Consider the following 89,152-nt stretch of genomic DNA (forward strand, 5'->3'; position numbering starts at 1 on the left):
GCTCGCGTCATCAGATGCTGGCCTCCAATCCAGCCAGCATCTTGAATCACAAACATCCGGCTTTGGGAATCCTACGATTCTCTCAAAATAGGAATCGCTCTAGATGAGAACAGCTCCGCAATCCGTCAGCCAAGCGTCGCCGCACCATCGCCGATGGGTGCGCCGCGAGACCATCCTGTCGACGCTGGAGCGCCACATCGACACGCGGATCGTGCTGTTCGCCGCGCCCGCAGGCTTCGGCAAATCGACGACAATGGCGCAATGGGCCACGGAGGTCGCGCGCCACGGTCGGCTGACCGCATGGCTATCCTGCGAGGCAACCGACAATGACGAGGGCGCCTTCCTGTCGCATCTGGTGGGCGCGCTCCGCCATCTCGTCCAGAGCCCAGCGGAACTCGACCTTGCCTTCCAGTCCAGCCCGATCCCCCAGCTCGATGTCATGCTCGCGGCACTGGTCACGGGCCTTGCAGCGCGCGAAGCTGACATCACGCTGTTCTTCGACGACTACCACGCTGTCGAGGCGACGGCGGTGAAGCGGTTCATGGAGCGCCTGACCCGGCAGGCGCCGGCAAACGTCGCCTTCGTCATCGGCTCGCGCAGCCTGCCCGATCTGCAACTCGGCAAGCTCAGGGTGCTGGGCGACATCTTCGAAATCGGCCCCGACGATCTGCGTTTCGCCTCGTCCGAGGCCGAGGCTTTCTTCAACGAGAAGCTGGGCCTGAGCGTCAGCAGCGGCACAGTGGAGACCTTGTGCTCGCGTACCGAAGGATGGGCCGCCGGCCTGCAGCTCGCCTCGCTCTCGCTGAGTGCCGCACACGCACCCGAAACCGTCATCGGCAATTTTACCGGCGCCAACCGCAACGTCGCCGACTTCCTGATGGGCGAAGTGTTTCTGGAGCTGCCGCCGGCAATCGCAAAATTCCTGCTCTACAGTTCGATCTTCGAACGCTTCAGCGCCGAAGCCTGCCGGGCGGTGATGCGCGCGGCGGATGCCGAGGCGGCGATTACCGAGATCGAAACGCGCAACCTGTTCCTGGTGCCGCTCGATGAAGAGCGACGCTGGTTCCGCTACCATCATCTGTTCCGCGATTTCCTCAGCCGCGAAATGGAACGGCGCGAACCGGAGATGATCGCGCCGCTGCATCTGGCGGCCGCCGAATGGTTCGGCGAACGCAAGATGCTGACCGAGGCGATCGGGTACGCGCTGGCCGCCGGCGACCAGGCACGCGCGGCGGTATTCGTCGAAAACAACGCGCTCGACCTCATCGCCCAGTGCCAGCTTCTCTACGTGCGCCAGCTGCTCGCGCTGCTGCCTAGGAAACTGATCGACCAGCGCATCCGGCTGCAACTGGTGGTGCTTTGGCTGGCGGTGCACAGCAGCCAACCCGAGATTGCCCAGCAGACGCTGAGCAATGCGCGCAAGCTGGTCGAGACCGGACCGACTGACAGCAATGACCCAGGCACCATGACCGGCACAACGATCGAGGCCGAACTGGTGGTTCTCGCCGCTGCCGTCCACAGCACGCTGGAGCAGTTCGATCAGGCGCGCGACACAGCACTTGCGGCCCTGCGCGTCATCTCACCCGATGCCTGGTTCATGGAAGGCGCGACCGCCAATGTCATCGGCTACAACCTCTATGCGCTGGGTGACCTCGAAGGTGCCCGCGCCGCGATCGATGCGGCGCGACGGGCGCATGAGCGAAGCGGCAGCCTGCTCGGCGTCACCATTGCCAATTGCTACATGGCCGTTGTCGAGCGTTCGGCGGGCCGCTTGCCCGCCGCCGAGCGGCTGCTGCGCAACGCCATCATCGAGGCCAGGGCGCGGATCGGTGCTAATTCCTATGCCGAGGCCTTGGCCGGAACGCTGCTAGCCGAGCTCGCCTACGAGACCAATGCGTCGGGCGAAGCGCTGACCCTGGTCGAGAATCTCGGCCCGCAGATCGAGGGCGCGGCGGTCATCGTCTATCCCCTTGCCAGCGTGCCGACCTATGCCCGTGTGCTGCAGCTGACCGGTCGCACCGAAGCCGCACTGGACATGCTGGAGCGCGTCTATCAACGCGTGCGCGGCACGGTGTATCGCCGCCTGGCATCGATGATCATGCATGACCGCGTACGTGTGCTGCTCGACCAGAACCGCAATGCCGAGGCGCGCGCGCTGCTGGCCGAGCATCGCGGCGAAGAGACCGAGACTTCGACGGTCATCACCACCGCAAACGAGTTCGAGTTCTTTGCCGAGGGCCGTTTGCTGACGGCGGAAAAATCCTATGCCGATGCAGCGGGGGTTTTCGACGCGCTTCTGGAGCGCACGAGAACCAGCGGGCGCATGCGTCGCCATATATTGGCGCTGATCCTGCGAGCCAAAGCGGCCAGCGCTGCCCACGACCAACGCGAGGCAGACCGCAATCTCCTCGATGCGTTGCGTCTCGCCCAACCTTCCGGCTTCATCCGTTCCTTCGTCGACGAGGGAAGGTCTGTCGTCGAAGGGTTGATGCGGCTGCGTGCTGCCCAGGCGAAGACCGACCCCGCGCTGTCAGCCTATGCCACGCGCATCATCGATGCAGCGCAGGCGATGCCCGTGGCGGCGCGCAAGCTGGCCGCACCAGCCGCTGAGAAGGAACAGCTCACCCAGCGCGAGGCCGAACTGCTGCGCTATCTCACTGAGGGCATGTCCAATCGCGATATCGCCTTGGCGCTGTCGGTGAGCGAAACCACGGTGAAATGGCACCTGAAGAACATTTTCGGCAAGCTTGCGGTATCCAACCGGGTGCAGGCGGTGCGCGCCGCGCAAGGGTCAGCAGGCGCCTATACCCCTCCGAAAGGAGGGGCATAGATACAGGCGCAGCCCCTCTTTCGGGTCGGGCCAGATGATCGTTAGCCTGCTAGCGTCACCTGGTTTTTAGAGGACGCTGCGAATGGCGACAGGCTACGTTTTTCACGAACAGCTGATGTGGCATGACACCGGCTCCAGCGCCGACATGATGCCTCCCGGCCGTTTCGTGGAACCCGGCCGCCATCTGGAATCCCCTGGCTCGAAGCGGCGGCTGAACAACCTCATCCAGGTCAGCGGCCTGTCGCGCCATCTCGTCCCGATTATCCCCGAGCCGGTCTCGGTCGAGGACCTGTTGCGCGTCCACACGCAACGTCACGTTGACGACATCAGGATGCTCAGCGAGCGCGGCTCCGGTTTCGCCGGGCCGCAGGCGCCAATCGGCCTCAACAGCTTCGACATCGCGCTGCTGTCTGCCGGCACCACCTATGCCGCGATGCGCGCCGTGCTGACCGGACGCGTCGACAATGCCTATGCGCTGGCGCGGCCGCCGGGGCACCATGCCGAGCCTGATCAGGCGATGGGCAACTGCCTGTTCTCCAACATCGGCGTCGCTGTCCGCCGGCTGCAGCATGAAGGCCTGCTTGGCCGCGCCGCAGTGGTCGACTGGGATGTGCACCACGGCAACGGCACCGAGACGGTGTTCTATTCCGACCCGTCGGTGCTGACCATTTCCTTGCATCAGGACAATCTCTACCCGACCGGGCGCGGTGCGCTGGCCGACAACGGCAAAGATGCCGGCGAAGGCTACAACATAAACATACCGCTGCCGGCGGGCAGCGGCACCGGCGCCTATGAAGCGACTTTCGACCGTGTCGTCGCGCCGGCGCTGCGTGCCTACAGACCGGACCTCGTCATCGTCGCGTCCGGCTTCGATGCGTCCGGCTTTGATCCGCTCGGCCGCATGATGCTCAACAGCGAATGCTTCAGGCGGCTCGCCGCGCGCATGGTGGCGCTGGCCGCCGAAACTTCGCAAGGGCGCCTGATGATGACCCATGAGGGCGGCTACTCCGAGGGCTATGTGCCGTTCTGCGGCCATGCCGTCATCGAGACTCTGGCCAACCATCGCACCGAAGTGGTCGACCCGTTGTCGGAGCATATCGACGAATGGGCGGGGCAGGATCTGCAGTCGCATCAGGCCGCGGCGATCGATGCCGCCGAAGGCCTGCTCGCCGGCCTGCGCCAACGTCTCGCCAGTGCGGCCTGACGCGATGGATTTTCTCATCACCACGCTGCTCAATGCGCTGACGCTGATCAGTATCCTGATGCTGGTCGGGCTCGGGCTGGCGATCAGCTTCGGGCTGATGAACGTGACCAATTTGGCGCATGGCGAGTTCGTCACCGTCGGCGCTTTCGCGGTTTATTTCGTCCAGAGCGTGGGCGGCTCGTTCTGGCTGGGCCTGGCGGCGGCGCCCGTTGCCGGCGCGGTGGTCGGCTGTATCCTCGAATTCGCCATCATCCGCCATCTCTATTCCAGGCCGGTCTCGACCGTGCTTGCCACCTGGGGCGTCAGCCTGATCCTGCAGCAAGGGCTGGAACTGATCTTCGGGCTCGGCGCCAAGCCGGTGACGCCGCCGATCGAGGGCACGCTCGATCTTTTCTTTACCGTCTATCCGGCCTACCGGCTGATCCTGATCGGCATTGCCATGCTGACCTTGCTCGGCGTCATCCTGTTGATCAGCCGGACGCCCTTCGGTCTCGACATCCGCACCGTCATCCAGAACCGCGAAATGGCCGAAGGCGTCGGCATCAATACCCGGCGCACCTACGCCATCGCCTTCACCTTCGGCGCGGCAATCGCCGGCCTTGCCGGCGGACTGGTCGCACCGCTGGCAATCGTGCTGCCGCAGATGGGGGTGAACTATCTCGCCAACGCCTTCTTCGTCGTCATCGTCGGTGGTGTCGGCTCGATCGGCGGCCTTGTCGCCGGCAGCGTCTTCGTCGGCGGACTGACCAGCATCCTCAATTATCAGATTTCGCCGTCGCTGGCGCAGGCGATCGTGCTGCTGGCTGCCATCGTCGCTGTCCGTCTGCGGCCCAACGGCCTGTTCAACGGAGCGTCGCGATGATCGCCCGCGACCGCAACTGGCTGATGATCTTTGCCGTCTGCGTGGCGCTCGCGATCATCTATCCGTTCTTTGCCGGCGGCTATCAGTTGACGGTGATCCGCGACGCGCTGATCTTCGGCCTGTTCGCGGCGAGCCTCGACTTCTTCTGGGGCCGCACCGGAATCCTGTGTTTCGGCCACGCCGCCTTCTTCGGCATCGGCGGCTACATCATGGCGCTGGTTACGCTCAATGATGCCATCCCCTTCGGAAGCCTGCTTGGCATCATCGGTGCGGTGGCGGGTGCGGCCTTCGTCGCCGCCATCATCGGCTACTTCCTGTTCTTCGGCGGCATTCGTGGCAGCTATTTCACCATCGTCACGCTGGCCATGGGCGTCATCTGCCAGCAGGCCGCGGTTTCCTGGAGTTCGGTCACCGGCGGCGACAGCGGCCTGATCGGCATTCCGCCGATCGAGTTCGATCTTGGCGGCCTGCATGTCGATCTGAGCCAGGATCTGCCCTCCTATATCTTCGTCTCGGCTATCGTCGCCGTGACGGTGCTGGCGCTGTGGTCGATCAGCCGCGGCCGCTGGGGCACGGTGCTGACCGCAATCCAGGACAATGAAGTCCGGGCGGCCGCGCTCGGCCACAATGCGCCGTTGCGGCTGCTCGTTACTTTCGTCTTGTCGGCGGCGATCGCCGGACTTGCCGGCGCGCTCTATGTCTGCATGGCAGGACTGGTGGCGCCCGACCTGTCCGGACTGCTCCTGTCGACGGAGGTGATCGTCTGGGTGGCGGTCGGCGGGCGCGGCACGCTGCTTGGGCCAGTACTGGGCGCCATCTTCATTCAGCGCGCGCAGCAGACGATCAGCAGCTTCAACCCGAGCCTGTGGCCCCTTCTGCTCGGCTGTGTCTTCGTCATCATCGTCTTCGTCCTGCCGGATGGGATCCTGTCGATCTACGCGCGGCTGAAAGGCCTGTTCAAGGGCGGGAGGCGCGCGCAATGAGCGACATCCTGCTGCAGGCCGAGAACGTCGGTATCCGCTTTGGCGGGCTGCAGGCGCTGGAGGCTCTGAACCTCACGGTGCGCGACAAGGAACTCTGCTGCATCATCGGGCCGAACGGCGCTGGCAAGAGCACCTTCCTCAACGTGCTGACCGGCACGCTGCGTCCGACCAGCGGCAGCGTGCGCTTCCTCGGCCACGACATAGCCGGCTTGCCGCTGCATCGCATCGCCCGGCTCGGCATTGCCCGCAAGTTCCAGATCCCCTCTGTCTTCCCGAGCCTCTCGGTGGAGGATAATCTCAAGGTCGCGCGCTGGGGCGCCTTCGCCTGCGCGCCCGGTTGGCGAACTCTTGGAGCTGGTCGCACTGACCAATCGCGCCGCCACGTTGGCCGGCGAACTCGCGCATGGCCAGAAGCAATGGCTGGAGATCGGCATGGCGTTGGCGATAGAGCCGCGCCTGCTGTTGCTCGATGAACCCACTGCCGGCATGACGCCGCAGGAGACGCTGGCGACGGCGCAGATGCTGCTGCGACTCAAAGGTGAATTCTCGATCGTTGCCGTCGAGCACGACATCCGCTTCGTGCGGGCGCTGAACTGCGAGACGTTGGTGCTGCATCAGGGACGCCGGCTGCGCAGCGGTCCTTTCCATGACATCGAGACCGACGAGATGGTCCGCGATGTCTATCTGGGGAGGCGCTGATCATGCTGCGAACAATGGCGGTGTCGGCCGGCTACGGTCTGCTCCCCGTGCTGAACGGCATCGACCTCAGCGTCGCGCTGGGCGAAGTCGTGGGCTTGCTCGGCCGTAACGGCGCAGGCAAGACAACGCTGCTGCGCGTCATCTCCGGCGGCTTGCGGGCAAGCGGCGGGGCGGTGGTTCTCGGAGACAAGGATCTCACCAACGCGCCGGCTTTCCGCCGTGCGCGCGCAGGCATTGCGCATGTGCCGCAGGGGCGCGGGATCTTTAACCAGCTGACGGTGCGGCAAAACCTGGAGGTCGGCACCCGCGCTGCCAAGGACCGTGGCGACGGCGGCATTCCGGCCGACATCTTCGGCTATTTTCCAATCCTGCGCGAACGCGAAGCGCAGGTCGCCGGCACGCTTTCGGGCGGCCAGCAGCAAATGCTGGCGATCGGCCGCGCGCTCTGCGGCCTGCCCTCGGTGCTGCTGCTCGACGAGCCCTCGGAAGGCATCCAGCCGAACATCGTGCAGTCGATCGCCGAACTGGTGCCGCGCATCGCCCGCGAGCGCGGCATCGCGATCATTCTTGTCGAGCAGAATCTCGATCTCGTTCTCAAGGCATCGGACCGCTGCCTGGTGATGGAGAAGGGCAGGATCGTCCACGAAGGTGCGCCTGAGACCTTCGCCGACGAGACCCTGCTGAAGGACCTGTTGGCTTTGTAAGGCGTGCATGGGGCGCGCCTGGGACTGGAAGGGAACACAACAATGATAAGCAGAAGAACTGTCTTGAAATCGGGCGGCGCTGCCGCCGCCTTCGCCATAGTCGGCGCGCCGTCGATCCTGCGCGCCGCCGACACCGTCAAGGTCGGCCTGTCGATCCCGATCACCGGACTGCAGGCGATCCTCGGCGAGACGTTGCTCAATTGCTACAAGCTCGCCGCCGCCGAACTCAACGCCGCCAACGGCATTGGCGGGCGCCAGGTCGAACTCATCATCGAGGACAACCAGACCACGACCAAGGGCTCCATCGACAAGGCGCGCAAGCTCATCAACGAAGACAAGGTCGACGTGATCATGGGCACGATCATTTCGCCTGAGCGCAGCGCCACGCTGTCGGTCACCTCGAAGGCCAAGAAGCTGTTCTTCTACCCGACCAATTTCGAAGGCGGCGAATGCAACCGCTACTTCGTCGCCACCGGCCCGATTCCGATGCAGCAGGTCGACCCGATGATGCCATGGGTGGCAGAGAACCTCGGCAAGACGATCTATGTCATGGCTTCGGACTATGCCTGGCCGCAGAAGATGACCGAGGCGATCACGGCGGCCTATGAGAAGGCCGGCGGCAAGATCATCGGCGCCGATTACTATCCGTTCGGGACCACAGATTTCGGCCCGGCCTTCCAGAAGATCAAGTCGCTGAAGCCCGATGTCGTCTGGTCGATGGTGGTCGGCAACGACGCCGTCACCCAGCTCAAGCAGTATCGCAGCTTCGACATCAAGCAGCCGCTGATCGCCCCGCTCGACGAGGTCTTCAACAAGGACGCGCTGCCGCCCGGCGTTGCGGCCGGCACCTATGCGCCGCAGCCCTACTGGATGGCGCTGGACAATCCGGTCAACAAAAAGTTCATCTCCAGCTTCCGTGAGAAATTCGGCCAGGAGAAGATGGTCAACGGCATCGGGGAGGCCGGCTACAACGGCCTGCATCTCTACGCGCTGGCCGCGGAGAAGGCGGGATCGCTGAAGGACGACGATGTATTGGCCGCGCTGCCGTCGATCGAGTTCGACGCACCGCAAGGCAAGATCCGCGTCGACGCCACCAACAACCACACACTCTGCCATTCCTATGTAGGCAAGGCGGCGGCCGACGGCATCGGCTACGAGATCGCTAAGGATTTCGGCACCATCGCGCCGGTAACGCCTTACTGCAAGGTGTAGGGTCTTCCGCCCAAGCAATCCTGACGGCGGCTTTGTCGCTGCCGTCAGGGCGTCTGCGGCGCAGGCAGACGCTCGCGCAATTCGTCGACGAGCACCCTGGTGTTTTCGGAATAGTCGATAGGCACAACGACGAGATGCACGCCGCCGCCGGTGAAGGCCTGTTCCAGCGCCGGCCGCAAGTCGGCGATCTCTGCAACCCTGGTTCCCTTGGCGCCATAAGCCTCGGCATACTTGACGAAATCGGGATTTCCGAAGGTCATGCCGAAATCCGGAAATTCGTCAACCGCCTGCTTCCAGCGGATCATGCCATAGGCATGGTCCTCGAGCAGCAGGACGACGAGGTTGAGCTTGAGCCTGACGGCGGTCTCCAATTCCTGGCTGTTCATCATGAAGCGGCCATCGCCGCAGATGGCCATGACACGGCGCTGCGGATAGAGCAGTGCCGCCATCATCGCCGACGGCAAGCCCGCGCCCATGGTGGCCAGCGCATTGTCGAGCAGGATCGTGTTTGCCATGCGCGTCCGGTAGTTGCGCGCGAACCAGATCTTGTACATGCCGTTGTCGAGGGCGAGGATCCCGTCGGCCGGCATCACGGCGCGCACGTCGTGCACGATGCGCTGCGGCGTGAAGCGATCTTCGGTGGCCCGCGCGGCGATCCGGCTCAGAATGCCTTCCCGCAGCGGCAGCAGGGCCTGCGCGTTGGGGATCTTGCCCTCGATGCGGTCGGCCAGCAGCGCCAGCGAAGGGCCGAGGTCGCCGACGATTTCGGCTTGCGGGAAATAGACCTGCTCGACATCGGCTGATTGGTAGCCGACATGAATGACCTTCGGCCCCTTCGCCCCCATGATGAAGGGCGGCTTCTCCACGGTGTCGTGACCGATGGTGATGATCAGATCGGCCTGCTCGATGGCCTCGTGCACGTAGTCGCGCTCCGAAAGGGCTGCCGTTCCCATATAGAGCTCCGTGCCGCCAGGCACGGTGCCCTTGCCCATCTGCGTGGTGAAATAGGGAATTTGCGTCCGCAGCACGAACTGCGCGACATCGGGGGTCACGCGCGGTCGCGACGCCGCCGCGCCGAACATCAGCAGCGGGCGCCTGGCTTCCAGGATCATACGGGCGGCGCGATCAAGCGCGCCTGGACTGGCCAGCGGCAGTTCGACCGGGTGCGTCGGCACCAGCGCGATCGGTTCGCACTCGGCCGCCGCAATGTCTTCCGGCAGTTCCAGATGCACGGGGCCGGGACGCTCTTCCTGGGCGACACGGAAAGCTTCGCGCACCAGCGAGGGGATCATCTTCGGCGAGACGATCTGGCGCGACAGCTTGGTCAGCGGCTTCATCGCCGCGACGATGTCGACGATCTGGAAGCGCGCCTGCCGGGATGACAGGATGCCCTTCTGGCCGGTGATCATGATCATCGGCATCGCGCCGAGCAGCGCATAGGCCGAACCGGTCGAAAGGTTGAGCGCGCCTGGGCCAAGCGTGGTGATACACACACCCGGCTTGCCGGTAAGCCTGCCATAGGTGGCGGCCATGAAAGCGGCTGCCTGCTCGTGACGGGTCAGGATCAACTGGATCGAGGAGCGGCGGATGGATTCGACGATATCGAGATTTTCTTCGCCCGGAATGCCGAAAATCCGTTCGACCCCTTCGTTCTCAAGGGCCGCGACGAACAGATCCGAACCTTTGGTCATAAACCGTCTCCCGCAACATTCCGTCGGCCACCTTCATATGGCATCGGAACGCGACGCCTCAAAGAGGCATCTTCGGCTGCGGGTCAGAGGCGCGTGTTGCAGCTCGCCGCTTTCGGCGATGCGAACAATTCCTTCGGCGCGGACCATTGGCTGACCGACACGCCGCGCGTGCCGGTGATCAGCGAACGCAGTTCCGACAGATAGGTCTGCACGAAGAACGAGGTCTGGCTTTCCAGCGGCGTATAGGGGCCCGGCCGGTAGGCGCGCGACATGATGCCGTCGGCATTGTCCTCGGTGATCTTCTTGTCCTGCACCGTGGTGACGTCCCACATCCAGCTGATCGCATCGGCGTTGACGTCGCCATCGGCATCCTTGTCGACAAGCCAAGCGGCCCGGCCGCTGGGTGGCGGAGCCGGCATGGCCGGGACCCCGCGTCGGCGAAAAGGTGCTGCACCTTGGCCCGCGTGTGCTGAGCGAAGCCCAGGGGGAAGGTACGATCCTGGAGATTTCATCGCCGCAGACGGCCGGCCTATCTTCCGGCGCCTGGTGCGGTTATGGCGTGATGCCGACTTTGCCGGTCGACCAGCGCACGGAGGAAGGCAATGCCCTGATCTTCGAGACCGCGCCGTTGACCGAAGCGGTCGAGATCCTTGGTTTCCCCGAATTCGAGGTCAAGCTCTCCTCCGATAAGCCGATTGCGCTTCTGTCCGCCACGCTGTCGCAAGTGTTCCCGGAAGGTGCTGCCTCGCGCATCAGCTACGGCATCCTCAACCTGAGCCATCGCAACGATGATCTGGACATCGCACCCATGGTGCCGGGCCAGGCGGAAACGGTGCGCATCAAGCTGCGCTGCTGCGGGCAGCGTTTCGAGGTTGGCGAGCGTATCCGGCTGGCACTGGCGACATCGCATTGGCCCATCGTCTTTCCGACCGCCGAGCAGGCGACGCTGTCGATCCATTGCGGCGACAGCCGGCTGATCCTGCCGGTGCGCCCACCGCAGAAGCTGGACGACACGCTGGGGGCTTTCCTGGCTCCGGAAAGCGCTGTGCCGATGGAGCAGGAGGTTCTGGCCAAGGGCGACGGCTTTCAGCGCTCTGTTTCGACGGACCAGGTCACCGGCGAGACCGTCTATCAGGTCGTCAATGATGGCGGTACGGTGCGGCATCCACATACGCAGATGACCGTTGCGGCGAGGCATGTCGACCGGTTCACCATCCACCCCGACGATCCGAACTCGGCGGTCGGCACCTGCACCTGGGAAAAGTCCTATGGCCGCGGCGACTGGCAGGCGCGCCTTTCGGTGAAGGCGACCGTGCGCGCGCTGCGCGATGTCTGGCGGATCGAGACCCACATCACTGCCCATGACGGAGATGAAGTGGTCGTCGATCGCAGCGAGGTCAAGGAGTATCCGCGCGACCTCAACTGAAAGCGGCTGCGATTGGCAATCAGGCCATCGATCTCGGCAAGGCGGCAGCCAGCGCATCGACGGCCAGCCGCACCTTTAGCGGCAGATGCGGTGTCTGCAGCCAAAGGGCGTAGCAGTCGTAGAGATATCGCGGCTGGTCCGGCAACAGCGCCACCAGCGCACCGGCTTCAATGCGCTCGCGCACCAGCCACCAGGGCAGCCAGGCAAGCCCCATGCTCTCAACAGCCGCATCGGCGATGGCATCGAGATCGTCGAGCCGCAGCCGCCCGGTTGGCGTAATCTCCTGTACGGATTGCCCCTCGCGCGCAAACAGCCACGGCTGAACGACCTGGCCGAGCCGGCGGTAGACAATCGCCTGATGATCAGCGAGATCCTCGATACGCTGCGGCTCGTCATGAATTCTGAGATAGGAGGGTGCGGCGCAGACGACCATGTCCTGGCGCGCGACGCGGCGTGCGATCAACCCCGCCTTGTCGCCCAGAGCACCGGTCCGAATGGCGAGATCGTATCCGTCTTCGGCAAGATCGGCGAAGCGGTCGGTGAGCGACAGGTCGAGCTCCAGCATCGGATATTGCCGCGCCAGCCGCAGCAGCACGGGTGCAACGCAATGGCGGCCGAAATGCGCCGGCATGGTGACCCGCAGTTTTCCACGTGGTTCGGAGAACTGGTCGGCGGCGAGCGCATCGGCGGCTTCGGCCTCGGCCAGCACCACCCGGCAGCGTTCATAGTAGGCGCGCCCGAAGTCGGTCAGGCTCTGCCGCCGCGTGGTCCGGTTGAGCAGCCGCACGCCCAGCCGCTCCTCGAGGAACCGCACATGCTTGCCAACCATTGGTCCGGACAGATCGAGTGCGACTGCGGCGGCTGCGAACGAGCCGAGGTCGACGGCCCTGACGAACACGGACATGCTCTCAAGCCGATCCATATTCAAAACTCCTGGTTTCTACTGTTCTTCCCTTACAGCCATTTATCCCCGGCAAGCCTAGCTGCATAGCTCATGCGGTTCAGATGATTTGGAGTATCCCGAATGACACGCGTAGTTCGCTTTCACCAGCATGGTGGCCCGGAGGTTCTGCGCATCGAGGATGTCGCGCTTTCCCCACCGGGGCCGGGCGAAGTTCAAATCCGGGTCAAGGCACTCGGCCTCAATCGCGCCGAAGCGCTGCTGCGCGCGGGGGCCTATATCGAGACGCCGACGCTCCCCTCGGGGCTTGGTCTTGAAGCGGCGGGTGTCGTCGAGACTATTGGCGACGGCGTGAAGGATTTCGCGCCAGGTGACAGCGTCAGTGTCATCCCGCCGCAATCGATGATCCGCTGGCCGGCCTATGGCGATCTTGCCACCTACCCCGCCCGACTTGTCGTCAAGCATCCGCAGTCGCTTGACTGGCAAACGGCAGCGGCGGTCTGGATGCAATATCTCACCGCTTATGGCGCGCTGATCGACATCGCCGGGCTGCACAGCGGAGACGCCGTCGTCATCACAGCAGCATCGAGCAGTGTCGGGCTTGCGGCGATCCAGATCGCCAACAAGGTCGGCGCGACCGCGATCGCGGTGACGCGGACATCGGCGAAGATGCGGGCGCTGCTCGAGGCCGGCGCGGCCGACGTCGTGGCCTCGACGGAGGAGGATCTGGCGGCGCGATTGAACCAGATCGCCGGGCCGCGAGGCGTGCGCGTCGTGTTTGATGCGGTCGGCGGCCCGATCTTCGAGCCGCTGACGGCGGCCATGTCGCATAGCGGCATCCTCATCGAATATGGCGGACTGAGCCACGCGCCGACGCCATTCCCGCTGCCAGCGGTGCTGAGCAAGACGCTGACACTGCGCGGCTACCTCGTGCATGAGATCACCGGCGACCCGGTGAAGCTGGAGGCCGCCAAGGCGTTCATCGTCGAAGGCCTGCAGAGTGGGGCACTAAGACCGATCATCGACCGGACCTTTGCGTTCGACCAGATCGTCGAAGCGCATCGGTATCTGGAATCAAACGAGCAGTTCGGCAAAATCGTGGTGATGATTTGAGCGGAGTTGACAAACAAATCGTTCCTGGGGGCGATATCGCTCTTGAAGGCGCCGAGTTGCATTCCTAACTGTCTCACGCGGGCCGGGCCCCTCTGACTATCGCTTTTGGCGATCGTGATGTCGGACCGCTTTAACGGGCTCGTTTCCATGTTTTCGGTCAAGCGGGCTCAATCTTTTTCGGTTTGGAGCCCCGTATGACATCTACTTCCCTCCTTGGCATGACTTGCCCCTCCTGCCGCGTCGCGCTCGTGATGAGCGAACGCCAAGGTATCGAAATCGACTACTGTCCGCAGTGCCGCGGCGTCTGGCTTGATCGGGGAGAACTCGACAAGATCATCGAGCGTTCCAGCAGGGAAGCGGCGCCCGCGCCGCAGCCACAGCCGGCAGCATTCTCCCAGCCGCAACACGGCCAGGGCCGCGACGACGATTATTACCGCTCCCACGGCCACCGCTATCCGAAGCGGAAGAAATCATTTTTCGAAGAGTTGTTCGATTGACCGCATGACGCCGGCACCCGGCGGCGGTGAAAACTTCCGAAACCGCAGAGACAAAGGTTCATCTCCGATGACTTCCCGTACAAGCCGATTTGCAGCCCTCTTTGCAGGACTGTTCCTGGCGTTTTCGATGGTTGCGATAGACCATGCCGAGGCGCGCCGCGGCGGCAGTTTCGGCAGTCGTGGCATGCGCACGTTCCAATCGGCACCGCCGACCAGGACCGCACCGGCCCCGACCGCTCCAGTCGAGCGTTCGATGACGCCCAACACCGGTGCGAACAACGCGGCCCGGCAGCCGCAGGCCGGCCCGCAGAGGCCCGGCTTCATGAGCGGTTTCGGTGGAACGATGATGCGCGGCCTGCTGCTCGGCGGCCTGATCGGCCTGCTCGTCGGCCAAGGCTTCGGCGGCCTGGCCGGCATGTTCGGTTTCCTGCTTCAGGCCCTGCTCATCGGTGGCGCGATCATGCTGGCCATCCGCTTCTTCCGCTCGCAATCGGCGCGTGGTCCCGCGCCAGCGCTCGCCGGTGCCGGCAATGCCCAGGCTTCGCAATTTGAGAACCGCGCAACGGCAGGGCAGCAGACTGCAGGCTCCTTCACAATTCCCGGCTTTGGCGGTGGTTCGGGCGGAAGCTCTCCGGCCATCGGTTCCGATGAGATCACGCTGGCTCAGACCGACCTCGACGCATTCCAGCAGCTGTTGACCGATGTCCAGGAAGCATTCGGGCGCGAAGACCATGCCGCTCTGCGCCGGGCTGTTACCCCCGAAATGGTGTCCTATCTGTCGGAAGAACTGGCCGACAACGCCCAGAAAGGTCTCAGGAACGAGGTAACGGACATCACCTTGCTGCAGGCCGACGTCGCTGAAAGCTGGCGTGAGGATGACCACGACTACGCCACGGCCGCATTGCGCTACGAGTCTCGTGACGTGACGCGCGAACGGGCCAGCGGCAAGGTCGTCGCGGGCGACGATGATCATCCGACAGAGACGACCGAGCTGTGGACATTCGTGCGCGAGAATGGCTCGAATTGGAAGCTATCGGCGATACAACAGGCTTGAGCCCAGGGCGATTTTGTCCAAGGCTTCACAGTTGTGGGCGTTCAGCGCACGATCTTGACGCACATCGGCGTGCCGATCTCGATGGCGCGCCTGGTGTCGCTGAGCATGCCGGTCTCGGCGTCGCGCGCGAAGATCGAGATGCGGTCGTCATTCTGGTTGGCGGAAAACAGATGGCCGCCTGACGGCGTCAGCGCGAGGTTGCGTGGCGTCGCACCGCCGCAAGGGACGTAGCCGACGAGGCTCAGCGATCCTGTCTGCTGGTCGACCGCCATGATGACGACGCTGTCGTGGCCACGGTTGGAGCCGTAGACAAAACGGCCATCCGGGGAAATCTGTATGTCGGCGCAGTGGTTGCTGTCGCGTGCCTCGGCCGGCACCGCCGGCTTGGCATCGATGAACGAGAGCTTGCCCGTGGCTTCGTCCAGTACCATCGACACGATGGTCGAATCCAATTCGTTCATGACAAAGACGAAACGTTCGTTCGGATGCAGCGCCAGATGGCGCGGGCCGGCGCCGTGCGGCAAAGCAGATTCGGCTAGCTTGGCCAGATTGCCGTCGCGCTCGATCCGGTAAGACACCAGCCGGTCGATGCCGAGGTCGGCGACGATGACTGTCCCACCTCCGATGGTTTCGGTGACGCTGTGCGCATGCGAGCGTTCCTGCCGCGCCGCATTCGGGCCGCTGCCCTCATGCGAAACGCTGGCGAGCGGCGCTGACAACGCTCCATTCTCCTCGAAGCCATAGACAGCCACCGCGCGATCCGGGCCGCCCTCGCCCATGCCGTAGTTTGCGACCAGCAGTTTTGTCCCGTCGCGGGTGATGGTGTTGTGGGCGGTGATGCTGCCGAGCGACGGCTGCTTGTTCAGATAAATGAGCGTACCAGAAGCTCGATCGAAGCTGTAGGCGGAGACGGTGCCCTCGCGCCAGGTGAAGACTTCCGAATTGGCATAGATGTGCGAGCCGTCCGGTGTCACCGAGAGGAAGGTCGGATTGTCGACATCGTTGGTCTCGGCCAGTTTTCGTGTTTCCAGCGTCGTCTCGTCAAAGCTGTAGACGCCGAGACCGACGCCCCGAGCGCCCTGAAAATACGGCGCCTCGCGGTTCAGGCTGCCGACAAAGACCAGACAATCCTTGCGCATGATTTCCTCCCCTGCCCGCCTGCGCTTCGGCGCGCGGGAGCAACCAAAATTTCGCCTGTTCACGCTTGCAACGCAACCCCATATGTGAAAATACTATTTACAAAAGAAGATTGACGGGAGGAGACGTCTTGCATTTCGACGCCTTGATGCGTTTTCCGGCAGCTGTGACGTGCCCCATACAAGGCTGGCGGTGCCGGCCATGAACGATTTCGCGCCCACCGTCGGCGTCGCCTCGACGCACCCAAAAAATATGCCCGAGGAGCACGCCGCGCTGCCGGTGTGGAACGCCGAAAACTGGTTCTATGAGGATTGGCCGGTCGGGCAGAAGATCCGCTCGTTGCGACGGACCATGGCCGAAGGCGATAGCCATTTGTTCAACACGCTGGTGCTCGACATCCACCCCTATGTGCAGGACCAGATATTTGCCGAGAGCGAAGGCATTTTCGGCAAGCGGCTGATCGCCGGCGCCTTTGTCTTCTCGGCTGGCCTCGGCCTGGTCGCCACCAATTGCGTCAATGCCTTTTCCTATGGCTACGACAAGCTCCGTTTCATAAAGCCTGTCTTCATTGGCGACACGATCTATTCGATCCGCTCCAACCTCGACAAGAAGCCCCGCTACAAGGAGATGGGGCTGATCCGCGCCAGCTATGAGGTTTTCAAGGGCGAAGGCGAGCTCGTTCTCTATTGCGAGCATCTGCAGACGGTGAAGTACCGCAACCCGGCCGACTTCGTCGGCAAGACGGAGAAATAGCATGCCGGCAGCAGCCGAATTGCCGCTCGCCGGTCTCGTCGTCGTCGACATGAGCCAGTTCCTGTCGGGCCCGTACTGCTCACTCAGGCTGCTCGATCTCGGTGCCCGCGTGATCAAGATCGAGCGTCCGGATGGCGGCGACCTGTCGCGCCGGCTCTATCTCAGCGACACCGAGATCGGCGGCGATTCCACCATCTTCCACGCCATCAACCGGGCCAAGGAAAGTCTTGCCATCGACCTCAAGAACGAGGCCGATCTCGAAGCGTTGCGCGGCCTCCTGGCCAGGGCTGACGTGCTGATCCAGAATTTCCGGCCGGGCGTCATCGAACGGCTGGGCCTGGACTACGAGGCCGTTCGCAAGATCAACCCGCGGCTGGTCTATGCTTCGATCAGCGGCTATGGCGAGGATGGGCCATGGGTCAAACGGCCCGGCCAGGATCTCTTGGCGCAGGCGCGTTCCGGCGTGATGTGGCTGAACGGCGACGAGGATCAGGGACCGGTGCCGTTCGGCCTCGCCATCGGCGACATGCTGGCTGGTGCCGCCTGTGCGCAGGGCATTCTGGCCGCACTGGTGCGGCGCGGCATCACCGGTCAGGGCAGCCATATCGAAACCAGCCTGCTGGAAGCGCTGGTCGATTTCCAGTTCGAGGTGCTGACGACGCATCTCAATGACGGCCGCCGGCTGCCCAGGCGCTCCAGCTTCCGCAGCGCGCATGCCTATCTGTCGGCGCCTTACGGTGTCTACCCGGCCAAGGACGGCTACCTCGCCATCGCTATGACGCCGATCCCCAAGCTGGCCGACCTCTTGTCGCTCAGCGAGTTGGCACCCTATCGCGACAAGCCTGCATCGTGGTTCACCGCGCGCGACGACATCAAGGCGATCATCGCGCAGCGGATCGCCACCAAAACCATCGACGAATGGCTTGATATCCTCGAGCCGGCCGACATCTGGTGCGCCAAGGTACTGACCTGGCCCGAGATGCTGGCAAGCGAGGGGTTTCAATCGCTCGATATGCTGCAGACGGTGACGCGCGAGGATGACGTCTCGATCCTCACGACGAGTTCGCCGCTCCGGGTCGATGGCATCAGGGCCAAGGTTGATCGGGCGGCGCCGCGCATCGGCGAGCACAGTGCCGCCATCCGCGCGGAGTTCGGCCTGTGAGCGTGCCCAAGCTCAAGGGCATGACCTGGAGCCATCCGCGTGGCTACGATCCGATGGTCGCCTGCTCGGCGCTGTGGCAGCAGAAGACCGGTATTGCCATCGAATGGGACAAGCGCTCGCTGCAGGATTTCGAATCCTTCCCGGTCGAGGAACTGGCGCGCGCCTATGATCTCATCGTCATCGACCATCCGCATGTCGGCCAGATCACGGCCGAAGGCTGCCTGGAGCCGCTGGATGTCGCCGGACGCGAGGCGGAACGCACGGCCCTTGCCTCGGGCAGCGTCGGCCAGTCCTATCCGAGCTACAACTGGCAAGGACGGCAATGGGCTTTCCCGATCGATGCGGCAACCCAGGTCCAGGCATGGCGGCCGGATGCGATCGAGGCGCCACCGGCGCGCTGGAGCGAGGTGCTCGATCTCGCCCGGCAAGGCCGTGTGCTGCTGCCGCTGCGGCCGCCTCACGTGTTGATGGTGTTTTACACATTCGCAGGCAATCTCGGCCGTCCTTGCACCACCGATCCATCCCACGATCTCATCGATGTTGACGCCGGTAGCGAAGTGTTTGAAGCAATGCGCGAGATTGCAGCGCTCGTTGATCCGGCTTGCTTGGAGATGGATCCGATTGCCGTCTCGGAGCGCATGGCGGAGGCCGGTTCCAGGTTCGTCTGCGCGCCACTGATCTATGGCTATGTTTCCTATGCGACGACTGGCTTTCGGGCGAACCGGCTGGCCTTTGCCGATGTTCCGGTCATCGGTTCCGGCGGCCCGATCGGTTCGGCGCTCGGCGGCACCGGCATAGCCGTATCAGCCTTTTCCAAAGCCAGGGATGCCGCGATCGACTTTGCCTATTGGGTCTCGAGCGGCGATGTCCAGCGCGGCGCCTATGCCGCCGCCGGCGGCCAGCCCGGCCATGCAGCGGCCTGGGAAGATCAGGCCGTCAATGAAGCGACCGGCAATTTCTACCGGGACACGCGCGCGACGCTGGAGGGTGCATGGGTGCGGCCGCGCCATGACGGCTACATGGCGTTCCAGCAGGCCGCATCCGAACGCATCCTTTCCGGCATGACATCCCGGCACAATGCCGCCGAGGTCGTTGCCGATCTTAATCGCCTGTTTCGGGAAAGTTCCCCGGCGCAGGTGTCCGGCGCTGCCGGTGGAGGAGCCTGAACCAAACCGAACGGAGGAGAACAAGATGACAGGAATGATCCGCGGCCTGCTGGCCGCAACGGCGCTTGCCTCGCTTGCAACGGCCGCCTTTGCCCAGGATGTGCAAGGCGTCATCGGCGGGCTGCCGACCGAACTCAAGGCGCAGTATGACGGCGCGCCCCAGAAGGTGCTGCCTTCGGCCTGGGACAATTTCACCGCGCCGCCGAAACCGTGGAAGTGGTGCCACTCGGAATCCTACCAGGGCAATCCGTGGCGGGTCACGGTGACCAAGGAGTTGAAGCGGCTAGTCGACGGGCTGATCGCCGACGGCACCGTCTCCAGCTTCGAGGTGTCGGACTCCAACAACGACGCCAGCCAGCAGATCAATCAGATCCGCGCCTTCATCGACAAGAAATGCTCGATCATCACCTCGATCCCGGGCTCGGCAACGGCGCTCGACGATGCAATCGACGCTGCCGCCAAGTCCGGCATTCCGTTCATCACAGCGGCCGGCTCGGTGACGAGCCCCAACGCGATCAATGTCGATTCCAACTATGCGCGCTGGGGCTATGACATGATGACGGCGATCGCCAAGGCGCAGCCGGACGGCGCCAGCATCCTTCTGGTCGAAGGCATCGCCGGACACCCGATCGTGGTGCAGGAGCGCCAGGGCGCGGACAAGGCGCTGGCCGAAAATCCGAAGCTGAAGATTTCGCGCAACGTCAACGGCAACTGGACAGCCAACGTCACCAAGACCGTGGTGCTGCAGGCGATCGCCACCAACCCGGCGCCGATCGATGCGGTGTGGACGACAGGCAGCGAAAGCCGTGTCGTTGCCGAAGCCTTCGCGGAAGCCGGCCGGCCGGCGCCATTGATCACCGGCTCGATCACCGGGGACGCGCTGGGCTACTGGAAGGCCAACCCCGACAAGTACCGCTTCGAAGGCCATGCGGTGCTGCCGCACTGGACCGCGCAAACACTGTTCCGCGTCGGCGAGCGCATGCTCGACGGACAGAAGCCGAAGCTGAACACGCTGCTGATCCCGATCCCGCCTGTCCACACCGCCGATCTCGGTGCCTGGTACAAGGACTGCATGACGACGGATGCGGTGTCGATCTTCCCGATCCCGCCGAAAGATCCGATGCCGGAGGAATGGCTCGACGCCTATTTCTCGAACCCGGCGCCGACCAAGGGCTGGGATTATTCGAAGGTGCCCGATGCCTGCGCAAAATAACGCTGCGCGAAACTAGCCTCTCAGCAGGCCGGCTCCTTTCGGGAAGCCGGCCTGCCAGCATCGAAACGCGACATGCTTGAAATCAAAACCATATCCAAACGCTATGGCGAGACGATCGCGCTCGCGGACGCATCGATCGCGTTTCGGGCGGGAACCATCCACACCATCCTGGGCGAGAACGGTTCGGGCAAGAGCACGATGGTCAAGCTGCTGTCCGGCATCGTCCAGCCGGACAATGGCGCGATCCTGCTGCAAGGCAAGCCGTTTTCGGGTGCCAAGCCCTCGGCCTTCCAGGCGCAAGGTTTTGCCACGGTGTTCCAGGAGGTGCTGATCGCGCCGGACTGCAGCGTCATCGATAACATCCTGCTCGGCCTCGACGGGCTGGTCCGGCGCGCTGTTCCCCGCAACGAGCGCCGTGACCGGGCGAAAGCCGCGCTGAAGCGCTTCGCGGTTACCGACGTCCCCCTCGACAAGCCAGCCGGCCTGCTGCCGCTTGCCGCGCAGCAATTGGTCGTTCTCGCCCGCGCGATCGTGCGCAACCCAAAGATCCTGATCCTCGACGAGGTCACCGCCGCGCTCGACTTCGCCGATCGCGAATCCGTCTTTTCCCTGATGCGCGCGCTGGCCGGCGAAGGCTGCCTGATCCTGTTCATCACCCACCGCATGGACGAGGTGATGTCGCTGTCGGATCGCATCTCGATCCTGCGCGGCGGCAGCGTCGTGCGCACCGAGGAGCGCGGCGCTTCGACGCCGGCTGAACTTCTCAAGGCGATGGCGCCACGCACGGCGGCGGAGCTGCAGCATGGCTGATCGCGCCGCCCTCGATTTTGGTGGTCTTGCCGTTCGGGACCTTGTCATCGCGCCCGGCGCCAGCCCGATCACGCAGGCAATCGCTCCGGGTGAGATCGTCGGGCTTGCCGGTCTCGATGGTCATGGCCAGGAGCTGTTTCTCAAGATGCTTGCCGGCCTGGAACCGCCCCATGGCGGCTCGATCGAACTCGGTTCATCGGATGCCTCCCGAAAGATTACCGGGTTTCGCAAGGCTGTCGCCAGCGGCATCGCGTATTTGCCGCGCGACCGACGCGCCAACGGCATTTTCCCGACACAGTCGGTGCTCGACAATTTCGCCGTCTCGACCTTGTCGCGCGACACGCGGCTCGGGCTAATCAGCCCGTCGGCACGCAAGGCGCGCTACGACTTCTATCGCGAAAAACTCTCGATAGTGGCGCCCCGGCCCGATGCGCCGATCACCACTCTTTCGGGCGGCAACCAGCAGAAGGTGCTGTTGGCGCGTGCCTTGGCGCTGGAGCCCGCGATCCTGCTCCTCAACGATCCGACGCGTGGCGTCGACGTGGCGACGCGGCATGTGCTCTACGACGTGTTTCGCGGGCTGGCGGCCGGCGGCATGGGGCTCGTCATCCTGTCCAGCGAGATCGAGGAGATTCTTCTCCTGTGCCAGCGCGTGCTGGTGTTCCGTGAGAATGAAGTCGCCGCCGAGATCGCCGGCGATGCGCTCACCACCGACAGCGTGATATTGGCCATGTTCGGACGTCCGGCATGAGCCAGATCTCCCGCCTCCTGTCACTTGGGCGAAGCGTCGGTTTCGCCGTCGTCCTGCTGATCTTGTTGCTTGCGATCAATCTTATTCTCAGCCCCGGACGGTTCCAGCCTGGATCCTGGGGCGCGCTGGTTGGCTTGGCGGCGCCCTTGATCGGTGCGGCCATTGCGTCCACGCCTGTCATCCTCGCCGGGCGTGGCGGCATCGACATCTCGGTCGGGCCATTGATGGGCTTCGTCAACGCTTTGACGATCCAGGTGCTGTTCCTCGGCGCCGGCATCTCATCACCCCTGGTGCTCGTTCCGGCGGCGCTGCTCGTCGGCGCGCTGGTGGGTGCTGCGAACGGCTTTCTGGCGACAATCGTGCGCATCCAGCCGATCGTCGCCACGCTCGGCACCTATTTGATCCTGACCGGCGTGACGCTGACCATCCTGCCGGCGCCAATCGGCCCGGCGCCGGCCTGGCTCAAGGCACTGTCCGGCCCGCTGTCGATGCTGCCGCTGGCACTGATGTTCATTGCCTGGTGGCTGGTGCGGCGTACGCCTTATTACGACCAGCTGATGGCGGTCGGCAGCGACGACCGGGCCGCCTACACCGCCGGCGTCGATGTCACGCGCGTGCGCTTCATCGCCTATGTCATGACCGGCATCTTCAGCGGATGCGCCGGGCTGATGCTGACCGCGCTGATCGGCTCCGCCGACCCCAATATCGGGCCGACCTACACGCTGATCGCCATTGCCGCCGTAGCACTCGGTGGCGTCAGCCTGGCCGGCGGGCGTGGCGGGGTCGCGGGTGCCGCGATCGGCGCCATCGATATCTTCCTGCTGCAAAGCGTGCTGACGACGTTCAACGTCTCGACCTTCGTGCTGCAGATCGCCTATGGCGCCATACTGGTGCTGGCCGTGATGCTGACAGCGCTGCAGGAACGTCTTGCCATGGGGAGACGCTGACATGGTTTTGCGCCAAAACCTCTTCGCGACAACCAACGCCCGCGTCGTCGGGGCCTTCTGTGTCGCCGTCCTTCTGCACCTTGCCGGTACGGTTCTCATTCCTGGCTACTCCTCGCCGTTTGCGGTGCGCGCCATGCTGGTGCTCGCTTCGCTGCTTGCCGTCGCCTCGATCGGCCAGACGCTGGTCGTCATCATGGGCGGCATCGACCTGTCGATCCCCTTCGTCATCGGCTTTGCCAATGTCGTGGCGGCGCAGCTTTATGGCGATGGCTGGAATTTTGTCCTGGTCTGCGGCCTTGTCGGCGTGCTGGCGATCATCATCGGCGGGCTGAACGGGCTGATCTCGCGCAGCCTCGACATCCAGCCGCTCATCGTCACGCTCGGCATCGGCATGGTCGTGCAAGGGCTGGTGCTGTTGTGGACGGCGGGTTTCCCGTCAGGCTCCGCACCGCAAGCGGTATCCAGCTTCGTCTCGATCGGCGGATCGGCCGGACCGCTGCCGGTGCCGTGGCTGGTGCCGAGCCTTGTCGTGCTGGCGGCACTCGTCGTCCTGGTGCTGGAGCGAACGCCCTATGGCCGCCGGCTTTACGCGCTGGGCAGCAATCCGGGCGCGGCGCCGCTGGCGCTGATCGACCCGGTTCGCATGTGGGTCGTCACCTATGCGGCAAGCGCTTTCTTCGCCGCCGTGGCAGGAGTGCTGCTGCTCGGCTTCACCGGTTCGGCCTATGGCGATGTCGGCCAGCCCTATCTGTTCCAGACCATCGCGGCGGTCGTCGTAGGAGGTGCAGCACTTGTCGGCGGCCGGGGAAGCTATCTCGGCACGATCGCCGGCGTGCTGGTGCTGACCGAGATCAACACGCTGCTGATCGGCCTCGGCTTCCAGCCCGCAGCGGTGCAGGCCGCGCTCGGCTTCGTCATCGTGCTGCTGGTTTCGCTCTATGGCCGCGAACGGCACGTCTCGACAACCATCTGAAAGGACCAGTCAGTCGAGCCGCCACAGCTTGCGGGCATTGCCGGACAACAGCCTGTCGCGCTCGGCAATGCTGCAGCCCGAGAGCAATGCATGGGTCGCCGCCACCCAGGTCGACAGGCCGCCGCCTAGCGTGCAGACCGGCCAGTCGCTGCCCCAGACGACGCGGTCCCAGCCGAATGAACTGATAGTGTGCTCGACGTACGGCCGCAGCGTCTCGACCGTCCAGCTGCCGGCATCGGCATAGGCGACGACGCCGGATATCTTGGCCATGACATTCGGGCGCCGCGCGATCTCGCTCATATGCTCGCGCCATGGATGTTCGGCTCCGCCCTTGATGTCGGGTACGCCGCAGTGATCGAGGACGAACGTCACATCGGGCGCCAGGTCGGCCAGCGCAATCGCCTTGGGGATCTGGTGCGGCAGCACGACGAGATCGAAGGTCAGGCCGGTGCCGCCAAGCCGCTTGATGCTGGCGCGAAACACCGCACCTTCCGAGAGCTCGTCGGGCACGACGTGGAGGACGCGGCGAAAGCCTTTTACGAACGGGTTTGCCCGCTGCCGTTCGAGATAGGCCGCGAAGTCCCCTTCCTCAGGACGGCAGGACGCGATCACCCCGGCCAGCATGCTGCCGGACTGCCGTGACAGTCCTTCCACACGAGCGGTCTCGGCTTCGATGTCGGCCGCATCGACATCGACCTCCATATGCAGCACACGCCCTACGCCGACACGCTGCGCCTCCACGGCGTATTCCTCATAGGAGAAATCGCGGTTGAGCGCCGGCACGCCGGCGAGCCAGGGATAGCGCAGGGCCGAGCGATCGATCAGGTGAAGATGGGTATCGATGATCATGGTGAGGCTCCTCCCTCTGGCTTTTCAAATCATCTCACGAGGGAATTCTTCATTCAAATAAGAATTCACACCGATGAGCCGACTGCTGATCCAGCAAGGTGCGACAGCTTTTCACACGTTGCCAGCAACAGTTCGATCGTCCTGGTGATGTCGGGCGCGGAAGGCGCGTTGACCACGGTGATGTAGGGAATCGACAGCGCGGCGATCGCCTTGCCGTCGGAACTGCGCACCGGGGCGGACAGGTTGAAGACGCCGGCTGTCTGCATCGAGGCCATCATCTCGTAGCCACGGTCGCGGATCTGGTCGAGACGGGTGAAGAACTCGGTCGATTGCGCCGTCTTGTCGGTGCTGCGGACGTGTTCGGAAATCATCATCTGGCGCTCTTCCGGTGAGCGGAAAGCGAGCAGCACATGTCCCGAGCCGGTGTCGAACAGACTGATATGGGAGCCGACCCGGATCGATATGCCCCAGTAGTTCGGTGCTTCTTGCTGGCCGATGACGACGGCAGAACCGCGATCAAAAACAACGAGTTGGTTGGCCTGCTGCGATGTCTCGGCAAGCTCACGCATCAGCGGCGTCGCATAGGAGACCAGCCGCCGAACCGGCGCGTGCAACTGTGCCAGACCGAACAGCTTGAGCGTCAGCGAATAGCGGTCGCCGTCGAGCCTGGTGACATAGCCGCGCCGCACCAGCCGGTCGAGCATACGGTAGAATTCGTTGGGGCTGCGGTCGAGTTTCTTGGCGATTTCTGCCTGGGTCAGGCCGCCGTCGACGCCCGCCAGCAGTTCAAGGATATCGAGCCCCTTGTCGAGCGCCGGCGCGCGATAGCGCTCGTCTTCGCTGTCGTCCATGGGCTCATCCTCCAGTGAATTTCACCCTTCATATACGCAGGAACGTGCGCGGCGGAAACAAATTTCGCCTTGACGTGTCTATGAATGTTTTGTTTGTATATGAATGTAGCACTTCTTGTCATCAGACGAGTTGCGGTCGCCGCGGAGGCGGCACCAAGGGAGGATACCGATGAACAGACTGCTGTCCGGCGTGTGCGCCGGTGCATTGTTGCTCGCGTCAGGTGCGGGCGCTGCCCTTGCCGGCGACCTGCCCGGCAAGTTCGAAGGCGTGACCGTCGACGTGAAGCTGATCGGCGGCCAGCAATATGAAAAGCTCTACGAGCGCATTCCCGAATGGGAGAAGGCGACCGGCGCCAAGGTCAACATCCTGACCAAGAAGAACGGCTTCGACATCGACAAGGAGCTCAAGTCCGACATCGCCTCGGGCAGCACCAACTGGTGCGTCGGCTGGAACCATTCGTCCTTTGCGCCGCAATATACGGGCCTTTACACCGACCTCAGCAAATTGCTGCCCAAGGAAGAGATCGACGCTTTCGTGCCGTCGACGATCACGTCCGCAACCATCGACGGCAAGCTGGAGATGCTGCCGCGTGCGCAGTTCGACGTTTCGGCGCTCTACTACCAGAAGAGCCTGTACGAGAACGCCGACAACAAGACCAAGTTCAAGGCGAAGTACGGCTATGATTTGGTGCCGCCGGACACCTGGAAGGAAGTGACCGACCAGGCCCAGTTCTTCGCCAACCCACCCAATTTCTACGGCACGCAGTTCGCCGGCAAGGAAGAGGCGATCAACGGCCGCTTCTACGAGATGGTTGTCGCTGAAGGCGGCGAGTATCTCGACAAGGACGGCAAGCCGGTCTTCAATTCCGAGGCCGGCATCCGGGCGCTCGACTGGTTCGTCAACCTCTACAAGGCCAAGGCCGTACCGGCCGGAACCACCAACTATCTCTGGGACGATCTCGGCCAGGGCTTTGCGTCCGGCACCGTCGCCATCAACCTGGACTGGCCGGGCTGGGCTGGCTTCTTCAACGATCCGAAGTCGTCGAAGGTCGCCGGCAATGTCGGCGTGAAAGTCGCGCCGAAGGGCTCGTCCGGCAAACGCACCGGCTGGTCGGGTTTCCATGGCTTCTCGGTGACCGAGAATTGCCCCAACAAGGAGGCCGCGGCTTCCCTGGTGTGGTGGCTGACCAACGAAGACAGCCAGAAGCTCGAGGCCGCCGCAGGCCCGCTGCCGACCCGCACCGCGGTGTGGGACTGGGATTTGAAGCAGGCCGAAAACGATCCTTACAAGAAGGAGGTTCTTACCGCCTTCCAGGAAGAGGCCAAGCACGCGTTTGCCGTGCCGCAGACGCCTGAATGGATCGAGATCTCGAACGCCGTCTATCCCGAATTGCAGGCGGCGATCCTCGGTGACAAGACCTCCAAGCAGGCACTGGACGATGCGGCCGCCAAGGCGACGCAAATCCTCCAGGACGCCGGCAAGCTCTAGAAACGGGCTCCCAAGGCTGCCTCCCCCATCGGAAATGGGGGAGGCGATCGTGTTTCGCGGCCAGCGATTTACGCTAACCCATCGCCCCCGGCCCACTCACGGCCGTCCAAATGCAAACACCTCAAGGATTCTGATGAAGGGCTTCAAGCCATCCGCGCCATTCCTGCTGCTGCTTCCGGCCATGATCGTGCTGGCGGCGGTTGTCGTTGTGCCGTTGCTGTTGTCCCTTTACTCCAGCTTCACGCCGTTCCGCCTGACGCGGCCCGAAACGTTCTACGTCTTCATCGGCATTCGGAACTATCTTTCGATCCTGTCCAACACTGATTTCTGGTGGGCGTTCGGTCGCACGGTGCTGCTGCTGACCATCGCGCTCAATCTCGAAATGCTGCTTGGCCTTGGGCTTGCCATGCTGGTCGAGAAAGCGACACGCGGCCAGCGCATCCTGCGCACGCTGATGATGTTTCCGATGATGTTTTCGCCGATCCTCGTCGGCTTCCAGTTCAAGTTTATGTTTAACGACAATATCGGCCTGGTGAACAATGCCTTGCAGTCGCTCGGCATCACCAGGGACGCCATACCGTGGCTGATCGAGGGCCATCTCGCCTTCATCGCCATCTCGATCGCCGAGATCTGGTCGTCGACGGCGATCTTCGCCATCCTGATCCTCGCCGGCCTGCTCGCCATGCCCAAGGAGCCGATCGAGGCGGCGCGGGTCGACGGCTGCACGCCGTGGCAGACATTCCGCTATGTGACGTGGCCGTTCGTCATGCCCTTCGCCTACATCGCCATGACCATCCGTTCGCTCGACGTGGCGCGCGCCTATGACATCGTCAAGATCATGACCGATGGCGGACCGGCGGGCCGCACGGAACTGCTTTGGACCCTGGTGGTCCGCACCGCCTACAGCGACGGGCGCATGGGCATGGCCAACGCCATGGCCTATTTCTCGATCCTGCTGTCGATTGCCTTCACCGTCTACTTCTTCAACAAGCTCGCCGCGGCGCGCACGCAGATCGGTGCGGAGTGGTGAAGATGGACGAGAATTCTTCCGCCCGCCTGAAGCGCCGGCTGCTGGGCATCGTCTATCGCATCGGCCTGTTCCTGGCGATGCTGACGATCTGCCTGCCGGGCCTGTGGATCGTCATCTCGTCGCTGCGGCCGGCGGTCGAGATCATGGCCAAGCCACCGGTGTGGATCCCTCAGGAGATCTCGTTCGACGCTTATGTCGCCATGTTCTCAGGCATCGGCAAGGGCGGCATCCCTGTCATCGAATATTTCCGCAACTCGCTGATCATCTCGGTGACCTCGACAGTCATTGCGGTGGCCATCGGCATGGCCGGCGGCTATGCCTTCGCGCGCTACCGCTTCCGCGGCAAATCCAGCGTCTTCCTCAGCCTGATGCTGACGCGCACCGTGCCGGGCATTGCGCTCTCGCTACCGCTGTTCTTCCTCTATGTGCGGCTTGGCATCATCGACACGCATTTCGGGCTGATCCTTGCCTATGTCGCGCTCAACGTGCCGTTCACCATCTGGCTGATCGACGGCTTCTTCCGCCAGGTGCCCAAGGACCTCGCGGAGGCGGCGCAGATCGATGGCTGCACGCGCTGGCAGGCGTTCTGGCAGGTCGAGTTCCCGCTTGCCGGACCGGGCATCGCTTCGGCCGCCATCTTCGCCTTCCTGACCTGCTGGAACGAGTTCGCGCTGGCCTCGCAGCTGACCCGCTCGGTGAGCGCCAAGACGCTGCCGGTCGGCCTGCTCGATTACACGGCCGAGTTCACCATCGATTGGCGTGGCATGTGCGCGCTGGCCGTGGTGATGATCATTCCGGCGCTCACCCTCACCTACGTCGTCCAGAAACACCTTGTCGGCGGCCTGACCTCCGGCGCGGTGAAAGGCTGATACCATGGCAACCGTTACCCTCACCAAGCTGACCAAGCGCTACGGCAACATCGGGATCGTGCACGGCATCGATCTCGACATCGCCGACCGCGAATTCATCGCGCTGGTCGGCCCGTCCGGCTGCGGCAAGTCGACGACGCTGCGCATGATCGCCGGGCTGGAAGAGATCAGTGCCGGCTCGATCGAGATCGGCGGGCGCGTCGTCAACGACCTGCCGCCGCGCTCGCGCAACATCTCGATGGTGTTCCAGTCCTATGCGCTCTATCCGCACATGACGGTGCGCGAAAATCTCGGCTTCTCGCTGAAGATCGCCGGTGCCGCCAAGGAAGACATGGACCGCCGTGTCGCCGAAGCCTCGGCCATCCTCGGCCTCGACACGTTGCTCGATCGCCGCCCCTCACAACTGTCCGGCGGTCAGCGCCAGCGCGTCGCCATGGGCCGCGTCATCGTGCGCGATCCAGACGTCTTCCTGTTCGACGAGCCGCTTTCCAATCTCGACGCCAAATTGCGCACGCAGATGCGCACCGAGATCAAGAAGCTGCATGCCAAGGTGCAGTCGACGGTGATCTACGTCACCCACGACCAGGTCGAAGCGATGACGCTGGCCGATCGCATCGTCATCATGCGCGACGGCCATATCGAACAGGTCGGTACGCCCGACGAGGTTTTCCGGCGGCCGGCAACCCGCTTCGTTGCCGGATTCATCGGCTCACCGCCGATGAACCTGCATGAGGCGACGATCGACGGCGGCCAGATGGTTTTTGCCAGCGGCGAGAAGTTGCCCTTGCCCGGCCAGTTCAAGGCCAATGTCGCGACCGGCGACAAGGTGGTGTTCGGGCTGCGGCCGGACGACATCTATCCGACGGGTCATGGCATCAGCTCCGGTGGCGCGGCAGACGTGCACCAGATCGAACTGCCGATCACGGTGACCGAACCGCTCGGCAACGAGACGCTGGTATTCGTCGAATTCAACGGTACGGACTGGGTGTCGCGCATGCTGAACCCGAGGCCATTGAGGCCGGGCGAGCGGGTCGCCATGAGCCTCGACATGTCGCAGGCGCATCTGTTTGCCACTGAGACCGGAAAGACATTGCGGAGCTGATCGGCATGGCCAAAATTGAGAAAGTCGACCTTCGGATGGTGGACCTTGTGCCCAAGGTCAAGCGCACCGACGCCATCCAGAGCTTCGTCAGCCAGGAAACGCCTATCGTCACCATCACCGATTCCGACGGTGCGGTCGGCACCGGCTACAGCTACACGATCGGCACCGGCGGCTCGTCAGTGATGCGGCTGTTGTCCGACCATCTGGTGCCGCGCCTGATCGGCCGCGACCCCGACATGATCGAGGCGATCTGGCATGATCTCGAATTCGCCACGCATGCCACGACCATCGGCGCCATCACCGCCATCGCCATCGCGGCGATCGATACAGCACTGTGGGACCTACGGGCAAAGAAGCAGAACCTGCCTTTGTGGAAGCTGGCTGGCGGCGCCAAGGACCGTTGCCCGCTTTACACGACCGAAGGCGGCTGGCTGCACATCGAGACGGCAGCACTTGTCGATGACGCACTGGCCGCCAAGACCAAGGGCTTTCGCGGCTCGAAGGTGAAGATCGGCAGGCCACACGGCTCGGAAGATCTTGCCCGCTTGTCGGCGGTGCGCAAGGCGGTCGGCGACGGCTATGAGATCATGACCGACGCCAATCAGGGATTCTCGGTCGACGAGGCGATCCGGCGCGCGGCAAGGCTGCGCGAGCTCGATCTCGCCTGGATCGAGGAGCCGCTGCCGGCCGACGATATTGACGGGCATGTGCGGTTGTCGAACTCGACGCCGACGCCGATCGCGATCGGCGAGTCGCTCTACTCCATTCGCCATTTCCGTGAATACATGCAGAAAGGCGCCTGCTCGATCGTGCAGGTCGATGTCGGCCGCATCGGCGGCATCACACCCTGGCTCAAGATCGCCCACGCGGCGGAGGCCTTCGACATTCCGGTCTGCCCGCATTTCCTGATGGAGCTGCATGTCAGCCTGACCTGCGCTGTTCAGAACGGCCGATATGTCGAGTACATTCCGCAACTCGACCAGTTGACCGGCAAGCGCCTCCGCATTGAGGATGGCCAGGCGCTGGCGCCCGACGAACCCGGCATCGGCATCGATTGGGACTGGGACGCGGTCAAGGCCATGAGCATCGCCGAATTCACCACGGCGATCACGAAATAGGAGAATGATATGCAGCGGATGGGAATGGTTCTGGGGCTGAAGCCGGAAAAGGTCGAGGAGTATGTCCGCCTCCATGCCGCCGTCTGGCCCGACGTGCTGGCCATGATCTCCGCCTGCAACATCAAGAACTACTCGATCTACCTGAAGCGGCCGGAGAACCTGCTGTTCAGCACCTTCGAATACCACGGCAGCGACTACGAGGCCGACATGGCGAAGATGGCGGCCGATCCGAAGACGCAGGAATGGTGGGCGGTCTGCATGCCGTGCCAGGAGCCGCTGGCGACGCGCAAAGAGGGCGAGTGGTGGGCCGAGATGGATGAGGTCTTCCATCATGACTGAAGGCGGTTTCGACCCTGCCTTGCTCGTTCAATCCTGGCCAAAACCCTCAAAACCCCGACCGATCGTCACCTTCGGCGCCGGATCGATCGTCGGCGACGCGCATTTCCCGGCCTATCGGAAGGCCGGCTTTCCCGTCGCCGGCCTCTACGACCCCGATCATGCCAGAGCTGAAAAACTGGCCAACCAATGGGGCGTGACGGCCTTCCGCTCGGCGGAGGAAGCCGCCGCCGTCGAGGGCGCGATCTTCGACCTTGCCACCCCGCCGTGGCGTCATGCCGATGTGCTGAAATCCTTGCCTGATGGCGCGGTGGCGCTGATCCAGAAGCCGATGGGCAGCAATCTTGCCGAGGCGACCGCGATCCTCGAGATCTGCCGCGCCCGGAAGCTGCACGCAGCGGTGAACTTCCAATTGCGCTTCGCGCCGATGATGCTGGCGCTCAAGGATGCCATCGCCAAGGGCTGGCTCGGCGAGATCGTCGACTTCGACGCCTGGCTGGCGCTGGCGACACCATGGCAACTTTGGGAATTCCTGCTCAAGGCGCCGCGCGTCGAGATCGCCATGCATTCGATCCACTATCTCGACCTGATCAGGCAATTGCTCGGCGACCCCAAGGGCGTGCACGCCAAGACGCTCGGCCATCCCAACCATGCCGTGGCGCAGACGCGCACCAGCGCCATTCTCGACTATGGCAACACCGTGCGCTGCGCGCTGTCGATCAACCACGACCACAAATTCGGCCGCCGGCACCAAGCCTGCGAGTTCCGCATCTGCGGCACCGAGGGAGCAGCCTATCTCAAGTTGGGTCTCAACCTCGATTATCCCACAGGTGAGCCGGATGTGCTGGAAATCTATCCGAAGGGCGGAACGGGCTGGATCGCCGTGCCCTTGGCCGACGAGTGGTTTCCCGATGCCTTCGTCGGCCGCATGGCCAATGTCCAGCGTTTTGCTACCGGAGAAGATGCTATGTTGATCAGTCCCGTCGAGGATGCCTGGAGCACGATGGCGCTGGTCGAGGCGGCGTATCAGTCGAGTGCGGCACCGGCGACGCCGATCGCGGAAAGACCCTGATGGAACAGATCCAGTATTTCGAAGACTATGAGATTGGCGCGTCGCGCCTGACCAGCGGCCGCACCATCACCGAGACCGACTTCATCGTCCATGCCGGCCACACCGGCGATTTCTTCCCGCACCACATGGACGCCGAGTTCATGAAGACAACGCCATTCGGCCAGCGCATCGCGCACGGCACGCTGGTGTTCTCGGTCGGCATCGGGCTGACGGCAACCGTCATCAATCCTGTTGCCTTTTCCTATGGCTACGACCGGCTGCGCTTCATCAAGCCGGTGTTCATCGGCGACACGATCCGGACGCGCACGACAATTACGGCCAGGGAAGACGACCCGAAGAGGCCGGGGTCGGGACGGGTGATCGAACGCTGCGAGGTGATCAACCAGCGCGGCGAAGTGGTGCTGGCGGCCGACCACATCTACATCGTCGAACGCAGGCCGGCGCAGGGCTGAAGCCCATCGCATGCCCATGAGCCACGCCGTCAGGATTCTAGCGACAGGCCATCTTCCCTGATCGCGCGGACCAGCGTCTCGCTTCCTTCGCGAAGATGCTTCCGCAGAATACTTATGGCCCTGTCGCCGTCGCGCCGCCGGCAGGCGGCCAGCAGCTCGCGATGCTCCGTCTGCGAGCGGCTGCGATAGTCCAGGTTCGACAGCAGGATGCGGACGTAGCGATCGGCTGCATTGTGGTGCGCCTCGATCAGGCCAAGCAATCGATGGTTGCCACAGGCATCGTAGAGAGCCAGATGAAAGGCGCGGTTCAGCCCACCCCATCGGCCGACATTGCGCTCCGCGTCGATCTGGTCGAGTACCTGTTCCGCCTCGTCGAGCTTCGCGCCGGCGAGATCGGGAAGCGAAAGCCGCAACGCCTCGCATTCGAGCAATTCGCGTATCGCATAGATTTCACTGATCTCGGCGCCGTCCATCCGGGCGACATGCGCGCCCTTTGTCGGATGGATGGAAACAATGCCCTCGGCTTCCAGTTGGCGAAGCGCATCGCGAATGGGCATCCGGCTGAAGCCGAAATGTTCGGCGAGTTCGTCCTGTCGAAGCGAAGTGCCTGCCTTTATAGTGCCATTGGCAATCGCCTCGCGCAGGACATTCGCGACCTGCTCGGCCACGGTCCGCGGCCCCTGCATCACGCTTTCCGCAAATCCCCGCAACCGATGCTCCCGTTCACATGGGCACCATCCTAATGGAGAACCCCCTGCATGGGTATATGTATGCCCGTATACGCCGGCATCATTTGCGAGAATTGCCCGATCGAACGTGGCCGCTGACCTGCACGCCGTCCTCGGCGCGCAGGTACAGGAATCCCGGAATGGACATGAGCGGGATGACCGCGGTGAGCAGGAACACCTGATGAAAGCGTTCCGGTGTCACGATGTGGGTTTCTCCTGCGACCAGACCCAGCACCATGGCGGCGATCGAAACGCCCAGGGAAACGCTGAGCTGCTGCAGGACGCCGCCGAGGCTGGTGGCGCGGCTGAGCTTGTCGGCCGGCAGGTCGGCATAAGACAGCGTGTTGGAGGTCATGAACTGCGCCGACCGGATGATCCCGAACACGAAGACGTAGAGACCGATCATCCAGTGCGGCGTATCGGCCTCGATCAAGGCGAACCCCGCCACGGCGGCTGAGCCGACGACCGCGCTGCCGATCAGCACGACATTGAAGCCGAAGCGCCGCAACAGCGGCGACAGCAGCGGCCGGATGAGCAAGGCGCCGAAGCTGCCGACGAATGTCAGCGAGCCTGATGTGACCGGGCTCATGCCAAAGCCGAGCTGTAGCATCAGCGGCAACAGGAAGGGCACGCCATTGAGGCCAACGCGGCACAGGCCGCCTGCCAGCGTACCGATCCAGAACGAGCGAAATCGAAACAGCGTCAGATCGACGGCCGGTGCAACGACGCGGCGCGCATAGCGCCCGAAGGCGAGCAGCAGCAGGATCGCCGCGGCCAACACCAACGCTGTCGCCGAAACGGAGATGATCGGCCTCCCGATGCTTTCCAGCCCGAACTGCAGCAGGGCCACACCGCATCCCACCATCAGGAACCCGGCGAAGTCGAAGCGTTGCACCGCTTCCTCGCGGAAATCGTCGACGAAGCGCAGCGCCGCTAGAATGCCGAGACAACCGAATGGCACGTTGACATAGAATATCCAGCGCCATGACGCGTAAGTGGTCAACAGGCCGCCGAGCAGCGGCCCGATCACAGGCCCCATGATGGCGGGCAAGGTCGTGTAGGTCATGGCGGTGATCAGCCCGCTGCGCGGGAAGCTGCGCAGCAGGATCAGCCGCCCGACCGGCGTCATCATGGCGCCGCCCAGCCCCTGCAGGGCGCGCATCGCCAGCAGCATGCCGAAACTGTTGGCCATGCCGCACAGCGCCGAGCCGAGGGTGAAGGTGAAAAGCGCCAGCGCGAACACTTTTCGCGCACCGAACCTGTCGGCGAACCAGCCGCTGACGGGAATGAACACGGCCAGTGTCAGAATGTAAGTGGTGATCGCCAGGTTCAGCCTGACGGGCGTCGTGTCGAGACTGCGTGCGATGGCGGGGATCGCGGTGGTGATGATGGTGGAATCGAGCTGCTCCATCAGAAAGGCGATGGCGACGATGATTGGGATGATCAATCTCAGCCTCGGGTCGCGCTCGGTGGCAAATTGAGGCTGTTCCAATTCTATTGCCAATTCCGTCATGCAAGCGGCTGCTCTATTCCAGGTGGCGCGTCCGCGTTCAAAGGCAAGGTCGCCTTCCGTGCGGCAAGCCAGCCGAGGCCCGATCACACGGCCTGTCTTATGGTCCGACAAGCAGGCAAGCGGTAGTCATTTCCTCTTTGATGGAGGTCAACAAATTTTGACTGCCGACCCCTTCGAGAGGAGATCGGCAGGGACAGCGCATTGAGAGTCCGAACTGCCGACGCCAGGTGCATTTGCGTTTCAGCGCACGTCCGTCCCGATTTCGTGAAGGAACATGTCAGGTAAGAGGCCGTCTTACCGCCGCCATGAGCGCTTGCGTCTTGACGGCACCGCGAGATTGAGCCACTTGTCGACTAGTATACAAGTGGTGAGGCCATGCTTGAAGTTCTCGTTCGCGCACCGCAGTCGCTGGAAGTCCGGCAGGGCGCCATGCCAGAGCCCGGCCCTGGCGAAGTCGTCGTTCATGTCAGCCGTGCCGGTATCTGCGGCTCCGACATTCACATCCTGCATGGCTCCAATCCGTTCGCCGTCTATCCGCGCATCATCGGCCATGAATTCGCCGGCACGGTAACCGCGCTCGGACGCGATGTGACCGGCATTGCCGCGGGAGACCGTGTGGTGGTCGATCCCGTGGTGTCGTGCGGTCACTGCTATCCCTGCCGGGTCGGCCGCTCCAATGTCTGCGCCAACCTCGAAGTGATGGGTGTTCACCGCGATGGCGGTTTTCGCGCCTTCGTGGCGGTGCCGGCGGCAAATGCCATACCGGTTCCGGCGAATATGCCATTTGGACTGGCGGCACTGGCCGAACCGTTCTCCATCGCCGCCAATGTGCTTGACCGTACCGGCTGCGGACCCGACGACACGGTGCTGATCTATGGCGCCGGCACGGTCGGCGTCACCGTGCTGCAGGTCGCCAAGCTCAAGGGTGCACGCTGCATCGTGGCCGACATCGATGAAGCCCGTCTCGAGCGAGCGCTTCGCTTCGGCGCCGACAGGGTGATCCACTCTGTCCGCGATCCCGTGCCAGCCGCGGTACGCGGCGAAAATGACGGTCTTGGCCCGACGCTGGTCATTGATGGCGCCGGCATTCCGGCACTTCTGGACGAGGCTTGCCGCCTCGCCAGCCCGGCGGGCCGCATCGGCCTGCTCGGCTTTTCGGATGCCCCGTCCAACCTCAGCCAGCAGGAAGTGGTGCGCAAGGAGCTGACCATCGTCGGTTCGCGCCTGAACCGCCGGCTGTTGCCGCGTGTCGTCGAATGGCTGGCCGACAAGCGGCTCGATCCGCAAGGCATGATCACGCAGGTCTTCGCGGCGACGGAAGCGCGCGCCGCCTTCGACCTTATCGAGAAGGAACCGCAGCGAACGCTGAAGGTCCAGTTGGACTTCTCATGAGCCGGAATTAGCCTTCGACCAGCGCGATGGCGCGCAGCGGCGATCCGCTGCCGCCTTCGATCGCCAGCGGCAAGCTGATCAGGAAGCACAGCGGCGGCAAGTCGCCAAGCCGGGCGAAATTCTCGCCGATCAGGATGCCGGCTGAAAGCAGCGTATTGTGCGCCGGGAAATCCTCGCTGCCGAAACAATCGACCGACAGGCAGTCCGAGCCGACGATGCGCGCACCGCGCTCGACCAGCAATTCGCTTGCTTGCCGCGACAGGCCGGGCCAGTCGGCGAGAAACGCAGCTGGATCGTCCCAGAGCCGGTCCCAGCCGAAATGGAAGAACACGGCGTCGCCCTGCCGTACGCGGCCCTGTTCGGCCTCGAAAGCGAAGATAGCATCCGGCTCGACGGCTTGCCGGTGCGCGCAGTCCCGCGCATCGATCGTCACCATGCGGCCGAAGAAACGCTCGACCGGAATGCCGGAGATGGCAGCACCGCCGCGGATGAAATGGACCGGCGCGTCGAAATGCGTGCCGGTGTGCTCGCTCATGGCCAACGCATGATTGCAGGCGACGTCGCCGCGGTCATAGGATTCCACCATTTCCTGGCAGTAATGCGGGTGCGTCGGCCACACCGGCATGCCCAGCATCATCGGATGCGTCAGATCGACGAAGGAAACGGCCTTCGTTTCGAACAGCCCGGCGAGGGTGTCGGTGGCGGATGTCATCTGACGCGCGGCCTCGGCACGAGAGCGACGATCAGGATGATCAGCACGCCGGTCAAAAGGAAGCGCACGCCTGCCTGGATGCCAAAGGTGTTGAGCATGGTGGACATCAGGTTGAAGAACAACGCTGCCCCCCATATGCCGACCGCGTTGGCCTGTCCACCAGCGACGCTGGTGCCGCCAAGCACCACCACGGCGATCGATTCCATCAGATAGGCGTCACCCATGTTGAGTGCTGCCCCGCCGCTGAAGCCGGCAAGCAGGAAGCCGGCGAGCGCTGCCGCCGTGCCGCACAGCATATAGGCAATCAACCGCACCCGGGCGACGTTGATGCCGGCAAGCCGCGCCGCCGGTTCGCTCTGGCCGGTGGCCAGCAGTTGCCGGCCCCAGACCGTGCGTTTGAGGGCGACCATGGCGACCAGCGTCAGCACCATCACCGCGATCGGCATGATCTGCATGCCGCCCAAGCTTAGCGAGGTAAAGCGGGAAAGGCCTGCGGGTGGCTTGAGCGTCGCCTGGCCGCCGAGATTGAAGGCAAGCGACTGGAAGACGAAGCTCCAGGCGAGCGTGGCGATGATCGGCGGCAACCTGAGCGCGACGATGGCAAGGAAGTTCGCGGCACCGGCAACGGCGCCGACGGCAAGTGCTGCAAGCAGGCCAGGCAGCAGCATGCCGTCGGACCCTTGCATGACCGTCATCGACACATAGGCGGCCAGCGTCAGCACGGATGGCACGGACAGGTCGATATTGCCCGGTCCGGAGGCGACGACGAACATCTGTCCGGTTCCCACCACGACGCTGAAGGCGCCGAAGGCGAGTGCCCCCGAAAGCGTGGCGCCGGCGCTGCCGATACCCGAATAGGCCGTCGTCGCCAGCCACATGGCGAGTGCCACGATGAAGCCGTAGGTCCATGGCGCGAGGCTCAGTCTTCGGGTCATCGTGCCCGCTCCGACAACAGCACGCGCCCGGCCAGCACGAGAAACAGGAGGATGCCCTGGGCGCCGATCTGCCATGTCGGCGGCACTTGCAGGAAGGACAGAAGCGAGCCCGCCAGCGACAGAGTCAGCGCGCCGATCACCGTGCCGACCGGCGAGACGACGCCGCCGGTAAAGGCGCCGCCGCCGAGGATCACCGCGCCGACGCCAAGCAGCGTATAGGCCGGAGCGACATTGGCGTCGCCCGATGTGGTGAGACCGGTCAGCGTCAGTCCGGCCAGACAGGCGAGCAGGCCGGCGGCGGCATAGACAGCGACGCGGATGCCGACAACAGACCATCCGGCGCGCTCGACGGCGCGCGGATTGCCACCGGCGCCGCGCAGCACCGCGCCATAGGAGGAGCGCGAGATGACCAGATGGCCGGCGAGCGCCGCCAGCGCCGCCAGCCAGATCGACAGCGGCATCAGCGGCGGCTGCCAACTCATGAAGGCGGCAAGCCATGCGGGTGCCGATCCGCCCGGCGCCGGCAGCAGGATGACGGCAATGCCGAGCCAGATGAAAGACATGCCCAGCGTCACGATGATCGACGGCAGTTGCCGCGAATGGATCAGCAGGCCAAAGCCGGCATAGGCGGCGATCAGGACAAGATAGCACAGCAGCGCGATTGCCGGCGCATCTTGCAGATAGAGCGCGGTGACGCAGGTGATCAGCCCGACAAAGGCGCCGTTCGACAGGTCGATGTCGCCCAGCATGATCACCATCATCTGCGCCAGTGCGGCAAAGACCAGCGGCACCGAGAGCTTGAACAACAGGTGGAAACCGAAATAGCTCATCGCCGCCGGGCGGATGCTGAAGATGATGGCAAGCATGACCAGCAGTGCCACCGCCGGCAGGCCGACCTGCATCGCATTGAGCAAGGCCGGGCGCGCATGGGAAGCGGACCGGACGGGAACACGGGCAGCCGCGTCAGACATGCTCGCCTCCGAACGACGCTTGCAGAATGCGACCTGTCTCGATGGCGTCGCCTTCCAGCCTGGTCGCGGCGCGGCCCTCACGGAAGACATAGATGCGCTCGCAATTGGTCAGCTCTTCGAGCTCGGTCGTGTACCAGACGAAGGAGCGTCCGTTCTCGGCCTCTGCCCGGATCAGCCGGTAGACCTCCTGCTTGGTGCCGACATCGACGCCGCGCATCGGATCGTCGAGGAAGATCACCTGCGCGTCGGACGCCAGCGCGCGGGCGAACAGCACCTTCTGCTGATTGCCGCCGGACAGCGACAGGATCGGCGTGTCGATCGAAGGCGCCTTGACCTTGAGGCGGTCCGACCAGGTCTCGGCCAGCTTGCGGGCGGCGTCGCTCGAGATCATGCCGCCCCGCGTCAGTGCATTCAGGCTGCGGATGGTCAGATTGTCGGCGATAGACCACAGCGAAAACACGCCTTCCGAGCCGCGGTCGCCGGCGACATAGGCACCCGGCAAGGCCTCGCGTTGCCGGCGCGCGGCATAAAACATCGCGCGCAGCCGCTCGCGCTGGCCGTGGCCGTCGAGCCCGGCGAAGCCGATGACCTCACCCTTGCCGACGTCGATGGTCAGATCTGTGGTGTCGCGACCCGCATGCCGGATAACCGGAGCTTGCACCGAGGCCACCTTGCCGGCCGTGCGCTCACGCGGCCGTTCGATGCTTCCCATCAACTCGACCAGCGCGGCGCGTGACAGGCCGGCGGTCGGCCGCTCGGCGACGACCTTGCCGTCGACCATGACGACGGTGCGGTCGCAGACGGCGAGGATCTCGTTGAGGCGATGGGTGATCAGGATGCAGGCGATGCCACGCCCTGCGGCACGAGGAATGTGGGCGAGCAGTTGTTCCGTCGCCTCATGGCCGAGCGCCGAGGTCGGCTCATCGAGAATGACGGCGCGCAATTTGATGCTGGTCTGCGTGAAGGCGCGGGCGATCTCGACCATCTGTCGCTCGCCGATCGGCAGGTCGGCGACCTTCCTGTCGAGATCGATGCCGTGGCCAGGGAATACCTCGTCCAGCACCGGACCGATCACCTGGCGCGCGCGCCGCCGCCAGCCCAACCCACGCAAGGACCTGTGCACGATGCGGGTGTTTTCCGCCGACGTCAAATTGGCGCAGAGCGACAGTTCCTGGAAGATACAGCGCAGACCGGCCTGCTGGGCGCTGGCCGCGCTCCAGGCACCGATCTCACGCTCGCCGAGGCGAAAGCTGCCACTGCTGCGCTCGACCGTGCCGGCAAGCACGTTCATCAGCGTCGACTTGCCGGCGCCATTGTGACCGACGAGGCCGACGACCTCGCCGGGTTTGAGATGAAAATCCACGCCGCCCAGGGCATGCACGGCATCATAGTGCTTGCGGACATCGCGCACCTCGATGAGGAGGCCGTCGGCATTGACCGTCTCTGCTGCGTCCCTTTTGGGCGACGTGGGATCGTTCATCATTCGGCCATGCTGCTCATTTCGGCGCGGGAACGCCCGGCAGAGGCTCCTTCTTGGCGTTGGCGTCGATGATCTTGGCCACCAGCTCCTGCGGGTATTCGGCATTGACCACGCCGCCTGCGGGAACCGTCTTCAGCCAGGCGTCGAGGTCAGGCTGATTGATCTGCAGGAGCGGCACCTCGACGAATTTCGGCACCTGCTTGCCGGCCAGGATCTGCTGCGCGACCCAGAACGCGACCTGCGAGACGCTGGGCGTGGCGCCCAGCGAGAAGGTTTCGTAGCCGCCGGCATCATGCTCCTGCTTCCACAGCGCCAATTCGTCCTGGCGGTTGCCCATGATGATGATCGGCAGCGGCCGGCTGGCGGCCTTGAATGCCTGCGCCGCGCCATAGCCGTCGCCGCCCTGCGTCAGCACCGCATCGACCTGAGGCAACGACGGCAGGATGCCCGACACTTCCTTTTGTGCCACGGTGGCCGTCCACTGACCATAGACCTCGCCGACAGCCTTGTAGCTGGCGTGCGCCTTCATCGCCTTCTCGACGCCCTCATGCAGGCGCTTGTCGAAACCGTCGCCGGCCATACCGCGGATCTCGAGGATGTTGGCCGGCTTGTCGCCGAGCTTGCTGGAGATGAAATCCAGTTCGGCCTTGGCATAGGAATCGAGGTTGTAGTCGACGACATAGGCGCAAGGCTCGGTGACGCCGCTGGCGAAGGCGACGACCGTGATACCGGCATTGCAGGCATCCTTGATGGCGCCATTGAGTGCGGTGTCGGAGCCGGCAAGGACGATGATCGCATCGTAGCCCTGCAGGATCAGGTTCTCGATCTGGCTCGCCTGTTCGGTCACCGAATTGTTCGAGCTGACGACGGCTGTTGCGGCGATCTGCTTGTCGGCCACGGCCTTGGCGCCCATTTCCTCGAAGCTCTTGATCATCACCTGGCGGAAGGAATTGCCGGCGTAGGAATTGCTGAAGGCGATCTTCTTGGCCGAAGTGTCGCTTTTGGCGACGCCTTCATCGGCGCGCGCGTCCAGCGCTGCAAAGCTGGTGCAGCCGAGCATGGCTGCAATGAATAAGGCTGTGGTCTTGCTCATTGTTGTTCTCCTCCGGTTGAAAGTCATAGCGTCCTCCCGACGATCCTTTCGAACGGAAAATGTCAGCCCAGCCCGAGATCAGGCACGGCATCGTTCAAATGGTCGGCGAAATTAGTGTTGGGCAGCAGCGGATACCAGCCCGGACGGCCGGGATCGCGGTCGTAGGCATAGCCGCCCAGCGAGCGATAGAGTTCGGCATAGGTGGCGAGTTTGTCACGATCGAGTTCGACGCCGAGGCCCGGTGCCTCCGGCACCGCGATCGCACCATTCTCGTAGAGCATCTTGCCGCCGACGATGATGTCGTCGGCAAGGTGGTGATAATGCGCGTCGGCGGTGAAGACGAGGTTGGGCAGCACTGCGCCAAGATGCAGCATGGTGGCGAGCTGGATGCCGAGTTCGCCAGAGGAATGCACCGCAATACCGAGACCGAACGTGTCGCAGATCTGCGCCGCGCGCACGCAGGCGCGGATGCCGCCCCAGAAGGTGGTGTCGAGCAGGATCACGTCAACCGCAGGGTCGCGCACATTGGTGGCGAGCTGTTCGAAATCGATGACGATGGTGTTGGTGGCCAGCGGGATGGAGAGCTTCTCGCGCAAGCGGCGCATGCCGGCCAGGCCCCAGGTCGGGTCCTCGAAATAGTCGTTCCTGAGATCGGAGATGGCTTGGCCGAAACGCAGCGCCTCTTCGACCGACATGGCGGCGTTCGGATCATAGCGCAGCGTGTCGGCAGGAAATTCGGCGGCGAGCGCCCTGAAACACTCCAACTCATAGTCGGGGTGAAACACGCCGGCCTTGAGCTTGTGGGCGTGAAAACCATGTTCGGCCTTGAGCGCGCGGGCATGCTCGAGCAATTGATCGATGGTGCGGACCTCGCCCTTGCCGCTGCGGCGGTCGGCATAACGGAAGAACAGATAGGAAGCGAAGCCGATCCGGTCGCGCACGCGCCCGCCAAGCAATTGGTAGACCGGCACGCCGAGCTTCTTGCCGATGATGTCGAGACAGGCGAATTCCAGCGCTGCGTGGAGCTGCGTGCGGTTGTTGTAGAGCGACGCCGTCGGATTGCAGATGGCGTAGCGCATGCGGTTGAGATCGAAAGGGTCATGGCCGACCAGGTAGGATTTCAGGCCGGCGAAGGCGAGTTCCGCTCCGGCACCACCGCCGCCCATCTCGCCGAGCCCAACAATGCCCTCGTCGGTCTCGACCTCGACCACGGTGCGGACAAAGCGTCCCCAATGCGTACCGTTGCTGTGCCGCAATGCTGCTTCCAGCGGAACGGTGATGGTGGTCGCCTTGATGTCCGTGATCTTCATGCCGGCTCCTCTCCCCTAGCCTGCTGGCGTCATACACACTACCATGGTAGTATGTCAATACAGCTTCAATCCTGCTTGCCGCTTGAGTTGGGACGTGCGCGGTGTCATGACCGGAGCAGTGCAGCGCCATTCACAGCAACGGATTCGTCATGGGGACCAAGCTTTCGGGGGCGACCAGATTTTCAGGCAGTGCTGCCAGGCTGAAAACCGCCGGTCAGCGCGAACCCTCGCGGGTGCTGGAGCCGGTCAACAATCGCATGCCGATCTCACCGCAGATCTACGAGCGCCTGCGCCGCGCCATCACGACGCTGGCGATGTTGCCGTCGGAAGCGCTCAGCGAACAGGACCTTGCCCAGCAGCTCGGTGTCAGCCGTACACCCGTGCGCGAGGCGCTGATCCGGCTTGCCGATGAAGGGCTGATCGACATCCTGCCGCAACGCGGCAGCTTCGTCGCGCCGATCCGGCTAAGTGACGTCGAGGAAGCGCAGTTCATTCGCGAGGCACTCGAAGTCTCCGTCGTGCAGAAGCTGGCCGGCCACGGTTCGAGCGCCTTCATCGCGGCAGGCAGGGTGAATCTTGCCCAGCAGGCCAAGGCAGTGGCCGAGGGCGACCGCGAGCTGTTTCTTGAGCTCGACGAGGGCTTCCATCGTAGCCTTTGCGAAGAGGCCGGCCTGCCCAAGAGCTGGCGGGTGATCCAAGTGGTCAAGCTGCAGATGGACCGTGTGCGCTATCTGAGCCTGCCCGAGCCGGGTCACCTCGAGACGCTGCTCGCTCAGCATGTGGCGATCTTCGAGGCCGTGGAGACCGGCGAGGCAAAGCAGGCAGGCGCGCGTATGGCGGCGCATCTGCGCGAAGTGCTGCGCACGGTGCAACGGCTCAACGTGGCTCGCCCGGACCTGTTTGGCCAATGATCCGTTGACCGCTCATTGGGATGCCTGCGCGAAGGCCTGATCCGCGTATGCTACGGGCGCTTCGCTTGTCTGGCGTCAGCTGCCGAAGCGGGGCTCCGCAACGCCTTTGACGCCAAGGCCCGTGATGGCGAACAGGCTGCCGCGCAAAACGCCGTCGCCGGGAAAACGCGGCAACGGCGGCTTGGCCATCGAGGTGACGTAAAGGATATCTAGCTTCGGTCCGCCGAACATGACGCTGGTGATCTTCTTGACCGGCATGTCGATGATGCGATCGATGCTGCCATCGGGCGCATAGCGCACCAGTCTTCCGTCATAGACCAGCGCATTCCACAGATAGCCCTCGGCATCGACGGTCGAGCCGTCCGCCGCACCGCCCCGGCTGGTGTCGACGCGCACGAAGGTACGCCTGTTGGTGGCGGCACCGGTGGCGATGTCGTAGTCGTAGGCCCATATCTCGCCGGTCCAGGTGTCGGCGAAATAGAAGGTGCGGTCGTCGGGGCTCCAGCATGGACCGTTGGAACAGATGATGCCGGAATCGATCCGGGTGACGGAGAAATCCGGATCCAGCCTGTAGAGACCGCCGGACGGCCCCTCTTCCATCGTGTCCATCGAGCCGGCGAAGAAGCGGCCGCGCCGGTCGACCTTGCCGTCGTTGAGCCGGTTCATTGGCCTGTCCGGCTCGGGATCGTGGATCAGCGTCACATCGCCGGAGGCGAAATCGAGCAGATGGAAACCGCGCTGCAGCGACACCACGGCGCCGCTACCGTCCTTGCGTAGCGCCATTGAGCCGATCTTCATCGGCACGTCCCATGACCGGATCTCGCGTCCGTCGGCGGTCGCCCGAAACACGCGCCCGTCGAAGCTGTCGATCCAGTAGAGTCGTTCCTGTTCGACGTCCCACAGCGGTCCTTCGCCCAGTGTGGTCTTCACGTCCACCACGACTTCGATCTTCATGCCGTCCTCCTCCGTTTTTGCGTCTCGCGGCGATTGCTGGGGCCGCCTCAGAAAGCGACCTTGTCCCCGCCTTTCAATGACAGGATTTCGCGTGCCTCATCGGGCGTCGCCACCTCCATGCCGAGCCCTTCGATGATCTTGCGGGCCAGCAAGACCTGCTCAGCGTTCGATTTGGCAAGCTTGCCTTTGCCCGCCCACAGACTGTCCTCCAGCCCGACGCGGATGTTGCCGCCAAGCGCTGCCGATTGCGCGGCGATGCGGAGCTGGCTGGCGCCAGCGCCGAGAACCGACCAGCGGAACTGGTCGCCGAACAGCCGGTCGGCAGTGCGCTTCATATGGGCGACGTCTTCGGGATGGGTGCCGATGCCGCCAAGCAGCCCGAACACCGACTGCACGAAGAAAGGCGGCTTCACCAGCCCGCGGTCGGCGAAGTGCGAGAGGTTGTAGAGATGGGCGATGTCGTAGCACTCGAACTCGAAGCGCGTGCCGTTGTCGTAGCAGGTCGCCAGAATGTACTCGATGTCCTTGAACGAATTGCGGAAGACGAGATCGCGCGTCGCTTCCAGATGCGGCTTTTCCCAATCGAACTTGAAGGTCTCGTATTTGTCGGCCAGGTGATAGAGCCCGAAATTGATCGAGCCCATGTTGAGCGAGGCGACTTCCGGTTTGAACTGGGCGGCCGGGCGCACACGCTCCTCGACCTTCATGTAGGGGCTGCCGCCGGTGGTGATGTTGATGGCGGCGTTGGTGCCTTGCTTGACGCGCGGCAGGAAGCGAGCGAAGGCCTCCGGCGTCTGGTCGGGCTTGCCGGTTTCCGGGTCGCGGGCATGCAGATGCAGGATCGCGGCACCGGCTTCGGCCGCCGCGATCGCCTCCGAAGCGATCTGGTCAGGCGTGATCGGCAGATAGGGCGACATGGTAGGCGTGTGGATGGCGCCCGTCACCGCGCAGGTGATGATGACCTTGCCCCTGGTCTGTGCAGGCCCCGGCTTGCGGCTCGTTTCGATCATTGTCCGTACTCCTGGTCCGATTTTTTCTTGTGCGCCGCCAGTGCCATGAGCCGGCGGTCGCGCCACACCTGCCGCTCGCCGAGGTTTTCGCGCGGCAGGCGTTCGCGGCGGTCGGCTTCGATGGTTTTCATCACGTCGCCCGCCCAGTCGACGCGTCGCTGCGTCTGGGGAAAGATGTTGGAATAGATGCCCTGGTAGCGCTCGACATAGTCGCGCACACCGCCGGGTGCATTGAGATCTATGGTCTCGAACGGGCCCATGAACGACCAGCGCAGCGCCAGCCCGTCGCGGATGCCGATGTCGACATCCTCGACACTGGCGTAGCCGTCGGCGACAAGCCGGAAAGCCTCCTCAAGCAATGCACCTTGCAGGCGGTTCATGATGAAGCCGTCGAGCTCGCGCTTCATCACCAACGGCGCATGACCGGCGTCGATGAGGAAGGCGCGGGTTCTCTCGACCGTCTCGGCGGAGGTCCATGGCGCCGGCACGATTTCGGCCGCCGGAATGAGATAGGGCGGGTTGATCGGATGCACGACCAGGCAGCGCTGCCGCCCTTGCAGATGGTCGGTGAATTTCGACGGCAACAGCGCCGAGGTGGAACTGGCGATGACTGTTTGCGGATCGGCAAGGCTGTCGATCAGCGAGAACACCTCCCGCTTCACCTCGAGGTTTTCAGGCGTGTTCTCCTGGATATGGACCGCACCAGCCAGCGCCTCTGCCAGCTCGGCGACAATGGTGATCCGGCCGAGCACGGTGTCGACGGACTGACCGCGCAGCAGGTCGTTTGCGGCAAGGTCACCGAGCACGCCGGCAATGTAGTCGCGGGCGCCGCCGGTCGCAGCGGGCGACTGATCCCACATCCGCACGTCATGGCCGGCACGGGCAAAGCTGATTGCCCAGGCCCGCCCGATGAACCCGCTTCCGACAATTGCGACATTGGCCATGGATCGGCTCCTCAAAGTGTTTCGACATTGCCGTCGACGCCGAGCGACTGGCCGGAAATGTTGATCCCCGCATCGGAGAGCAGGAAGGCGACCATCGATGCGACATCATAGGGGCTGGTCATGCGGCGCAGCGAGATATTCTGCAGATAGCGTCCGGTCATTTCCTCGTGGCTGATACCGACCTGCTTGGCGCGCGCCGAGATAACACCTTCGATGCGCGGCCCTTCGATGATGCCGGGCAGGATGGCGTTGACCCTGATAGCGTGCGGCCCGAGCTCCTTGGCGAGACTCTGCGTGAAACCGATGACACCGAACTTGGCCGCCGAATAGGGTGTGCGGAAGGCGTAGCCATGGCGGCCGGCGGCCGACGACATCGAGACGATCGAGCCGCCGCCCGCCGCCTTGATCAGCGGCACGGCGCGCCGGGCGCACAGGAACTGGCCAGTCAGGCAGATGTCGATGCAGCGCCGCCAGTCGGCCGGGTCGATTTCGTCGACACCGCCGGTCGGCCCGGCAATGCCGGCATTGTTGATCAGCGCGTCGAGCCCGCCGAGTTCTTTCTCGACCGCCTCGAACAGCCGGTCGACGTCATCGTCGCGCGAAACATCCGCCTTCACAGCGGCGACCAGATCGATCTTGCCGGGAGCAGCGGCCAGCGCCTCGTCGGAAACGTCGCAGACGACGATGCGGGCACCGAGGCGTGACAGCGTGTCGGCTATGGCAAAACCGATGCCGCCGGCGCCTGCCGTCACCAGCACGCGCTGGCCTTTCAGCCCAGTCAGAAATTCGTCCGCAGATGCCGGGGCTCTTGTGCTCATCGTCCTGTCCTTCTCATTGCAGCCGCCGTTCGCGCAGCGCCATGACGGCGCCCAGAACGACCAGTCCGTAAAGAATTGCCCTCGTGGCATAGGGAAGCGTGGTGCCGGCGAGCAGCATCTGCAGCGCGGTCAGCAACAACACGCCGCCGAGCATGCCGAGATAGTGGCCGCGCCCACCGGTGATCAGCGCGCCGCCGACCACCACCACGGCGATCGACGGCAACAGATAGTCGTCGCCCATGCCGAGGCTTGCCTGACCCGAAAAGCCGGTCAGCATGACGCCGACAACAGCCGCGCAGACGGCCGAAAGCATATAGACCAGGATCAGCGTGCGCTCGACGCCGATGCCCGACAAGCGCGCCGCGCGCAGCCCATTGCCGATGCCGTAGACGCGTCGTCCGAACGGGGTGCGGCCAAGCAGCAGTACCGCTGCGACGACAAAGACGACCATCAGCAGGACGATTGGGGTCAGCAGGCCGGCGAGCTTGGCCGTCATGACCCAGCGCAGCATCGGCGAGGAAAACCCGGCCGGCGTTCCCTGCGAATAGAGCAGCGCACAGCCTTGCAGAATGCCGTTGGTGGCAAGCGTCATGACGATCGGCGATATGCCGAGATAGACGATGCCGAAACCATTGGCGAAGCCGATGGCGCAAGCCATCACCAGAACGACCGGCAAGGCGTAGACAAGGGCCGCGTCGGAGCCGTTGACCATGCCGGCCAGGATGATGCCGGAGATGCCGATCGTCCACGGCACGGAGAGATCGAGGCCGCCGGTCAGGATGACGGTTCCCTGCCCGAGCGCTAGGACGGCGAGGAAGGACGACAGCACCAGCAGCGAATTCCAGTAACCCGGATTGAGGATGGCGCGGCCGAGCCAGACCTGCGTGACGACCACGATGAGCAACAGGCAGACATAGGCGGGCAGCGCATAGCGCAACGTTTCCGCGTTGCGTAGATGGAAGGCAGGGCGCGGCGATGCCGGATTGCGCTGGGCATGGGCTGGCTCGGCGATCTTGAGACGCCGGTCCACGCGCTCGAGTTGCGAGGGCAATATGCCGGCGCGCCAAGCGGCAAGCCGGGCGCGCGCGGCGCGCAATTGCACGGCAAGCACCGATGCATGGGAGATCGAGCCGGCAAGTGCTGCCAGCACCAGAATGGTGCCTTCGGCAATGGTCGAATAATAGGCCGATACGTTGAGCACCAGCAGGATGTTCACCACGATCATCAGGATGTAGGCGCCGAAGACAGAGCCCACCGGGCCGCCCTGCCCGCCACCGAGGCGCGTGCCGCCGACGACGACCGCCGCGAACATCGACAAGAGCAGCGGATTGCCGACCAGCGGATCGCCGCTGCCGGTCTGGGCGCTGATGAACACGCCGGCAAGGCCATAGCAGCCGCCGGCGATGACATAGACGGCAAAGCGCACCAGCACGACATTGATGCCGACGGAAGCGGCCGAGTCCGGATCGCTGCCAACCGCATAAAGTGCTGTGCCGAAGCGGGTTCCCTTCAGCCAGAACCAGGCGAGCAGGACGACGCCGATCACCACCAGCGGCATCGGCAGCCAGCCGGCGATCGCGTCGCCGAGATAGAAGGTACCGAGATCGGGCGACACGAAGCCACCGGGCTTGTCCATCACCAGCAGCGTCACGCCTTGCAGGATGAACATGGTCGACAGCGTCACCACGATCGGCTGCATGCGCAGCACCGCAATGAAGAAGCCGTTGAAGGCGCCCACCGCCATGCCGACGCCGATGCCGACGGCGGTCCACAGGATGATGCTGGCGCCCGGCGCCATCGGGTCCATGCTCGATGCCAGCACGGCATTGACCAGCGATATCACCGCGCCGGCGGACAGGTCGAAGCCGCCCGACAGGATGACGATGGTCTGGCCGATCGCCGCGAGCGCCGAGGTGGCGGCGCCGCTCGACAGGAACGACACGTCGAAATATGTCAGCGGCCCGGCGCTGATCCAGTCGACAACGAAGAGCAGGATCGCCAGGACGGCCGCGGCGATCAGCGCGCCGCGATTGCGCATCAGCGCACGGCGCAGTCCGACGCCGCCGGTAGCGGGGGATGAGGCTGCTGCGCTGCTCATGCGGCGGCTTCCCCGGCATGCCCGAGCGCCGGGCGCATGATGGCCGGTTCGGTGATGGCGTCGCCTTCGAGTTCGGCGGCGATGCGCCCGTCGTAGAGGACCAGGACCCGGTCGCACTGGTGGACAAGTTCGGGGATCTCCGTCGAGTGCAGCAGGATCGAGCCGCCGGCGGCGACGTAGTTTCGCATCATCACATAGAGCTCGTGCTTGGTGCCGACGTCGATGCCGCGGGTGGGATCGAACAAAAGCAGGATGCGGCTCTGCGCCACCAGCCATTTTGCGATGGCGATCTTCTGCTGATTGCCGCCGGAAAATGCGGCGGCCCGCGTCCACAGCGCACGATCATCGACTTCGACAGTGGCGAACGCCGCCTCGACGGAGCGGGTCTCGGCTTGCGCGTCGACAAGGCCTAGCCGTGTGAAGCGCGATATCACGGGCAGCGTGGCGTTCTGGCTTCCCGACAGTTTCAGGAACAGGCCTTCGGATTTGCGGTCTTCCGGCACCAGGCCGATCGCCATGTTGGGGAGCACGGCATCGGCGGGCGATCCCAGCCAGACCTTGCGGCCATCGACGAGGATGTCGCCGCGGGTGATTTCGGCCATGCCGAAGCAGGCCAGGAACAGATCCTGCTGGCCCATGCCCTGCAGTCCGGCGACGCCGAGGATCTCGCCTTTGCGCAAGTCGAATCCGGCACCGTCGAGCTTGCGCCCGACCTTCAGGTCGCGCACGCCCAGAACCGGCGGGCCGAAGGCCTGGGCACCGTCGGGCTTGGGCGGGAAGGTCTGCTCGATGCTGCGGCCGATGATCTTTTCGATGACGTCGGCGTCAGAGACATCGGCAACCGGCGCGGTGACGATGTGGCGGCCGTTTCTCAGGATCGTCAACGTCTCGCAAAAAGCGCGAACCTCGCGCATGCGGTGGGTGATGAAGACGATGGTGGTGCCCGCCGCCTTCAGCCTGGCGATGATGTCGCCCAGCCAATCGACGTCGCGGCCGGCGAGCGTCGAGGTCGGTTCGTCGAGCAGCAGGATGCGCGGCTTGCGGTAGACGGCACGCGCGATCTCGATCTTCTGGCGCACCGAAAGCTCGAGTTCGCTCACCTCGGCGTCGAGATCGACGGAAAAACCGAGATCGTCGATGTGGCGGCGGACAGCCTTGCGGGCAGCGCTGCGCCGGATCAGGCCGGAGACGCCGACGGGAGCATAGGGCAGCAGCATGTTGTCGAGGACGGAGAGATCGCGCACCAGGGTCATCTCCTGGAACGCGGTCTGCATGCCGAGCGCATGTGCCGCGCGCGGTGCGCCGTAAGCGATCTCCTTGCCAAAGACGCGGACATGGCCTTGGCTCGGCCGGACCAGCCCGGACAGCAGCTTCACAAGTGTCGACTTGCCGGCTCCGTTTTCACCGAGCAGGGCATGGACGCTGCCGGGCGCGATCCGAAACGACACGCCGTCCAGCGCGACGGTCGGGCCGAACGCCTTGCTGATGCCGTCGATCTCGATGGCGGGAAGCTCGGAATGTTCTGTCATTGTCCTCGATCGCCGGGCTTGGCATGGACCGACGATGCACGGACAGAAAATGTCCGCGCATCGTCAAAATCGCCTTGGGAGGCTTATTCTTCCGGTTGTCCGACGAGGGCAGCCGCGAGGCCGACCTCGGGTGTCTGGTCCGAGAAGATCGAGGCAAACCAGCCCGGATTGGAGACCAGCGACGGCTTGAAGGCGTTGCAGCCGGCCTTCATCTCCGCCCATGTGCCTTCGTCGCACAGCTTGATCGTCTCATTGGTGACGAGCGGCAGCGGCAGGATGGTGGTCTTCGGCACGTCCTTGCCTTCGATCGCCTCGACGGCAAGCTTCAGCGCCAGCGCACCCGAATAAGGCGGCGAGGCGTAGGAAATGCGTTGTGCGCCGGCCGGCGCGTAAGGGGCGGCCGCACCTTCGACTTCGGTGCCCTCCGGCAGCATCTGGATGCGGCCGCCATTGGAACCTTCGCCGGCGCAAGGCAGGAGTTCGCTTGTCTTCTTGCCGGCCTCGAGCTGCATCGAGTTGGCGGTGAAGCAGCCGACCTGCATCCACAGCCCGTTGATGTCGTCCCAATTGCGGGTGGCCAGGATTTTCGAAAGTTCGGTGCGGGCGACCGCCTGGCTCCACATGCCGACAGCCTCGCCGACGATCTTGATATCAGGATATTTGGCGAAGACTTCCTTGGCGGCTTTTGTCCGCTGATCGTCGACGGATGTTCCCGGGACACCCGTGATGGCGATGATGTTGCCCTTGCCGTTGAGCTTCTTGACCAGCCATTCGGCGGTCACCCTGCCGGCTTCCAGCTGGTCGATGTGGACGTTGTAGGCACAAGGCTCGGTGATCTCGGCGTCGTAGGCAAAGACCTTCACGCCCTTGTCGCAGGCATTCTTGACGACCTGGTTGAGCGCGGTCGGCGAGATCGGATATACGACGATGGCCTCGGCGCCGCTTTGCACCATTGCGTTGATCTGCTGAATCTGGCGTTGCGCGTTGGGGCCAGCGACCTGGACCTGCAGGTCGACCTTGTCGGCCAGGCTCTTGTGGGCGGCCATGGCCTTGACCATGTTGGCCGCCTCCGCTTGCCAATCATTGCCTATGTAGCTCATGCTGAGAAAGATCTTGTGCTTCTCGGCTGCCTGCGCGGCGGACAGGCCGAAGGCGCATGCAGCCATGCCGGCCAGCAGCGCGAGCCGCCGGACTTTCGATCCGATACCCATGTGAACTCCTCCCAAACAGAACGATCGAATGCCTCCCAAGGGCACAAAACGTAACCCTTGCCATTCGATGCCGACGACCGTAACATGATTTGATCAAAGATCAATGATGAAATCGCTTAATATCAAAACGGGCGCCCGTGGGCGCTTGACGCGGCACCTTGAACCTTGCATTCCGGATGCAGGTAGCGTCGCCCTTGGGCGGGAAGGTTGACGGGAGATGACTGGATCGGCGTTCAGAAAGCCGGGGGTCGAGATCGCACCCCTGTCCAGGGAAACCCTGCAGGACAGGGTCTATCGCCATGTCACCGAACTGATCCTCGACGGTAGCATCGTGCCGGGCGAGATGGTCACGGTTCAGAGCCTTGCCGATGCTTTTGGCGTCAGCCCGATGCCGGTCAGGGAAGCGTTGCGGCGCCTGACGGCCGCCAACGCGCTGATGGTGGTTTCAGGTCGGTCGATCGGCATTCCGGCATTAAGCCGCGCACGCCTCGTCGACCTCAGGAATGTCCGGTTCGAGATCGAGGCGATCGCGGCCGCATGGGCTGCGGAGCGTATGGGCGACCAGGCCGTGGCGCAGTTGCGCCAGCATCTGGATGCGCTCGAACAGGCCAATGCCGCCGGCGACGTCAAATCCTACCTGCGCGCCAACTACGCCTTTCATTTCTCGATCTATCGGGCAGCCGGTTCCGAGAACATGCTCAACATCATCGAGAACCTGTGGCTGCAGATCAGCCCCTACTTCAACATGCTGCACGATTCAGGAAACTACTCGACCGCCAACGAACACCATCAGGCGATGTTCGCGGCATTGAGAAACCGGGACGCGGAAGCCGTCAGCGCCGCGGTCCGCGCCGACATCGACGCCGCTTTCGACGTGCTGGTCGATCTTTTGAAGTAGCGCCCGACCCAGTCTCCGACCGCCTATCACATGCCGGCTCATCCCTGGTGATGGCAGAGCGCCAATGCGCATTTAACGGCCAGTGCGGGCTTCTTCGGGCTGATCGTATCCCCTGAGCGCGCCATCCAAGGTTCTGTTCACGGAGCAGTTCGTGGGCGAAACATCATTGTCATCTTCGTGCTGGAGCTTGCTGGGCGGCAGGCGATTACGCCGCAAACGCATGACCCTGCGCGCACGGTCATTATCGATTGCCAAAATCTGGTAGCGTGATTATACCAGTTGATAAGTAGACGACGGGCGATACCGTCGGCTGAGATGGAGTAGTGACCAGATGACAACGATTGCGCTGTTCGGGGCTGGCGGAAAAATGGGCTACCGCCTGTCGACCAATTTTCGCGGGTCGCCCTACACGATACGCCATGTCGAAGTCAGCGATGCCGGCCGCGAACGGCTGAAGACCGGACTGGGTTTCGATACGGTCAGTGCCGACGAGGCGCTCAAGGACGCCGATGTGGTGATCCTGGCCGTCCCAGACACGCATATCGGCAAGGTAGCGGCCAGCATCGAGAGCAAGCTGGTATCAGGCACGATGGTGGTGGTGCTCGACGCGGCAGCACCCTTTGCCGGCCATCTGCCGAAGCGGCCGGACCTCACCTATTTCGTCACCCACCCCTGCCATCCGCCGATCTTCAATGACGAGACGGACATGGCCGCGAAGAAGGATTATTTCGGCGGCGTGAAGGCCAAGCAGCATATGGTCAGCGCCCTGATGCAGGGGCCGGAAGAGGACTACGCCAAGGGCGAGGCGATCGCGAAGATCATATGGGCGCCGGTGATGCGTTCGCACCGCGTCAGCGTCGAACAGATGGCGCTGCTCGAGCCTGGCCTTTCGGAGACGGTGTGCGCCTCGTTGCTGGTGGTCATGAAAGAAGCCGTCGACGAGGTCGTGGCGCGCGGCGTCGACCAGCAGGCGGCACTCGACTTCCTGCTCGGCCATATGAACGTGCTCGGCGCCGTCATTTTCGGCGAGACCAAGGGCGTTTTCTCGGACGCCTGCAACAAGGCGATCGAGTTCGGCAAGCCGGTGCTGATGCGTGACGACTGGAAGCGGGTGTTCGAACCGGAAGAGATCGCCGCCAGCATTCAGCGGATCACCTGAGAGAAGACAGGTGCTTGACGCAGCACCTCGAGGGCCCGGCATGTCATTGCCGACCCTCGGTTTTGGTAGCTCATCAGGTACATGTCACCTGAATTTGTGGTTGACTCATCATACCAGTTGGCTTAGCTGTTCATGGCTCGGATCGACAAGGTTTCGCAGGGAGCAGGATGCCTGGGCGAGTGGAGGAGGGCTGGGGAGCAACGATCCGTCTTGGGTAAGCCGGCAACGGTTTTTTGACCCAAGCGATCCGCGGCCCGCGCTGCCTGACGAATTCGGATGCAGACAAAGCCATTGGCCGATCAAGGCAATTTTTTCAAACGGGAGGACTTCATGAAACTCACACGCAGAATGACGCTTGCGGCTTTCGCCGGCATGCTGGCGCTTGGCACGGCAGTGCCCGCCTATGCGGCGGATCTCATCGCCATTATCACGCCCTCGCACGACAATCCGTTCTTCAAGGCGGAAGCCGTCGGCGCCGAAGCCAAGGCCAAGGAACTCGGCTATGAGGCGCTGGTGCTGGTCCATGACGACGACGCCAACAAGCAGTCCGAGTTGATCGACACCGCAATCGGCCGCGGCGCCAAGGCGATCATCCTCGACAATGCCGGCGCCGACGCCACCGTCGCCGCCGTGCAAAAGGCCAAGGACGCAGGGATTCCGTCCTTCCTGATCGACCGCGAGATCAACGCCACCGGCGTCGCCGTGGCGCAGATCGTCTCCAACAACTACCAGGGTGCCCAGCTCGGCGCGCAGGAGTTCGTCAAACTGATGGGCGAGAAGGGCAATTTCGTCGAACTGGTCGGCAAGGAATCCGACACCAATGCCGGCATTCGTTCCAAGGGTTATCACGACGTCATCGATGACTATCCGGACCTGAAGATGGTTGCCCAGCAGTCGGCCAACTGGAGCCAGACGGAAGCCTATTCCAAGATGGAATCGATCCTGCAGGCCAACCCCGACATCAAGGGCGTGATCTCCGGCAACGACACGATGGCGATGGGCGCCTATGCGGCACTTGCCGCGGCGAACCGCAAGGACGTCATCGTCGTCGGCTTCGACGGATCGAACGACGTGCGCGACTCCATCACCGCCGGCGGTATCAAGGCAACCGTGCTGCAGCCGGCCTTCGCGCAGGCGCAGATGGCGGTCGAGCAGGCCAACGACTTCATCAAGAACAAGAAGTCGCCGGCCAAGGAAAAGCAGTTGATGGACTGCGTTCTGATCAATGGCGACAATGCCGCCAAGCTGGAGACCTTCGCGCTGACGAACTGAGTCAGCGTGATTTCAATAGCGAGGGGCGAACATCGGTTTTCGCCCCTTGCCGCCATTTTCCGTGGGCCGCCCACGATGCTGAACGACAGGCCGCCATGCTGAACACCAAGCCGAACTGGCCGACCCTTACCGTGATGGTCGGCCTCAGCCTGACCGCCTGCAAGATCCTGCCTACGAAATCGGAAGCCGGAGACAACGCTCCCGCCTTCAATCCAGACAAGATGGTCGAAGAGATATGGGCGGCAAAGGTCGTGCCCTATCTCCAGCAGAAAGCCGGACCGTTAGCGCAGGTTCACACCCTGGCGACAACCGATCCATCGGCTGCCGGCGCCAAATACGGCAATCCGAACAAGCAGGCGAATTCGCCTTGGACTTTCGCGGTTCGCCTGGAAGGCAAGATCGTCGCGGCCAACACGCAGTCGCGGGCGGCAACCGTCGACGTCGATGTCGACGGCGACGGCAAGGCCGATGCACGGGTGCAGATCGGACCGGCGGTGCGCGGCACCGCGCTGCGCGACAGCCTGGACTTCATCCAGTTCAACGACTTCACCAACCAGATCGACTTCGCCCAGTTCGGCAAGGCGTTCAACAGCTACACCGACAAGACGGTGCTGTCCAAGCTGCCGCGCGAGGCGCTGGAAGGCCGCAGTGCCAAAGTGCTGGGCGCCTATACGCTGGGGAGCGGCCAGGACCTGCCGCTGGTGACGCCGGCGGAGGCAGAGATCGGGCCGAAGCCATGAGCGCGACAGCAGAGCGCGAAATCATCCTGAAGCTGGAGGACGTCTCCAAGGTCTATTCTGGCACCGTTGCGGTCAAGCGCGCCAATTTCGAGGTGCGCAAGGGCGCGGTCAACGTGCTGGTCGGTGAAAACGGCGCCGGCAAGTCGACGCTGATGAAGATCATCGCCGGTGTGGAACGGCCGACCGCCGGCCGCATCCTGCTGGAAGGCGAAGAGGTTTCCTTCTCGTCATCCGGTGATGCGGTGAACCGTGGCATCGGCATGGTGTTCCAGGAGTTGAACCTGTTCGGCAACATGAGCGTCGCCGAGAATATTTTCGCCACCCGGGAGATCACCAACCGCTTCGGCAAGATCGACCGCAAGGAACAGGAGCGCCGTGCGGCTGAATTTCTGGAACGCCTGCAAGCCGGCATACGGCCCGACATGCTGGTCGAGGATTTGCGCATCGGCCAGCAGCAGTTGGTCGAGATCGCCAAGGCGGTTTCGCTCGATGCGCGAATCCTGATCATGGACGAGCCGACCTCGGCGCTGAGCGCTGCGGAGGTCGAGATCCTGTTCAAGGTGATCGCCGACCTCAAGGCGCGCGGCGTGGCCATCGTCTACATCTCGCACCGGCTGGAAGAGCTGATCCGCATCGGCGACTACATCACCGTGCTGCGCGACGGCCGCATCACCGGCCAGGAGGAGATGAAGAACGTCGACACGCGATGGATCGTTCGCCAGATGATCGGTTCCGACGCCAAGGATTTCGCCAAGGCTGACGGCCATCTTCCGGGCGAGGAGATATTTCGAGCCGAGGACATCTGCCTGCCGCGCGCTATCGGCGGGCTTGCCGTCGACCATGTCTCGCTGTCGCTGCGCGCCGGCGAGATCCTCGGCATCTACGGCCTGATGGGCGCCGGTCGCAGCGAATTGTTCGACTGCATCATGGGCCGCCACGGCCATTCGACAGGCGCGATCTTCATTGGCGGTAAAAAGGTCAAGGAGCGCGACACGACGCGGCGCATCCGGCGTGGCCTGGCATTGATCCCCGAGGATCGCCAGCGCGAAGGGCTGGTGTCGATCCTCTCGGTCGCCAGCAATCTGACGCTAGCCAGCCTGTCGCGATTTGCCCGCCTATTCCATATCCGTGGCGCCGACGAAAGGCAGGCGGTGACGCAGATGGTGCGGGAACTGGCGATCAAGGTCGCCGACCCGGCGCAGGAAGTGTCTTCGCTGTCGGGCGGCAACCAGCAGAAGGTGGTGATCGGCAAGGCGCTGCTCACCGAACCCAAGGTGCTGCTAATGGACGAACCCAGCCGAGGCATCGATGTCGGCGCCAAGGCAGACGTCTTCCGCACCATGCGCAAACTGTCCCGCGACGGATTGGGGATTTTGTTCGCCACCTCCGACCTCGATGAGGTGATGGCGCTGTCCGACCGCATCGCGGTGATGAGCAACGGAAAACTGACCGGCATGTTCGACCGTGCCGAGGCGACGGAGGCGGCACTCGTCGCTGCTTCGGCGCTTGGCCACGGACCGGTCTCACACACGGAGAGCACCGCCCATGACTGACATCCCAGCCAAGGCGGCCGCTCATTCCGCTTCCAGCGGCTCCGTGCTGTTGACGCTGATGAAGCTCAGGACCTTCATCGCGCTTATCGCCGTGCTGATCTTCTTCTCGATCGCGGCGCCGAATTTCCTGTCGACCGCCAATCTGATCCTGATGTCGAAGCACGTGGCGCTGAACGCGTTCCTGGCGATGGGCATGACCTTCGTCATCATCACCGGCGGCATCGACCTTTCGGTCGGCTCGATCGTCGGCCTGTGCGGCATGGTGGCCGGCTATCTCGTGCTCAATGGCATCGACCTGCAGATCGGCTACACCATCTATTTCAACGTCTTCGAGATCGCGCTGATCACGCTTGCCGTCGGCATATTGATCGGCGCCGTCAACGGCTTGCTGATCACCCGGCTGAACGTCGCGCCGTTCATCGCCACGCTTGGCGTGCTCTATGTCGCGCGCGGCCTGGCGCTGCTGTCGTCGGATGGCCGCACCTTTCCCAACCTCGTCGGCAAGCCGGAGCTTGGCACCACCGGTTTCGGTTTCCTCGGTGCAGGCCGGCTGCTTGGCCTGCCGGTGGCGATCTGGATCCTGATCGTCGTTGCACTGGGAGCCGCCTATCTCGCCAAATACACACCGCTCGGCCGCCATATCTTCGCCGTCGGCGGCAATGAACGGGCGTCGCGGATTTCGGGCGTCCGTGTCAACATGGTGAAGATGTTCGTCTATATGTTCTCCGGTTTCTGCGCGGCGATCGTCGGCCTGATCATCTCGTCCGAGCTGATGGCCTCGCATCCGGCAACAGGCGAAAGTTTCGAGCTCAACGCCATTGCGGCGGCGGTGCTCGGCGGTACCTCGATGTCGGGCGGGCGCGGCACGATCGGCGGCACCATCGTCGGCGCCTTCGTCATCGGCATTCTTTCGGACGGGTTGGTGATGATGGGTGTGAGTTCGTTCTGGCAAATGGTGATCAAGGGTCTCGTCATCATCGTCGCCGTTGTCGTCGACCAGGCACAACGCCGGCTTCAACAGCGCGTCACCTTGATGCAGATGGCGAAGGCGGGTTGAGCATGGCGGAGTTGCGTGGAGCGCTGATCGGCTGCGGCTTCTTTGCCGTCAACCAGATGCACGCCTGGCGCGGCATTGCGGGCGCTTCGATCGTTGCTATCTGCGACCGTGACCCGGAACGGCTCAAGATCGTCGGCGACCAGTTCGGCATAGCGAAGCGCTATACCGATGCGGCGGAACTTTTTGCCGGCGAAAGCCTGGACTTCGTCGACATCGCCACCACCGCGCCCAGCCATCGTCCGCTTGTCGAAATGGCGGCCGCTCATCGCGTTCCGGTGATCTGCCAAAAGCCGTTCGCGCCGACGCTCGCCGACGCCAAGGCAATGGTCGGGGCATGCGCGGAAGCCGGCGTGCCGCTGATGGTGCATGAGAATTTTCGCTGGCAGTCGCCGATCCAGGCGGTGCGCGCCGTGCTCGACAGCGGCGAGATCGGCACGTCTTTCTTCGGGCGCATCTCCTTCCGCTCCGGCTATGACGTGTTTTCCGGCCAGCCCTATCTAGCGACGGGAAAGCGCTTCATCATCGAGGACCTCGGCATCCATATCCTCGATATCGCCCGCTTCCTGCTCGGCGACGTCTCGACCATCACGTCGCGAACCGCCCGCGTCAATCCTAGTATCGCGGGCGAGGATGTGGCGACGATGCTTCTGGACCACAAGAGCGGCGCGACCTCCGTGGTCGACTGCAGCTATGCGACGAAGCTTGCCACCGAGCCGTTTCCCGAGACGCTGATCGAGATCGACGGCAGCGACGGAACGATCCGGCTGGCGCAGGGATACCGGCTCACCGTCACCGGCAAGAACGGCACGGTCGTCACCGACGTCTCGCCGCCGCTGCTGCCATGGGCGTCGCGGCCCTGGCATAACATTCAGGAAAGCATCGTCGCCATCCAGCAGCATTGGGTAGACTGCCTGGCGAAGGGAATCGAACCGGCGACCTCGGGCGCCGACAATCTCAAGACGTTCGCACTGGTCGAGGCGGCTTACACCGGTGCCGCGAGCCGGCAACCGGTGCAACTCGACGCCTTGCTTAAATGACCGCCGACGCATTCCTGCTCTACGGAACGCATGCCGTCGAGGCCGAACCAATCAGGCTACGCGCAGGCGCGCTCAGCGCCGACTTCGTCAACGGCAATCTGCGCACCATCCGGCATGGCGGCACCGAGGTGCTGCGCGCCATTGCCTATATCGTGCGCGACCGCGACTGGGGCACTTATGAGCCGGTGCTGACGGGCCTCGTCATCGATCAGGACGCGGAGAGCTTCGCGATCAGCTATTCGGCAAGCTGCATCGGACCCGATGGAAGCCGGCTCGGCTTCCACGCAACCATCAAAGGCTTCGCCGATGGCCGTCTGGTCTTCGACGTCGGCGCCCTCCCCGAAAGCGATTTCGAGACCAACCGCTGCGGCTTCTGCATCCTGCATCCGATCGCAGGGCTGGCCGGCAGTCCAGTCACTGTCGAGCATACGGACGGCATCGTGGTGGCGACGAAACTGCCCGAACTGATCGACCCGTGGCAGCCTTTCAAGGATATCCGCGCCATCACCCATCAGGTTCGGCCTGGTGTCACCGCCGAATGCCTAATGGAAGGCGATACATTCGAGATGGAAGACCAGCGCAACTGGTCAGACGCCTCCTACAAGACCTATGTGCGGCCGCTCGCGTTGCCATGGCCCTATGTGCTGCCTGCCGGCCAGCCCTTGCGCCAAACGATCAGCCTGCGCATCACAGGGAAAGGCAACGCGCCGGCTGCCGCCATGGTCAGCGAACCGGTCCGCGTCGAACTCGGCGAAGCCGGGCCAAGGCTGCCCGATATCGGCGTGGTCATCTATCCCGAGGATGTCGAGAGCGCACTTGCGAAGCTCTCGATGCTGTCGGCGCTCGGCCCGCAACAGCTGATCTTCCACTACGACCCGACGCGCGGCCACGGGCTCGACGCATTGCAGTCCTTTGCAAAACTTGCCGCCGCCTATCCGGTGCAGACGACCCTCGAATGCGTTGTTGCCTGCGCTGGCGATCTTGACGCCGAGCTGTCAGGCGTCGCCGACCTGGTGCGCCGGGCCGGACTGAAACTCTCGGCCATTGCCGTGTCGCCTTCGGTCGACCGGCAGTCGACGCCTCCGGGCAGCGCGTGGCCGGACTGCCCGACGCTCGAAGACGTCTTTGCGGCTGCGCGGCGCGCCTTTCCCGATATCCGCCTCGGTGGCGGTATGTTCAGCTATTTCACCGAACTCAACCGCAAGCGCGTGCCAGCGGACCAGCTCGATTTCGTCACCCATTGCACCTGCCCGATCGTGCATGCCGCCGACGACCTGAGCATCATGCAATCGCTGGAGGCGCTGCCTTTCATCACCCAATCGGCACGGGCGATCTTCGGGGCAAAATCCTACCGGATCGGTCCGTCGACGATTGCCATGCGGCAAAACCCCTATGGCGGCGCGACCAAGCCCAATCCCGGGGGACAGCGCATCGCCATGGCCGACCGAGACCCGCGCCATGCCGGCCTGTTCGCAGCAGCATGGACGATCGGCTATGCAGCACGCGTCGCGCCCGCCGGACTGGAACAGCTCACGCTCTCCAGCTTCACCGGACCGTTCGGCGTGTTGGCGTCATCCGGAGAACCCATTGCGGCAGGATCGCCCCGGCCACTCTTCGGGGCTATCAAGGGGCTTTGCGAACTGGCCGGCCTTACGCAGGTGGCGGCAAGGACGAGCGATGAAACCAAGGTGCTGGCGTTGGCCGGACGCTCGGCCTCGGACGAGACGGTCGTGTGGCTGGCAAACCTGACGGCGGACGACGTGCCGGTCGACATTTCAGCTTTTGGCCGCGGCCATCTCGTGATGACGCCTTACGCGATCACCCGGCTCGGCTGAAGCTACTTTTCGGAGTTCATCACATAGAGCGCGCGCGAGCGTTCGAGATGCTTGATCATCGCCTTCTCGGCGCCATCCGCATCCTTTTTCTCGATGCGGCCGATGATCTCTTCGTGCTCGGTCAGCGTGAACTTTTCCTTGCCGGTCCAGATCAGCATTTCGGTGTGGTATTCCTTCAGCCAGCCGAGCATCGCCTCACTAACGGCGACATAGATCGGATTGCCTGAGATCGCGGCGATCTGGGTATGGAATTTCATGTCGGCGGAGATGAAGGCTTCGGAATCGCCACGGAAGCCGCGCTGTTCGGCAACGGTGGCCCTGAGGCGCTGCACATCCTCGGCGGTGGCCTTTTCGGCGGCTTCCCTGACCATGCCGCGCTCGAAGAAGATGCGCGCGGTCTTCAGGTGCTCAAGCGTGTCCTTCGATGACGACAGGATGATCTTGGCGGCGCCATCGACCTGCTTGATGATCGACTTTGCCGTGAGCTGCAGCACCTTGGCGCGCTCGCCATGCGAGATCGCGACCAGGCCCATATTGCTCAGCGCCTGCATCGCCTCGCGAATCGCCGGCCTGCCGACCTCGAAGCGCTCCATCAGTTCGCGCTCCGACGGCATGTCGTCACCCGGCATCAATTCGCCGCTGGTGATCAGGCGCTTCAGCCGCAAGAAGACCTCGTCGGAAAGCTTGCGCCGGACAATCGGTTCCGAACGGTTCATCGTCGCGAATCACTCCCTTGAGCCGGCCCTATCTAACACTGCCGCCACATTTCCCGGAAATTGCCGCCTGTCGATCTGCCTAAAACTTCTAGCCGGATATGCCTTGCAATACTTATGTACTCATTATACCAGATTTAGAACACCGGTGAACCTTTTTCGAACGCCTCGGCTTAAGACAGCAGACCATGATCACCCTCACCTATCGCATCGAAACGCCTGGAAGCATCGAAGCGCTGGCCGCCAAGATCGCCAGCGACCAGTCGACCGGCACCTTCGTCGCGCTGCCCGGCGAGACCGAAGAGCTGAAGGCCCGGGTGGCGGCGCGCGTGCTGGCGATCCGGCCTCTGCCCGATGCCGAGCGGCCGTCACTTCCCGATGACGGCAGCGGGCCGTTCAAACGCGCCGATGTCGACATCGCCTTTCCGTTCGATGCCATCGGCACCGACCTTTCGGCGCTGATGACCATCGCCATCGGCGGCACCTATTCGATCAAGGGCCTCACCGGGATCCGCGTCGTCGACATGAAGCTGCCGGAGGATTTTCGCGGCGCGCATCCCGGCCCACAGTTCGGTGTCGCCGGCAGCCGCCGACTGACCGGTGTGACGGACCGCCCGATCATCGGCACCATCGTCAAGCCGGCGCTCGGGCTGCGGCCGCACGAGACGGCGGCAATGGTGGCGGAACTGATCGCCGCCGGCGTCGATTTCATCAAGGATGACGAGAAGCTGATGAGCCCGGCCTATTCGCCGCTGTCGGAGCGGGTGAAGGCAATCATGCCGCTGATCCTCGACCATAAGCAGAAGACCGGCAAGAAAGTGATGTATGCCTTCGGCATTTCGCATGCCGACCCGGATGAGATGATGCGCAACCACGATCTGGTGGCGAAGGCCGGCGGCAATTGCGCTGTTGTCAACATCAATTCGATCGGGCTCAGTGGCATGGCGTTCCTGAGGAAGCGCTCCAGTCTGGTGCTGCATGCTCACCGCAACGGCTGGGACATCCTCACCCGGCACCCCGGGCTAGGTATGGGCTTCAAGGTCTGGCAGCAATTCTGGCGACTGCTCGGCGTCGACCAATTCCAGATCAACGGCATCGCCTCGAAATATTGGGAGCCGGATGACTCCTTCGTCGAGTCGTTCAAGGCGGTGACGACGCCGATCTTCTCACCTGACGACTGCGCCTTGCCGGTCGCCGGCTCCGGCCAGTGGGGCGGGCAGGCGCCCGAGACATATGCGCGGACCGGCCGGACCGTCGATCTTCTCTATCTCTGCGGCGGTGGCATCGTCAGCCATCCGGACGGGCCGGGCGCCGGCGTGCGCGCCGTGCAGCAAGCCTGGCAGGCGGCGGTCGACGGCATTCCGCTTGCCGACTTCGCCCTGAACCACCCTGAACTGGCGCGGTCGATCGAAAAATTCGGCGAAGGCAAGGCAGCCTGAAGCCATGCAGGACCTGCTTCTCAGCTACTATGGCGACGACCTGACCGGCTCGACCGATGTCATGGAGGCGCTCGAGCTTGGTGGCGTGCCGACCGTGCTGTTCATGCGCCAGCCGGACGAGGCCTTGCTTGCGCGATTTGCGCAGTGCCGGGCGATCGGCCTGGCCGGCACCAGCCGCAGCGAGACGCCGCAGTGGATGGACACGCATCTGCGCGAAGCCTTCGGCTGGCTGAAGACGTTGAAAGCCGCAATCTGTCACTACAAGGTCTGCTCGACTTTCGATTCCAGCCCGACGATCGGCAGCATCGGCCGGGCCATCGAGATCGGCCGCTCGGTGTTCGCGCAGGACAGTGTGCCGCTGCTGGTCGGTGCGCCGCAGCTCAAGCGCTACACCGCCTTCGGCCATCTGTTCGCAGCCTATCGCGACCAATATTTCCGCATCGACCGCCACCCGGTGATGAGCCGCCATCCGACGACGCCGATGGATGAGTCCGATCTGCTGATCCATTTGTCGCGGCAGACGGCGCTGAGCTCCGGGCTGATCGACCTTGCGACGCTGCAGTCCGCGTCGCGGTCGGCGGCGTTCGATCGGCTGACCGGAAACGGCACCCCCATCGTGCTTGTCGATGTCGACAATCTGGAAACGCAAGCTCTGGCCGGCAAGGAGATCTGGCGCGTTCGCAAGCCAGGCGGTTCTTTTGTCGCCGGCTCGTCCGGGGTCGAGTATGCATTGCTGGCCGAATGGGCGTCGAATGACATTGTCGGCGCTGGACAAGGTTTCACGCCGCCGGGCGCAGCCGAGCGGATAGCCGTCGTGTCGGGCAGTTGTTCGCCGACCACCGAGCGGCAGATCCGGCATGCCCTGACCGACGGTTTCGACGGCATCGAGGTCGATCCCGTCGAGCTGGTTTCGGAGGCTTCGCAGCAGGCGATCGCGCGCGCAACGGCAAGCGGCCGTGCCAGTCTGCAAGCCGGGCGCAGCGTCATCCTCTACACCGCGCTTGGCCCCGATGCCGACAGGGGCGCCGAAATCGACCGGCAGGAAGGCGCCCGCCACAGGCTTGGCCGCGGCCTTGGAGAAATCCTTCGCAGCCTGACGATCGAACAGAATTTGCGGCGCGTGGTCATTGCCGGCGGCGACACGTCGAGCCATGCACTCGGCGAAATGGGTGTCGATGCCCTGACAATCCGCATGCCGCTGCCCGCTTCGCCTGGCTCGCCGCTCTGCGTTGCCCACTCGCGCGTCAAGGCGGTCGACGGCTTGGAGGTCGCGCTCAAGGGCGGCCAGGTCGGAACCGATCGCTATTTCTCAGCCATCCGCGACGGCCTCGGCACTTGAACCAGCCGACACCGGGATTTCAGGAGCCGCTGTGCGAGAGCACTTCAACACGAAATGCGCCTTGCCGGGTGGAAATCCCGGTAACACCCGGTATTATCTGCGAAAATGCCGAAATCGGGAGGACGTCGGGTGCAGACCAAGAAGATCATCAACGATGGCAACCGCGCCGTCGACGAGATGCTGGAAGGCATCCTGGCAGCGCATCCCCGCCATCTCAAAAGCGTGGACGGCAGTCCACGCTCCATCATCGCCCGCGACGGACCGCGCCAGGGCAAGGTGGGCCTCGTGATTGGCGGCGGTTCGGGCCACGAGCCGAGCTTTCTCGGCTTTGTCGGCAAGGGATTGGCTGACGCTGCGGCCATCGGCAATGTCTTTGCCTCGCCGCCGCCGGACCCGATCCTCGAATGCGCCAAGGCAGTCAGCGGCGGCGCCGGCGTGCTCTTCATGTACGGCAATTATGCCGGCGACGTGATGAATTTCGACATGGCGGCCGAGATGGCCGCCATGGACGACATCGAGGTGCGCACGGTGCTGAGCACCGACGACGTCGCCTCGGCACCGCGCGACCAGCGGCACAAGAGGCGCGGCGTCGCCGGCAATTTCTTCATCTTCAAGGCGGCCGGCGCCGCCTGCGACCAGATGTTGTCCTTCGACGAATGCGAGCGCGTCGCCGGCAAGGCCAACGACCATACCTTCACCATGGGCGTGGCGCTGTCGCCCTGTTCGCTGCCGCAGACCCGCCGGCCGAATTTCGAGATCGGCCCGGACGAGATGGAGATCGGCATGGGCATCCACGGCGAGCCCGGCATCGCGCGCGAAAAGTTGAAAACAGCCGACGAGATCACCGACGAGATGCTGGACAGGATTCTCGACGAGATGGCGCCGGCGCGCGGCGACAAGGTCGCGGTGCTCGTCAATTCGCTGGGCTCGACGCCGCTGATGGAACTCTACATCATGAACCGGCGCGTGAAGCAGAGGCTCGATGAGATCGGTGTGTCCATACACGCAAGCTGGGTCGGCAATTACTGCACCTCGCTCGAAATGGCCGGGGCCTCGATCACTCTGCATCGGCTGGACGGCGAGTTGCAGACGATGCTGGACCACCCCTGCGACTGCGCCATGTTTCGCGCCGGCTAAACCCACTTCTGTGGCAAGGACTAAGACATGACGACAATCGACACCGCCCGCCTTGTCGCGATGTTCGCGGCGATCGCAACCGCCATGTCGGCCGACAGGGACCGACTATGCGCGCTTGACGGAGTTATCGGCGACGCCGACCACGGCATTGCGATGGAGCTTGGATTTTCCGCGGCACGCGATGCAGTCGCCGCACTGGACACCGGGGCCACCGATCCGGCCACCTTGCTGAACATGGCGGCAAAGTCGTTCCTGAACGCGGTTGGCGCCTCCTCCGGTCCGCTCTATGCGACCGCGTTCATGCGCGGCGCGGCAGCCGTCAAGGGCAAGACGACGCTCGACGACGCGGACGTGGTCGCTCTGTTCCAGGCGATGGCCAAGGGCATTCAGGATCGCGGCAAAGCAGAGCCTGGCGAAAAGACGATGATCGATGCATGGGCGCCGGCTGCGCAGGCGGCGGGCGAAGCGCTGACCTCCGGCAAGGATCTGGCGCGCAGTCTCGAAGCTGCTGCACAAGCGGCAAACGCCGGCGCGGAGGCGACCAAGTCGATGGTCGCCACGAAGGGCCGGGCATCGCGCCTCGGCGAACGCTCGCTTGGCCACATGGACCCGGGCGCCGCCTCCGCCGTGACCGTGATCGAGGCGATGCGGGTCGCCTTGACCAGTTAACTCAGCAGCAGGCCCTCGCGTCAGCGCTTGGCGTCGAGCTTGTCGATGGCCTGCACGTTTGTGGCGGAGGGGCCATTCGGATCGAACTCCGAGGCCAACCATGCGTCGGCGATCGATTTCGCCAGTTCGGGACCGATGACGCGGGCGCCCATGGTGATGATCTGGGCGTTATTGGACTTGGCGGCGCGCTCAGCGGAATAGGTGTCGTGGGTCAATGCGGCGCGAATGCCCGGGACCTTGTTGGCGGAGATGCTGACGCCGATGCCGGTGCCGCAAAACAGGATGGCCCGGTCGTAATTGCCGTCGAGAATTTCGTGGCCGACCGAGGCGGCGATATCGGCGTAGAATCCGGCCTGGCTTAGGTCGACGACCTGCAGTTCCGGCTTGGTGGCGAGATGCTTGGCGATGACGTCGAGCAACGGCTTGCCGGCGCTGTCGGCTCCGAGTGCGATCTTCATGATGATGAGCTCCTTTGCTTGGTCTTTTAGCGGTCAGCGCGCGATGGCGGCCGACGCCTTTTTCAGAATGTCGATATAGCCTTCCGCTTGCCACGCCGAGCGGCCGATGAACAGGCCATCGATATGCGGCTGGCCGATGAGTTCGGCCGCGTTGCCGGGATTGACGCTGCCGCCGTAAAGCACAGGCGGGGCAGCCGGCAGCCGGTCGGCGGCAACCTTCTTGATCAGCTGTTGCTGTTTGTCGGCATAGTCGGCGCTTGCGGGAATGCCCTTCTCGCCGATTGCCCAGACGGGCTCGTAGGCAAAGAGGATTTCCGCCTTCACCTGATCGCCGCTCAGCTCTTGCAGCGCGCCGAGAACCTGTGCCGTCAACACCGCCTCGGCGCGGCCTGCTTCGCGCTCAGCCAGCGTCTCGCCGACGCAGATCAGCGGCACGAAACCGTGCCTGACAGCGGCCGCCGTCTTCAGTCCCACAGTCGCATCGGTCTCGCCGAAATGCTCGCGGCGCTCGCTATGGCCGAGTTCGATTACGTCCAGCCCGCAATCTTTCAACATCACCGGCGAGATCTCCCCCGTCCAGGCGCCGGCATCGGCCCAATGCATGTTCTGGGCACCGATCTTGACGCGGGTGTTGGCCAGCGCCGCCTTGACCTGGCGCGCTGCGGTGAACGGCGGAATGACGAAGGGCTGTATTGCCGGATCGAAATCGGGCACAAAGGCCGCCAGCGCATCGGCGAACTGCAACGCCTCCGACAGCGTCTTGTTCATCTTCCAGCTCGTGCCGACCCAATATGGGGCCATTCTTTTTCTCCTTCGGTACTTTCGCGGCCGACATCGTAGCCGGCTTTCGGGCGACGTGTTCGCTCAACCTTGAGGCTTGAGATCGTCGCGGCCACTGTCGATATAAGGCGCCCAGAAATCCACCGACTCGCGGATCATCTCGATAACCTGATGGTCGACTGGTTCTCTCTCCCTGAAGGAAAGTTCAAGGCAAATTTCATTGTCGGTTCCGCCACCCTGCCTAACCGCGTCCAGCAGCTTTTGCGGAAGTATGCGGCCATCCTTGTTGTAGGCGGCCGTGAACGGCCAGTGCCCGCCCTTATTCATCGACGACTGCTTGATGTGGATGATCGGCGATTGCAAGGGAAACGCTTTCGCCCAGGCGTAGGGATCGGTGTCGGCAGGGTTGGGCGAAGTGACGTCGCCATGGTCGATGTCGACCATCATCTTCATCGGTATGGGCAGCTTCGCCGCATCGATGGCGCCTTGCAGCGTGGCGCAGCTTTCGATCGTGTGGCCGAACTCGCGGCCGACCGACATCGGCTCCCAGAACAGGTATGTCAGACCCGCCGCCTTGGCGTGTTCGGCCACCTCGCGCCAGCATTCGAGCGCGATGTCGAGCAGCGCCGCCCGCCGTTGCGGATCGTCAAAGTCCTTATGGGTGAAGATGGCGAACTGCGTGCCCATGCCCGACGCACCGAGTTCCGCGGAAATATCGGCGAAGGTCTTGAACCAGCCGACATAGTAGCGCCGGACATCCGCGTCCGGATGGCCGAAGTGATTGAGCCGGCCATAAGGTCCGGTCATGCCGGAGGTGATCCGCACGCCGGTCCGCGAAAGCGCCCTGTCGAACAGGCGCAGGAATTTGGCAATCGTTGCCGCCGGCCAGCCCGGATTGACGAATTCATGCGTCAGCTGCACGTCGCGGATACCGATGCCATAGGCAATCGCGTCGATCAAATCGTCCGGGTCGGCGAAGCGATTGACCAGCGGATTGGTGTTGAGGGAAAGCGTGAAGGCCATCAGTCTGCCGTCGCCATGATGTTATCGAACCAGTCTTCGAATGCTTTCCGCTCGGCCGCATTGAGATGCAGGCCATGTTTGGTGCGGCGTTCCAGAATATCGGCTGATGTGCCGGCCCATTCGGTCTCGGCCAGGAACCTTGCCTCCCGCTCATACAGGTCGGGACCGAAGCGGCGGCCGAGATCCGCCTCGCGCTGTGCGCCGGCGAGCAATTGCCTGGCACGGGTGCCGTAGCTTCGAGCGTAGTGCTTTACCAGCGACGGGCTGAGCCATGAAAACTCGGAATGCAGATCGCTCAGGAACTGCTCGAAGTCCGCATTGGGCAGGTCGCCTCCCGGCAAGGGAATTTTGGCTGTCCAGGCTTTCTTCATCGTCGGAAAAAACGGCTGGATCTTTTCCAGCGCGTGTTCCGACAGCTTGCGGAATGTGGTGATCTTGCCGCCGAATACCGAAAGCAGCGGCGCGTTGCCGTTGGAGGCGTCGAGTTCGAAAATATAGTCGCGCGTCACCGCGCTTGGATTGTCGGCATTGTCGTCATAGAGCGGACGCACGCCCGAGAAACTGTAGACCACGTCTTGCGCCGTCAGCTGCTGCTTGAAATAGCGATTGACGACCTTGATCAGATAATCGACTTCGCTGGCCTCGGCGGCCACTTCCTCGGGCCTGCCTTCGTAGGGAATGTCGGTCGTGCCGATCAGCGCCAGATCGTTCTCATACGGATTGACGAAGATCACCCGCTTGTCGTTGTTCTGAATGAGATAGGCTTGCCGCCCCTCCCAGAATTTGGGCACGACGATATGGCTGCCTTTCACCAGACGAACATTGCGGGTGGAATTCTGGCCGGCGACGCGGCTGATAATGTCGTTGACCCAGGGGCCTGCCGCGTTGATCAGCGCCCGCGCGCGGACCTTCGTCACCGCACCCGTGCGACCATCCTGCATGTCGATCGACCACAGTCCGTTTTCGCGGCGGGCCGCGACACAGGCGGTGCGCGTGAGCACTCTGGCACCGCGCTGCCTGGCATCCAGGGCGTTGAGCAGCACCAGGCGCGCATCGTCGACCCAGCAGTCGGAATATTCGAAACCGCGCTTGAATTCGTCCTTGATTGGCGCGCCTTCCGGCGCGGTCTTGAGGTTCAGTGTTCTTGTCCCCGGCAGGCGTTTACGGCCGCCAAGGTGGTCGTAGAGAAACAGCCCGAGCCGGACCAGCCATGCCGGCCTGTCTTGCGGGCTGTGCGGAAGAACGAAGCGCATCGGCCAGATGATGTGCGGCGCTGCCTCGAGCAGCACCTCGCGTTCGATCAGTGCTTCGCGAACCAGCCGGAATTCATAATATTCGAGGTAGCGCAGGCCGCCATGCACCAGCTTGCCGGAGCGCGAGCTCGTGCCTTGCGCGAGATCGTCCTTTTCGCACAGGATGACGGACAGCCCGCGACCTGCCGCATCACGCGCTATGCCGGCTCCATTGACGCCGCCGCCGATCACGAAGAGATCGACGACATCTGTTGTATTGCTCAAGATCTTGCTCCTGTGCGGTGCGCCATGCCCTTCCACACCGGCCGAAGCGCCTGACGCGCTGCAACGAAGGAAGGGAAGAGGGCATCGTAGGTATGCGAAAGCGCCTCGTCATAGGCATCGCAGTCGCCGAGAAGCGGCGTCACCCATTCGGCGGCGCAGTCTTCCATCGAGCCATAGACGCCGAGGCCGACGGCCGCCATCATCGCGGCGCCTGCCGCGCCGGCTTCCTGGCGACTGCTGGTGCGCACCTGCGCCCGGGTCGCCGCCGCGATGATGCGGCGTAGGGAGGGGCTGCGCGCGGCGCCGCCCGACAGGCGGATCTCGCTCGGCACGGCGCCCATCGCCTGGTAGCAATCGCGTGCGGCGAAGGCCAGTCCCTCGAGGACGCCGCGTGCCAGATCGCCAAAGCCGTGCTTGACCGAAAGGCCGATGAAGCCAGCGCGTGCGTCAGGGTCGACGAACGGCCCTCTTTCACCGGCCAGTGATATGTAGGGCTGGTAGATCAGCGATCCCGGCTCCGATGCTTCCACCCAAGTGTCGAGGGCCTTCAGCAACTCGTCATGAGAAGACTTGCCGCCAGCCGTCGCGAGCACGTCGCGCGCAAGGCCAAGCACCCAGTCTATGTTGAGCGTCGCCGCCATGTTGGATTGCAATTGTGCAAAGGCGCCTGGAATAGGCATGGCGATCGTGTAGCCGGAGCCATCGTCGTTCAGCACGACATCGTCGGGAGTGGCGGCAAAGCGTGTGTGTATGCCGGTCGAGCCGATGACCGTGCAGCCGACATTGCCCGAGGGATCATAGAGGCCGGCTCCGAGCGCCGTCATGACCATATCGACGTAACCCAGCACCACCGGCGTGCCTTCGAGCAGGCCAGTCTCTGCCGCCGCCGATCGCGACAGCGGATGATGGTCGGTGGTGCCTTCGAGCATGGGAGGCAACAGGCTGCGATGCGTCGTCAGATCCAGGATGTCGAGGGCTTCGTCGGAATAGCTGCGCGACCGAAAATCGCCGAAGGTGAAGGTTCCCTCGGAGGGATCCGTGGCGCGTTCGCCCGTCATCTTGAAGTAGAGCCAATCCTTGCAATGCAGTGCGGTCGCCGCCCGCTCCAGCATGTCGGGATGGTTCTTTCTCATGAAGGCAAGCTGGGCGCCTTGCTGGCAGGAATTCAGCCCCGTGCCGGTCAGCTCGAACCGCCTGCGATCCCGGGGATCGGCGCGCATCTCGTCCACCAGATGTCCAGCTCGGGCATCAAGCCACAGCCAGGCGCGCGAGACAGGCAAGCCGTCGCCATCGATCAGCCAGGTTCCGTCGCCCTGCCCGGTGATGGCCACCGCTGCGGTTCGTTGCACGAGGTCGGGAACCCTGGCCGCGAGATCGCGAACGGTCCGCGCCATGTCGCGCCAGGTCTGGTCGAGGTCCTGCTCGGCGCCGCCGCCTTCCAGCGTGACGAAGCTGTTGGGCACCGACGTCATGGCGAGCTGCCGCCCGGACAGGTCGAAAGCGATCGATTTGATCACCGACGTTCCCGCGTCGATGCCGATCAGCAGGTCTTTCATGCCGCAATTTCCGATTGGTTGCGAAGGCAGTTCACGAGGGCAGTCATTTCGTGGAAGAGGCAGGGAGTGTCCGCAAGGACACCCCCTGTGCAGGTTTCATTCTGACAGCACGAAGGGTGCGGTGTACTTGTCGACATTGTCCTTGGTGATGAGAAGGCAATCGAACAGCTGCTTCTCGGTCGCCGCACCGGTGGCGCCCGTCTTGATAAACGAGTCCGCCTGCTGCACGGCCTTGGCCGAGAAGATGGCGACCGGCTGAAGCACGGTGTACTGCAGTTCGCCGGACTTGATCGCCGCAACCGCATCCGGGGAGCCGTCGAAGCCACCGACCTTGATGCCGGCGAGCTTGCCGGCTTCCTTCAGCGCCGCAACCGCGCCAAGCGCCATCTCGTCATTGCCGCTGATCACGGCGATGATGTCGGGATTGGCCTGCAGCATGCTCTGCATCTTGTCGTGGCCCTGGGTACGATCCCAGTTGGCGACCTGCGAAGCAGCCTTCTCGAGATCCGGGTACTGGCTCAGCACAGTCGCGTACCCGTTCGAGCGCGTAGCGGCGTTGTTGTCAGACGGGGCGCCGAGCAGTTCGACATATTTGCCCTTTTCGCCGACGGCCTGCACCCACTGCTGGGCACCGAGAGCAGCACCCTGCGCGTTGTTGGAAACGAGCTGACCCTTGGCGAGGCCTTCTTGGTTGATCTCGGCATTGACGAGGAACACCGGGATGTTGGCTGCAATCGCCTTCTTCACCGCACCGACAGAGCCGTCAGCGTTGGCCGGATCGAGGATGATCGCCACCGACTTGTTGGTGATGGCGGTGTCGATCAAGTTGCTTTCCGTGTTGGTGTCGCCCTTGTGGGCGCCGACATTGGCCGTATAGCCGAGCTTCTCGGCTTCGGCCTTGGCGACGTTGCCCTCGGTCAGCCAGTAGGGGTTGGCCGGATCATTGACGATGATCGAGATCAGGCCCGCGGCCGACGCGGCCGCCGTAAACCCGACGACCATCGCGGCGGCGAGCAAGCTCTTAAGCATGGTTTTCATGTACATTCCTCCAATGACTACGCGGTGTTGCTGCCAGTTCATCTGGCAGTCTTCCCTTGGGCAGGATTGGCCGCTTCGGCCTTCCCCCGTTTCTGAGAAGTCGGTTGGCCACCTGTCGCGCTTGGGAGCTTGCTGCGGCGGCGATACTGAACGGCATTGAGCAGCACGGCGAGCACGATGACGGCGCCCGTGAACACTGTCTGCCAGTAGGATGAGATGCCGATGATCACCAGACCATCGGACAGGAAGCCGATGACGAAGGCCCCGAGCAGGGTTCCGCGGATGTTGCCGCGCCCGCCGGTCAGCGCCGCGCCGCCGATGACGACGGCCGCGATGGCCGTCAGTTCGTAGGTGGTGCCAGCGGTCGGCCCCGCCGAGGTCAGCTGCGAGGACAGGATCAGGCCTGCAATGGCGGCGCAGATGCCTGACAGCACATAGACGGATATCTGCACCGTCTTGACCGGGACGCCGGAGAGTTCGGCCGCGCGCTCATTGCCGCCCGAGGCGTAGAGCCAGCGCCCGAAAGCGGTGCGGTTCAGGACGATGCTGCCGATGAGCGCGATGACCACGAGAACCACGACACCGGTCGGCACGCCGAACAGGCGGTTGAAGCCAAGCGCATCGAAGCCGGTGTTTCCGAGCTCCGGCTTGCCGCCGAGATTGTTGTAGGTCAGACCGCTGGTCATCAGCAGCGCCAGGCCGCGCGCCATGTACATGACGCCAAGCGTGGCGACGAACGCCGGAACCTTGAAGCGCGCGATCAGCACGCCGTTGATCAGCCCGACAACGGCGCCGAGCATGCAGGCCAGCACAGCGACCACCCAGACCGGCGGATAGAGGACGACGCCGAGCCAATTCAGCGTCACGCCTTGCATCAGGAAGCCGGCAACGACGCCGGCCAAGCCCAGTGTCGACCCCACCGACAGATCGATGCCGCCATTGAGGATGACGAGCAGCATGCCGACGGCGAGAATTCCGAAGATGGCGACATGCGAGGCCATGGTCAGGAAGTTCGCCACCGAGAGGTAGTAGGGCGACAGGATCGAAAAGACGACGATGATGACGATCAGGGCAAAGAAAGCGCGACCCTCTAGCAGCAGCTTGGCGAGGTCGAAGCCTTCGCCGCCCGCGCTTGGACTGGACTGTTTTCTGGCCTGGCTGACGTCGGTCATGGGTCTGGGCTCCGAAATTCTGGTGATCAGGCGACCACGGCTTCGCCGGAGGCGGCCATGATCTGCTCTTTGGTGGCGTTGGCGCCGAATTCAGCTGAAATCCTGCCACGCCGCATGACGACGATGCGGTGGGCAATGCTGAGGCATTCGTTGACCTCAGAGGTCGAGAAGACGACGGCAAGCCCTTGAGCGGCGCGTTCGCTCAACAAGCGGAAGACCTCGGCCTTGGCGCCAACATCGATGCCGCGGCTCGGCTCGTCGAGGAGGATGACCTTGGGGTTGGTCGTCAGCATCTTGCCGATGACGACCTTCTGCTGATTACCGCCAGACAGCGATCCGATCATGGCGTTGCCACCAGCGGTCTTGACGGTCACCTTGCGGATCGAGTCTTCGACCAGCTCTCGCTCTCTCGAACGGGACAGAAACAGCCCCTTGGCGAACGCTTCGATGCTGGCGAGCGAGAGATTGCGGCCGACGGTCATCGTTTGCACCAGCCCGTCGCGCTGGCGGTCCTCGGGGACCAGCACAAGCCCTCTGGAGATGCGCTGCGCAATGCTCAGTCCGGAAACGTCCTCGCCTTCCAGAAGCGCGCGTCCGCCCGCCATCGGCACCCGTCCGGCGACGGCCTCCAGCAATTCCGTGCGCCCGGCGCCCATCAGCCCATAGATGCAGACGATTTCGCCTGCCCGGACGTCCAGCGACAGGTGGTCGACGACGGAATAGCCTGAGCCCGAAGTGTCAACGACACTGACATCCTCGATCGAAAGGGCGACCTCACCGAACTCATGACCGGTCGGCGGCGAACCGAGATCGAAGTTCTCGCCGACCATGTTGCGGACGATCCACTCGAGGTCGATGTTTCTGGCTTCAGCCGTCGCCGTTATCGCCCCGTCGCGCAGGACAACGGCGTAGTCGGTGATCTGCAGCGCCTCTTCGAGGTGATGTGAGATGTAGACGATGGAAACGCCGCGGCTGGTCAAATCGCGGATCACCTTGAACAGCACCTCCACCTCTGTGGCGCTGAGCGCCGAGGTCGGCTCGTCCATGATCAGGATGCGCGAATCGACCGACAGCGCCCGCGCGATCTCGACGATCTGCTGTTGGCCCAGGCGCAGATCCTCGACCAGGGTCATCGGGTCGATGTCCTCTTCGAGATCAGCCATCAGCGCGCGCGCCTGGCGCGATTCCTCGGCGAAGTCGAGGCCGGTCCTGGTGCGCAGTTCGCGGCCCATGAAGATGTTGTCGCGAACGCTGAGATTGGGCGCCAGGCTCAGTTCCTGGTGAATGATCGAGATGCCGCGATCGCGTGCGTCCGAGGATGAGGAAAAACTGACGAGATTGCCGTCGAGCACGATGTCGCCGGATGTCGGCGTGACCACGCCGGAGAGGATCTTCATCAGCGTCGACTTGCCGGCGCCATTTTCTCCGAACAGCGTGGTGACCTTGCCGCGACGGATGTCGAAATTGACGCCCTTGAGTGCATGGACGCCGCCATACGACATGACGATGTTGCGCGCCGAAAGCACGGCGTCGCCATTCGCGGGTCCGGTGTCGGCAGCCGCGCTCATTTGACCTCCAGCCTCACCGGAGTGACCAGCCAGCTCTTCGGGTTGACCAGCTTGAATGCGCCGACCACCGATATGGTCTTGCCGGTCAAGGTGCTCGTATCGACCTTGGCCAGGATTTCCTTCTTCATCTCGTTGTTCAGCGCCGAACCGGCGTCCTGGTATTCGATCTGGTTGGTGAACTGGCCGAATGTGATCTTGCCGGTGGCGTCGCGAAGCTCGGTGCCGTTGATCGCCGGTCCCGTCTGCAGGCGGATCATCAGCGTGTCCGGCACACCTTCGACGGCGACTTTGTAGATGCCCGATTTTCCTTCGCCGACGACGCCGGTGAACTTCACCGAGATGACCGGCCCAACGCCCGCCGGCACGCCGTATTCCTTTTCCGCCGTTGCCCTGTCCTTGGTGATCGCCGTCGCCACCGTTGCCGCGTCGGCGGCACGCGCTTCGACATCGGCCTGCACCTTGGGAAACTCCGACTTGCCGTAGTCGGCGGCGGAAAAGACGGCGCTGCGGACATCGCCGGCAGAGCCGATCCTGACCACGTTGGTGTCGAGCGCCATGGCGCCGAGCAGGACGACAACCGCGGCGCCGGCAAGTACCCGACGCAAGCCGGGCGAAGCCGGCCTGGTTGGTGCGGGGGCGGCCTTCGCGCTCATGACGCAACCGCCGGCAAGGCTGATCCGCGCTTGTCACGCATTTGACGATCCTCCGTTCACATGGCGCTTCGCACCATTGGGTTTGTTCTGTTCGACAAGGGCACGGGCGGTGGACTCGTCAGTGATCAGCCCGCTCAGATAGCGGCTTTCGAGCACCGCCTTGATGGCGCGTATTTTCACCTTGCCGCCGGCGACTGCGACGATCCGACGGCCCTTCAACTGGTCCCGCGGAAGCGCCAGGATTCTGTCCGACAGCGCCGTTTCCACCGGGCGTCCCTTGTCGTCGAAGAAGTGGGCGAGCAGCTCGCCGACGCCGCCATCCCGTTTGACCTCATCGATTTCGGAATGTTCGATCATGGCGGTAGCGACCAGCGAGGCTTCCCGTTCGGCGGTGCCTATGCCGACGAACATCAGGTCGGACCGGCTTGCGAGGTCGAAGACATCGCTGATGCCGCGCTGGCCAAGCAGCACTTCACGGTCCTCGGCGGTGTTGGCGACGAAAGGCACCGGCATCACATAGGCCTGCGCGCCGGTCCGCTCGGCCAGCCGATGCATGACATCGTGCGGGTTGGCCGCGAATTTGCGCGTCACGCCGCCAAGCAGCGAGACGAAACGGATATGGGCAGCGGCGGTGCGCGTCAGATACTCGACGCTTGCGGCAAGGGTACGGCCATGGCCGACGCCGATCAGCATGTCCTCGCCGCGATCGATCTCCCGCTTCAGAAACTGAGCGCCGGCGATGCCAAGCGCCTTCAGCGGCAGCTCGTCCTGATCGAGATCAGGAACGACCTCGCAGTAATCCAGCCCGTAAGCATTGATCAGCTGCTGCTCGAGGTCGATGCATTCGCCGACATCGCCGTCGATGATTACCCTGACAAGGCCATCCTGGGTGGCCCGGGTGATGAGCCGATGCGCCTTGAGGCTGGTCAGGCCGAGCCGCTTGGCCACCTGGGCCTGCGTCAGCCCCCCGGCATAGTGAAGCCAGGCCGCGCGGGTGGCGAGGCTGGACTCATGATCGCGGTTAGCGGCTCCGCCGGATTTCAAGACATCTCCTCCCTGAGATGATATTATTATCTTTGTGTGCAAAAATTTTCACATCCCTGCATCGCTGTCAATCCCTCGCCGGATTTGGCGCATGCACATACGGGGAATTCACAGGTCTCGCCCTTCCCGAAACGCCGGTCTGCCGGCATTTCGGCGGGCAACATCGACCTATTAGGAGGTGAGCATGTCACTTGATCATACGGCTATGTTAATTTAACGTCAATCTGTGTTATTTCGTGTCTGAGCCAGTAGAATTGCACAGCCATCGGCTATCAAATTTTTTGCTAACTAACTGTTTCTCAAGAATAATATCTAATATCGCAAAATCCCAACCCGCCTGTGAGTTGAGCGATTGGGGATGCGGCGCATCCTTAGGCAAACTGACCGGATTGCCTTGGGAAAGAGCATCGGCGACGGAATGATCAGCCCAGCCGCATCAGGTTCCGGTCCTCGAGTTCCAGGGCGGCGGCCTCGACTTCCTCTGCGAGGCGCCCGGCGCTCCAGCCCAGCGCCCGTCCGGCAATCGTCGCAATCTCCTGCAGATCCCGGCCCGTCAGTGACCCTGATATCGCCAGGGTGCTGCGGCGCATGACGATATCGGCCAGATGTTCGACGAACTCGGTGCGGACGATGTAGTCGATTTCCGATTTGCTGTAGCTTTCTGAATCCGGCAGCCGACCCTCATCACCCGACCCATGCGTGGCGATCTGCGTGGCTCTGGTGCCATATCGCGACAGCAGCGCCTCGAGACGCCGTCCTCCAGCGCCCGTTTCCGAGTGAGCCAGAGCCAGCCAACTTGCTCGCGCTGCGGCATCGGCCGGGAAATCCCTGCCGCCGCCGATCGGCATGGCCTGCGTCGTCACCTTGCGGCTGCGCTGCAGGCGGCCGAGCACGGTGTCGGCGACTTCCTCGGCGAAGCCGCGAAAGGTCGTCCACTTGCCGCCGATCAGCGAGATGACTGCGAAAGGTCTGTTCCCATCCGGCTCGGCGACTGGCGCCGAGTGGTCACGGCTGATTAAGCCGGGCACCGATGCATCCGAGGCCGGCAGCGGCCGGATGCCGCTATAGGCATAGACGATCTGGTCGCGTTCGAACGCCATCCCCGGCAGCAGCGTGCGTACGCTGTCGAGCAGGTACTCCACTTCGTCAGGCTCGCAGCGTACCGCGTCGGGATTGTCGGCCTTGATGTCGGTAGAGCCGACCAGCGCCAGGCCGAGATAGTCGTAGACAAGGCAGATGCGGCCGTCATCGGCCTCGAAATAGAGCATGCGCCCGGCAAGGCTTTTGACCAGCTCGTCATGCTTCAGCAGGATGTGCGAGCCCTTGGTACCGCCGATCATCTTCGACGGCGCGCCTAGCAAATCGTTGACATCGTCGATCCATGGACCGGCGGCATTGACCACCAGCTTCGGCCGCACCGAAAAGGCCGCGCCGTTTTTCGGCTGGAAGGTCAGCACGCCATCGGCGGACTTCGCCAGCGCCGTGTAGTTCGCGCTGGCCGAGGCCGTATTTGCCTGCAGCCCATCGAGGATCAGTTCGAGCACCAGCCTTTCGGGATGGCTTATCTTGGCGTCGTAATAGGTGCCGGTGGCGACGATCGAGGGGTTGAGCGCCGGCATCTTGCTGAGCGCCTGGCGCCGCCCGACCATGCGGTGACGCGGCATGACCTGGTTTCGCGAGCCGTAGAAATCATAGATCATCAGGCCGATCTTGATCAGGATGGCGCCGCGGCTGCGCGGCGCGCTGGTCGAGCCGAACAGCGTTCGCAGCGCCGCCAGCATGCCCTTGCTCCAGGAAAAGATCGGGATGACGGTCGGCAGCGGGCTGACATAGTGCGGCGCGTTTTTCAAAAGCAAATTGCGCTCGAGCGTCGATTGCGCCACCAGCCCGAATTCGCCAGTTTCTAGATATTTCAGGCCACCGTGAATGAGCCGCGATGGCGCGGCACTGGTGCCGGAGCCGAAATCCGCCTTGTCGACGATCAGGCAGTTGACGCCCTGCGCGCACAGATCGCGAAACAGTCCCGCCCCGTTGATGCCGGCGCCGAGAATGACGACGTCGACCTCGCCGGTCCTGGCCATGGCGGCCAACCGCCCGGCGGGATTTTCCGTAAATGTTGCTTCGCTTGAGCTCATGGCGCTTTCGTCTTGACGATGCGCAGCTTCACGCCGGCCCGTTCGAGGACTCGCGCCCGCGCATCGCCCAGGCCTTCGGTCGCCAGGACGACGTCGAAGCTGGTCAGATCGTCGAACACATGCAGTGCGATCCTGTCGAACTTGGCATGGTCGATCAGAAGGATGCGCTTCACCGATGCGGCCATCATCGCCTGCTTGACCCGCACGACATTGGGATCCTGGATGAAGGCCGTGGTTCCGGTGATGGCCGAAGCCGAACAGATCAGCACATTGGCGCGCAACTGCGCCACGGCGTTCTCGCAGACGATGCCGATATAGGCGTTGTAGGTGTTGTGGTACTGGCCGCCGAGACAGATGAAGTCGAGTTCGTCGACATTGGTCAGCAGTGATGCCGTCGCCACGGAGTTGGTGATGACGGTCAACGGCTTGATGTCGAGCAACAGCGTCGCGACGGCGTTTGCCGTCGAGGAATCGTCCAGCATCACCACTTGGCCGGCCTCGACATAATCGAGCGCTGCCCGCGCCAAGGCATCCTTCTCGGCCCGGTTGACCGTCACCCGGTAGCGGAAAGCGCTTTCGTAGAGGCCGGACGGCTGAACCGTCACCGCACCGTGCAGCTTGCGCAGCACACCCTGCTGCGCCAGCCGGTCGATGTGCCGGTGGATGGTCATGCGCGATACGCCGAAATGCTCGACCAGATTGTCGATGCGCACCTGGCCGAGCTTGATCACATAGTCGGCGATCTCTTCGCGTCGTTCGTCGGCCTTGATCATGCGGTTCCCCCAGTGTCTTGCCGCGCCAGCTTCTCGATCTCCGGCCAATGCGGTTCGAGCGCACCGGCTATGCGGCCATAGAGGGAAAAGCGCTCGTTGAACACAGCACTTGAGGCCGCCTTCGGCTCGTATTGGCGTGCCGTCATGCCGGCCTGCCTGGCGCCTTGTTGCGGCGTCGCGAAGATGCCCACCGCGGCACCCGCGCAAAGGGCAGCGCCAAAGGCAGCGGCCTCATCGGTCGAGGTGACGGTGACCGGGGCATTCAGCACATCGGCAAACATCTGGACGAAGGCCGGATTGCGTGAACCGCCGCCGGTCAGGCGGATTTCGCTGATGGCAAAGCCGTCGCGCAAGGCTTCGACATGGGTACGATGATTGAAAGCAATGCCCTCCAGAACCGCCTTGAGCATATCGCCGCGATTGTGCCAGCCATGAAGGCCGACAAAGCTGCCGCTGGCGACATCGCCAAAGGGGGAACCGAACAGATAGGGATGAAACAGGATGGTCGACCGCTTTTTAAGCGCCTCGTCGATCTCTGCTGCCAAAACCTCGTGGATCGAGCCACCACCGACCGATGCCCTCTCCTGTTCCGAGCGGCAGAACGTGTCGAGAAACCAATCGTAGTTCGCGGTCGAGGCCGGCGAGATCGCCATGTTGTTCCAGCGGCCGGCGTCGATGGCGTTGCGACAGAGCCAACGCGGATCGATGCGCGGTTGCGAAGAGACCACTTCGTTGATGGAATAGGTCCCCGCGACAATGGCGAGCACGCCCTCCTCATGGCCGCCCATGCCAAGTGCGGAGGCAGTTACGTCATGCAGGCCGCTCGCGACCGGTGTCCCCTTGGCAAGGCCGGTCATGTCGGCGGCCTCGGCGGTAACGTGGCCGGCGATCTCGGCCGAATGCGCCATCGGCGGCAGCGCGTCGAAAAGATCGTCCAGTTCGAAGATGCGCATCGCTTCCAGCGCGTAATCCTGCGTGCGGAAATCCGTGAATGAGGTGCTGGCCTCGGTACGGTCGGTGCCGATCGTGCCGGTCAGGCAAAAGCGCAGCCAGTCCTTGCAGGCCAGTATATGCCCGATGCGGCCATAGCGGTCGGGTTGGTTCTTCCTGATCCAGGCCAGCAGCGCCGACGGAGCCGAAACGTGCGGCGCCTGTCCGGTGCGCGCCAACGCATTTTGGAAGACCCCGTCCGCCGACCATTGTTCGACAATCTCGCCGGCGCGGCTGTCGAGCGACAGGATTCCAGGCCCCAGCGGCCGACGATCCTTGTCGAGCAAATAGAGACCGTCGCCATGCGCGGTTGCCGCCACCGCCCTGATGTCGTCCGCCGGGCGGCCACACAGCGCGATCGCCTCCTTGATTGCGTCGGCGGTGGCTTGCCAGAGGCCGGCCATGTCGCGCTCCACCCATCGCGCATGGGGCATCAATTGCGGAACCCGCCGACGCGCCACCGACAACTGCGTGCCATCGGCATCAAAGATCACCGCCTTGGTGACCGTGAGACCGTTATCGATTCCGAGCAAACTGGGCATGGGCGCCGCCGCTTTCAGCAACTGGTGAAGGGCGCTGCAAGGCAATCCTGCAGGGTGGGATAGAGATGACAGACATGACGACAATCAACGAGCAACGGTGATACAAAAGCGACGCATCCGACGCGGCAAACAGACCATAATAGCATGTTAAGTTAACGTCAACATGTGAGATATTTTTGCGGAAAAGTCTGACGTCATCTGCGACAAAAATTGCCATCCACTCGTACCGCATCCGATGCGGGACGAAGTTCCGGCCAATGCCCAACTGGCCGGATGACCCTCAACCCTGCGCGGCGAGCCAGGGAGCGCGGTACGACTGACGCCGAACGCGCTTCGACTGGCTTTGCAAGTTCCGTGCGCAACGACCGGACAACCCGCGCTTCGGCGCCGTTCAAAGAAAACGCGACGACTCAAGAAGCTCAGCCACCCCGTCCAGTTCCTTGTGCAGGCGATGCCAGCGACGGTCGAGATAAACAAGCGAATGCGCCTCCGGGGGGACCTCGTCCGGCTGCACCTCGCCGTCAAGGAGTTCGGCCGCGACCAGCGTCGCGCCCTCGATCGGCAGGATGCCGAGCCGACGGGCGCGGAACCAGGTCGAAACGCCGGTATAGCGGGGTTCGCCCGTAGGCAGCCGCGCCCAGGCGCCTCCCGGCGGGAAACGTTCCGCGCCGCTCGACGCGCAGAGCTGCGCCAGGTCGATATCAGTGAAGCGCAGCAGGTGGATCACCATGGTCTCGGCCCGTAGCAAGGGCTCGGACGAAGTCGATTTCATGGAGAGCGAGAAAGCGACGACCGGCGGCGCGGCACTTACCGAGATCAGCGAGGATACGGTCATCGCCACCGGCCTGTCGCCGGGGTCGGCCGTGATCACGGCAACACCGGCCGGATGGTGGCGAAAGGCTTCGCGGAAGGCGTTGGTCATCGGATGCGGGAAGCTCATCGACGTCTCTCTTCTGCAGCGTGAATAAGGGCCGGACGGCGTCCGCCGTCCGGCCCTTGCGGACTACTTCTTCTCGATCAGGTCGTAGAACTGCCAGGTGCGATCGCTCCACAGACCGCCGATGTCGCGGCCGGCCGAGGTGACTATCGACGGCGCGATCGTGAAGTGGTTGGCCGCCACCATCATCTCGCGGAAGGTCCGCTGGATCACACCGGCGCGCAGCGACGCGCCGCCGCCCGCGCGGTAGGCGAAGTTGCAGATATCGACGCCAACCTCGTGAATCTCGGATTTGGCCAGATGGACAAGGCTGATCTGCCGCGTCGATACGCTGTTGCCGGCTTCGACCGTCGCCTCGATGTCGCGCCAGACTTCGAAGACGAAGGCGCGGGCAGCGCGATAGCGGGCTTCGGCGCGGCCATAGTCGTGCCAGAACTTCTCGCTCTCGCCGATCAGTCCGGCGCGGCCTGACTTGCTGCGGGCGAACTTGGCAATCTCGTCCAGCATCCGCCGCCCGGTGCCGAGCGCCCAGCCGGTATGACCGATGGCGGCGAGGCCCACGACACCGAGACTGAAGAACTCCTTCTGGCGCAGCGGCGGTGCGGTCAGGATCGGGAAGACGAGATCGTCGGCGATGAAGACATCCTCGGCCGCATAGTCGATGCTGCCGGTGCCGCCGAGGCCCAGAACGTCCCAATTGCCGAGCTGCTTGTGCTGGGAGATCGGGGCATGGGCGCACATGATAATCAAATTGCCCTTGTCGTCCTTGGCGGGCTTGCCGGTGCCGTCGTCGACGAAGGCGGCACTGTGGCTATAGGTGGCGTGGCTGAAGCCGCTGCCATAGCTCCACTTGCCGTTCAGCCGGTAACCACCGTCGACCTTCTTCAGCATGCCGAGCGGCGCGCCCTGCCCCGAGAAACGGTTGTCGGTGCCCGGTGCGAACAGCCGCTCGACCGCGCTATCCGGCAGAAAGGCCGCCGACATCGCACCGATGCAGCAATGCACCATTGAAACCCAGCCGGCCGCCCCGGAGTGCCAGGTGATCGCCGCCAGCAGTTCGAGACCCTGGGTGGGTCGCAGCTGCGCACCGCCGAGGCTCTCCGCGGCGAAGATATGCGACATGCGCAGCGGCTTCAGCAGCTCGAACGTGGCCGCAGTCAGTTCGCCATTCTCCTCATCGGTGGTGGCGTTGGCTTCCAGGGCCGGCCCGATCTCCGCGATCTTGCTGAGCAAGTCGCGATAGTCGGTGGTCGTCCCCCACGAGCCGTGCTTGATGGGTTTGTTCATTGTCTTCTCCTCCTTTTCAAATGCGGTCAGCCGGCGAGGAAATCGCCGATCTTCCTGAGTGTTTCGGGTTTCTCCTGCATGACGAAATGGCCGGCATCCTCGACCAGGATCAGGCGTGCGTCGGGCAGGGCTTCGACGAAGAGCGGCGCCTGGCCAGCTGGCAGCAGACGGTCCCTGGTGCCCCAGACGACCAGCGTCGGATTGGCGATGCGCGCCAGGAAGCGCCGCAGGTTCGGATGGCCCATGCCGAACGGCGCCAGCAACCGGCCGAGCGTCTCTCCTTCGCGGGCGCGATCGGCGCCGAAGGCCTCCGCAAAGGCGGGATCCGAGCCGTCGGGGAAATAGCGCAGCGCCACCGAGACGTCATGCGCCAGATAGGCCGGCAGCTCCTGCGGCGCGACCGCGCCCAGATCGGTGGCCGGATGCGCGGGGTCGTTGAGCCCTGCCGGCGCGATCAGCACCACCTTGTCGAAACGCTCGCGCGCAAGGCCGGCGAGCTCCGTCGCCATCCAGCCGCCCATGGAAAAGCCGATGAGATGAGGCTTCTCCGGCAGGTTCAGAACATCGAGCAGGTTCAGGTAGTGCAGAACCATGTCGGACATCCCGGTCACATGCGGCGCAGCGCCCGAAAAGCCGAAGCCCGGATGGCTCGCGCAAAGCACGCGGAAACGGTCGGCGAGGCCTTCGGCGAAGTCGAAACCTTCAAGCGTCGAGGCGCCGTGCAGGAACAGCACGGGCTTTCCCTCACCAATGGCCTTCACCACCGTTTTGGTGCCAGCGACATCGTATTTGAGCGTTTCGAATTGAACGGCCATTTTATTCCTCCTCAAACAAGGTCCGGCTGGATCAGCACTTTGCATTGCGTTGTGCGGCGGCGAAGGCTCTCGAATATCTGCGGAACCGGCGAGAGGTCGATCCGATCGGTGATCAGCGCCTGCGGTGCGAAAGGTCCGCCGCGCAGCGCATCGAGGGCGACGCCGAATTCGTTGCGCTGATGGAAGAAGACCGAGAAGAGCAGGTTCACTTCCTTGGTCAGCGCGACGAACGGATCCCATTCGTCGCCGCCGATACACAGGCCGACGCCGACCACTGTGCCCTGCAACCGGACCGCCTTGACCGCTGCGTCGATGAGGCCGCGCTTGCCGACGCATTCGAAGACGATATCGGTTGCACCGCCGCAGAGATCGGCAAGGTTCTCCGCCAGCCTGTTGCCCGATAGCGCGAAACCGGTCGCGCCAAGCGCAAGCGCACGGTCACGCTGATGGCTGTGGATATCGGCCACGACCACACACGACGCTCCCAGCCGCCGCGCCCAGAAGGCGACGAGCAGGCCGATCGGCCCGGCGCCCAGGATGGCGACCCGGTCTCCCGGTTTCATACCCGAGCGGATGATGCAATGCAGCGCGACCGAGAGCGGTTCGGCCAGCGCGCCATCCTCCAGCGCAACGTCGTCGGGCAAGACATGGCACTGGCGCGCGGCGACGGCCGCGTATTGCGCATAGCCGCCACCAATCAGCACCATGTCGGGACAGCGGCCTGGATCGCCGCGCCTGCAGGCCTGGCAGTGCCCGCAGCCGTGCATCGGCACGACGGCCACACGCTCACCGATCCGAAGGCTCGCCACCCGTGATCCCAGCGCGATGATGTCGCCGGCGAATTCATGGCCAAGAACGAAACCTCCACCGATGCCGAAAGGCACCGGATCCTCGGTGATATGCAGGTCGCTGCCGCAGATGCCGCAGGCTGCGATGCGCAAGACGACCTCATCCGGCGCCGGCGTCGGATCCGGCACCGTGCCGATCCGCAGCGGACTGCCGACCGTATCGAAGATGGCTGCTTTCATAAAAACCCTCCCTCTCAGCGGTTCGGATCGACGAGCCTGCGTCGGATCGGGAACCATGGCGCATCCCACCGTTTCGAGATCAGGCCCCAGATGCCGGTGCGGGCGTAGAGCGCCACCAGCAGCGTCATCAGGCCGAGGACGACGAAATAGCTCGCGCCGTATTCACCGAACCAGCGGTCCGCGATGAAGAAAATCAGGGATCCGATCAGAACGCCCTCGATGGACCCTATCCCGCCGACCATGACGATGAAGATCGCGACGTTCGCCCACATCGGATCAAAGGCCGAACCCGGGGTGATGCGCAGTTGCGCCATGAAATAGATGGCGCCCGCAAGGCCGCAGCCGACCGCCGACGCGACGTAGATCAGGAAGCGCAGCTTGACGACATTCACGCCCTGGCTCGCGGCCGCGACCGGATTGTCGCGCATGGCGATCAGCGCAAGGCCGAAGCGCGAGCGAAGCAGCCAATAGCTGCCGCCCAGCGTGACGAGCAGCATCCCCGCGCAGAGCAGCGACATGGCGACATTCCGCTCGAAGGCCGAATAGTCCTTCATCACGCGAAGCGACATCCCCGCGCCGGAATTGACGAGCGGGAGATTCGAGGCGGCCAGCCGGAATACCTCGGCCACCACCCATGTGCCGATCGAAAAATAGGGGCCATCCAGGCGATGCAGCAGCAGGTAGATCGGCACGGCCAGCGCGGCCGGCGCCAGCAGCGAAAGGAAGACCGCCACAAACGGATTGATGCCGTAAGTCTGCGCCAGCACGAAAAGCGCATAGCCGGCAGCACCCATGAAGGCGTGCTGGCCCACCGAGACGAGGCCGGCATAGCCGGCTAGCAGGTTCCACATCTGCGCGACGGCGATGTAGCAGCACAGCACCAGAATCGACCGGATCGTGCCGGTCGAGGCCCACCACGGCATGGCGGCGACACCGATCAGCGCCAGCACAGCCAGCGTCATCGCGATGCGACCGGACCGGGTCTGGCGCTGGACCAGGACCTCAGGCACCTCGGTTGCCACATAGGGGATCGCACTCATGACAATGCCTTTCCAAACAGGCCCTGCGGGCGGGTCGCCAGCACGATCAGGAAGACGATGTGTCCGGCGAGCACGCCGAAGCCCGGATCGATGCGGAAGCCGACGGCCTGCGAGATGCCGAGGACCATCGAGCCGGCGAAGGCGCCCCATACCGTACCCATGCCGCCGATGATCACCGCTTCGAACGCGTAGATAAGCTGGGCAGGTCCATCGGCCGGCGCAACGGTCGACCGCAGCGCCTGGAAGACGGCCGCAAAGCCGAGGATGCCGACCGCCGCCGCTGTCGCCATCGCATAGACGGCGCGCGGGTTGATGCCGGTCATCGCCGCCGCCTCGACATCGGCCGACGCGGCGCGGAGCGCCCGGCCGAAGCGCGTGCGCTTCAGCGTCAGGTCGAGGCCCCATGTCAGTCCCGTGGCGACCGCCAGCACGATCAGCGGCAGGAGGCCGATATAGATACCGCCGATCTCGATGGACTGGCTCTCGATCCCGTGGCCCGGCAACGACCGGCTGTTCGCGGACCATATCTGGAGCATCAGGTTCTGCAGCGCGATCGACAGTCCGAAGGTCGCGATCAGCGAGGGCAGCGGATCGCTGCCCACCACGCGGTTCAGCACGGCCTTCTGCAGCACCCAGCCCATCAGCACCGCGAGCGGCACCAGCACGATCAGCACAGGCAGCGGTCCCAGACCCCAGGCCGTGGCGATCGAAATGCCGATCAGCGACAAAAGGATCACCAGATCGCCGTGGCTGATGTTGACGATCCGCATGACGCCGAACATCAGCGCCATGCCGAGCGCATACTGGGCATACATGCCGCCCAGCAGGATCCCCTGCACCAAGGCGTCAAACCACTCCATGGCCCGCTCCAAAATAGGCTTTGCCGATCTGCTCGCGCGTGATCTCGGCGGACTTGCCGGTCAGGGTCACGCGCCCCTCCAGCATGCAGTAGAGGCGGTCCGAGGCGGTTCGGGCGAGACCGACATCCTGCTCGACCACGATCATCGCCGTTCCAGTGGCGCGGATTTCGGGCAAGGCGGCATAGATCTCGCGGATCACCTTGGGCGCAAGACCGAGGCTGAT

At 63.7% G+C, this 89,152-nt stretch carries 82 protein-coding genes and 2 pseudogenes; 42 read left to right on the forward strand and 42 right to left on the reverse strand.

Going from position 1 to position 89,152, the window contains the following annotated elements; translation table 11 throughout:
* Positions 1–103: 103 nt before the first annotated feature.
* The 8 genes and pseudogenes from NKK51_RS24645 (at position 104) to NKK51_RS24680 (ending at position 8,494) form a co-directional block, all read left to right on the forward strand.
* Positions 104–2,830, forward strand: a complete 2,727-nt coding sequence (locus NKK51_RS24645; RefSeq protein ID WP_352554887.1) for a winged helix-turn-helix domain-containing protein — start codon at positions 104–106, stop codon at positions 2,828–2,830.
* A gap of 82 nt (positions 2,831–2,912) precedes the next feature.
* Positions 2,913–4,034: a histone deacetylase-like amidohydrolase gene (locus NKK51_RS24650; RefSeq protein ID WP_023808834.1), complete on the forward strand. Its 1,122-nt coding sequence runs from the start codon at positions 2,913–2,915 to the stop codon at positions 4,032–4,034.
* Positions 4,035–4,038: 4 nt separating this feature from the next.
* Complete coding sequence (gene urtB, locus NKK51_RS24655; RefSeq protein WP_031212284.1) at positions 4,039–4,896, forward strand: urea ABC transporter permease subunit UrtB; 858 nt, start codon at positions 4,039–4,041, stop codon at positions 4,894–4,896.
* A complete protein-coding gene (locus NKK51_RS24660; RefSeq protein ID WP_023808836.1) occupies positions 4,893–5,879 on the forward strand; it encodes a branched-chain amino acid ABC transporter permease in 987 nt (328 codons plus the stop codon). The genes urtB and NKK51_RS24660 overlap by 4 nt, the downstream gene beginning before the upstream one ends.
* Positions 5,876–6,302, forward strand: a pseudogene (locus NKK51_RS24665) (ATP-binding cassette domain-containing protein); the annotation flags it as partial. The gene NKK51_RS24660 and the pseudogene NKK51_RS24665, both read left to right, overlap by 4 nt.
* A gap of 9 nt (positions 6,303–6,311) precedes the next feature.
* Complete coding sequence (locus NKK51_RS24670; RefSeq protein ID WP_352554939.1) at positions 6,312–6,578, forward strand: hypothetical protein; 267 nt, start codon at positions 6,312–6,314, stop codon at positions 6,576–6,578.
* A gap of 2 nt (positions 6,579–6,580) precedes the next feature.
* Complete coding sequence (locus NKK51_RS24675) at positions 6,581–7,282, forward strand: ABC transporter ATP-binding protein (RefSeq protein WP_023808838.1); 702 nt, start codon at positions 6,581–6,583, stop codon at positions 7,280–7,282.
* A 42-nt stretch (positions 7,283–7,324) separates the two neighbouring features.
* Positions 7,325–8,494 (forward strand): substrate-binding protein, encoded by a 1,170-nt coding sequence (locus NKK51_RS24680; RefSeq protein WP_023808839.1) that lies wholly within the window; start codon positions 7,325–7,327, stop codon positions 8,492–8,494.
* Between the two features lie 44 nt (positions 8,495–8,538).
* Here the strand turns inward: NKK51_RS24680 and NKK51_RS24685 are convergent, their stop codons facing one another.
* Positions 8,539–10,185, reverse strand: a complete 1,647-nt coding sequence (locus tag NKK51_RS24685; RefSeq protein ID WP_352554888.1) for an acetolactate synthase large subunit — start codon at positions 10,183–10,185, stop codon at positions 8,539–8,541.
* Between the two features lie 83 nt (positions 10,186–10,268).
* The gene (locus tag NKK51_RS24690; protein WP_352554889.1) at positions 10,269–10,604 is read right to left on the reverse strand and encodes an SRPBCC family protein; all 336 of its coding nucleotides are present in this window, start codon (positions 10,602–10,604) and stop codon (positions 10,269–10,271) included.
* Between the two features lie 26 nt (positions 10,605–10,630).
* Between NKK51_RS24690 and NKK51_RS24695 the strand changes: the two genes are divergently transcribed.
* Positions 10,631–11,611 (forward strand): CocE/NonD family hydrolase C-terminal non-catalytic domain-containing protein, encoded by a 981-nt coding sequence (locus NKK51_RS24695; RefSeq protein ID WP_352554890.1) that lies wholly within the window; start codon positions 10,631–10,633, stop codon positions 11,609–11,611.
* A 19-nt stretch (positions 11,612–11,630) separates the two neighbouring features.
* Here the strand turns inward: NKK51_RS24695 and NKK51_RS24700 are convergent, their stop codons facing one another.
* On the reverse strand, positions 11,631–12,533 hold the full coding sequence (locus NKK51_RS24700; protein ID WP_023808851.1) for a LysR family transcriptional regulator: 903 nt from the start codon (positions 12,531–12,533) through the stop codon (positions 11,631–11,633).
* A 102-nt stretch (positions 12,534–12,635) separates the two neighbouring features.
* On the opposite strand from NKK51_RS24700, the gene NKK51_RS24705 reads away from it, so the two are divergent.
* The 3 genes from NKK51_RS24705 (at position 12,636) to NKK51_RS24715 (ending at position 15,176) form a co-directional block, all read left to right on the forward strand.
* On the forward strand, positions 12,636–13,625 hold the full coding sequence (locus NKK51_RS24705) for a zinc-dependent alcohol dehydrogenase family protein (protein ID WP_352554891.1): 990 nt from the start codon (positions 12,636–12,638) through the stop codon (positions 13,623–13,625).
* A gap of 194 nt (positions 13,626–13,819) precedes the next feature.
* Complete coding sequence (locus NKK51_RS24710; RefSeq protein WP_352554892.1) at positions 13,820–14,122, forward strand: TFIIB-type zinc ribbon-containing protein; 303 nt, start codon at positions 13,820–13,822, stop codon at positions 14,120–14,122.
* A 67-nt stretch (positions 14,123–14,189) separates the two neighbouring features.
* A complete protein-coding gene (locus NKK51_RS24715; protein WP_352554893.1) occupies positions 14,190–15,176 on the forward strand; it encodes a Tim44 domain-containing protein in 987 nt (328 codons plus the stop codon).
* A gap of 41 nt (positions 15,177–15,217) precedes the next feature.
* Here NKK51_RS24715 and NKK51_RS24720 read toward each other — a convergent pair whose 3' ends face one another.
* Complete coding sequence (locus NKK51_RS24720) at positions 15,218–16,315, reverse strand: lactonase family protein (RefSeq protein WP_352554894.1); 1,098 nt, start codon at positions 16,313–16,315, stop codon at positions 15,218–15,220.
* Between the two features lie 199 nt (positions 16,316–16,514).
* Here NKK51_RS24720 and NKK51_RS24725 point away from each other — a divergent pair, with 199 nt between their 5' ends.
* The 8 genes from NKK51_RS24725 to NKK51_RS24760 all read left to right on the forward strand — a co-directional run bounded on the left by NKK51_RS24725 (position 16,515) and on the right by NKK51_RS24760 (position 24,088).
* Positions 16,515–17,066 (forward strand): MaoC family dehydratase, encoded by a 552-nt coding sequence (locus tag NKK51_RS24725; protein ID WP_352440082.1) that lies wholly within the window; start codon positions 16,515–16,517, stop codon positions 17,064–17,066.
* Position 17,067: 1 nt separating this feature from the next.
* Positions 17,068–18,228, forward strand: coding sequence for a CaiB/BaiF CoA transferase family protein (locus NKK51_RS24730; RefSeq protein WP_023808856.1), 1,161 nt, complete (start codon positions 17,068–17,070; stop codon positions 18,226–18,228).
* Entirely contained in the window at positions 18,225–19,394 is a 1,170-nt protein-coding gene (locus tag NKK51_RS24735) for an extracellular solute-binding protein (RefSeq protein ID WP_352554895.1), read from the forward strand. Before NKK51_RS24730 ends, NKK51_RS24735 begins: the two co-directional genes overlap by 4 nt.
* Before the next feature lie 25 nt (positions 19,395–19,419).
* Positions 19,420–20,607, forward strand: coding sequence for an ABC transporter substrate-binding protein (locus NKK51_RS24740; protein WP_352554896.1), 1,188 nt, complete (start codon positions 19,420–19,422; stop codon positions 20,605–20,607).
* Between the two features lie 72 nt (positions 20,608–20,679).
* Complete coding sequence (locus NKK51_RS24745) at positions 20,680–21,417, forward strand: ATP-binding cassette domain-containing protein (protein ID WP_352554897.1); 738 nt, start codon at positions 20,680–20,682, stop codon at positions 21,415–21,417.
* The gene (locus NKK51_RS24750) at positions 21,410–22,168 is read left to right on the forward strand and encodes an ATP-binding cassette domain-containing protein (protein ID WP_352554898.1); all 759 of its coding nucleotides are present in this window, start codon (positions 21,410–21,412) and stop codon (positions 22,166–22,168) included. Before NKK51_RS24745 ends, NKK51_RS24750 begins: the two co-directional genes overlap by 8 nt.
* Positions 22,165–23,115, forward strand: a complete 951-nt coding sequence (locus NKK51_RS24755; RefSeq protein WP_352554899.1) for an ABC transporter permease — start codon at positions 22,165–22,167, stop codon at positions 23,113–23,115. Before NKK51_RS24750 ends, NKK51_RS24755 begins: the two co-directional genes overlap by 4 nt.
* A gap of 1 nt (position 23,116) precedes the next feature.
* The gene (locus NKK51_RS24760; protein WP_352554900.1) at positions 23,117–24,088 is read left to right on the forward strand and encodes an ABC transporter permease; all 972 of its coding nucleotides are present in this window, start codon (positions 23,117–23,119) and stop codon (positions 24,086–24,088) included.
* Positions 24,089–24,097: 9 nt separating this feature from the next.
* Here NKK51_RS24760 and NKK51_RS24765 read toward each other — a convergent pair whose 3' ends face one another.
* The gene (locus NKK51_RS24765; RefSeq protein WP_352554901.1) at positions 24,098–24,937 is read right to left on the reverse strand and encodes an amidohydrolase family protein; all 840 of its coding nucleotides are present in this window, start codon (positions 24,935–24,937) and stop codon (positions 24,098–24,100) included.
* 65 nt (positions 24,938–25,002) lie between these two features.
* Entirely contained in the window at positions 25,003–25,788 is a 786-nt protein-coding gene (locus NKK51_RS24770; RefSeq protein WP_023808863.1) for an IclR family transcriptional regulator, read from the reverse strand.
* Between the two features lie 169 nt (positions 25,789–25,957).
* Between NKK51_RS24770 and NKK51_RS24775 the strand changes: the two genes are divergently transcribed.
* The 8 genes from NKK51_RS24775 to NKK51_RS24810 all read left to right on the forward strand — a co-directional run bounded on the left by NKK51_RS24775 (position 25,958) and on the right by NKK51_RS24810 (position 33,256).
* Complete coding sequence (locus NKK51_RS24775) at positions 25,958–27,277, forward strand: ABC transporter substrate-binding protein (protein WP_128302351.1); 1,320 nt, start codon at positions 25,958–25,960, stop codon at positions 27,275–27,277.
* Positions 27,278–27,410: 133 nt separating this feature from the next.
* Positions 27,411–28,307, forward strand: a complete 897-nt coding sequence (locus NKK51_RS24780; RefSeq protein ID WP_352554902.1) for a carbohydrate ABC transporter permease — start codon at positions 27,411–27,413, stop codon at positions 28,305–28,307.
* A gap of 2 nt (positions 28,308–28,309) precedes the next feature.
* A complete protein-coding gene (locus tag NKK51_RS24785) occupies positions 28,310–29,176 on the forward strand; it encodes a carbohydrate ABC transporter permease (protein WP_352554903.1) in 867 nt (288 codons plus the stop codon).
* Positions 29,177–29,180: 4 nt separating this feature from the next.
* The gene (locus NKK51_RS24790; protein WP_352554904.1) at positions 29,181–30,278 is read left to right on the forward strand and encodes an ABC transporter ATP-binding protein; all 1,098 of its coding nucleotides are present in this window, start codon (positions 29,181–29,183) and stop codon (positions 30,276–30,278) included.
* Positions 30,279–30,283: 5 nt separating this feature from the next.
* Positions 30,284–31,396, forward strand: coding sequence for a mandelate racemase/muconate lactonizing enzyme family protein (locus tag NKK51_RS24795; RefSeq protein ID WP_352554905.1), 1,113 nt, complete (start codon positions 30,284–30,286; stop codon positions 31,394–31,396).
* A gap of 9 nt (positions 31,397–31,405) precedes the next feature.
* Positions 31,406–31,735 carry an L-rhamnose mutarotase gene (locus NKK51_RS24800; protein WP_292135684.1) on the forward strand — a complete coding sequence of 110 codons (330 nt, stop codon included), beginning with the start codon at positions 31,406–31,408 and terminating at the stop codon, positions 31,733–31,735.
* A complete protein-coding gene (locus NKK51_RS24805) occupies positions 31,728–32,804 on the forward strand; it encodes a Gfo/Idh/MocA family protein (protein WP_352554906.1) in 1,077 nt (358 codons plus the stop codon). The genes NKK51_RS24800 and NKK51_RS24805 overlap by 8 nt, the downstream gene beginning before the upstream one ends.
* Positions 32,801–33,256, forward strand: a complete 456-nt coding sequence (locus NKK51_RS24810) for a MaoC/PaaZ C-terminal domain-containing protein (RefSeq protein ID WP_352554937.1) — start codon at positions 32,801–32,803, stop codon at positions 33,254–33,256. The genes NKK51_RS24805 and NKK51_RS24810 overlap by 4 nt, the downstream gene beginning before the upstream one ends.
* A 29-nt stretch (positions 33,257–33,285) precedes the next feature.
* Here NKK51_RS24810 and NKK51_RS24815 read toward each other — a convergent pair whose 3' ends face one another.
* On the reverse strand, positions 33,286–33,942 hold the full coding sequence (locus NKK51_RS24815) for a GntR family transcriptional regulator (protein WP_352554907.1): 657 nt from the start codon (positions 33,940–33,942) through the stop codon (positions 33,286–33,288).
* A 103-nt stretch (positions 33,943–34,045) separates the two neighbouring features.
* On the reverse strand, positions 34,046–35,497 hold the full coding sequence (locus NKK51_RS24820) for a DHA2 family efflux MFS transporter permease subunit (protein WP_352554908.1): 1,452 nt from the start codon (positions 35,495–35,497) through the stop codon (positions 34,046–34,048).
* Positions 35,498–35,872: 375 nt separating this feature from the next.
* Here NKK51_RS24820 and NKK51_RS24825 point away from each other — a divergent pair, with 375 nt between their 5' ends.
* On the forward strand, positions 35,873–36,889 hold the full coding sequence (locus NKK51_RS24825) for a Zn-dependent oxidoreductase (protein ID WP_352554909.1): 1,017 nt from the start codon (positions 35,873–35,875) through the stop codon (positions 36,887–36,889).
* 7 nt (positions 36,890–36,896) lie between these two features.
* Here the strand turns inward: NKK51_RS24825 and NKK51_RS24830 are convergent, their stop codons facing one another.
* From NKK51_RS24830 to NKK51_RS24855, 6 genes are all read right to left on the reverse strand, one after another.
* Positions 36,897–37,601: a cyclase family protein gene (locus NKK51_RS24830; protein WP_352554910.1), complete on the reverse strand. Its 705-nt coding sequence runs from the start codon at positions 37,599–37,601 to the stop codon at positions 36,897–36,899.
* The gene (locus NKK51_RS24835; RefSeq protein ID WP_352554911.1) at positions 37,598–38,536 is read right to left on the reverse strand and encodes an ABC transporter permease; all 939 of its coding nucleotides are present in this window, start codon (positions 38,534–38,536) and stop codon (positions 37,598–37,600) included. Before NKK51_RS24835 ends, NKK51_RS24830 begins: the two co-directional genes overlap by 4 nt.
* Positions 38,533–39,438, reverse strand: coding sequence for an ABC transporter permease (locus tag NKK51_RS24840; RefSeq protein ID WP_502902491.1), 906 nt, complete (start codon positions 39,436–39,438; stop codon positions 38,533–38,535). Before NKK51_RS24840 ends, NKK51_RS24835 begins: the two co-directional genes overlap by 4 nt.
* A 61-nt stretch (positions 39,439–39,499) precedes the next feature.
* Positions 39,500–40,990 carry a sugar ABC transporter ATP-binding protein gene (locus NKK51_RS24845; RefSeq protein WP_352554913.1) on the reverse strand — a complete coding sequence of 497 codons (1,491 nt, stop codon included), beginning with the start codon at positions 40,988–40,990 and terminating at the stop codon, positions 39,500–39,502.
* A gap of 13 nt (positions 40,991–41,003) precedes the next feature.
* Positions 41,004–42,080: an ABC transporter substrate-binding protein gene (locus tag NKK51_RS24850; protein WP_352554914.1), complete on the reverse strand. Its 1,077-nt coding sequence runs from the start codon at positions 42,078–42,080 to the stop codon at positions 41,004–41,006.
* Positions 42,081–42,142: 62 nt separating this feature from the next.
* A complete protein-coding gene (locus tag NKK51_RS24855) occupies positions 42,143–43,390 on the reverse strand; it encodes an enolase C-terminal domain-like protein (RefSeq protein ID WP_352554915.1) in 1,248 nt (415 codons plus the stop codon).
* Between the two features lie 149 nt (positions 43,391–43,539).
* On the opposite strand from NKK51_RS24855, the gene NKK51_RS24860 reads away from it, so the two are divergent.
* Positions 43,540–44,301 carry a GntR family transcriptional regulator gene (locus tag NKK51_RS24860; RefSeq protein ID WP_128302340.1) on the forward strand — a complete coding sequence of 254 codons (762 nt, stop codon included), beginning with the start codon at positions 43,540–43,542 and terminating at the stop codon, positions 44,299–44,301.
* 75 nt (positions 44,302–44,376) lie between these two features.
* Here the strand turns inward: NKK51_RS24860 and NKK51_RS24865 are convergent, their stop codons facing one another.
* From NKK51_RS24865 to NKK51_RS24895, 7 genes are all read right to left on the reverse strand, one after another.
* Positions 44,377–45,255: an SMP-30/gluconolactonase/LRE family protein gene (locus tag NKK51_RS24865; RefSeq protein ID WP_023808885.1), complete on the reverse strand. Its 879-nt coding sequence runs from the start codon at positions 45,253–45,255 to the stop codon at positions 44,377–44,379.
* 47 nt (positions 45,256–45,302) lie between these two features.
* On the reverse strand, positions 45,303–46,265 hold the full coding sequence (gene kce / locus NKK51_RS24870) for a 3,5-dioxohexanoate:acetyl-CoA acetone transferase (RefSeq protein ID WP_352554916.1): 963 nt from the start codon (positions 46,263–46,265) through the stop codon (positions 45,303–45,305).
* Positions 46,262–47,209: a 3-hydroxyacyl-CoA dehydrogenase gene (locus NKK51_RS24875; protein ID WP_352554917.1), complete on the reverse strand. Its 948-nt coding sequence runs from the start codon at positions 47,207–47,209 to the stop codon at positions 46,262–46,264. The genes kce and NKK51_RS24875 overlap by 4 nt, the downstream gene beginning before the upstream one ends.
* 11 nt (positions 47,210–47,220) lie before the next feature.
* Positions 47,221–48,027: an SDR family oxidoreductase gene (locus tag NKK51_RS24880; RefSeq protein WP_023808888.1), complete on the reverse strand. Its 807-nt coding sequence runs from the start codon at positions 48,025–48,027 to the stop codon at positions 47,221–47,223.
* A gap of 13 nt (positions 48,028–48,040) precedes the next feature.
* Positions 48,041–50,125 (reverse strand): ABC transporter permease subunit, encoded by a 2,085-nt coding sequence (locus NKK51_RS24885; RefSeq protein ID WP_128302337.1) that lies wholly within the window; start codon positions 50,123–50,125, stop codon positions 48,041–48,043.
* The gene (locus NKK51_RS24890; RefSeq protein ID WP_352554918.1) at positions 50,122–51,654 is read right to left on the reverse strand and encodes a sugar ABC transporter ATP-binding protein; all 1,533 of its coding nucleotides are present in this window, start codon (positions 51,652–51,654) and stop codon (positions 50,122–50,124) included. Before NKK51_RS24890 ends, NKK51_RS24885 begins: the two co-directional genes overlap by 4 nt.
* Before the next feature lie 83 nt (positions 51,655–51,737).
* Complete coding sequence (locus NKK51_RS24895; RefSeq protein ID WP_128302335.1) at positions 51,738–52,865, reverse strand: sugar ABC transporter substrate-binding protein; 1,128 nt, start codon at positions 52,863–52,865, stop codon at positions 51,738–51,740.
* Positions 52,866–53,082: 217 nt separating this feature from the next.
* On the opposite strand from NKK51_RS24895, the gene NKK51_RS24900 reads away from it, so the two are divergent.
* The 8 genes from NKK51_RS24900 to apnL all read left to right on the forward strand — a co-directional run bounded on the left by NKK51_RS24900 (position 53,083) and on the right by apnL (position 62,416).
* Entirely contained in the window at positions 53,083–53,763 is a 681-nt protein-coding gene (locus NKK51_RS24900) for a GntR family transcriptional regulator (protein WP_352554919.1), read from the forward strand.
* 331 nt (positions 53,764–54,094) lie between these two features.
* Entirely contained in the window at positions 54,095–54,922 is an 828-nt protein-coding gene (locus tag NKK51_RS24905) for a phosphogluconate dehydrogenase C-terminal domain-containing protein (protein WP_128302332.1), read from the forward strand.
* Between the two features lie 330 nt (positions 54,923–55,252).
* Positions 55,253–56,194 carry a D-ribose ABC transporter substrate-binding protein gene (locus NKK51_RS24910; RefSeq protein ID WP_027036220.1) on the forward strand — a complete coding sequence of 314 codons (942 nt, stop codon included), beginning with the start codon at positions 55,253–55,255 and terminating at the stop codon, positions 56,192–56,194.
* Between the two features lie 95 nt (positions 56,195–56,289).
* Positions 56,290–56,934, forward strand: coding sequence for a DUF2291 family protein (locus tag NKK51_RS24915; RefSeq protein ID WP_352554920.1), 645 nt, complete (start codon positions 56,290–56,292; stop codon positions 56,932–56,934).
* Positions 56,931–58,487, forward strand: a complete 1,557-nt coding sequence (locus NKK51_RS24920; protein WP_352554921.1) for a sugar ABC transporter ATP-binding protein — start codon at positions 56,931–56,933, stop codon at positions 58,485–58,487. Before NKK51_RS24915 ends, NKK51_RS24920 begins: the two co-directional genes overlap by 4 nt.
* Complete coding sequence (locus NKK51_RS24925; protein ID WP_023808896.1) at positions 58,480–59,544, forward strand: ABC transporter permease; 1,065 nt, start codon at positions 58,480–58,482, stop codon at positions 59,542–59,544. Before NKK51_RS24920 ends, NKK51_RS24925 begins: the two co-directional genes overlap by 8 nt.
* A gap of 2 nt (positions 59,545–59,546) precedes the next feature.
* Complete coding sequence (locus NKK51_RS24930) at positions 59,547–60,581, forward strand: Gfo/Idh/MocA family protein (protein ID WP_352554922.1); 1,035 nt, start codon at positions 59,547–59,549, stop codon at positions 60,579–60,581.
* Complete coding sequence (gene apnL / locus NKK51_RS24935) at positions 60,578–62,416, forward strand: D-apionate lactonase (protein WP_352554923.1); 1,839 nt, start codon at positions 60,578–60,580, stop codon at positions 62,414–62,416. The genes NKK51_RS24930 and apnL overlap by 4 nt, the downstream gene beginning before the upstream one ends.
* 2 nt (positions 62,417–62,418) lie before the next feature.
* Here apnL and NKK51_RS24940 read toward each other — a convergent pair whose 3' ends face one another.
* A complete protein-coding gene (locus NKK51_RS24940; protein ID WP_023808899.1) occupies positions 62,419–63,132 on the reverse strand; it encodes a transcriptional regulator NanR in 714 nt (237 codons plus the stop codon).
* 185 nt (positions 63,133–63,317) lie between these two features.
* Here NKK51_RS24940 and oiaX point away from each other — a divergent pair, with 185 nt between their 5' ends.
* The 4 genes from oiaX to dhaL all read left to right on the forward strand — a co-directional run bounded on the left by oiaX (position 63,318) and on the right by dhaL (position 67,713).
* Entirely contained in the window at positions 63,318–64,568 is a 1,251-nt protein-coding gene (gene oiaX, locus NKK51_RS24945) for a 3-oxo-isoapionate-4-phosphate decarboxylase OiaX (RefSeq protein WP_352554924.1), read from the forward strand.
* Between the two features lie 4 nt (positions 64,569–64,572).
* Complete coding sequence (locus NKK51_RS24950) at positions 64,573–65,907, forward strand: four-carbon acid sugar kinase family protein (RefSeq protein WP_352554925.1); 1,335 nt, start codon at positions 64,573–64,575, stop codon at positions 65,905–65,907.
* A 129-nt stretch (positions 65,908–66,036) separates the two neighbouring features.
* On the forward strand, positions 66,037–67,044 hold the full coding sequence (locus NKK51_RS24955) for a dihydroxyacetone kinase subunit DhaK (RefSeq protein ID WP_352554926.1): 1,008 nt from the start codon (positions 66,037–66,039) through the stop codon (positions 67,042–67,044).
* Between the two features lie 27 nt (positions 67,045–67,071).
* Positions 67,072–67,713: a dihydroxyacetone kinase subunit DhaL gene (dhaL, locus tag NKK51_RS24960; RefSeq protein ID WP_352554927.1), complete on the forward strand. Its 642-nt coding sequence runs from the start codon at positions 67,072–67,074 to the stop codon at positions 67,711–67,713.
* Positions 67,714–67,733: 20 nt separating this feature from the next.
* Here the strand turns inward: dhaL and derI are convergent, their stop codons facing one another.
* The 20 genes and pseudogenes from derI to NKK51_RS25060 form a co-directional block, all read right to left on the reverse strand.
* Positions 67,734–68,171: a D-erythrulose-4-phosphate isomerase gene (derI, locus tag NKK51_RS24965; protein ID WP_013533067.1), complete on the reverse strand. Its 438-nt coding sequence runs from the start codon at positions 68,169–68,171 to the stop codon at positions 67,734–67,736.
* A gap of 33 nt (positions 68,172–68,204) precedes the next feature.
* Positions 68,205–68,972, reverse strand: coding sequence for a triose-phosphate isomerase (locus NKK51_RS24970; RefSeq protein ID WP_352554928.1), 768 nt, complete (start codon positions 68,970–68,972; stop codon positions 68,205–68,207).
* Between the two features lie 63 nt (positions 68,973–69,035).
* Entirely contained in the window at positions 69,036–69,974 is a 939-nt protein-coding gene (locus NKK51_RS24975) for a sugar phosphate isomerase/epimerase family protein (protein WP_352554929.1), read from the reverse strand.
* The gene (locus NKK51_RS24980) at positions 69,974–71,491 is read right to left on the reverse strand and encodes a glycerol-3-phosphate dehydrogenase (RefSeq protein ID WP_352554930.1); all 1,518 of its coding nucleotides are present in this window, start codon (positions 71,489–71,491) and stop codon (positions 69,974–69,976) included. Before NKK51_RS24980 ends, NKK51_RS24975 begins: the two co-directional genes overlap by 1 nt.
* Positions 71,488–73,047: an FGGY-family carbohydrate kinase gene (locus NKK51_RS24985; RefSeq protein WP_352554931.1), complete on the reverse strand. Its 1,560-nt coding sequence runs from the start codon at positions 73,045–73,047 to the stop codon at positions 71,488–71,490. The genes NKK51_RS24980 and NKK51_RS24985 overlap by 4 nt, the downstream gene beginning before the upstream one ends.
* A gap of 96 nt (positions 73,048–73,143) precedes the next feature.
* Positions 73,144–74,085, reverse strand: a complete 942-nt coding sequence (locus tag NKK51_RS24990; RefSeq protein ID WP_013533072.1) for a D-ribose ABC transporter substrate-binding protein — start codon at positions 74,083–74,085, stop codon at positions 73,144–73,146.
* 38 nt (positions 74,086–74,123) lie between these two features.
* Positions 74,124–75,257, reverse strand: a complete 1,134-nt coding sequence (locus NKK51_RS24995; RefSeq protein WP_352554932.1) for an ABC transporter permease — start codon at positions 75,255–75,257, stop codon at positions 74,124–74,126.
* Positions 75,258–75,283: 26 nt separating this feature from the next.
* Positions 75,284–76,825, reverse strand: coding sequence for a sugar ABC transporter ATP-binding protein (locus tag NKK51_RS25000; protein WP_352554933.1), 1,542 nt, complete (start codon positions 76,823–76,825; stop codon positions 75,284–75,286).
* Positions 76,822–77,478 (reverse strand): DUF2291 family protein, encoded by a 657-nt coding sequence (locus tag NKK51_RS25005; RefSeq protein WP_352554934.1) that lies wholly within the window; start codon positions 77,476–77,478, stop codon positions 76,822–76,824. Before NKK51_RS25005 ends, NKK51_RS25000 begins: the two co-directional genes overlap by 4 nt.
* A 33-nt stretch (positions 77,479–77,511) precedes the next feature.
* Positions 77,512–78,522 carry a sugar-binding transcriptional regulator gene (locus tag NKK51_RS25010; protein WP_127296545.1) on the reverse strand — a complete coding sequence of 337 codons (1,011 nt, stop codon included), beginning with the start codon at positions 78,520–78,522 and terminating at the stop codon, positions 77,512–77,514.
* A 422-nt stretch (positions 78,523–78,944) separates the two neighbouring features.
* Positions 78,945–80,603: a glycerol-3-phosphate dehydrogenase/oxidase gene (locus tag NKK51_RS25015; protein ID WP_352554938.1), complete on the reverse strand. Its 1,659-nt coding sequence runs from the start codon at positions 80,601–80,603 to the stop codon at positions 78,945–78,947.
* A gap of 50 nt (positions 80,604–80,653) precedes the next feature.
* On the reverse strand, positions 80,654–81,430 hold the full coding sequence (locus NKK51_RS25020) for a DeoR/GlpR family DNA-binding transcription regulator (protein ID WP_128302317.1): 777 nt from the start codon (positions 81,428–81,430) through the stop codon (positions 80,654–80,656).
* Positions 81,427–82,962, reverse strand: coding sequence for an FGGY-family carbohydrate kinase (locus NKK51_RS25025; RefSeq protein WP_352554935.1), 1,536 nt, complete (start codon positions 82,960–82,962; stop codon positions 81,427–81,429). Before NKK51_RS25025 ends, NKK51_RS25020 begins: the two co-directional genes overlap by 4 nt.
* A gap of 391 nt (positions 82,963–83,353) precedes the next feature.
* Positions 83,354–83,902: a flavin reductase family protein gene (locus NKK51_RS25030; protein WP_127255083.1), complete on the reverse strand. Its 549-nt coding sequence runs from the start codon at positions 83,900–83,902 to the stop codon at positions 83,354–83,356.
* Positions 83,903–83,965: 63 nt separating this feature from the next.
* Positions 83,966–85,186 (reverse strand): acyl-CoA dehydrogenase family protein, encoded by a 1,221-nt coding sequence (locus NKK51_RS25035; protein ID WP_023808917.1) that lies wholly within the window; start codon positions 85,184–85,186, stop codon positions 83,966–83,968.
* A gap of 26 nt (positions 85,187–85,212) precedes the next feature.
* Positions 85,213–86,001, reverse strand: coding sequence for an alpha/beta fold hydrolase (locus NKK51_RS25040; protein ID WP_023808918.1), 789 nt, complete (start codon positions 85,999–86,001; stop codon positions 85,213–85,215).
* A gap of 11 nt (positions 86,002–86,012) precedes the next feature.
* Positions 86,013–87,029 carry a zinc-dependent alcohol dehydrogenase gene (locus NKK51_RS25045; RefSeq protein WP_128302313.1) on the reverse strand — a complete coding sequence of 339 codons (1,017 nt, stop codon included), beginning with the start codon at positions 87,027–87,029 and terminating at the stop codon, positions 86,013–86,015.
* A gap of 14 nt (positions 87,030–87,043) precedes the next feature.
* The gene (locus NKK51_RS25050) at positions 87,044–88,069 is read right to left on the reverse strand and encodes a branched-chain amino acid ABC transporter permease (protein ID WP_352440104.1); all 1,026 of its coding nucleotides are present in this window, start codon (positions 88,067–88,069) and stop codon (positions 87,044–87,046) included.
* A complete protein-coding gene (locus NKK51_RS25055) occupies positions 88,066–88,929 on the reverse strand; it encodes a branched-chain amino acid ABC transporter permease (protein WP_352554936.1) in 864 nt (287 codons plus the stop codon). Before NKK51_RS25055 ends, NKK51_RS25050 begins: the two co-directional genes overlap by 4 nt.
* Positions 88,916–89,152, reverse strand: a pseudogene (locus NKK51_RS25060) (ABC transporter ATP-binding protein); the annotation flags it as partial. The gene NKK51_RS25055 and the pseudogene NKK51_RS25060, both read right to left, overlap by 14 nt.

Origin of the sequence: Mesorhizobium sp. M0011 (assembly GCF_040324155.1) — a bacterium.
In the GTDB taxonomy this organism is placed as follows: Bacteria; Pseudomonadota; Alphaproteobacteria; order Rhizobiales; family Rhizobiaceae; genus Mesorhizobium.

What these genes read in the sequence shown, in the direction of transcription:
- NKK51_RS24755 (WP_352554899.1), top strand. Translation starts at nt 22,165, where the DNA reads ATGAGCCAGATCTCCCGCCTCCTGTCACTTGGGCGAAGCGTCGGTTTC.
- NKK51_RS24785 (WP_352554903.1), top strand. Translation starts at nt 28,310, where the DNA reads ATGGACGAGAATTCTTCCGCCCGCCTGAAGCGCCGGCTGCTGGGCATC.
- NKK51_RS25050 (WP_352440104.1), bottom strand. Translation starts at nt 88,069, where the DNA reads ATGAGTGCGATCCCCTATGTGGCAACCGAGGTGCCTGAGGTCCTGGTC.
- NKK51_RS24730 (WP_023808856.1), top strand. Translation starts at nt 17,068, where the DNA reads ATGCCGGCAGCAGCCGAATTGCCGCTCGCCGGTCTCGTCGTCGTCGAC.
- NKK51_RS24880 (WP_023808888.1), bottom strand. Translation starts at nt 48,027, where the DNA reads ATGAGCACAAGAGCCCCGGCATCTGCGGACGAATTTCTGACTGGGCTG.
- NKK51_RS24765 (WP_352554901.1), bottom strand. Translation starts at nt 24,937, where the DNA reads ATGATCATCGATACCCATCTTCACCTGATCGATCGCTCGGCCCTGCGC.
- NKK51_RS25035 (WP_023808917.1), bottom strand. Translation starts at nt 85,186, where the DNA reads ATGAACAAACCCATCAAGCACGGCTCGTGGGGGACGACCACCGACTAT.
- NKK51_RS24750 (WP_352554898.1), top strand. Translation starts at nt 21,410, where the DNA reads ATGGCTGATCGCGCCGCCCTCGATTTTGGTGGTCTTGCCGTTCGGGAC.
- NKK51_RS24900 (WP_352554919.1), top strand. Translation starts at nt 53,083, where the DNA reads ATGACTGGATCGGCGTTCAGAAAGCCGGGGGTCGAGATCGCACCCCTG.
- NKK51_RS24675 (WP_023808838.1), top strand. Translation starts at nt 6,581, where the DNA reads ATGCTGCGAACAATGGCGGTGTCGGCCGGCTACGGTCTGCTCCCCGTG.
- NKK51_RS24815 (WP_352554907.1), bottom strand. Translation starts at nt 33,942, where the DNA reads ATGCAGGGGCCGCGGACCGTGGCCGAGCAGGTCGCGAATGTCCTGCGC.
- NKK51_RS24825 (WP_352554909.1), top strand. Translation starts at nt 35,873, where the DNA reads ATGCTTGAAGTTCTCGTTCGCGCACCGCAGTCGCTGGAAGTCCGGCAG.
- NKK51_RS24950 (WP_352554925.1), top strand. Translation starts at nt 64,573, where the DNA reads ATGCAGGACCTGCTTCTCAGCTACTATGGCGACGACCTGACCGGCTCG.
- NKK51_RS24790 (WP_352554904.1), top strand. Translation starts at nt 29,181, where the DNA reads ATGGCAACCGTTACCCTCACCAAGCTGACCAAGCGCTACGGCAACATC.
- NKK51_RS24865 (WP_023808885.1), bottom strand. Translation starts at nt 45,255, where the DNA reads ATGAAGATCGAAGTCGTGGTGGACGTGAAGACCACACTGGGCGAAGGA.
- NKK51_RS24875 (WP_352554917.1), bottom strand. Translation starts at nt 47,209, where the DNA reads ATGGCCAATGTCGCAATTGTCGGAAGCGGGTTCATCGGGCGGGCCTGG.
- NKK51_RS24845 (WP_352554913.1), bottom strand. Translation starts at nt 40,990, where the DNA reads ATGATGAACGATCCCACGTCGCCCAAAAGGGACGCAGCAGAGACGGTC.
- derI (WP_013533067.1), bottom strand. Translation starts at nt 68,171, where the DNA reads ATGAAGATCGCACTCGGAGCCGACAGCGCCGGCAAGCCGTTGCTCGAC.
- NKK51_RS24895 (WP_128302335.1), bottom strand. Translation starts at nt 52,865, where the DNA reads ATGGGTATCGGATCGAAAGTCCGGCGGCTCGCGCTGCTGGCCGGCATG.
- NKK51_RS24830 (WP_352554910.1), bottom strand. Translation starts at nt 37,601, where the DNA reads ATGACATCCGCCACCGACACCCTCGCCGGGCTGTTCGAAACGAAGGCC.
- NKK51_RS24670 (WP_352554939.1), top strand. Translation starts at nt 6,312, where the DNA reads ATGGCGTTGGCGATAGAGCCGCGCCTGCTGTTGCTCGATGAACCCACT.
- NKK51_RS24740 (WP_352554896.1), top strand. Translation starts at nt 19,420, where the DNA reads ATGACAGGAATGATCCGCGGCCTGCTGGCCGCAACGGCGCTTGCCTCG.
- NKK51_RS24780 (WP_352554902.1), top strand. Translation starts at nt 27,411, where the DNA reads ATGAAGGGCTTCAAGCCATCCGCGCCATTCCTGCTGCTGCTTCCGGCC.
- NKK51_RS24745 (WP_352554897.1), top strand. Translation starts at nt 20,680, where the DNA reads ATGCTTGAAATCAAAACCATATCCAAACGCTATGGCGAGACGATCGCG.
- NKK51_RS24975 (WP_352554929.1), bottom strand. Translation starts at nt 69,974, where the DNA reads ATGGCCTTCACGCTTTCCCTCAACACCAATCCGCTGGTCAATCGCTTC.
- NKK51_RS24685 (WP_352554888.1), bottom strand. Translation starts at nt 10,185, where the DNA reads ATGACCAAAGGTTCGGATCTGTTCGTCGCGGCCCTTGAGAACGAAGGG.
- NKK51_RS24910 (WP_027036220.1), top strand. Translation starts at nt 55,253, where the DNA reads ATGAAACTCACACGCAGAATGACGCTTGCGGCTTTCGCCGGCATGCTG.
- NKK51_RS25020 (WP_128302317.1), bottom strand. Translation starts at nt 81,430, where the DNA reads ATGATCAAGGCCGACGAACGACGCGAAGAGATCGCCGACTATGTGATC.
- NKK51_RS24835 (WP_352554911.1), bottom strand. Translation starts at nt 38,536, where the DNA reads ATGACCCGAAGACTGAGCCTCGCGCCATGGACCTACGGCTTCATCGTG.
- NKK51_RS24795 (WP_352554905.1), top strand. Translation starts at nt 30,284, where the DNA reads ATGGCCAAAATTGAGAAAGTCGACCTTCGGATGGTGGACCTTGTGCCC.
- NKK51_RS24710 (WP_352554892.1), top strand. Translation starts at nt 13,820, where the DNA reads ATGACATCTACTTCCCTCCTTGGCATGACTTGCCCCTCCTGCCGCGTC.
- NKK51_RS25030 (WP_127255083.1), bottom strand. Translation starts at nt 83,902, where the DNA reads ATGAGCTTCCCGCATCCGATGACCAACGCCTTCCGCGAAGCCTTTCGC.
- urtB (WP_031212284.1), top strand. Translation starts at nt 4,039, where the DNA reads ATGGATTTTCTCATCACCACGCTGCTCAATGCGCTGACGCTGATCAGT.
- NKK51_RS25000 (WP_352554933.1), bottom strand. Translation starts at nt 76,825, where the DNA reads ATGAGCGCGGCTGCCGACACCGGACCCGCGAATGGCGACGCCGTGCTT.
- dhaL (WP_352554927.1), top strand. Translation starts at nt 67,072, where the DNA reads ATGACGACAATCGACACCGCCCGCCTTGTCGCGATGTTCGCGGCGATC.
- NKK51_RS24915 (WP_352554920.1), top strand. Translation starts at nt 56,290, where the DNA reads ATGCTGAACACCAAGCCGAACTGGCCGACCCTTACCGTGATGGTCGGC.
- NKK51_RS24725 (WP_352440082.1), top strand. Translation starts at nt 16,515, where the DNA reads ATGAACGATTTCGCGCCCACCGTCGGCGTCGCCTCGACGCACCCAAAA.
- NKK51_RS24760 (WP_352554900.1), top strand. Translation starts at nt 23,117, where the DNA reads ATGGTTTTGCGCCAAAACCTCTTCGCGACAACCAACGCCCGCGTCGTC.
- NKK51_RS24990 (WP_013533072.1), bottom strand. Translation starts at nt 74,085, where the DNA reads ATGAAAACCATGCTTAAGAGCTTGCTCGCCGCCGCGATGGTCGTCGGG.
- NKK51_RS24940 (WP_023808899.1), bottom strand. Translation starts at nt 63,132, where the DNA reads ATGAACCGTTCGGAACCGATTGTCCGGCGCAAGCTTTCCGACGAGGTC.
- NKK51_RS24925 (WP_023808896.1), top strand. Translation starts at nt 58,480, where the DNA reads ATGACTGACATCCCAGCCAAGGCGGCCGCTCATTCCGCTTCCAGCGGC.
- kce (WP_352554916.1), bottom strand. Translation starts at nt 46,265, where the DNA reads ATGATCGAAACGAGCCGCAAGCCGGGGCCTGCACAGACCAGGGGCAAG.
- NKK51_RS24680 (WP_023808839.1), top strand. Translation starts at nt 7,325, where the DNA reads ATGATAAGCAGAAGAACTGTCTTGAAATCGGGCGGCGCTGCCGCCGCC.
- NKK51_RS24715 (WP_352554893.1), top strand. Translation starts at nt 14,190, where the DNA reads ATGACTTCCCGTACAAGCCGATTTGCAGCCCTCTTTGCAGGACTGTTC.
- NKK51_RS24905 (WP_128302332.1), top strand. Translation starts at nt 54,095, where the DNA reads ATGACAACGATTGCGCTGTTCGGGGCTGGCGGAAAAATGGGCTACCGC.
- apnL (WP_352554923.1), top strand. Translation starts at nt 60,578, where the DNA reads ATGACCGCCGACGCATTCCTGCTCTACGGAACGCATGCCGTCGAGGCC.
- NKK51_RS24820 (WP_352554908.1), bottom strand. Translation starts at nt 35,497, where the DNA reads ATGACGGAATTGGCAATAGAATTGGAACAGCCTCAATTTGCCACCGAG.
- oiaX (WP_352554924.1), top strand. Translation starts at nt 63,318, where the DNA reads ATGATCACCCTCACCTATCGCATCGAAACGCCTGGAAGCATCGAAGCG.
- NKK51_RS25040 (WP_023808918.1), bottom strand. Translation starts at nt 86,001, where the DNA reads ATGGCCGTTCAATTCGAAACGCTCAAATACGATGTCGCTGGCACCAAA.
- NKK51_RS24970 (WP_352554928.1), bottom strand. Translation starts at nt 68,972, where the DNA reads ATGGCCCCATATTGGGTCGGCACGAGCTGGAAGATGAACAAGACGCTG.
- NKK51_RS24805 (WP_352554906.1), top strand. Translation starts at nt 31,728, where the DNA reads ATGACTGAAGGCGGTTTCGACCCTGCCTTGCTCGTTCAATCCTGGCCA.
- NKK51_RS24705 (WP_352554891.1), top strand. Translation starts at nt 12,636, where the DNA reads ATGACACGCGTAGTTCGCTTTCACCAGCATGGTGGCCCGGAGGTTCTG.
- NKK51_RS25005 (WP_352554934.1), bottom strand. Translation starts at nt 77,478, where the DNA reads ATGAGCGCGAAGGCCGCCCCCGCACCAACCAGGCCGGCTTCGCCCGGC.
- NKK51_RS24650 (WP_023808834.1), top strand. Translation starts at nt 2,913, where the DNA reads ATGGCGACAGGCTACGTTTTTCACGAACAGCTGATGTGGCATGACACC.
- NKK51_RS24840 (WP_502902491.1), bottom strand. Translation starts at nt 39,438, where the DNA reads ATGCAGGTCGGCCTGCCGGCGGTGGCACTGCTGGTCATGCTTGCCATC.
- NKK51_RS24660 (WP_023808836.1), top strand. Translation starts at nt 4,893, where the DNA reads ATGATCGCCCGCGACCGCAACTGGCTGATGATCTTTGCCGTCTGCGTG.
- NKK51_RS25055 (WP_352554936.1), bottom strand. Translation starts at nt 88,929, where the DNA reads ATGGAGTGGTTTGACGCCTTGGTGCAGGGGATCCTGCTGGGCGGCATG.
- NKK51_RS25025 (WP_352554935.1), bottom strand. Translation starts at nt 82,962, where the DNA reads ATGCCCAGTTTGCTCGGAATCGATAACGGTCTCACGGTCACCAAGGCG.
- NKK51_RS24775 (WP_128302351.1), top strand. Translation starts at nt 25,958, where the DNA reads ATGAACAGACTGCTGTCCGGCGTGTGCGCCGGTGCATTGTTGCTCGCG.
- NKK51_RS24850 (WP_352554914.1), bottom strand. Translation starts at nt 42,080, where the DNA reads ATGAGCAAGACCACAGCCTTATTCATTGCAGCCATGCTCGGCTGCACC.
- NKK51_RS24720 (WP_352554894.1), bottom strand. Translation starts at nt 16,315, where the DNA reads ATGCGCAAGGATTGTCTGGTCTTTGTCGGCAGCCTGAACCGCGAGGCG.
- NKK51_RS24855 (WP_352554915.1), bottom strand. Translation starts at nt 43,390, where the DNA reads ATGAAGATCACGGACATCAAGGCGACCACCATCACCGTTCCGCTGGAA.
- NKK51_RS24985 (WP_352554931.1), bottom strand. Translation starts at nt 73,047, where the DNA reads ATGAAAGACCTGCTGATCGGCATCGACGCGGGAACGTCGGTGATCAAA.
- NKK51_RS24930 (WP_352554922.1), top strand. Translation starts at nt 59,547, where the DNA reads ATGGCGGAGTTGCGTGGAGCGCTGATCGGCTGCGGCTTCTTTGCCGTC.
- NKK51_RS25015 (WP_352554938.1), bottom strand. Translation starts at nt 80,603, where the DNA reads ATGGCCAGGACCGGCGAGGTCGACGTCGTCATTCTCGGCGCCGGCATC.
- NKK51_RS24800 (WP_292135684.1), top strand. Translation starts at nt 31,406, where the DNA reads ATGCAGCGGATGGGAATGGTTCTGGGGCTGAAGCCGGAAAAGGTCGAG.
- NKK51_RS24890 (WP_352554918.1), bottom strand. Translation starts at nt 51,654, where the DNA reads ATGACAGAACATTCCGAGCTTCCCGCCATCGAGATCGACGGCATCAGC.
- NKK51_RS24645 (WP_352554887.1), top strand. Translation starts at nt 104, where the DNA reads ATGAGAACAGCTCCGCAATCCGTCAGCCAAGCGTCGCCGCACCATCGC.
- NKK51_RS24860 (WP_128302340.1), top strand. Translation starts at nt 43,540, where the DNA reads ATGGGGACCAAGCTTTCGGGGGCGACCAGATTTTCAGGCAGTGCTGCC.
- NKK51_RS25045 (WP_128302313.1), bottom strand. Translation starts at nt 87,029, where the DNA reads ATGAAAGCAGCCATCTTCGATACGGTCGGCAGTCCGCTGCGGATCGGC.
- NKK51_RS24700 (WP_023808851.1), bottom strand. Translation starts at nt 12,533, where the DNA reads ATGGATCGGCTTGAGAGCATGTCCGTGTTCGTCAGGGCCGTCGACCTC.
- NKK51_RS24885 (WP_128302337.1), bottom strand. Translation starts at nt 50,125, where the DNA reads ATGAGCAGCGCAGCAGCCTCATCCCCCGCTACCGGCGGCGTCGGACTG.
- NKK51_RS24690 (WP_352554889.1), bottom strand. Translation starts at nt 10,604, where the DNA reads ATGCCGGCTCCGCCACCCAGCGGCCGGGCCGCTTGGCTTGTCGACAAG.
- NKK51_RS24920 (WP_352554921.1), top strand. Translation starts at nt 56,931, where the DNA reads ATGAGCGCGACAGCAGAGCGCGAAATCATCCTGAAGCTGGAGGACGTC.
- NKK51_RS24770 (WP_023808863.1), bottom strand. Translation starts at nt 25,788, where the DNA reads ATGGACGACAGCGAAGACGAGCGCTATCGCGCGCCGGCGCTCGACAAG.
- NKK51_RS24995 (WP_352554932.1), bottom strand. Translation starts at nt 75,257, where the DNA reads ATGACCGACGTCAGCCAGGCCAGAAAACAGTCCAGTCCAAGCGCGGGC.